Source organism: Pseudoalteromonas sp. HL-AS2 (assembly GCF_031198805.1).
In the GTDB taxonomy this organism is placed as follows: domain Bacteria; phylum Pseudomonadota; class Gammaproteobacteria; order Enterobacterales; family Alteromonadaceae; genus Pseudoalteromonas; species Pseudoalteromonas nigrifaciens.
The window spans coordinates 461,371-576,713 of the sequence record NZ_CP133572.1; the positions used below are offsets into that span (position 1 = coordinate 461,371).

Sequence of the window (115,343 nt, forward strand, 5' to 3'; positions counted from 1 at the left end):
AAGTTCCAGAATTCGGATCTTCTTGCCCGTGAATCATCAACATTGGCTCGTTAATTTTTTCGGCATGAAAAAAGGGCGACATGTTTGCGTACACATCTTGGGCTTGCCAAAAGTCGCGCTCTTCGCCTTGAAAGCCAAACGGCGTTAAGGTGCGATTATACGCGCCACTGCGGGCAATACCGGTTTTAAACAAGTCACTATGCGCTAATAAGTTAGCCACCATAAATGCACCATATGAATGCCCTGCTATGGCAATATTGTTTTTATCAGCAATTCCTTTTTTAACCAATACATCTACGGCAGCTTGTGCGCTGGCCACTAGTTGCTTTCTAAAGTTATCATTTGGTTCACTGCCCTCAATACCTACAATAGGCATTTTAGGATCGTCAAACACCGCAATACCTTTAGCTAAGTAAGGCATTGGGCCCCAGTAACCAATAGAGGTAAACTCATAAGGCGATTCACGCACTTGAGAAGCGACTGCTTTGTCTTTATATTCAAGCGGGTATGCCCACATTAATACAGGTAATGGACCTTGAGATTTATCATAACCTGGTGGTAAATAAAGTGTGCCTGAAAGCTCAACACCGTCATCTCGGGTATAACGTAATTGCTCTTTTGTTACGCCTTTAAATGCAGGGTAAGGGTGCTCAAAATTAGTAATTTGAGTTAAATTTTGTTTATTTAAATCACGAATAAAAAAGTTAGGTTGCTCTGTTTTAGACTCTCTAATAGTAATAAAACGCTTACCTTCGTCATCAAGTAACGCACGAACACGCTCATAATAAGGTGCCGCTGATTGCCACAAACGTTTGCTGCTATTAGTTTTTACATCGTATTGGTCTAAAAACGGCACATTACCTTGCTCTGATGCGCCATTACCGCGTAAAAATAGATAGCGTCCGCCAACCACTTTTATTACCTTGCTGCCTAAATCATTGCGCTCATATAGTGCTCTACCAGGGTCTTTGTAAGCATCGTTGTAACTACGCTCTGAAAATAATATGCGGTTTTTATCAGCATCACGTGGGGCAATAATATAAGTACGCACTTGGCGGTCACTAAAGCGCCAATCGCTGAGCATAGCAATATTATCGTTACCCCATTCTATACACGAATAACGACGCTCTACTTTAGCAAACAGTTTAGGCTCGCGCTTAAACGGTGCACGTAAGCTGTAAATAAAGTCGTGATATTCAACATCGGTTTTCATATCACCGCCATCTTGCGCTTCAGCCCAAATAACCTCTGCACCTTGATCGCCTCGCCACTCAAAGTCACGTCTGCCAGTACGTACACTGTCGTAGCCTTGTGGAATATTATCGGCTAATGGTTGTTTTGCCAGCTCAACTAATGAAAAACCACGCATTCCCCATATTTGCCATGTTGTAGCAAAGCGGTTGTATGGAACTTGATACGAAAATGGCTCGTTTATGCTTGCCACTAATATATTGGTTGAGTCGGGTGATACTGAAAATGACTTAAGCAACGCAGGGCGGCCAATCGGTTGCGCATGACCATCAAGCGTTATATAGGCGAGTTGCCCTTGGCCATAAAACTTAAACTGCGCCTCATCAAACGGACCGGTTAATAAGTTTTGATAAGTACGTGCAGGGGCTTTTTCGCCGCTACTTTGCTGAATAACAGGCACAGTACTTTGACTATCATTTTGTAACCTGGTTTTTCCTAAATTAACGGCTAAATTTGCAACCAAGGCACTGCTATCGGGTAGCCATTCATAGGGGGATGCAGTAAGGACAGAGTTTAGCGCAATTGAGTTTAGCTCATTAGCTTGTTTTGTTTTTACATTGTATAACCATAAACGCGCATCATTTTTTTGCTCAACCACGAAGGCTAAGTACTCACTATTTGATGACCACTTTGGCGCGCGAACAATACCTTGTGGCAAGTTATTAATATTAATAACCGTACCACTTTGTACGTGTTTAATTTGCACCGCACTGTATTTTGCACTTACGCGTGAGCGTGAAAAGTTTGCCGGGTTGAGTTTAATACCCGCCAGTTTAAGCTCCTCTTTTGCCAACTCATCTAGCGACACAACACGTTTGCGCTCAAACAATGCCAGCCATTGGCCATCGTCTGACAAACTACTGGTGGGCGATAACTTAGCATCTACTAATGCAGCAAGTTCAGCCGATGGCGTTTGATATCCTTGCTCTGCATAGCTCATTGGCAGTAATGCAATACAGCCAATAAAGGCAACTAACAGCCTAAAAGCGCTCATGTTTTGTCCTTTAGTAATTATTTAGTTTAATAAAGCTATCTAAACATGTTTTGCCGCATTCATAAAGCATTAAGGTTATACAAAATAGCGTAAATGATTTATCGCCACCCTAACTTAAGCTACACTACAGCGCTATTTATAAAGTGCTGTACACCTAAAAAACAATGCTGATGAATAAAGTAAATGCCGTCATATTTTTTAATATTACCCATTAATATAAAATGACTTTATAAGCATTGAACTTGTGTAGAACTAGTGCGCTAAATTTACTGTACTACTACCGTTATTATTGTAATAACCATCACAAAAAATAAGCTTACCTGTTTCTATATGGGTAAATTTAAACTTACTAAAAAGAGATCCTAGCCAATGAAAAAAGTGCTGGTAATTGGCTACGTATGGCCAGAGCCCAACTCATCTGCTGCAGGCACGCACATGATGTCGTTATTAAATGCCTTTAGAGCCCAAAACTGGCAAGTAGAGTTTGCAACGCCGGCACTGCGCACCGAGCACATGGTCAACCTTGACGACTTTGGTATTAGTAGCCAGAGCATTGCGCTTAACTGCGAAAGTTTTGACGATTACGTTAAAGCATATGCTCCCGATATCGTTATGTTTGACCGTTTTATGATGGAAGAACAGTTTGGTTGGCGCGTTGATAAGCATTGCCCGAATGCGCTGAAAATTTTAGATACTGAAGATCTACAATGTTTGCGTAATGCCCGCCACGAAGCCCACAAAGGCGAGCGAGAATTTACCACTAACGACTTGCATTCAGACATAGCAAAACGCGAAATTGCAGCCATCTTACGTTGCGATTTAAGCCTTATTATTTCTAGCTATGAAATGAGTTTACTTAATGATGTATTTAAAATAGAGCCTAGCTTATTACACCATTTACCTTTTATGGTCGATTTAAACACATTGCCCACCAGCACTAAAACCTTTGAGCAGCGCCAACACTTTATGACCATCGGTAACTTTAGGCACGCGCCAAACTGGGATGCAGTGCTTTATTTACAACAAATTTGGCCTCTTATTCGCAAGCAACTGCCTAAAGCTGAGCTGCATATTTATGGATCGTACCCGCCGCCAAAAGCAACTGCACTTAACAACCCTAAATCGGGGTTTTTAATTAAAGGCTGGGCCGATAATGCGTTTGAGGTAATGCAAAGCGCACGAGTATGTTTAGCACCACTGCGTTTTGGCGCAGGTATTAAAGGTAAATTACTTGAAGCCATGATTATGCAAACCCCAAGTGTTACCACTAATATTGGCAGTGAAGGTATGCATAATGAGTTACCTTGGCCTGGAAAAATAGCAAACACCGCCGAAGATTTTGCAAATGCAGCCGTTGAAATGTACAACAATCAAAGTGAATTTGAACAAGCACAACAAGATGGCAATACACTACTTAATACGCTGTATGACAAAGCCCAATTAAGCGCTGCGTTAATTCAAAAAGTCGATTCAATAAGTAGCGATTTAAACGCCCATCGCGAAAAAAACTTTACAGGCCAAATGCTCAAACATCATACAATGCGCAGCACACAATACATGTCGCAATGGATAGCTGAAAAAAATAAAAAATTAGATTAAAAATGACTAGACACACACCAATTAGTGTTTAAAATCGCGCCCATTAAACGTGGGCAAATTTTTAATACCAATCTACCTTAAACGGTACAATTCAGCGAGAATTAAAATGAGCTTAGCCAAGGCGCTTGAATGATAAAATAGTGGTTCTATTTTGAGTTCGAGGAACGCAGTATAAGCTCATTTAAAACTCGCCCAAGGGAGCTCACCAGTGACATTTCTTCTTCGTTGGCAACTTTTGAAAGGGAACCACCCTTCCTACATGTTGCCCACTTGAATCAAAAGCCACTGGATGAACTCTGAATTAGCACTTTTTATGGCAGATTAGTATTTTTTGTCTATATTTTTAGCTTAGTTATTTAACCGTTGGCTTAAAAGCATTTGAAAAACGCAACCTTTACAGAAAAACGCAAATTTATCGTTAAATTAGGTAAAATGCTGCACAAATATGGTACGCCCGCATACCGCTTAGAAGCGCATTTAATGGAAGTTGCGACCTACTTAGACCTTAAATCGTCGTTTGTTATGTCGCCTACCTCTGTTACCTTTGTTATTTGGACCGACGGCCACGAAGACGAGTATACCCATGTTGCACGGGTAGATCCTGGCGATCACGACCTAGGCTCACTTGCCGACACCGACGACTTAGTTAATCAAATGCTTGATGGCAAGTTAACCTTGCACGAAGTGGACGAACAGCTAGACATTATTTTTGTTGCTCCTAACTCTTACAATAAACTCACTACGGGCATTGCGTTTGCCACATCTGGTGGTGCGTTTGCTATGTTAATGGGCACCAGTTGGTTTGATGTAGCTTGGTCTGCGTTACTCTCATCTATTGTATACTTGTTTGTGCTGTGGTCGGGGCGCTCAAAACGTGTCGCCCACATGCTTGAGCCTTTGGTAGCAATTGTATCGTCAATCATTGCCTGTGCTATTAGTGTTTATTTTGCCCCAGAGATCAATATACGTTTAGTGGTACTGTCGTCCATCATTGTATTTATTCCAGGTTTAGCATTAGCCCTAGGATTAGCAGAACTTGCAGCAAGGCACTTAGTGTCGGGTACAGCACGGGTGATGGACTCATTCATGTTGCTGTTTAAACTCTACTTTGGTGGTTTTATTGGCATAGGTATTGGTTTTGCATTATTTGGACAGGCCGACTTTGTGCAACCTGCGCCACTGCCAGCGTGGACGCCTTGGCTGGCTATATTTTTACTGTGTAGCAGCCTAATAGTCATATTTAGAACCAAGCTTAAACATGCCGTGTGGTCTATCGCATCTGGCTTTATTGCTTATGGCACCAGTATTGGCTCGGCTATGTATCTCGATTACACCTTAGGGACCTTTGTTGGCGCATTAGCCGTTGGCATATTTAGTAACTTATTTAATCGCGTGGCCAACGCCCCCGCTTCTATTGTTGCTATGCAAGGCTTAATTGTATTAGTACCGGGTAGCAAAACCTATATTGGCTTAAATTCGCTTATTGAAGGTCAAGACTTTGTTTATGCAGAACATATAGGCCAGCAAACGTTTTTAATTTTTATGTCGCTAGTAGCTGGGTTAATTTTTGCCAACGTAGCACTGCCACCTAAAAAGAGTTTGTAACGCGCTTTTCTCACCTATCCATTAATTAAAATATACGCCAACATTTGTGATAAAAGTTGGCGTCATTACTTTTATCACCGCTTTATCTATTAACCTTTATAAACAGTGTGTTAATCGCATTTTTTAGCCTATTACATCAGCCTTGCTATACTGCCAAGTTAACGTGTATATAAAGGAAAGTTTAATGTTAAAACTTAGCTTAGTGCTTGCAATGGGATTATCTAGCTCATTGGTAAGTGCTTCAACAGTATTAACGGTTGAAGATATCCCAAAAATTCAATCAGTTATTCAAACCAGTATTAGTCCAGATGGCGATAATGTCGCTTTTACTCGTTCGGTGCCGCGTGAGCTGTACGTTGATGAAAATGGCACTAACTACCGTGAGTTGTATGTGGTTAACGACAAAGGTGTAGAGCGCCCTTTTATTACCGGTTCGGTTAGTATTAGCAGCATTCAATGGTCTAACAACAGTAAAACTATCTACTTTTTAGCAAAATTAAAAGATGACAAATTTACCGCGCTTTATCAAATTCCGGTTGATGGCGGCCAAGCACATAAAGTACTGTCATTAAAAGATACCTCTATTTCAAGCTACGCACTAAGCCCTGACAATAAACACCTCGCTATTTTGGCAATGCCAGCAGCTGATAAATCTGATAAAGAGCTTAAAAAATTAGGCTTTATGGCAGAGGTATACGAACAAGGTTTAAAAAACAAACAGCTGTTTATTGCTGATTTAAAACAAACCGATAAGCCACTTTCACCTGCCGCGCTCAATGTAGCTAACTATGTTAGTGATGTTAACTGGGCTGCCGATGGCAAAAAGCTACTGGTTAAAACTCAGCCTACTGCGTTAATTGATGATAAATACACAAAATCACAATGGCACTTGTTTGATATAGCAAGTAATCAAGTAACTATGTCGTTTGCCACAGAGGGTAAGCTTGGTACAGCAGAGCTTTCTCATGATGGTCGTTATATCGCAATTTTAGGCGCACAAGATAAACACGATCCTGCTACTGGTCGCTTATTTTTAGCCGATACAAAAAGCGGTAAAGTAGATGAGTGGTTACCCAACTTTAGCGGCCACGTAGCCGATATTGAATGGCAGAATAAACGCAATACCTTAAACTTTATTGCCAATGTAGGCACCCAAAGCTTTGTCGGCAGCATTAAAACCGGCAGCAATAAATACAAAAAAATAGTTAAAGAAGGTCAATTTATTGCCTCAAGCCTAAGTATCTCTGCTTCAGATAAAACCTTAGCGCTGCGCGCCAATACCGCAAAACATCCTAACGAAGTGTTTATTGTTCGTAGCAAAAAAGCAGAGCGTTTAACCGATTCAAACACGTGGCTAAACGACAAGCGCTTTGCCAAGCAACAAACAATTAATTTAAAAGCCCGTGACGGCGTAGAAATTGATGGTGTACTTGTGTATCCGCTTGATTATAAAAAAGGGACACGTTACCCATTAATCATGTCGGTACATGGCGGCCCTGAAAGCCATGACAAAGACGGTTGGTTAACTAACTACTCACGTCCTGGTCAAATGGGAGCAGCTCGTGGTTACGCTGTATTTTATCCAAATTATCGTGGCTCAACGGGTAAAGGGGTTGATTACTCTAAACTTGGCCAAAATGACTACGCAGGCAAAGAGTTTGATGACTTAGTAGATTTTAAAAACCACCTTGTTGATATGGGTTTAGTAGACACTAAACGTGTTGGTATTACTGGTGGCTCATACGGCGGTTATGCTTCTGCGTGGGGCGCAACAAAATTAACTGAGCACTTTGCTGCCAGCGTAATGTTTGTTGGCGTATCTAATCAACTATCTAAGTTTGGTACTACCGATATATCTAACGAAATGAACCTAGTACATGCTCGTTCATACCCTTGGGATAAATGGCAATGGTACTTAGAGCGCAGCCCTATTTATTGGGCTGGACAATCTAAAACACCGTTATTAATTATGCACGGTAAAGACGATCCTCGTGTACACCCAGCGCAATCAATGGAGCTATACCGCTACATGAAAGTGCAAGGTAAAGACGTGCGTTTAGTTTACTACCCTGGCGAAGGCCACGGTAACCGTAAAGTAGCAGCCCAGTACGACTACAGCTTACGTTTAATGCGTTGGATGGATAACTACCTGATCGATGGCAATAAAGACATGCCCGCGTTTGAAATTGACCACGCAGCTAAACTTAAAGCAATAAAAGACGCAAATAAATAGCTAGCTAAATACGGTTATGAATAAGTAAGTTATTTTATTACAGGGCTAGTAGCAATATTAGCCCTTTTTGTTGTTAGCTTTATACAGTGCATAGTAATTTTTACACACCTCTCAAATAATCTCTTTGTAATAAAAACAAAACCCCTTGTATTACAGTGTATTAAAAATGGCCTTATATTTGCTCCATATTATTTAAACAATGAGTAAAGTAGGAAATAAAATGAATATTTTTGAAGCACTACGCGCCGATCATGACATACAACGTAAGTTAGTAGATGCGCTTATTCAAACTCATGGTGATACAGATGAGCGTCAAAAGTTAATGCTTGAACTAAAAACACAGCTAAAACAACATGCAAAGTTTGAAGAGCGATATTTTTATAACCCACTGATGTTTGAAGATCTAACCCATGAAAAAGCCCGCCATAGTGTGGCAGAACATCATGATATTGATGAATTAATTGAACAACTTGAAGAAACCGATAGGAGTTCACCAGCGTGGTTGGTTGCAGCTAAAAAACTCCATCATTTAGTGCATCATCACTTAGATGAAGAAGAGCACGAAGTATTTCAACTAGCCGGCAAAGCACTAACCGAAGGGCAAAAAGAAAGCTTAGCTGAGCACTACAACGATGCAATGCACTAACTGCTGCAGTAACTACTTTATACGCTATAACTTTAACTTTGATACACTCCCTTGTGTACTATTTGGTTATAAGCCAAGCGGCTTATAACCAATTTTTTTATGTATTACTTTATAGTAAATTTTACGTCTTGGTCGCGCAGTAAATACAACGCAAAACACGCTGCCCACATTGGCCATGCAGTAAAGAATAATAAGTGATTAAAGCCATCTATGTACTGGTTGTACGATGAAAGTGTAGACAAGCCATGCATTACAAAAATGATTCCGTAAGTAAGTCGCTTTTTAATACCCGCCAAAAATGCTAATACTAAAACTAACTGCAGCGCACCTAACACATACGCCACTATATCTGTTGACCCACTAATGCCATAAAACTTTTCAAAAATACCGGCGCTATGTGCCGGGTTCACAAATTTATCCAGCGTCCACATTATCATTACAATAAAAACACCCACACGCAGAGAGAATAAAGACCACTGCAAACGGTTTTGTAAATCGGCACTGATTGGGTTTGTCATAAAACTTCCTTTAATAAAAATATTAATAAACTATTAAATTACCAAGACCGTATAACTTGGTTTTTATTTCAAAAAAGTATAATTATTTTTAATTACCCTTACCTACTTAGCTTATTAACAGTTAAGGCACGGCTTATTTTAAGTATTTAAACGCTATACATAAAAGCTAATAAATATAATAGGTTAACTGCTAGCAAGTAGACTACAATTTAAAAACATGTTTAAAAGCAATTATTTATAATCTGTGTAATATCGCCACCCTATTACTATTTTATTTACAAATGAAACAGCAATGTTTTATTGGCACGCTTTAAACGCAGCTGTTTTGTTATGTCTTAAAAAATAAAAAAGAATCGAAACTTTACTGAAAGTTATTTTTACACCTTTCGGTCTTTATCATCATCAACTATTAACAAAAAAGAGAAAGCCCTTGAAATACCAATACTTAGCCCTATCGTTAGCAAGCGTATTAAATACCCCACTGCTGGCGCAAGCTGCCCAAAGCTCAACAGTAACAACCAATAACACCATAGAGCACATTGAAGTAGCTGGCCAAGTTATTAAATCTCAAGGCCTTTCAGTTAAAGATGCCAGTATAGATGGCCCATTTGGCGACAACTTAGCACTAAAAGATATAGCACGTTCGGTAACGCCTATTTCGAGCGAGCTAATAGAGCAGCTTAACATTACCACGTTACAAGATGTGCTTGCAGTAAGCCCTAATACCTATTCAGCCAGTGGTTTTGGCGCGCCAAGTTTACCCACAATACGCGGCCAATTAGGTGAGCTTTTTCAAGATGGTACACGTCGTCAAGCGGGCAACAATGGCTTTGGTGTACCGTTATCGTTCAACGCTATAGAACAGATAGATGTAGTAAAAGGTGCGCCACCGGTATTATTTGGCTCAAGCCAACGCAATGGTGGGTTTGTAAACTTACACTCTAAAAAAGCCGCTACAGACGAAAGTAAAGGTAAAGCAAGCTTATCGGCAGGACGATGGGATCAATATCGAGTACTGGTTGACTACAGCGCCCCCATAGTAAAAGACAAAGTAGGTTTTAGAGTTAGTGCAGAGCATATTGATAACGGCAGTTATTACGACTACTCAGGCACAAAAAGCGACAGCTTATTTGCAGCCCTGCGTGTATTTCCTGATGATAAAAGCAGCTGGGATCTTAATTTTGAATTATACCAAGTTGAATTTACCGATAACGCCGGTATTAACCGCCCTACTCAGGCGTTAATAGATGATGGACTGTATATTACCGGCCAAGGTGTGCAAGCAAATGGTAGTACTGTACCTTTAGCGGGTTCGATTATTTCACCAACGGGGCAAGTTAAAATAGATCGCAGCACCGTACTGACCGACCCTGATAATCTAAACGAAGCGAGAACCTACTTGCTCCACAGTATTTATAAACGTGAGCTTTCTAGTCACGCGTCAATTAAAAACATTTCCTACTTTCAGCATTTACAACGTGATGAAATTGCACAAAACAGCTTTGTTGAAATTATAGAGGGTGCCGATACCGCGCAAAACCGTACCGAGCTTACCTACCTTTGGAATAGTAACCAGCAAACTATTTTTGCCTTTGATGTACGTTATAACCGCGTATTAGGTTACAGCCAATTTACCACCGAAGCCGACTTACCCATAGATTTAACTGGCCCACTTTCAAATAGACGCATTCCTTTAACTGATGCACAACAAGCACGCTTTGTTGAACTTCGCCCAGGTGTATTTGTATCGCCGGGTGGTCAGTACGATATTAATAACGACGGCAGTGGCGACTTTAACTTATCAGACACCACAGACTCACGCTCATGGCAAACAGGGGTGGCTATTCAGCAAGATTCAGATTGGACAGATAAGTTTCATACCAGTGTTGGCTACCGCGTTGACTTTTATGACGTAGAAGCAAACGACCCTATAGCACCTGTAGGGCAAATTGCCGCCAGCGACAGCATTAACGACACTTTGCATTCAGGGCAAGTAAGTTTTAATTACCGACTAAACGATGATTACACCACTTATGGCGCAGCAAGTTACAACGAAGCCACATCAAATAGCATGGCTGGCGGCACTACACTTGGCGGCGACAATACCATTAGTGCGCAAAATTTTGCCACCGAAAATACCCTAGTTGAATTTGGTTTAAAATATGCACCAACCAATAGCGATTGGTACGCCGATGGCGCAATATTTAGCCAACGCCGTAGTTTACGTAACCGCGATGGCAGTAATACTGGTATTCGCACCACAGGTTTTGAAAGCCAAGTATTTTACGATGCCTACCCGTACTGGTTAAGCGCAGGTTATAGCTACATTGACGCCCGCTACGATAATTCTGCAAGTAGTCAAGATTCTGCCCAAGTAGCCGATGCATTTGACAACTCACGCCCTGATATTATTGCAGGCACCAGTGTGGGCGCTCCTAGTTTTACCGCATTTGCGCCTTCAAGTAGCCAAGTTCAAGGCATTCCAGAGCAATCTTTTAGCTTTAACGGAAATTATTCAATTAATTCGAAATGGCAAACGGGTTTTTCAGGTCTATATACAAAGAGTTACCCATTAGACTTTTTGGCAACCGTACATATTCGCGATCAGTACACATTAAACGTAAATACTAGCTATGCTTTTACGCCTAGCACCAAGTTACGCTTAGATGTAAACAACGTTACCAATCAAAAAAATTGGCGCCCTGTATTTGAAGGCGGTTATTTTGGTGCAACCTTGGCTTTTCCTGAATTACCAATAAACGCCAAGCTGACGCTTACGCATAATTTTTAAAGACAAGTTTGAAAGAGAGAGAACATGATTAAAAAAATACTTTTGTTATTGATTGCAGCGGTCGCCATCGGCCTGTTCTTTCATTTTGATTTGCACCAACTACTTACGCTTGAGGGCTTAAAAGGCTCGATGGATCAGTTTAGCCAATATAAAGCGCAATCTCCGCTATTAATCATTGGCGGATTCTTTTTATTGTATGTGGTGGTTACTGCATTGTCTTTACCGGGCGCGGCTATTTTAACACTGGCAGCGGGTGCTTTATTTGGCTTAGTTGAAGGCTTATTGGTTGCATCGTTTGCATCAACCATAGGTGCTACATTGGCCTTTTTAGTATCACGTTACTTATTGCGTGACACTATTAAACAACGTTTTCCTGAGCGCTTAGCCGCAATTGATGCAGGCGTTGAAAAAGAAGGCGGCTTTTACTTATTTACGTTGCGTTTAGTGCCGGTGTTTCCGTTCTTTTTAATCAACTTGTTAATGGGCGTAACAGCCATCAAGTCATGGACTTTTTACTGGGTAAGCCAAGTGGGTATGCTAGCCGGTACATTTGTATTTGTTAATGCGGGTACGCAGCTTGCTCAAATAGAGAGTTTATCGGGCATTTTATCGTTGGACTTAATTTTATCATTCGCTTTATTGGGCGTATTCCCATTTATTGCTAAAGGGATCTTAAATGTGTTTAAAAAACGTCGTGTATACAAAAGCTATACTAAACCTAAAAGTTTCGACCGTAACATGATTGTTATTGGCGCGGGTGCTGGTGGTTTGGTAACAAGCTATATTGCCGCTGCTGTTAAAGCAAAAGTAACCCTTATTGAAGCGGGTGAAATGGGCGGCGACTGTTTAAACTACGGTTGCGTTCCAAGTAAAGCGATAATTAAAAGCGCTAAAATTGCAGAGCAAATTCGCCACGGTGAACACTACGGCCTAGAAAACATGACACCGCAGTTTTCGTTTAAAAAAGTAATGGCGCGTGTTCATAAAGTAATTGCCGATATAGCACCGCACGACAGCATAGAGCGCTACACTAATTTAGGCGTAGACGTAGTAAAAGGCTACGGCAAATTAATCGACCCGTGGACGGTAGAAATTAAACTTAACGATGGCGGCACGCAAACATTAACTGCGCGTACTATTGTTATTGCCACTGGCGCACGCCCATTTGTACCGCCACTGCCCGGTATAGAAGAAACCGGTTATGTAACAAGCGATACTTTATGGGATAAATTTGCAGCGCTAGATGAGGCACCTAAAAAGCTTGTAGTACTTGGTGGTGGCCCAATTGGTAGCGAATTAGCACAAAGCTTTGCCCGTTTAGGTTCAAGCGTTACGCAAATTGAAATGGCGGAGCGCATCATGATCAAAGAAGACGTTGAAGTGTCTACCTTTGCTCATGAAGCGTTGAGCGAAAGCGGCGTTAACATTTTAACCTCGCATCAGGCATTACGCGGTGAAGCGCGCGACGGTAAAAAGTACATTATTGTTAAACGCCTTAACGAAGGCAATAATGAAGAAATTGCTATTGAATACGACGAACTGCTATGCGCTGTTGGCCGCAGTGCCCGCCTTAAAGGTTACGGCCTTGAAGCGCTAGGCATAGAAACAAACCGTACAATAGTCACTAACGAATACCTAGAAACGCTCTACCCTAATATTTTTGCCGCAGGCGATATTGTTGGCCCTTATCAATTTACGCACGTAGCGGCTCATCAGGGTTGGTACGCAGCAGTAAACGGCTTATTTGGTAACCTTAAAAAGTTTAAAGTAGATTACCGCGTTATTCCATGGACCACCTTTATTGACCCAGAAGTGGCACGTGTGGGCTTAAACGAGCAAGATGCAATTGATAAAGGTATCGATTTTGAAATCACTCGTTTTGAGTTTGAAGAGCTAGACCGCGCAATTACCGATAGCGCCACAAAAGGCTTTATAAAAGTCATTACCCCTAAAGGCAAAGACAAAATACTCGGTGTAACTGTGGTCTCTGAACACGCGGGTGATTTAATTGCTGAATTTGTACTGGCCATGAAACACGGTTTAGGCCTTAATAAAATACTGGGTACTATACACAGCTACCCAACTTGGGCTGAAGGTAATAAATACGCAGCAGGCGAGTGGAAACGCGCGCATGCGCCTGAAAAAGTACTTAACATGCTCGAAAAATATCATACGTGGCGTCGAGGCTAATATGTTTAACACAACATTAAAGCCTTTATTATTAAGTGCGACATTACTTGCGACGGCGCTTGCAACGTCGCTTGCAAGCCAAGCGCAAAGCACGACTAATAACCTGCACGATAGCTGGAATGCCTTGCTAAATAAGCATGTTGTAGCAATTAACCATAATCACAGCACAGAGGTTGATTACGCAGCCATAAAACGTGAGCATGCACAGCTAAAAACGTATTTAGATTCGTTAAGTGCTGTAACGCAAAGCGAATTTGACGCGTGGGAACAGCCTAAGCAACTCGCTTTTTTAATCAATGCTTATAATGCGTGGACTGTTGAACTTATATTGACTAAATACCCAAACCTTAAATCAATAAAAGATTTAGGCAGCTTTTTTAGCTCACCATGGAGCAAAGCGTTTGTGCCACTACTGGGTAAAACTCGCAGCCTTGATGACATAGAGCACGGTTTAATTCGTGGCAGCGGTAAATATAACGATCCACGCATTCATTTTGCTGTAAATTGTGCAAGTATTGGTTGCCCTGCGCTGCGCGGGGAGGCATTCACAGCTACTGAACTAGAGAGCCAATTGCAACAGCAAACGGTGCGTTTTTTATCTGATACAACACGTAATTTTGCGCAGGAAAATACGCTAAATATCTCCTCTATATTTAAATGGTACGGCGATGACTTTGAAAAAGGTTTTAGAGGTGCAGACACGCTACAGCAGTTTTTTTTGCAATATAGCGATGCACTTAAACTAGTACCCGCTCAGCAAAAAGCGCTTAAAAATAATGACATGAAAGTAAAATTTTTAGACTACAGCTGGGATTTAAATGCACGCCAGTAAGTTTTGGCAAACAGCTACGCGATACAGTGTTTACTGTGTCGCGTTTTGCGTTTGCTTAATAACAAGCTTAAGTACTTTTGCTAATAACAGCGCTCATAATATGAGTAAAGAACGACTCACTCGCTGGGAAAATATTGAAACGCTTGGTAATAACCAAAGCGTGTACTTTTATGCCTGGGGCGGCGACGCGCAAATAAATGCCTATATTCAATGGGCTGCCCAGCAAGTTAAAACTAAATATAATATTAACTTAGTGCATGTAAAGCTCAGCGACACCAGCGAAGCAGTAAGCCGTGTGTTGGCCGAAAAATCAGCACATAATAATGACCAAGGCAGTGTTGATCTGGTATGGATAAACGGCGCTAACTTTGCCACCATGAGCGAGCACGCATTGTTGTTAAAACAGTGGGCAAATAAATTGCCACACTTTGCATACACAGATCCCGCTAATAACCCTGCAGTTAATTTTGACTTTGGCATACCCACAAACGGTATGGAAGCACCGTGGGGGCAAGCATCGCTCACCTTTTATTACGACAGCCTTGCAATAAATGAACAAACAAACAATAAACTCCCTACTACATTAAACGAATTATTAAACTGGAGCACACAAAACCCGGGGCGCTTTAGCTACCCAAAGCCGCCTGATTTTTTAGGGATGAGCTTTTTAAAATACGCCTTAGTAATACTGCATCAACAAAGCAGCGAAAATATTAAAGCGCAGTTAAACCAAGCGGCTACCGCTAACAACACAGCACAAGTATTAACCCCATTGTGGAACTTTTTAAATAAGCTACACCCTACGCTTTGGCGTGGTGGCACTCACTTTATGCAAAGTGGCGCGCAAATGCGCCGTTTAGTAGACGATACCGAGCTAAGTATTGCCTTTACCTTTTCAGCACCCGAAGTGCCCGCAGCCGTTAAACGCTACGATTTACCAAAAAGCATTCGCAGCTATGCAATGGCTGATGGCAGTTTAAGTAATACTCACTTTGTGGCTATTCCTTACAATGCAAGCCACCCGCAAAGTGCGCAATTAGTCGCTAACTTTTTATTAAGCCCAGCGGCGCAAGCCCAAAAGCAAAAAGCGCATATATGGGGCGATAAAAGCGTACTTATTCAATCAAGGCTAACGCCTGAGCAACAAGCCTTGTTTAAAACAGCTAAACCGCACCCAAGCGCACTGCCTTTTAACAGTATTAAGCGCACATTGAGCGAGCCACACCCAAGCTGGGTAAATGCCATAATGCAAGGCTGGCAAACTCGCTATGGGGTAAGCCAATGAGTGTTGTTAGCAATAAAGTGGCGACAAGCCATGGGCCTCACGCCCGTAAAAGCCATGATATGTTTAGTAAAATAGTAAAATTAAGCCCACGCTTTTTACTCGTTTTACTTATTTTACCCGTACTTGGCGGCTTAATTAGTGTGTTACTACCCGCCTTTGGTTATGCCCCTGCACTTGATCAAACAACATTTGGCTTGCAAGGTTTTACCATGCTTTGGCAAACACCCGGCCTAATAAATATGGCTATGCTAAGTATTGGCACAGGTTTAATAAGTACCTTACTTGCTTTTATTATTACTTTGATGATTTTAGCCGCTTTTTTTAACAGCCCTTGGCTTAACCGCATTCAGCGTTTACTGAGCCCTATTTTAGTTATACCTCACGCTGCAGCGGCTATTGCGGTAGGTTTTTTAATTGCCCCTTCAGGCATGATTTCACGAATTATATCGCCTTGGTTAAGCGGGTGGGAACTTGCACCAAACGGCCTATTTCCGCATGACTCGTTCGGCATTAGTATAATTTTAGGGTTAACGCTTAAAGAACTGCCATTTTTGTTATTAATGGCACTAGGCGTACTGGCGCAGCCTGAACTTGGCAAAAAATTACGCCAGCAACATAAAGTTGCGCTTAATTTGGGTTACTGCCCCATGACCGCCTTTTTTAAAGTAATACTCCCTAGCCTTTACCCACTGCTGCGTTTACCTATTTTAGCTGTGCTCGCTTATGCCAGCGCCAGTGTAGAAATGCCACTTATTTTAGGCCCAAATACACCGCCAACATTAGCGGTAGCTATTATGCATTGGTTTAACGATGTTGATTTAAACTTACGTATTAAAGCCTCAGCCGGTGCTTTGCTACAACTGGCACTCACGGGCGGGTTACTTGCGCTTTGGCTTAGCGGCGAAAAAGCGATAAAGGTATTATTTAGCGATTCACTCACTAACGGGGTGCGCGAATACGGCGGATTTTATTGGCAAAAGCTAACGGTAATACTCACTGCTTTAGTGATTGGTTTTATTTTACTCTCGCTAATTGCCCTTATTTTGTGGTCGGTTGCGGGCTTTTGGCGCTTTCCCGATGCACTCCCTGAGCAATTTACACTACTGCATTTTAACAGTGCATTAATGCAAATGAGCAACCCGCTTTTTAATACCCTAGCTATTGGTTTAGTAACAACGGTATTTGCCATTACGGTTACTTTATTGTGTTTAGAGTCGGAGCAGTTAAGCGACAAACCCATCTCTCGCTTTACCAGTTTAATTATTTACTTACCGCTATTAGTACCCAGTATTGCCTTTTTGTTTGGCCTAGTATGGATACAACAATGGGTAAATAACCAAGCCGCGTTTTTTAATGTGGTGTTTACCCATTTACTGTTTGTTTTGCCTTACGTATTTTTGTCACTCGCGAGCAGTTATAGGCGGTTAGACTCTCGCTTTGCGCGCGTTGCAGCAAGTTTGGGCGCAGCGCCTAGCAAAGTGTTTTTTAAGGTGAAATTACCGCAGTTATTTGCACCTATTTTAATTGCAGCCGCATTGGGGTTAGCGATCAGTTTTGGCCAATACTTACCAACTCTTTTAGCCGGTGGCGGGCGTATAGCCACCATAACAACCGAAGCCGTTACCCTGGCAAATGGCGCAAGTAGGCGCACCAGTGCCGTATACGCTATTATGCAAATGGCACTCCCGCTTATTGGATTTATACTGGCATGGGTTTTACCTAAGTACTTTTTTAAAAGTGCACGAGTGTAAAGTACCTATATTAAACAGTATTGAGTTAAAGGTTTTTTAATGCAGTCATCTTTACAGATTAAAAATTGTCAGCTTTATCGCCAAAATGAGCGACTACTTAGCTTAAACGAGCAAGTTAATGGCGGTGAAATCCTAACAATTATGGGCCCATCGGGCAGTGGTAAATCAAGCTTATTAAATTGGCTTACAGGTACTTTACCCAGTGGCTTTAAAGCCACTGGAGAGGTGTGGCTTAATGGTAAAAATATAAATGATTTACCCACGCATTTACGCCATATTGGCGTACTGTATCAAGACGCTTTATTGTTTTCGCACTTAAGTGTGGCGGGTAATATTGCTTTTGCTATGCCCAAAGGGGACAAAAAACAACGCATTGAAAAAATAGCACACGCACTTGAGCAAGTTGGTTTAAAAGGAATGGCCAATCGCCATCCCGATAGCTTGTCCGGCGGCCAACAAGCACGCGTTGCGCTATTACGACTGTTATTAAGTGAGCCAAAAGCTATTTTACTCGATGAGCCTTTTAGTAAGCTCGACACGCAACTGCGCGTTGATACACGTGAACTGGTGTTTAGCCAAATACGCCAACATAAACTGCCTGCCATTATGGTAACGCACGATCATAGCGATTACGACGCTGCAAACGGTAAACTTTTTACCTTAAATACTGTACTTTAAGCGCACAAGGCACCCTATGTTAGATAAATTTATCACCCCTGTAATAAAACCACTGTTAAAGCCTGTGGTAATGCTGATACATAAACGCGGTATAACACCCGATCAGCTAACAGTATTTGGCTTTTTAATTGGCTTGCTCGCTGTGCCATTACTTGCTTTTGAAATGTGGTACGGCGCATTAGCTGCCATTGCTTTCAATCGCATTTTAGATGGGCTTGACGGCGCACTAGCACGCCATGCTAATTTAAGCTCAAGCGCCGGCGGCTTTTTAGATATTACACTCGACTTTTTATTTTACGCGGCCATTCCGCTTGGCTTTATTTTGGCAAACCCCGAACAAAACGCCATTGCAGGCGCTATATTACTCGCTGCATTTATTGGCACGGGTTCAAGCTTTTTAGCCTTTGCCATAGCCGCTGAAAAGTTTAAACTCGAAAAACCACAATTTAAATACAAAAGCTTTTACTACTTAAATGGTTTAACCGAAGGCACAGAAACAATAGCGCTATTTATAGCCTTTTGTATTTGGCCGCAGCACTTTGCCCTCCTCGCTGGCATATTTGCTTTTGCCTGTGCCATTACCATATTTACCCGTATACATGGCGGCTACCACACACTTAAACAGCAAGAAGCCAATGAGGTTATAAATAATAATGACTAACGAAGTTTGGTGGCGACTCGGTTGCTTTTTTAGCATTTTAGTCATAATGATGCTGCTTGAATGGCGACAGCCCGCAAGGCAATCGCCCATTAAAAGCAGCACTCGCTGGTTTGCAAATTTTGGCTTAGTGTTTGCTTCATCTGTGATTGCGCGCTTAGCCGTGCCAATTGGTTTAACCGCAGTAGCACTTTATAATCAAGCGCATAGCATTGGCTTATTTAACCAACTAGCCATACCTAGCATAGTAACCATAGTGCTAAGCCTTATACTGCTCGATATACTCATTTATTGGCAGCATAGATTGTTTCATAAAGTGCCACTATTATGGCGCTTGCACCGCGTGCACCACGCCGATGCGCACGTAGATACCAGTACCGGCCTGCGCTTTCACCCCATCGAAATTGTGCTTAGCATAGTTATAAAACTCATTGCAGTTACTGCACTTGGCGTACCCGCCATTGCCGTACTTATATTTGAAATCGCGTTAAATGGACTCGCCTTGTTTAACCATGCAAACATACGCCTACCAAACGCCATTGAAAAGCCACTACGCCTTATATTAATGACGCAAATACTGCACCGCATTCACCATAGTAAAGTAGTGAGTGAAACAAACTCAAACTATGGTTTTAGTGTAATTTGGTGGGACAAACTTTTTGGTAGCTATAAAAGTGAGGCAAAAAAAGTCGACGCAGAAATAGATATAGGCTTGGTTGAATACCCAAGTGCAAAGCAAAATGCCTCGCTGTGGGGGTTACTCATCATGCCGTTTAAAAACAAGTAAAAACAACTATATTGCACTTTACACAATGCCAATCTACTTAAAAGCCTTTTGATGTAGGTTGGTATAAATAAAATACTCTATGAATACGCCAGGTGAAAACTTTAAGGGTGTCTGTTTAATTTCTAAATTTTTAAGGCAAACATTTGTAGAATGGGCAGGCTTTACTATTTGTTATTCGTTTTGGGAAAAGCTTATTATCGGCAGCAAGAAACCTAAAGAAAACCCCATAATACCATCATCAGATCATTAGCATTTAAGTGTATAAGAATACTATTTAGGTGCTGGAAAACACATACGCCCTACGATGAATCAACTTACTTAATCGCATTGAAAAGTAAGGGATCACCGCTGTTAAAATTTGCGATGGAAAGTGAGCTTTAGTGCTTGCTGTCCATCTCAGGGCGTGTTGTTATATTTTTACTTTTACTGGATTTTGAGTTCGTATTTGTTGAATTAAATCTGCCAGTTTTACATATGTATCTGGTTCCGGAGTACAGGACACTGCCATATTCTCCGCTATTTCAGGCTTAGATAAAGTATATATCGACAACCCTTGAGCCTTTAAGAATTTTACAATCTGAGCATAAAACGGCTTAGTTTTGTCGAATACATTAATAAAGCTTTGTTTGAAAATCTGAGGGTTAGCTTTTAAAAAGTTCGTTTCAAAACATGCATCAATAAAGTCACAAGACTTAAAAGACTCTTCAAAGGAACCGCCTTGTAACCCATTTGATAAAGTAACTGTCGGTGTACAAGGAACTTTGAACAAATGAACGTTACTTGGCAAAGTGTTTTTTGCTGGAACTTTAGATGGGTCGTCATCGTCAAAAGTAAAAATCATTGGGCGATCGTGGCTCAATGTTTGGTTCATTATTCTGATTACATGCTTTAAATTACCTATACCATTGTAATTAGCGATAACGACACCGTAGTCAGAAAAGTTAATCCCTAAACCTTCTTCCAACAAAATCCTAAAAGCGCCTTCTTCACTTTCTCCTTCAACAAATAAATATATGCACTGTTCCAGTGCTGACTCTCTACTTGCTGCATCCCATCGCATCTCTTCACAAAGTTGGTCTTGAATTACACCATATTGAATTCTTTCGAAATCTGACATACTTCACCTAAAAATATAACGCCTCATTCAGAGGCAATAAAATGGCTGAATTTTACTAGTCGTCCACCTCAGGGCGTGTTGTTAGTTACCACTCCAGTCCATTGATAATATAACCGAAATAACCTTGTTCACCGATGACATTTATATTTTTATTTCTAACTTTCATCAATGATGATTTATCATAGTACCATCTAACAGAGTGTTTATTATTGCTATCTAAGTCTAAAAAAGTGAGGCGAGTACACTCATATTCATAATCACTACCACAACTCTCAACCTTACTTAAATGGTACTCTTTTGACCAATATTCATTCACAGAATAATAAGCCCATAATTTGATTGGAGCACCGATAGCAGCCCAAATCCAACCATATACTAAAACAGGTAAAAAAATCATACCTAACGTTGAGCGAAATTTACCTTGGTCTTCAAATTGATGTTTCATTTGTTGTTGATAGTGACTACAGCTTTTATATTTCCTATACGAGAAGGCAAAGAATATAATACTTAATATGCCTGCCAATACTGGGATTAGCTTATATACCAAGAAGTCATATATTGAATTTGAAATAAAAGGAGGATCAACATTTTCGTCCCAAATTAAGAATATGATGGGCAAAAAGAATATTCCTAATGTGAATACAAGTGCTAAATGAGTTCGATTCATGATGGTAACTAACGCTTTGCTAAGCGGCTAAAAATGGCTGGCTATAATAGTGAGGTACGAGCACAGCCAGCTGTTTGTGTCCGTTTAAGCAACTTGTTAAACGGCTTGTGATACGACAATTAAACCAATTAGTTTAGATATAACCAAAAATAAAAAACCAAAAAACAAACTGTAATTTCTAACCCTAAATTGCCAAACGATACGAGTAGATACTATTTTAAGCCCATTGTCTGATTTGGAAACGAACTCCCTTAGTATTTTTTGTTTTTTAGCAAGCTCTTCCTTTGTCATTTCCTTGCCTGCATCTACATTCATAATTTGTCCAGAATAACTAGCAGCTGTATTTAGTGTATTCAGTACTTTTTGCGCATTCAATTGCTCAATTTTAGTTGCCTGCAAAGACAAATCATTTTCTAATCGGATCAATCCACTGGCAACAGACAAAAACAATGAAGTTAATGCTAATAATTCAAAGCTATTTTGTGATATTGAGATTGCCTCAGGCATATAATTAGCTCCCAGATAAGCAAATAAGCTAGCAGCTAAGCCAATAACAAAGTAATCATATTTTTGCTGGGCTTGTTTCCAACTTTTCCACACTTCTAAACTTTGATCAGACATAAATCCCTTGCCGTTTAACAGCTTATTGAACACCACTATGGGGGGTTATACCCCCCCAAAAAACGGCGTATATTACATAGCTTAATAGTTCCATCAAACAACTCTAATGTAAACAGGTAATTACGTGTGTTATATAATTGCCCTTGTTTAAATACCTCAGAACGACTTTTAATAATGTTATCCGACAAAGCCGCAACCACTGCCAATTTATACAGTTATTAATTATAAAATTTAGCTGGAAAATAACATGACACCCATTCTAATTATTAATCGCTTTAACTTCTACTAAGGTAAATATCGTTTGGCTTAAAGTGTCCTAAATATTGAAGATACTTCGACTTATTCAAATAACGCTGTATTTACCTACTTATTACTCATTTTTAGGCATGCGAAATACTCTGCTTTCACAGTGAGTGGAAAATAACATGACACCCATTCTAATTATTAATCGCTTTAACTTCTACTAAGGTAAATATCGTTTGGCTTAAAGTGTCCTAAATATTGAAGATACTTCGACTTATTCAAATAACGCTGTATTTACCTACTTATTACTCATTTTTAGGCATGCGAAATACTCTGCTTTCACAGTGAGGGGGAATTACGGAGAGTTTTTGAAGTAAAACTTTAAGCCAGTAGCTTTTCGCAGTTACTAACGTTTGCGCGCCGCTTTCTGTTTAGGTGTTCGCAGTATCCTTCGTGTGACGCTGGGCGACCTACTGCACCATGAAATACGCGACTAAATTGCGTGGTGAGTTTTAGCCAGTTTTCGGGGGTAATGTTTACTCTTTGTAACAGGGGTAAAGTGCTGCTTTCGATATAGCCCGCTTTACCTTCGCGTATACAACGCCCGGTTAATTCTACTAGTTCAAGGTAAGATTTAAGCTCAAACGGTAATCCTTTTGCCATTTGCTTTTTTGGTTTACCTGAAAAGCGCAGGAGTTGCTCCGGTTGCTTACCTGCAGTGGCACTTTCAATGCGTATTTTTACGCTGGTATGCTCTGATGTTTCTGGTGTTGTTGCTGCCTTTGCTCTTATTGGGTTTAAATCAACATATGCCATACAGGCGATTAATGCGGCTTCATCTAAAAGGGCTTGTGATTTAAAGCGTCCCTCCCAAAAGCGGCCGGTACAGTTATCTTCTTTATTAGCTCTGCACGCAATGTCTTCATTTAATAAGCGCATAAACCAACTGATATTAGCTAAGCGTTCTCGGTATTCACTGATTGTTTCATTTAACAGTAGCCATTCAATTTTACTTAGCTCTTCACCTTGTAGGTATTTGTTGGTGAGTACAGTGCCTTTACAAAGCCTGTGCCACCGCTGAATAATGGCTTTATCGGTTAGTCGCTTGGCTTTTTTATCATCAACATAGAGTACTAAGTGGGTGTGATTACTCATTACTGCATACGCGCACACATCGATACAAAATACGTTAGCGAGGGCAAGTAATTTGCTTTCAACCCACCCTCTGCGATGTTCATACGATTGATTAGTAAAGTGATCTACGCCGCATAAAAATGCACGGCGTACACAGCGCGAAATACAGTGGTAGTATTTTGTATCGACCAAACTTACCTGACGTTTTCTTGCGATAGCCATGTGACACCCTGCTTAATTATCGTACTACACAGAGCTTAGTTAATCATGCTGATATTGCAAATATTAGGGTGGGTGTCTGTTTAACGTTACTATTCGTTATTCATTTTGGGCTAAAGCGTATTATGAGCAACAAAAAGCCAAGGGTAAGCCGCACAACTGCATTATTAGATCACTGGCATTTAAATGGATAAGGATTGTATTTAGGTGTTGGAAAACGAATACACCCTACGATGAATCGACGTATTTAGCAGCATTAAAACGCAGAGGCTCACCACTTTTAAAATTTGCAATTAATAGCTAAATTTTACTAGTCGTCCACCTCAGGGCGTGTTGTTATATTTCTGTAATTTCCAATAAATCAAGACTACTAGGCCTAAAGTTAATAAAGACCTTATCTTTTATTTCTAAATGTGGAGCACAGTACACGTATATTTTATAACAGCTACCAAATTTATTAATAAGGTTATCAATACTCTGTTTAATTGGTCGCTTAAATCTATATGTTTCATAGTCATTTTTTTTGATGAAAATTGAAATATACACGGGAGCCGTTTTAAATTTAGCTTTGTCAATAAGATCTATTTTTATGTCGCCATTTTTTAATTTAAAAATTTTTAATATAGTGCCCCAGTAAATACTTTTATTAGTTGGAACCTCAGAGTAATCAGTAAAACTTTGAAATTTTAAGTGTTTAAATAACTCACCATAAGTTCTTAATTTTTCTTCTGATGATAGATACCTTTTGTATAAAAGACTTTCCGATTTATATGTATGGTATCGACTTATTACATGCCCTATATGATAAAAATTTGAACCTGAAAGATTAACTTCTTTTCCTATTTGATTACTATTTTTACGAGTTACAATTTCAATGCCTTCATGATTTGGTGTAGCGCGCTTTTCTACAAAATGGTTATTAGGGCGAGATATAAATAAAGTATCAGGTTCATGCTTATCTTTTTCTTGTTCGGTCGTTTCACTTTCCGAACCAAGATCAACAGAATTTTGATATTCTGTCTTATATATCTGACATTCTGAAGAGTGCTCTTCAACAGTTCTAAAATATGGATCTACTTTTCTTTGCCCTAGTGGCTTATCCATGTTCGCACAAGTAATTAATGCAGAGCATTTTTCATCAATACATATAAATTTTCGTTTATCTGAAATAGTCCTCTGTATAAATAAACGGGACGCTTCTTCGGCAGTTAACGACTCACCTGTTTCAAGACTTAAAGCTTTACTTAAAGATGACACGAATCCTCCTTGAAGAAATATAACGACCTGTTAACAGGCAATAAAATAGTTGGTTAAAATAAGCGACGCAGGAGCAAAAGCCAACTATTTTTTGTCCTTGTTTAACAGCTTGTTAGCTGTACTTTGCACGATTTACCTTGTTCCACTTTTTAGATTTTAAACCACTTTTGTATGGCCACCTAAATAGTATCGGGTGTTCATCTTCATTGATAATCAAATTCATTTCCCAAATATCGAAATATCCATCTGATTGTTCACAAACATTATGGATTTGCATTAGCTCATGATTTATAAGTGAAATCATTTGTTTTGCGGAATTTTGAGATATTTGTTTTTCAGGTATTGAAATACGACTATCTACATCTATTGCTCTTTTTTTACGAGATAAGCCAACATATGTCGCTTGCTGTTTTTGTTGTTCTAACTCTTTGCTTCTTATTTTTTCAACGAATTTAGGAGAATAATCAGTAATTTCCCTTCCAACAAAAGCAAATTGCTTCTCTGGATGAAAATATAATAACTTAAGCCAATCTTGTTCAAATTTTTCGTCAGGAAAACCATCGTTATAAATAGAAGAGGTATAGTAGTGTTCAACCCATTTAGCTTTTGCTAACTCCTCCATAGCTAAAATAGACAATTGAAACGCTGAAGGATACGAAGAGTTTTTATATAACAGAATCGAATCTTTATGAAGCCTAATTGAGTTTTTCAATGCTTCAGATGCGATTTTCTTAAATTTGTACTCACTCAGACCCTGCTTCATACTTTCCTTGTACAGCTAACAGCTTATTGAACACCACTATGGGGGTTTATAACACCCCAAAACGGCGTATATTACATTGCTCAATAATTCCATCAAACAACTCTAATGTAAACAAGTAATTACGTGTGTTATAAAATTGCCTTTGTTAAAATGCCCCAAAACGACTTTTAATAATGTTATCCGACAAAGCCGCAACTATTGCAAATTTATACAGTTATTAATTATAAAATTTAGCTTGTATGAAACACCCTTTTTTAACACGGAAAAAAGAACACATATAATGAAAAGTGTGCAAAAACACGATTGATGCTTACCTTCAATGGGTATGGGTTACAACTTTTATGTAATTTCATGGTACGCACTATCCTAGTGCTAGGAGCGATAACGCGGTTGAGTCGTTTTAAATTCATTAAACCAATGTACAAAAAAGCGCTGCAAATATGCAGCGCTTATTACTTAACGGTTGTTTATTTTAACTTTGTACTTAAAATTAAAAGAAGCCGAGCGGATCTTCGCTGTAGCTTACTAATAGGTTTTTAGTTTGTTGGTAGTGACCCAGTGCGAGTTTGTGGTTTTCGCGACCAATGCCTGATTTTTTATAGCCGCCAAACGCGGCGTGGGCCGGATACATGTGGTAGCAGTTAGTCCATACACGGCCTGCCTCAATTTTACGCCCCATACGATACGCTTGGTTCATGTTGCGGCTCCATACACCGGCGCCTAAACCAAATTCAGAGCTATTGGCAAGTGCCAACGCTTCGGCTTCGTCTTTAAAGGTCGACATTGAAATAACCGGGCCAAAAATCTCTTCTTGGAATACCCGCATGTCGTTGGTGCCTTTTAATAGCGTAGGCTGAATGTAATATCCGCCGTTAAGATCATCACTTAACTGCTCTACGTTACCACCGGTAAGTACTTCGGCGCCTTCTTTTTTACCAATTTCGATGTAGCTTAATATTTTATCAAATTGCGCTTTAGACGCCTGCGCACCTACCATGGTTTCGGTATCTAGCGGGTTACCGCGTTTAATTTGTGCTGTACGCTGTAAAATGCGTTCAATAAATTGCTCGTAAATATCTTCTTGAATAAATAGTCGCGATGGGCAAGTACATACTTCACCTTGGTTAAAGTAGGCCAGTATTGCGCCCTCTATTGCTTTAGATAAAAAAGCGTCGTCTTTGTCCATTACATCGCTAAAGAAAATATTGGGTGACTTACCACCTAGCTCTACCGTTGACGGAATAATATTTTCGGCGGCGCATTTTAAAATATGTGAACCCACTGGGGTAGACCCCGTAAAGGCGATTTTAGCAATGCGGGTGTTGGTAGCCAAAGCTTCACCTGCTTCTTTTCCAAAGCCATTAACTACGTTGAGTACGCCTGCTGGCAGTAAGTCGCCAATCACTTCCATTAACACTAAAATAGAGGCAGGGGTTTGCTCTGCCGGTTTTAGTATTACACAGTTGCCCGCAGCTAAGGCTGGGGCTAGCTTCCACGCTGCCATTAGTATTGGGAAGTTCCACGGAATTATTTGCCCGACGACGCCTAATGGTTCATTAAAATGATAGGCAACGGTAGTTTCATCAATTTCACTAATACCGCCCTCTTGTGAGCGCAGGCAACCTGCAAAATAACGAAAGTGATCGGCGGCTAGTGGAATATCGGCCGCGAGTGTTTCGCGAATTGCTTTGCCGTTGTCCCACGTTTCGGCAACTGCAAGTAACTCTAAGTTTTGTTCAATACGGTCGGCTATTTTTAGTAATACGTTACTACGATCGGTAACCGATGTAGTGCCCCACTGCGCTTTTACTGCATGGGCTTTGTCGAGCGCAAGCTCAATGTCGTCTTTGTCGGAGCGCGCTACTTTGCAAAACACTTTGCCGTTAACAGGGCTAATATTTTCAAAGTACTGGCCGTTTACTGGCTTTACCCATTCTCCACCAATGTAGTTTTCGTATTGCGCTTTAAAGGTAATTAGTGCATCTTTTTCGCCTGGATTTGCATAAATCATAGTGACACTCTCTTGTTGTTATTAGCTAAAAGTCGAGCTATTAAATAAGTCTTTTTGCTTTATATTTAATCAAGTGCTGTTTTATAATTAATCAGCATTGATTGACATTAGACTATCAAACACTTAAAAGCATGTATTGCTGTCCACAAAAGTTGTCTATGAGTCCAGATTTAAAAGGGATTAAAATGCATACTCCGCAATTAAATAAGCAACGTCAGCAATTAAAGGTGCTAATTGAAAATAAAGTGACCTTTGCTGCCGATAATAGCGAGCTAAGTATTTACGATACTTATCAAAATGCGCAAAAAGTAGCTTTGCATTCAAAAGAATTACTTTTTTGCGCCATGCTTAGTGGTAAAAAGGTAATGCATGTAGAGAGCTGCCAATATCATAAGGCATTTTTACCTCACGAATCCTTTGTGTTAGCACCAGAGCAAGGGGTGTTAATTGACTTTGAACAAGCATCTTTAAGCGCGCCTACCACCTGCCTTGCCATAGAAATAAGTACAGATAAAATAACGCAGGTGGCTAATGCACTCAATATTGAGCAACGCTTTGCCAGCGATGACTTATTTGCCTATACACCGCAGCTGGTACATAGCCAACATAATAGCCAAACCCAACAACTTTTAGCGCGTATGGTGCATTTATTTAGTGAGCCCGACGAGCAGCGAGGTTATTTAATCGACTTATCGTTAAACGAGCTTATTACCCGTTTGCTACAGCAGCAAAGTCGAGATTTATTGCTAAAACACGGCAATAATCCGCAGCTTAAAACACCGGTAAATAATGCTTTGCAATACATAGAAGAGCACTTAAATGAGGCATTGGATATAGAGAGGCTGTGTAAAATTGCCTGCATGAGTCGCAGCAAGTTTTATCAACAATTTAAGTTGGCGTTTGGTACTAGCCCAGCACTGTGGCAGCAGCAACTTAGGCTTAAAAAAGCCTATAGTAAATTGTTACAGGGGCGCACGGTTAGCCAAGCGTGTTATGAGCTGGGTTTTAATTGCCCTAGCCATTTTAGCCGATTATTTAAACAAGCCTATGGCGTACCACCAGCAAACATTGCCAAGAAAAACCATTAAGTGATGGTTTAGATTAATTTTATAGCGAGGTTAATTAACGTTTCGTAGGCACTAAATGCGCCTACGAAACTTATTTTATTGTATTTTTTATGGCGCATTAATACTGCGTATTAAAACCAAATTTCAACCTGAGCGCCTGCAACTAAGGCACTTTCGTCGCCCTCTTTGCCTGCAACACTTAACCCAGACTCTTGCCCAGCAGCCTTGTTCCAATCAAAGTTACTTAGGTAAAAGCGTAACGATGGACGCGACCAATATTCGGTAGAGTCGGCTGTTGCTTGTAATGCTAGCGCATATTTCATGAGTGTTTGCTCATCATTTTCAATGCCGTTTGTTTTAGTTTGATAAGCGTTATAACCCACTTCACCAAGCACACTCCAATGCGGCGATATTGAATAATGCGGGCGCACACCAACACTTTTTAGGGTGTGGTAATCAGATGATTTTTCGTACATTACCATGTAATCTAGTTTAAATTTTTCGGTAATATCAACTAAGCCATTATTAAAAATACGAAAGCCACTTGAGCTGCTATCTGCCGCATAATCAAAGCTTCCGCCATCAGTACCGGCAGCGCCTGGGTTTTGCGCCATGGCGCCGGTACCATATTGAATCACTGTTTTTTGATCAACATTGCCTAACTGCTTTTGCCATTGCACTGTAAACGTTCTGCCATCGGTAAGCCCTGCTTCATCAATTGCATCATTTACAAATAAGTTTTGCAGTGCAAATACCACTTTACCCGCATCGCCTACATCCATTTCATAGCGTACGTCGGCCATAAAGTTTTGATAGTTAGTATCTGCAGTGGCTTTGTTACCTGTAAGTTCGCCCTCGCCACCATAAGTGATGGCAGCAAGATGCAGCTTATCGGTTTCATTTACCGTAATGTCGGACACACCCACGCCGTTACCCGAGCTTTGCATATGTTTGTAATCTAATATATGTACGCTACCAACTGCCTTATCGTAATAATATCTGCGGCCAATCCATAGCGTACCATTATCAAGTAAGTTATCAGTTTCTACATAAAGCTGCCTTGAGCGTCTAGACCACTCCTCCGTTGCGGTTGGATCTCTTGAATCCCCGGCAAAGTCCATCATAAATACGGCTTTAAAATTAACCCCATTTAGCTGCTGTTTTTTAGTCAGCTGAAACTCGCTGTAGTCTCTGCATTCGTTACCTAAGCGATAATAAACCCCATCATTTTTAGGGTAGTTTAGTGAATAACAAGAGCCATTATTTTTACTGCCACTCCCTATAATGGTGTTTGTACCTGAGCGAAAATACCCATTAAATTCAAACCCATTATCCAATTCTTGCTTAGCTTTAGCGTCATCCTGCGCTTGCATTTCATTATTAATTAACTGTTTAACGTATGCAATATCTTCATCCGATAAACCAGCGGGGCGCTCTGCTGCGTGAACACTCATTGTAGCTGCGCATAATATTGAAAGTAGTGATAAAGAGGGTTTAATTCGTTTGTTATATTTCATGTTTACCATAGTCGTTGTGAGGTTACATTAAATGTATTTGCAGCGCTATTTAATTAAAATGCAGCCGTAATTTAGCTAAGCAGTGCTGGTTGCTAGCTACAAATACGAAATTAGTTACTTTTAAAGGTAGAGTTTTTAGTTAACTTTGTGTCAGTAAAAATTAAAGGCATATAGCTGTTAACTTTAAGCTAACTATTTTGGCGCTAATAATGATCAGCTACGATAACTTGTAGTAAATGAGCTGTGATCAGTAATAACCAATTTGAAAAGGATTTTATCCAACCACTGGGGGTTATTCAATATAGCAAACAGCGATAGTATAAGACTTTAGTATAAACACAAGCTACTTATTAACAATAAGATACAAAACAAAAACACCTAAGCAACAAACAAAACATGAGATTACACTTTAGTGTAAAAAACAATCATGATGTAATTTAACTAATGACGAGTTTTTTGATTATCTGCGCAACTGTAAAATTAATCTGGTAGCTGTAAAACGAGTGTTAGGATGAAATAAAAGAAGAGTAAACAGAGTATAAAACGCATGGTAAGCTCCCTCAAAAGCGCTGCACTTAAACGCTATTAAGGGATAACGAGGGGATTTAAATCAAGCTAAATCAAACTAAAATAACTAAAAGCACATAAACTAATACCGGCTAATAACCATACTAATCCGTAGCTTTGCCAAAGTATTGCGTTATTATAAACCTGCTGCGGGTTATTTTTGTCAACTAACAGTGTGCAGGTTTTACCTTGTTTAAAACGGGTAAACATTTTTTCACGATATTCCACTAATACACTGTGCACCTGCCCATCAAAACGAAAACTCACTAGCATAGTTGGCTGATGCAACATTTCGGGTGCTGTTATTTGATTATTTGCCACGGCAGTTATTTGTTCTACAACACAAACCCGCCAGTGGCGTTTACTTACTTTACATTTTAACCAGCGTACAAATGGCAAAGTGCCAATTATTATAAATAAAACCCCCAACCACAACAGAGCCATACACCCACCTTTGTTTTTATTTTTATAGTTTACTAAACAACATACGCAGCAATCAAACTGCCTAGCACTTAGATTAATATAGCGCATTGGCTTTATTAAATACATGCTCAGATTACAAAGTTTTACCGCAAGCAACTTGCAGTTAACCTGCCGCACAAGCACAATAGCCGCATAAAAGAGGAGATCATTATGACCACAATTGGTATTGGCACCCAAACCAAAGAACAAGCACTCGCTAGCTTAAGCAATATGACCAGCGATTTAACCCCTATTCAACCGGCAGAATATTTATCTCGTATAGCCAAAGCGCAAACGTATATGCAAAACAATGGCATTGATGCCATTTATTTAAATGCAGGTACTAACCTCGCCTATTTTACCGGTATGCGTTGGTATGCAAGTGAGCGTTTAGTTGGCGCAATTTTGCCTGCTAAAGGTGAAGTGCAATACATAGCTCCTTATTTTGAAATTGGCTCACTCAATGGTTTTAAAGTAATTGACGGGCCAATCCGTGGTTGGCAAGAGCATCAAAACCCATATCAGTTATTTGTTAATATATTAACGGAAATGGGTATTGCGGCTAATGGCACTATTGGTATTGACGAAAGCGCGCAGTTCTTTATTTTTGATGGTATTAATAAAGCGCAAACGGGCTTAAATTTAGTGAATGCTCAACCTGTTACAGCACATTGTAGAATGCACAAATCAGCCAATGAGCTGGCGTTAATGCAACGCGCTATGGATATGACCTTAGTGGTTCACCAAGCTACGGCAAGCATGCTGCACGAGGGTATTAGTACCACTGAAGTTGAAGAGTTTATAAAGCTAGCGCATCAAAAAGTAGGCGCGCCGGGTAACTACTTTTGTATCGTGTTATTTGGGCTTGCAACGTCATTTCCGCATGGGGTAAAAGATCCGCAAATCCTTAAAAAAGGCGACATGGTACTTATTGATACTGGCTGTAAAGTACATGATTACTTATCTGATATTACCCGCACTTATGTGTTTGGTGAAGCAACTGATCGCCAACGTCAATTTTGGAATAATGAAAAAGCAGCACAAATTGCAGCTTTCAATGCAGCAAAAATTGGCGTGCCATGTGAAGACGTAGATACAGCTGCGCGCAGCTACTTAGCTGAGCAAGGTTTAGGCCCTGATTATCAAACACCTGGTTGCCCGCACCGTACAGGCCACGGCATTGGTTTAGATATTCACGAATGGCCTTATTTGGTAGGCGGTAATAAAACGCCACTAGCCGCTGGCATGTGTTTTAGTAACGAGCCAATGCTGGTTATACCGGATGAATTTGGGGTGCGCTTAGAAGATCATTTTTATATGACCGACAGTGGTGCAAAATGGTTTACCGAGCCTAGCCACAGTATTGACGACCCGTTTGGTTTACAAAAGTAATATAAGCTCTAATTAACTTATATTTGTTTATTTGGCTTAAACGACTATTTACTACTGCGCAGTACACACCACGCGCAGTAGTTTATTTTGTGAGTTGACGTTTAACCAATCGCTGTTTGTTTTTTTGTACGTTAGCCAACCATACTAAGGGTAAAATAATTAACGATGCGCCAATTATTAAGCCAAGTGTAGGTACTTCGCCAAACCAAAATAAACCAACAACGACAGCCGCCACTAAGCCACTATATTCAGCGCTAGCAACTTGGCTCGATTCGATTTTGCTATAAACATACACGCAAATTCCCGCATAAATTAAAATAAACAGTGTAGAGCCAAACGCAGTAATAAGTGCAGCCCAATGCCATGGCTCGTTTTCCCACAGCGCCAAACCTAATCCCACAGGCATACCTACTAAATTGGTAAGTAACAAAGTTTGCATAATACTATGATGTTTAGGTAACTTTCGTATTAGTACATTATTTATTGCCAGTGTAATTGCGACTACAAGTGCAAATATAGCCGCCCAATTAATGTCGGTAGGCTGAATAACAATAAGTACCCCTATAAAGCCAATAACAGCCACAGCTATGCTGCTTTTTGTTAGCTGTTCACGAAATATCATTACTGCTAAAGGCAGCATTAATAAAGGCGCTGCATAAAAAATAGCGTTAGCGGTTGCAAGCGGTAAAGCTTTGAGCGCAAACACCATAAATATAATACCAAATAACCATACATGTCCGCGTACCGCATGCCATTTTAAACCGGCAAATAAATGTTTTTTATTCGCCGACAAACAAAACGGGAGCAAAATTAATACTGCGGTAAGTTGGCGCATAAATACAAACTGAAACGTGGGACTTTCTGCTGGTAAAGTTTTGATTATAGCATCAGAAAAAACCGCAATAATATTACCCACTACAAGTAATGTCATGCCTAAGCCAACCGATATTTTTTGCATTGTTACTCCGTGCCCGCAAATTAAAAACGCTAGCATAGAGCAATTCGTTTAATTATGTATAATGATTAAAATACTTTTAGTATGAGTTTAACTAATAATGAAATTACCCCCATTACGTGCTGTTCAGTGTTTTGAATCTGTAGCGCGATTAAATAGTTTTTCTAAAGCAGCAGAACATCTAAATGTGACGCAAAGTGCCGTGAGCCATCAGGTTAAATTACTAGAGCAATATTTAAACGAGCCGCTATTTAACCGCAGTGGTCGTAGCTTTTCGTTAACCGACGCGGGCAATCGTTACTATCAAGAAGTGAGTCATTCATTAACCAGTTTAGCCTCTGCCACACAAAAAATACGTTACGGCGAGCCTGGGCATATTCGTTTAGCACTTTATAGCTCATTAGCTGTAAAGTGGTTAATACCGCGATTAGAAAGCTTTAAACATGACTCGCCAGATATCGACTTAACTTTAAATATGATTGTAGATGAGGCGGATTTTAGCGACCGTGTTGCCGATTGTTTTATTACCACAACACCACCTAAAGGTGAGTTTGTCAGCTTATTTTTATTTGCAGAAAAGCTTTACCCTGCTTGTGGCAAAGGCATGTGGCAGCAATTAAAAAATCAATCGCTGCCCAATGAATTATGGAAGCACCCGCTGTTGTCGGTGCAGTATGATGAGTCAGAGCAACGTAGCACCAATGACTGGCAGCAATGGTGTAAAAGCGGCGGCTTTGAGCTACCTAAAAACGTAAGAGTTAATCACTTTAGTCACGTTATACTGGCCGCAGAAGCTGCGCGTTATAATTTAGGTATTACGCTTATTGATGCGTTTTTTATTGCCTCACAGCACGATAACCACTTAGTTAAGTTGCCACTGCATGGAGTTGAAACCGGCTGTAAATTTTATTTTGTATATAAAAAATCGCGAGCAAAACAAACCGATATTATTACCCTAAGCCGCTGGCTAAAAGCCCAGTGGGCCGAGGTTAAAAAATAAAAACACATAACTTTACTGCTATTTTATTTATACTTACCACACATTAATACTACTCTTGTAGCCACTCAATGGCTGTGGTGGCGTTTTCAAAGTAGGCTACTTTACCTGCTACAAACCAGCCCGCTACTTTGGCCAAGGTTGCTTGCCACTCTTTATTGCCGTAAATCGCGACTTTTTTAAAATTGTTACCGTGTTTTAACCCAAGCTTTAAGTCATCCCATGCGGCTCTAATTTCCCAACCTTCTAATTGTGAGCCATCTATCAGCACTTTAACTATAGGGTGATCCACTTTACTTAGGGCTGAGTCGATCATCGGTGTAATAATCTTATAATCTTTGTGAGTTAATGTACCTACCGCTTTTAGCGTTAAAAAAAACTCACTTCCTGAGCGTTCAATGCCAATAGATAAACCGTGCGTTAAACCAACCATAATAAGTACTCTTACAATAAATGTACTTTGAGTATAGGTGATAGCTTAGCGCTCATACTGATACAACTCAAAGCTCAGCTATAACGGGTATTTTGCTACTTCATTTGAAGTGGTTAATTATGCATTTTTTAATCGAGTGATTTGGTTTGCTACATCAGTTAAATAACCGGTTTTAAGCCAGACTGTTGCGCCTGTACTTCCTGCTTTAGCATTAACAGTGCTATTAATAGGCACTCTTAACCAGCTATTTTTAATAAGGGTATCTGTTTGCTCGTTAAGCAACCCCTCAAGTACTAACAGCTCAGCCCCATCCTTTGCATTTATAACCATGTCGGCGTTAGGTTTAAAGTGCAGTAAGCTTACCTCTTCAAAGTTATCTTTATATAAAGAAATTACGCTAACATTATTAAACTGGGGGTGCGTAACGCCTTGCATTTTTTTAGTGTGTAAACACACATGCTGTCTATCTTGTGGTTGAAACTGCCACAATTTTACAAATATTACGCAGCCCCCCTGAGATCCCGGTTTGTGCTTTGACTGGGGAGGATTGCGAATATAACTACCTACAGGGTAATCGCCGTGCTCATCTTGAAATACGCCATCGAGCACTAAAAACTCTTCACCACCTGTATGTATATGCGGCGAAAATTCACTGCCAGGCGCATAGCGCACTATGCTTGTAGCGCGGGCAACTTCATCGCCTACTCTGTCCAAAGGGCGTCTATGTACTCCCGCCATTGGCGAGGCTACCCACTCTAGTTTTTCACTATGTACAACAACGCGCTTACTAAAATCAGCGGCTATTTTCATTTTTTTTCCTAACTCAGTTAAAGCAATTAACAAATAATAACAGTTATATTAGGGTCTGTTGACCTTTGCGGATTAAAATTTGTTCAAACTAGGGGCGATTTAATCACGGCGCGAGGTTTGTAACCTAGTGGGCTCGATAACTGCTCCTGCGTTATTCTACTGGCTTACATCCATGTAAGAATAAGTAAAAACCGAGCAAAGCTTCCGCGTCCTGCTCACGCCCCTTACCTACATCCATGTAGGCAACAAAGAGTTAATCGCCCCTAGGCAGAACCCTTCGGGCAGCGCATGTTTGGCATTGATGCTACGTTATCGCCTATTTATGGGGAATAACCACACCACATAGGCTCTGCCTTGCCTAAATACCAAACACACTGCTGTAAATTTAACCTTGAAAGTTCAACAGACCCTAGTAGCATTAAATTAAGTAATGTTATTTAGCCGTAAGTGTGATGGAGCTTTTATTATTAGGCATAAAAAAACGAGCAGGTTTAACTGCTCGTTTTTAATTAACACTTATGATTTATAGTCATTTTTTAATTAATAACTTTTACTCTACCTTTGTGCTTAGAGTGCACTATGGCAAGTGTAATAAAGCCAATCACTGCTACCACTGCACCAATTGGTTTGCCCATATCACTTGATAAGTTAAGACCAATTGCCGCTGTCATAATGTATGAAAGCGTCACTGCTGTGGCAATTACTGCAGGAATACTGGCAATCCAATGGAATGCACCGCGGTCAAACAAGTATTTAGTTGCCAGCCATAATACGCTAGTAGAAAGCAGCATGTTTGAGAACGCAAAGTAGCGCCAAATAAGCGAGAAGTCGAGCTTAGTCATAAAGTAAGCAATTGCTAAAATTGGAATCGCTACTAATAAACGGTTACGTAAGCTTTGTGGAATATTAAACGCATCAACTACAGTTAAACGCAGTGAACGGAACGCAGTATCACCTGAAGTGATTGGGAATACAGCTACAGCAATAATAGCCATAACACCACCAAATACACCTAAGTAGCTATTAGCAATATGATTAACTACTAAACCTGGGCCACCTTGATCAAGTAATGCTTTTAAACCTGCATAACCTTCTGGGAATGCTGCAATACCAGCAAGTGCCCAAACACAACCAACAATACCTTCACACATCATGGCGCCGTAATATACTGGGCGTACATATTTTTCGTTTGTTAAACAGCGTGCAATAATAGGTGCTTGTGTTGAGTGAAAACCACTAATAGCGCCACAGGTAATTGTTATAAATAACAATGGCCATGTTGGTAATCCATCCGGGTTGGGCTCTAAAAAATCATGTGCATGATCGCCACTAAAGTAAGCTAAAAAGTCACCTGCAACTGGTAAGTGTGGTGCGTTAATTAATAACGAAACTGCAATAGCAACTGTCATTACAATCATTAAAGCGCCAAAAATTGGGTAAAACTTAGTAATAATTTTATCAATTGGTAGCAAGGTAGCTAAAAAGTAATACGCTAAAATAGCCAACACCCAAAAGGTGTTATTTGCCAGCATTGTACCTTCAAAAAAATCAAGGTTACTTAATAAGCCCGCAGGGCTCATAATAAATACTACGCCTACAAAAAATAGTAGCATGGCAGTAAATATCAGCATAAAGCCTTTAAATACAATGTTGTAGTAATGTCCGGCTATTTCTGGCAGGCTTTTCCCGTCTTCTTTTATACTCATAACACCTGAGAAGAAGTCGTGAACAGCACCACCTAACACGTTACCTAGTACAATCCAAACTAGTGCAACGGGCCCGTATAAAGCACCAAGAATAGGACCAAAAATAGGACCTACACCGGCGATGTTTAAAAATTGAATTAAAAATGCACGCACAGGATGAATAGCCACGTAATCAACACCTTCGCTAAAGCGCTGTTGTGGTGTTTCAATCGTTGAGTCTAAACCTGCTTGCTTTTCAACAAAGGGACTATAAAATTTATAACCCAGTATTAAAATTGTGATGCAGATAAAAAAGATGATCATAAAGCATGTTTCTCTTTTTGTATTTGTATTAAAGAGCGCACTGTTTGCCGCTCCGGCCTTTCATTCCGTGAATAATCGACGAACATTAACAAAGGATTAATATTCTTACTATAAGACGTTTAGCTAATACTATAGTCGAATAAAATAACTTAGACCTATTTCGTGGCCTTATTGAACGTTAACTGTGCAGAATGTAAAGATTTAGAGTAATAAAAAAGGCAGTTTTACTGAGTAAATCTGCCTTTTTTATTCTGCCCGATAAGTTATCGATAAAAATTAATAATACCTTATCACCAATTTATTTATGGGTTCATAAACTCATTTATTTGTTGATGCGTTAAAGTAGGTGTTGCTCCGGCACTTTCGGCGACCATAGCCCCAACAGCGCAAGCAAAGTCAACCGCATGTTGTGCGCAATCACTACTGCACAGCTGATAAATTAACGAGCCTAAAAACGAATCCCCTGCGCCAACTGTATCAACAACACTAATTAAATAGCCTGAGTTATAGTAGTTTTCGCCTTTAATGGTGAGTAATGCGCCATGGCTGCCTTTAGTTACACATAAATATTCGGTATTAGTTTGTGCAGCAATAAAGGCTAAGTTTTGCTCAAGCGAATGAAACTTACAACCCATAGCTTTAGCAATTTCGTATAGCTCTTCGTCGTTTAATTTGATGAAGTCGGCTTTGTTCATTAAATCTACGAGTGTTGCTAATGTGTAGTGAGGCGCACGTAGGTTTACGTCAAATACTTTAAAGTTTGCTACATCAACTAATTGATTTAATGTTGCCAAAGACGTTTCGCTTCGCCCTATTAGGCTGCCAAATACAAATACATCGCTACTTTTAACTTTACTCAGTAACTCATCTGTAAGCGCTATATTATCCCACGCTGTATCTGCCACTATTTCATAACTTGCTGAGCCACCACTATCGAGTGTTACCTCAACCGTGCTGGTTTTTTTGTCACTGTTAATAGCAATATAATCGCAGCTTACGCCTTTGCTCGCAATTTCGCCGAGCAGCTCAGCGCCTAACTCGTCGTTACCAACGGCGCTGATCATGTCGGCTTTTATGCCCAGTGAGTTAATACGCACACACATATTAAGTGGCGCGCCACCTAGGCGTTTACCAGAGTCAAAACAATCCCACAGCACTTCGCCAAAGCAGCTAACACTTACGTTTTCGCCTGATTTATGATTAATTAAAATGCTCATAATTAGTTACTCTTTTGCTCAAGTACAGCCTGCATAATGGCTTTAATTTTACTATTAGGTGCATACAACGCAGCAATCGACTTTTTATATTCAGCAGTAAACGTTTCGTTATGCTCAAGCTTACCAAACAAGCTCGTTAACTTTAAAAATGCAATCGGGCTAGTTTGAGTCTCTTGCGCGTAAGAATTAAGCTCTTTGTACATCGCATCTTGAATTTCAAGCTTCTCGCCTTTTTCACTTACACCTTTATCGCTGTATAAACACCAAGTAGCAATAACCAGTGCAGCCAACGATATATCTCGACCTTGTACTAGGTTTTCGTTAATTGTAGCAATTAAAAACTTAGGCAGTTTAGCTGAGCTTTCACTGCAAATACGCGCCAGGCTGTCTTTAATATTAGGATTAGCAAAACGCTCTATTAACGTATCTTTGTAGCTTTGAAGATCAATACCTTCAAGCGGTTCAAGGTTTGGCGTTACTTCTTTATCCATAAAAGCACGTAGGTATGTGGCAAATAATTCATCAGATACCGTTTCGTCAATTGTGCCATAACCATGAATTGAACCTAATAAACCAAGCACAGAATGCCCAGCATTAAGTAAACGTATTTTCATGGTTTCATAAGGCGTCACATCAGTTACAAACTGTGCACCAACAACATCCCAATTTGGGCGAGAGTCACTAAATGTGTCCTCTATTACCCATTGTGTAAACGACTCACAAGTAATTGGCCACTCGTCGCTAACACCATAGGCATCAACCACGTAATCAATATCACTCTTTTTAGATACCGGTGTTATGCGGTCAACCATCGCATTTGGAAACGATACGTTTTGCTCAATCCACTCACTTAGGTTTTTGTCTTGCTCTGTGGCAAAGGCTAAAAGCATTTTGCGTGTTACGTTACCGTTATGCTGAATGTTATCGCACGACTGTACTGTAAACGCGCCCAAACCTTGCTCTTTACGCAGTTTTAGCGCAGCAGTAATGTAACCAAACGCCGTAATTGGGTCGTTCGGGTTATTAATGTCGTTAATAATATCTGGATTGCTGTAATCAAACTCGCCCGTTGCCGGGTTAAAGTTATAACCGCCTTCGGTAATAGTAAGCGATACAATTTTAGTATCGCTGTGTGCGAGTTTATTAATTACCGCTTGTTTGTCCTCTGGAGCAAACAAAAAGTCGATCATTGAGCCAATTACTTTGTTATCTATTTTACCGTCTGGGTGTCTAACAGTTAGCGTGTAAAGGTAATCTTGCTGCTTTAAAATATCACGCAGACCACGGTTACCCTCTAACAGGCCAACACCACATATGCCCCACTGCTCAGAGCCTGGGGTTTTTAAAAGCTCGTTAACATATACCGCTTGGTGAGCACGATGAAAGCCGCCTACACCAATATGAACAATCCCCGCTTTAACGGCGCTACGGTCGTAACTTGGTGTGTCAACATGGCTTGGTAATTGAGCCAAGCTCTGTTGGTTTAGCCCTGTAACAAGAGCGTTTGTGTGTTGATGTTGCGTCATGGTGCGACCTTACTAAACAAAAATAAAATATAAATTACGATACTGTATTACGATAAGTAATTACGATGCTGTATTGAGTACTTTATGGCGTTTTAACGACCAGTACGCAGTAACAAAATAAATAACAGTACAAATAAAACAGGCAATTTCGAACTGCGACTTATTAGCGCTGTACATCACCATAGTTTCACTGAAAAACATCACTTGGCTGGCAAAAATAAAAATAATCACCAATGAAATAGTCGATATGCCATTAAGAACTTTGGTAAATACAGAGCTGTCAATTACTGGCTTTGGAATGTCTTTAGCCTCAGCTGCTTGATATTCTTTAATATCACGTTGCTCTTGCTCTTCTGCTGCAATCTCTTGCGTGTAATCTTCACCGGCACCGTATTTTTTAGCTAAAAGTGTGTAAATAACGATGGTGAAAATCCAGGTAGGAATAAACAAGTAATAAAACGACATTACATCAATTGCGTTTAAGCCAAAACCGAACACAAGTGCAAGTGCCCATGAGGCAATAGCAGGGATGCTGCGGGTAATATTTTTATATTTAGCCCAGTAACGTGTTAAGCCAATTTTAGGAAATAACACATGCTCGGCAAATACAATGCCGCCCACTGGCACAACTAATAAGCCTGCGTAGGTAAGTAGCGGAAGCATTTGTGAAAATACAAACGGGAAACACGCAATAATCACGGTTACCACACCTACAATAGCGGTTGTGCGTTCACGTGATTGATTAACAAATATAGATTGCGCTGCAAGGCCTGCACGGTAAAGGTTTGCGTTAGCTGTAGTCCAACCGGCAATAATTACAATAACAAATCCAGTCCAACCTAATGCATGGTATGCAACATCACCCGGATCAAGTGACGAAATGGTTGTTTTAAGTAATACCGCAACACCTGCGCCCATAATACCGGCAGAGATCCACGCTAAGTAATGACCAAAAAACATACCCACACCAGAGAACAAGCCATAGCTTTTGCGTTTAGCAAATCTAAAAATAGCCATGTCGATTAAACCAAAGTGAGTAATTGAGTTAGCAGCCCATGCAAAGCCAATCACTTCTAATAGGCCAATGCCTTTTTCACCATCGGCATTGGTGCCCGTCCAGATGGAGGAGTCGCCTATGGTCATAAAGTCGCTAAAGCTAGTTAAAGAGGTAGAACCCAATACGTGGTTTGAAAGCTCAGGGAATAACGCGAACGAGCCTGCAATAAATATAACAAATAGCCAGGGCGCACACAGTTTTGAAAAGTCAGCAACGGTTGAAAAGCCATACATAGCAACAAATACAACAATTGAGCCAACAGCTAAAACAATGGCGACAAACCAAAAGCTGTTTGGATACCAATCAAGCTGCGCGGGTATGTCGAACAAAAACCGCACGGCGGTGGAGGATACCGTGATCATGGCCGCCGATATAACACTAAAAATAACTACATTAGCCCAGTTATAGAGCTTGGTCATTGAGTTACCAGCAATTTTGTTTAAGTAGTTATATAAACTTAAGCGGGTTTGTACTGCAATGGGTGCCGTAATTAGCCACCAAGAACACATTGCTAACAGGTTACCTATTAATAACCCCAATAGAATGTCGATGGTTGATGCGCCTAATGCAACAAAGGTTGCGCCAATAACAAATTCAGTGGCAGCAACATGTTCACCAGCGTATAGCCCTGCAAAATGTTTCCAGCCGTGAAGCTTATTATTAGCAACCGGAAGTTGCTCTTCGTTTACATCTTTAAATGTGTGTGTGTGTGGACTCGTTGCCATGGTATTTCCTAGTTGTTAACAGCAAAGTACTTAATACCTAAAGACTTTGCTTCTTATAATTTAGTTTTATAAACGCGTAACCACTTGTTTTAGTTTTTATAATTAATACCAGTACTAACAACGCTTATATTTTGCCACTTATAAACCCTATAAATGTGTGTTGGTATAAGTAGCCATGTTTAAATGTTTTTACTTTTAAGTGCAGGATAAGCTGTAAAAAACTGCTGCCAATGAGTTAAGTGAGCAATATTTGGATACGCTTTATGAACATAGTTAATGGCCGTTTGCATGTGCTGCCCGCCACTGTAATGCAGTACTTGCATATTGGCATTTATGGCTGCACATACGCCAGCTTCGCTGTCCTCAATTACCAAGCAATGCTCTGGTTTTACGCCCATTTGCTTAGCTGCATGTAAAAATAAGTCGGGGGCGGGTTTACCACGCTTTACTTCACTGCTGGTAAATATCGTATTGCTAAAACAGTTACTTAAATTAACTATATCTAATGCTTTAGCTGTACGTGCTGGGCTGCTACTTGTGGCGATACATTTGGGCACAGCTAAGTTATTAAGTACTTCGTTTATGCCATCGGTTGTACTGAGCGCTGAACCAAACTCGTTTAAGAGCGCTTCTCGGTAATCATCTTCAAAGCTATTTGGCAAAGTGACATTAAAGGCGTTTTGGATTTTTTGACTTACGGTTTTAAAATTACACCCCAAAAAGTGTTGCTGTACATATCCGCGGTCAATGTTAACTGTTAAATACGCAAGCATATCAATCAACACTTGAGCGCTGAGTATTTCACTGTCGATGACTACCCCATCGCAATCAAATATTACTAAATCAATTTTAGCGTTCATTGGGTTACCTTAAACATTTACTTTTTGTGCAAAATACCAAATGAGCATAAGCCCGACTAGCGAGCATATTCCCTTTATTGTTTTTGAATGTCAACAAAAAGTGAACGAATTTACTTGTCGCTACTACAAACATAAATAAACAAAACTAAAAGCCGCTGTATTTAATCAAGTTTACAAAAAATATATAAACCTAAAATTGGATCTAAAAGTATATTTTAAGCCCCTCTTTCAATCTTATTTATGAATTATTCCAATCTATTTAATCAACTTTACCGAACAAAGGAATATTCATACACTCCTCAACAGTTAAACAGCCAGCAGCACTGCCGGCAATTTTAAATAATAAGGTCGACATGAATATTTTATTAAACGCAATAAACAAGAATACAAAACTAACATTAAGCGCGTTAACACTTGCGATGGCATTACCAGCAAGCGCGGCTACATTAACTAAAGACAACGGCGCAGCTGTTGGCGACAACCAAAATTCAATAACTGCAGGCGAGCGCGGCAGTGTGTTATTAGAAGACGTACAACTAATTCAAAAACTACAACGCTTTGCACGTGAACGTATTCCTGAGCGTGTGGTACATGCGCGTGGTACGGGTGCTCATGGTGTATTTGTGGCATCAAAAAGTTTAGATGATTTAACCATGGCAGCACCTTTTACCGAGGTCGGTAAAGAAACTGACGTTTTTGTACGTTTTTCATCGGTAATTCACTCAAAAGGTAGCCCAGAAACACTGCGCGACCCACGTGGCTTTGCGATTAAATTTTACACCGATCAAGGTAACTGGGATTTAGTGGGCCTTAACTTACCGGTGTTTTTTATTCGTGATGCAATAAAATTTCCAGATATGATCCATTCATTAAAACCATCACCTGTAGATAACATTCAAGATCCTAACCGTGTTTTTGACTTTTTCTCGCACGAACCAGGCTCTACTCACATGTTAACGTGGGTTTATAGCGACTACGGCACACCAGCAAGCTTACGTAAAATGGATGGTTGGGGTGTTCACTCTTATAAAATGATCAATAAATCGGGCGATGTTAAGTACGTTAAATTTCATTGGGTAAGTAAACAAGGCATTGAGAATTTAAATGCAAAAGAAGTCGCTGAAGTTCAAGGCCAAGACTTTCAACATTTAACACGTGATTTATACAGCGAAGTAAATAAAGGTAACTTCCCAGAATGGGATCTATACATTAAAACGCTTGATCCGTCGCAGCTTGACGACTTTGATTACAACCCATTAGATGCAACAAAAATGTGGTTAGGTGTAAAAGAAGTGAAGGCAGGTACATTAACGCTTAATCGCATGCCAACTAACTTTTTTCAGTCAACAGAACAAGTAGCAATGGCACCGTCTAATATTATTGCGGGTATTGAACCCTCAGAAGATAAGTTATTACAAGGGCGTGTATTTTCATACGCAGATACGCAAATGTATCGCCTTGGTGCTAACCATCAACAGTTACCAATTAACCGTGCAAAAGTGGAGGTAGTTAACTACAACCAAGACGGCGCAATGAACTATGGTAATACTCAAAGCAACGTAAACTATCAACCAAGCCAAGAAAACGTAGCTGAAAACCCAATTGCCCGTAGAAGTAATACAGAGCTTAAAGGTTTTGTACAACAAGCCGCCATTAAAAAGCAGCAAAACTTTGCGCAAGCAGGTGTTTTATACCGAGGTTTTAGTAAGCAAGAACGTACTAATCTGATCAATAACCTAGCGGGCGATTTAGTAAAAATAAAAGACAGTAACGTTAAGCACAAAATGCTTAGCCACTTTTACAAAGCTGATAGTGAGTACGGTACACGTTTAACTAAAGCCATTAATGGCGATATTAAAATAGTTAAGCAGCTTGCAGCTAACCTGTAATTAGCAAGTTACAAAACATTAGTCCCAACTAAACAAGCTGTTATATAAGTAACCACAACCATGAGGAAGGAGGCAACCAATCCCCTTCCTCTTTTTAAAAGGTATAAAGTAATGCGTAATTTATTGATTATAGTAGTGCTACTAATAAGCTTTACCAGTAGTGTTTACGCTAAAAATACAACGGATACACAAACACCTAGTACACAACTTGAAAACCAACACTCAGCGCAAACACAATACGAGAGTTTATTTGCTTATTACTTTGCTGCTGCACGTACCAACGATACCGCTGTAATTAAGCAATTTGTAAGTGCCGGCATTCCTATCGACAGCTATAACAATAAAGGTTACACCGCATTAATGATTGCCACTTACCATGGTAATAAAAATACGGTAAACACACTTTTACACTTAGGCGCTAATGCTTGCATGGAAGACAACCGAGGCAACACAGCGCTAATGGCCGCTATTTTTAGAGGTGAGTTTAGTATAGCCAAAACACTGGTATCACTTGATTGCGACAACGCACATCAAAACAAAGCAGGCCAAACAGCCGAACAATTTGCACACACATTTGGCCAGCAAAAAGTGCTCAATTTACTCACGCAGGTTAAAAATTCTAAATAAAGTTCAAAAGCCCTTATAAAAGAGCTTTAGGTGTAACTAAACTTTAGCGGACTGCTTATTTAAGTCGTTACTTCTACATTATATTTTTGGGGTTTATCTCGCGTTACAAAGTAGCAAATTAGCGAGCCAAGTGTTACCAGCACCACTCCTTGCCAAAACGAAGCACTTAACGTAATAGACAAATACAACGCCGAAATAATAGTAGAAAACACCGGTATAAAATACGAAAGCGTTCCAAGCAGCATTAAGTTACCGCCAATAATCGCTTGATTCCACAGTGCATAACCACTGCCAACAACTACACCCGCAAGTAACAATGTCATGCTTGAGCTGATTGAAAACGTTAATGGCGCTTCATTACTAAAACCATATTGCGCCCACAAACTCATTGCCGTAACAGTAAAAAATAACGTAATAGCATTTTTACCATTACTTATTTTTTGCGTTACTACGCAATAAATAGCCCATATAAACGCGGCAGCTAATGCCATTAAATAAGTAGCAGGATTATCAGCAAAGTTAGTTACTAACGTATCGACTGACATTTCTTGATCGCCCGTAATACACCAAGCAACCCCTAAAAAAGCAATGATCATACTTGGGTAAACCCAGTAACTTACTTTTTTACGCCCAATAATAATAGAGAGCAATATAGTCAGCGTGGGCCATAAATAATTAATTACCGCCATTTCCATAGCCTGATGGCGGCTATTTGCCATACCGATAGAAAGTGCCAAGCAAATTTCGTACGACACAAATAATAAAGTACCTACTACCAAGTAGCGTTTCGAAAAACCACTAAACTTAGGCACTCCCATAACCAAAATTAAAAATATCGCACTTACAGAGTACATAGCCGCAGCACCACCAATGGGGCTAAACAACTCAGAAATATCCCGTAGTAATGCCACTAAGCAGCTCCACAGTAGTATTGCAGCGACTCCATAAAGTGTATATTTATTTTTGCTTATAAAATCCATATTAAACCTAAAGTACTACTTAATAATCTGAAGCTAAACTAACAGTAATTTTTTGTTTTAACAATAACATGCCGTTAATCTGCAGTGCATAACTAGCATTATCAAAGCTAAATATTATCACTATAGTTATAAGCAATAAGCGTAAACAGCCATTCAGTGTTTAAATTTAGCAAAGCAGCACAAACGCTAGGTAAATTAAAGTTACTGACTCTTTTGTCTCGTATTACCACTTTTACAGTGGTGTGGTTAAATAACTCACTAAACAGAGAAAGCAAATATGAACAAGTTCACGACTCCCGATCTATACGACGAACACCGTGATAGCGTACAAGTAGCCGACTGTGGATTACAGCACTTTGGCAACAAAACCACCTTTAGTGGTCAAGTCGTTACTGTAACGTGCCCCGATGACAATTCGTTTGCCGCTGAAATACTTCATCAAAATGGCGTAGGTAAAGTGCTGGTTATTAACGGCTTTGCTAGTAAACGCTTTGCATTTATTGGCGATATTATGGCAGAGCGTGCTTTAAAAAATGGCTGGGAAGGTATAGTTATAAATGGTTGTTGCCGAGATATTGAGATTCTTGCTACCTTAAATTTACCTATTATGGCGCTTGGCTCAACACCACGCTGTACGTTAAAGCGAGGTTGTGGTGAAAATAATCAAGCTATTGCCATGTTAAGCGTCTGCATTGAGCCTAATGATTGGCTTTACGCCGATGTGAACGGACTAATTGTGAGTAAACATAAACTTAGTTAGTTGCTAAATCACAACTGAAATAGATTAGCTGCCGCTTTTTTAATAAAACCTGACACTAAAAAGCCCAGCATTGCTGGGCTTGTGTCATATTAATAGGTAACTATTTTATTAGTTAAAAGTTACCGTCACTATGTTTGAACACACGTTTTCAGTTACACACACTTGATAGTCGTACGCAGGTAGTGTTGCACCACGTACATAATCACGATAACGACCGTTATCTGAGGTTGTGCCTACTAACTCGCCATTACGATATACATTTAATGACTGAGCACCCACTTGCTGCCAACTTAGCTCTACACGCATTGTGCCTAAGCGTGATTTATTAGCGCGCTTAAGGCTTAGCTCAATCTCTACATCACTCACTACTACAGTTTGAGTTGATGCGTTGGTATTGCCTTCGCTGTCGGTAACAGTTAATTCAACTTCATAGCTACCCGCCACTGCATAAGCATGCACAGGGCTTGCATCGGTTGATGTAGCACCATCACCAAAGCTCCACTGCCACTGTGTAATATCGTTATTAGCATCTGTGCTACTATCGGTAAACGAAGCCGTTAAGCCTTGTGTTTCAACGCTAAAACTAGCACGTGGTGGTTGCGGGCTTACCTCTCCAATTGCACTTAACGTAAGTGACCAGCCATTTATATTACCTGTATCAGCACCGGCGGTGTCTTGTACATGTAATGCCCAATCGCCAGTGGCTACTTCGCCATTAAATGCATCCGAAGTGAAGCTTTTAATAATATCGTCTGAGCTACCGCCCTCTTTATTTTGTAACGTTATTGTAGTGCCTTGCGCTGAGATAAGCTTTACAATTAAATCACCAGACCAAGTATGACTAATGTTAACATCGGCAACTGTATTAAAAACGGTTAACTCATCTGCAATCGTAATTACAGAGCTTACACCTTCTGGCGCATTATCAGGAATAGCAATATTTTCATCACTGCTGTAAGTAAAATCATTCAACCCCATAGGTTTAACCATTAATTTTACAGTGCTTTCCTTAACTCTATCATCCGACGTTGCTGTAACGGTAAACTCATATTCACCCCACTGCGTCTCTTCAGTGGTAGGTACTACTAACTGTACTTCTTCACCTGGGCGAGCAGTGTTTTGTGAAAGTGACGCTGAATCTAAATTACCTGTCAATGCAAACGCAACATCACCATCCCAATTAGCAATTGAGCCTACACTAAACGTATAACTTGCTGACTCACCCGCAGTGATCTCCTGCGACAAAGGGCTAACACTGAGTTTAAAGCCTGGGGTTGGATCTGCGTCAATTAGCGCTTGGTTTACATTTAATCGTGTACCAGCAACCGTTTTACCCTGTAGTGCTGCGTTGGCATCGCCGCTACTCATTAATAACTCTTTTAATTCTAACGCTGTTAGATCTGGGTTAACTGATAAAGCAAGTGCTGCAGCACCAGCAACATGAGGCGTTGCCATAGAGGTGCCTGAGTAACTACTATAAGCGTTTCCTGGCACAGTAGATAAAATGGCAGTACCTGGGGCACCTAAATCAACACTTGTTAAGCCCCATTGTGAAAAGCTCGACATAGTATCATTACGATCTGTACTTGCTACAGATAAAATACTATCGTGCTCATAGCTTGATGGATAATGAGGGTTAAGATCATTGTCTAATGCATCGTTACCTGCCGCAGCTACAAAAAGTATATCTGCCGCTTCGCTTGCATCAATCGCTTCAGCAAGTGCTTGGCTAAACCCGCCGCCGCCCCAGCTATTGTTTAGCACACGAAGGTTAACACCTGAATTTTTAAGGCTAATCATATAATCAATACATTTAATTGCCCCAGAAGTACTCCCCGTGCCATCAGCAGCTAAAAATTTACAGCCAACAATAGACACTTCATGGTTTACCCCTACAACACCGATCGCATCATTGCCACTTGCACCAATAGTCCCTGACACATGAGTACCATGCCCTTGGTCGTCCATTGGATCGCCACTATCAGTAATTGCATTGATACCATAAATGTCATCTATGTAACCATTCCCGTCATTATCTATACCATCTCCTGCAATTTCAGCGGTATTTACCCACATATTACTTGCAAGGTCATTATGGCTATAATCAACACCGGTATCGATTACACCTACCACTACATCTCGGCTACCAATAGAAATAGTCCATGCTTCTGGAGCATCAATATCTGCATCAACGGTACCACCTGACTGGCCTACATTATGTAAGCCCCAAAGTTCATCAAAACGGGGATCATTGGGTACATTCGCAATACTAACTTTATAATCAGGTTCTACATATTCAATGGCTTGGTGCGACTTTAAGCGCTCAATCGCTTCTTTGGTGCTCATGCCCGCTACTTTAAACTTAGCAAGGCGACCTGAAAGTAATGAGGTATAGCTGTCATCTATTTCATCATTATTTAAATCTGAAATTTTAGCTCTAACTAAAGATCTTGCATGCTTTCGCATTGCTGGGGTGGCATTTTTTTTATATTTAACAATTAAAGAATCACTAGTCGCTGCATCTTGTTGTTGAATCACACCAACATCGGGCACTTTAGCGGCGGCTAAGCAAGGTAGGAGTGCAAGTGTAATAATAGATAATTTTGTTTTCATTGTTCTATCCATAGTTTGGGTTAACTTAGTAACACTAAGTAATTTTATTTACTACTTCAGTACAAGGGATCACATGGCAAGCTATTAGAAAACAGCTAAAGATAAAATTACACAAGCAAGAAAAGCAAAAACCAATCATTTTGACTAGATTTTCATCGGAAAAACATAAAATACAGCCATTGTTATGAACTTGTTAAATAAGTTAAAAGTGTAGACCTCCTTCTTTTTTACTGCTTTTTGTATAAAACCATAATAAAAACAAAAAACAACCATAAGTACATGAAATATAAGTACTTTAAAATTGGTAAAAAATGATGATTTAACAAATTAAAATTAACTAATACAGTTAACACCATGATTATTGTTTCACTGTGAGCAGCTTGTACTTTATCTAAGATGCAAATAAGCAGTGAGCGCTGGTCATACTTAACACTTTACATACTTAAAAGTAATCAAGTGGATCACAACACATTATATCAGCACGGCATGCTGAAACAGAAAATACCTAATTAAAACAGATAATATCTAGGTATTTTATTTTTACTATTCAAGGAGAATAAATAATGAAATTAACTAAATCAATTTTAAGCTGCGCAGTTGCAGTTGCAATGGGTGCAAGCTTCGCTTCTTATGCAAATACAGATACTAAATCAGCCTCAAATTCAGAAATAGGTACGGCCATTTCTGTAATGAGCGCATCAAATAACATGACTTTGATACAAAACAACAACAATAACGATGCATTATTAGTACAAGTAGGTGATAACAACACCATGCTCGCTACCATTGATGGTAATGAAAATTACACAGAAATTACGCAAAACCAAACTGGTAATTACGCAGGCGTTGCTACTGTGGGCAATAGTAATACAGAAGAGTATTCTCAAGATGGTGTTGCTAACGGTTTAATCTCGCAAGTAACCGGTGATTACAACTCTTTAGTTGTTGCCCAAGAGGGTGTTGGCTTTTTAGTAAATAACGAAGCTATAAACATTATCACGGGTGACGATAATACGATTGATGTAGCTCAGGGTGCTGGTGGCCATTGGTTTTATAACCTTGATATGCAAGGTAATGCCAACGAAATCAGTGCAGTACAAACTGGTGAATGGCACGAAGCTGAAATAACGTCATTAACCGGTGATCAAAATACTATTGATATTGAGCAATCAGGGGTTTATTGGAACGCATTTACGATCAATTCTTTACAAGGTAATGATAATGACCTTGATATTGAACAAGATGGCTCGCGCAACATAGCAACCTTTAGCGATGTATCGGGTGATGCTAATGAGCTAAAAGTTGAGCAAGATGGTGAATCTAATGCAGTTAACTTTGCTGCTATTGTTGGTAGTGATAACGAAATAGACCTTGATCAAGAAGGTACTAGCAATACAGCAGATTCGGCTCTATTTTTAGGCAATAATAATGAAATTACTATTACTCAGTTAGATACTCTCAACTCAGCTACAGCTGAATTAATTGGTGATAATAACGAATTAACTGCAACTCAAAATGGCTTTGGGAACGAAGCATACATGGGTGTTATTGGTTCAGATAATGAGTTTTTAATTAACCAAGTTGGTGATTTAAATGCCGCACATCTGGTTAACTTTAATGGTACTGGTAACGATGTAGATGTATTTCAAAATGGTGACGAAAATACAACAGTTGTAGAGTCTTCTTACCCTAATACGGCACTAACTTCTAATGATAACAATATTGATATCATGCAAAGTGGTGTAGCAAATGAAACCATGGTTACTCTTGCTGGTATATTAGATAGTAATACAAACCGAATTGATATATCGCAAACCGGTGAAATCAACTTAGTTGACATTATGGTTGAAGGTAGCGGCCATAGCATTGATATTTCACAAGAAGGTGAAGGAAACTGGGTTACAGGTATGGATCAGTCAGCCTTTTTAATTGCTGGAGAGGATGTTTCATTTACTGTTAATCAAATTGGTAACGATAACCTTGTTCAAGGCGGCATAATCGGCTCGAATAACATGGTATCTGTTACGCAAATTGGTGACGGAAATACAGCTACAGTTACGCAAATGTAATTGCTAAGGTGGGGGGGAGGTATACTTCCCCCCTTTCATAATATGAAAAATAATAAAAGCATATATATTAGCTACTTACTATCAGTTTTACTGTGCTTCTCACCTGCAGCATTTGCAAATGATGAACTAGAAATAGATGGCTTATTACTCGATAGAAGTATTAGCCGTTTTGGCCATCAGTTTTATTACAAGTTTTCAAACTACTGGAGAGACTTACCTTCAACTGCGGGGTTTAATATTGAAATAAAAGAAACCGTGCTACCTAAGGCTGGCACCAGGCTTTCTTTAATAATGAATAACCAACTTATTTATGCAACTTATTTAGGTCGTAGGTTAGAGCCTCTTGACGAACGCGTTGAACAAGCAGTTTATATTGTAATAGATGCAATGGCTCGCTCAAACATGGCTGTATCGTCTCCCGATATGGCTGTAAACGGATGGTAAAATGAATAAAATACTACTTATAATAATAACTCTAAGCTTTTCAGCTAGTGCAACTGAATTAATTTACACCCCAATTAACCCAAGTTTTGGCGGCAACCCACTCAATGCAAATATGTTGTTGAGTAAAGCTCAAGCGCAAAACAAACACAAAGCACCTGTCATCGAAAGAGATTATGCAGAACAATTTCAAGACTCTTTACAGCGTACTTACCTAAATAGAATGGTCAGAGAAATTACCAATATGGCATTTGGTGAAGACTCTGAAGACAGCATATTTAATCAAGACTCTATATTTATGAGTGGTGACTACCAAATTGAAGTGATCACCAGTACCACAGATACTATTACTGTAAAAATAACAAATATGCTAGATGGCACTATTGTGATCATCGAAGTACCGAGGTTTGGATAATGTATAAACTGCTAATAACAATAATATTACTTACTTTAACGGGCTGTACAACGATAGGAAATTTAATTCCGCCATCGCAACAAAAAGCCATAAGTTTAGAGCCTACTGAGATTTTTGCTGATTTAAAAAACTTACCCAAGCCAATGGGCAGCATTCCCGTCTCTGTTTATTCATTTAGAGATCAAACGGGTCAATACAAACCGCAAACGAATGTTAGCTCTTTTTCAACCGCAGTTACTCAAGGGGCTAATTCCATATTAATTCAGGCATTGCATGAATCAGATTGGTTTACACCGGTTGAGCGCGAAGGGTTACAAAACATTCTAACTGAGCGGAAAATCATTCGTGCTGCCCAGTCAGAAAACCCAAATCAAGCCGATTTACCGCCATTAACAACAGCTAAAATTATTTTAGAAGGCGGTATTATTAGTTATGACACCAATGTAAAAACCGGTGGCCTAGGAATGGAGTACTTTGGTATAGGTGCATCTGAATTATATAGAGAAGATGCTATATCTATTTATTTACGTGCCGTAGACGTACGTACAGGGCAAGTATTACTCTCGGTAGCAACCAGTAAAAAAGTATTGAGCCAAGAGATGCGTGCAGGCTTTTTTAGGTATGTAAGTTATAAGCGCCTTGCCGAGGCAGAAGCAGGTTATAGTGATAACGAGCCAATGAGTATTTGTGTTACTCAAGCAATTGAAAAAGCACTCACTGATCTTATAACTAAAGGTATTGATAAAGGCTTGTGGGCTAAAAAAGCAAGTTAAGTAACAAATAAAAATGGCTACTTATTAAAGTAGCCATTTTTAATGTATGTAATTATTGTTTACTCATTGGTAATAAAACCGATATGTAACGCTGCGCCCAGTTGGCCAGCTCAACCCTATTACGAGAACTTGTTTTTTTAAATGCACTGTATAAATGAGTTTTGACTGTATGATCGCTAATATTTAATTTATCTGCGATAACACTATTACTCGCCCCCTGCGCGATAAGATGAATAACTGAACGCTCTCGTTTAGTTAAATGTTGATAATCGTCCTGCTTTAATTCTATGCCTTCGTGTAAACTACTAAACGAAGAGGTCGCAACTAAAATGTCGCTAAATGCTTGGGAGAGTATCATTCTAGTAAACCATAATTCGCCTGCATTTATTTTAACTAAACCTTTAAAAACTTCCTCACTTGGCGTCGATTTATAAAACACACCATTAACATGATTAAGTAGCAAGTTTTTCTCACATATAGCTTTACGCTCAACATTAAATATCACCACATTATACTGCCTCGCTAAAGCGATTAAATCTGCAGGTACAAGGTTGTGCCAATTATGCGTGGCGCCATCAATTAAATACAAAGTATATTGTGGACGTTGCTCAACGTTTGGCAGTGCATCATCCATATTTATAGTGTTGAACAAAGCCTGGAGGGTTCTTAAAATATCTTGATAATTATACGAGCAAGCCGATGATTTTAAATTTGTTTTTATAAAAGCTGATTGCTGTAACATAAAACTCTTCCTTAGAATTCTTATGTAACACTACCTAATTTTTGAACAACTTACAATACGGTTTTTACATTTGTTCACAGTTGTTAATCACCTATTTTTCAGCTAACTATCAGTGTACTTTGCAGCCTTAAGTATCTATTAATTTAACCCAGAACAACCATTAGTTATTGTCTAAAACACTATAATTAACGAAACAAAAATTCATATTAGTAGAGGCTAGGGCTAGCTAGCACAAGTAAATTAAAACTTAGAGTAAAGCTATAAAAAAAGAGCAATCAATAAATTTAGTTTATAGTCTCTTTTAACTTATTTAACGCATCAACTGAAAAGCCTCTATCGTAAAAATAAAGTATTTTACCGCTGTTATTTATAAGGACTACACGGGTATTGTTAGGATTTTGATTACCAGTAAATTTTTGTACTTTTTCGCCGTCTTTATAAATAGTGATTACCCCAGCCCAAAGCTCTTTTGGAATCCCTTTACGCATACCACTGTCTATAAATGCACTAAACATGCGAGGTGCCATACCAGCAATAGTGGGTAGTTCGTAGGTAGGAATAACTACACCACTCATATCTAAGCCAATTAACCAGCGATCAATGTCAAACTGACTATCTTGCTTATAACCTATAAGCAAAAGTGTTTTATCAGCAGTAAGACTGCTTGGAATAATCACTTTATTTTGCGTTAAACTTTCACCATTAATCGTTGGAAATTGTTTACCAATTACTTGCTGATTTGGGTACTGAGTAGAACATGCCGCTAAAAATATAAATAAAAAAGCAGTGAGTATTGATTTAGCCATAGTAAATCCTAATTATAATTTTTAAAGTAACACCTGTGCTTTTATATACGCTAAGCATTACTTTATCGATCTAGCTATATACTCTTTAAATTCTAAAATAGGCATAGGCCGGCCATACTTCCAGCCTTGCCCGTAATGTACCCCTGCTTCTTTTAAAATGACTTCTTGCTCTGTTGTTTCTATGCCCTCTGCCACACAGGTATAACCAAATTTGTGTACCAACTCCATAATATTAGGGATCATAGAGGCTTTTAAGCCTTCCGTAGCTATGTCTTGTACAAATGAACGGTCTATTTTAAGCTGATGGAAACTCAAATTATGTAAGTTTTTTAGGTTTGAATACCCAGTGCCAAAATCATCAAGCGACAAGCGAAAACCCGACTCGATTAATGTTTTAAAATAGCCATGAGCAATAGTTGAATCTAAATACTCGTCTTCGGTTATTTCTAAACAAATTACAAATTTAGATTGCATTAATCCGGTTATTTTCGGTAATGACAACACATTCCCTTGCTCTACATCACAAGGAAAAATATTTAATGACACCTTAAATCCACTTGGTAACTGCTCTGCACTTTCTAACTCATTAAGTACAGTGTTAATCATTATTTTGGTAAAAGACCAAGTTAAATTAATTTGTCTAAGTATAGGAATAAATTGATCCGGTGTAAGCACCCCGTAATCATCTTTAAAGCGCGCAAGTACCTCGCAACCAATTATTTTTCCGCTTTGTAAATTAACTATTGGCTGATAAACCCAATAAAAATTACCGCTCTTTAATCCCCTACGTATCCTGCTTACAATTGAGCGGCGCGTAGTTAGGTGCTCATCAACTAATAAGCCACACGAAATACTCACCAAGCAAATTAAAATAAACGAAATAATAAATAGTTGACGATTATCGGCAAAAAATACATCCCATGGCAAATACAAAGCAACACAATAATTTCTATTATTATTACTGCACGTTATATTCGTTTCGTAATGTAAATAGTCATTACTTTTTATATTATTATGAATCCCTGTTTGCCCAGCTAAATGAAATAAGTTTTCAGATTCTTTATAAAAAACCTGCCAATTAGGCGTTACAATAATTTTAGGATCGAATACTTCTGATTTTAGTATGAGGTTATAATTGCCTTGGCGAATAATTAGTACTTTTAGTGGGCGCTTAGTAAAAAGTAATAAGTAAAGATCAGACTCAAAGCGTATGCCTATTTGTGAAGGTTTATTTTTATTTACAATATAATCTGGTTGGTTATCTGGTAAAGGATTTTCAAGCATACCAGCACCTGTAGTACAGATTAATGTATTATTTTTAAAGTAGCCTATATCAATAGCAAACTTGGCATCAAATAGCATCCGCCGCATAGCAAGTAAATTCGCTTCGTTACAAGTAGTAAAATTTAGGTTATTTAATTTAGTTAAAACACGAACGCTTTCCTCTACACCATCGTCTACTTGGGAGAGTAAATATTGTGAGTCTGAATGTGTTTGCGCTACTAATTTTTGACCCGCAAAGTACAATAAAATAAAGCAACCTAATGCAAATATAAATCCACCTGATAGCAGTACTACTATTATTTTTTTAGGATGCTGTTTCATTGTAAATTGAGGTATCCCCATTTATGCAAAGTCCTTTAATAATTACATAAGTAACTGAAAATTCAAGTTTCTGATAATATATTTACAATAAATATTTAAAAATTAAAACTCACGAATAATCGTCTCTAATGCATCACTAATTTTTTGATGCTGTTTTTCGTCTAAATGCACACCATCCTCATTTGAAACACTCACAATCCTTGCCAAATCATAAAATGAGCATTGTTTTATGCTAGCAACATTTGCAAATGCTGCTGCTAATTGCACTACTTTTTGCTCTGCCCCTTTGTATACGCCTGCGTAACTTCCTACTTCTCGTACATGAGCGGGACTAAGTATTAAAATTTTTGGAGAGCCTGGCGCATTGCTTTGCTCATAAAAATTCAATATTGAATCTATTAATGCTGTTAACCCAGCGGCAATATCGTGCACATTTAAACTAAACCGATTTTTCAGATCGTTAGTACCTAAATCTATAATAATTAAATCTATTTCAAGTTCATTTAAGTAAGACTGTAAATAAGTTACGCCCGATAACTCACCTGCAAACGGTGGGTTGTTTACTAAAGCACGGTTAGGCTGCCCAGCTTCTATTATTGTAAAATTAGCCCTTAACTTTACAGCAAGCTTCGCTGGCCAGCGCACTGTAGCACTAAATCGTTTTCCTGTTTGCGGATTTAAACCCCAAGTATTGGAATCCCCAAAGCATAATATGTTTTTTATCATTAAAAAGGGTTTAGCGTATAGCCCTGCTGTTGTAACTGCGCATGTGCTGTCATTGCCGATAACGACATTTTTACGCCTTTTATTAACTGCTCAGGAGCTACTTTATAGTGCGTGGCCGACTGCCCACATACATAAACCACCGTATTATTAGCAAGTAATTGCTCAATTAAGCTTTGATTTTTGTTATCGACTTCAAAGCGGTTTTTATATGTATTATTATCAAGCACATCTACGCTTGCACTGCCATGTATTACGAGTGCCAGCTCTATATTTTCTGGTTTAATACCATGTGCTATATGCATATTAATAAACCGCGCTAAAGAATTCATACCATTATTTTGCTCACCTTTTTGCGCGCCTTTACCAACATCAAAGGCAATTTTAAAATGTGTGTTTTGCGTTATAGGTGCATGTGAGGGTACATTATAAAAAAAGCCAAAGTCTTTTATTGCGGGCTCTAAGTCATTCGCAAATACTGGCAGGCTTACAAACATTAGGCCAAGACCTAAAATAAAAGATTTCATTAATATTATTCCTTTTTATTTTTAATATTTTAATTAATAGTCATTTTTTGAACTACTTTAAGCTATCTACGAGTAATGTTTTACCCTAGTTGCCAATAATAGTAGCCGCCAAATAACGCACTGCAGTTAATAATTATGGTGAGCCAAAGTACGGCTATAAAAATACGCTTTTGTGATTTATGCCTAAACCATTGCTGAGCGATTAACGCCCCCGGCCAGCCACATAATAATGCTAAGAGGTGTAAAGTTCGCTCTGGCACTCTCACCACTGGCTGCTTTTTACTCATGGCCAAACGTTTGTCCCATTTATAAACTAAAATGGTAATTGTACTCATAAGTACGTACACACTTGCGGCAATTGTAGGCCAATAGCTAAACAGCCCTCCTACGGTTAATACACACAAAAAACCAATCGAAAAAAGTAATAATGCTTTTTTAATCAAGTAACTCTCACCTATACTGTATCTAGGCCATACCCAGATTCACTTATACTAGGCAGTAATTATGTCATATTTAAAAACACTGATACTAACCTTTTGCATTGTATTTACAACCATTGTAAATGCACAGCCAGCTGATTTAGCTAAAGAGCTCAGCGCATTTAAGCCATATTTAGGCACATGGCAGGCTAATTTTACAGTCCCTGAAGGCGCAAAGCCAAAGCAAGACATTAGTAAATGGCAGCGGGCTTTAAACGGTAAAGCTATTCGTACTATACATTCAATCAATGAAGGAGAGTATGGCGGCGAGTCGATGATATTTTACGATAGTAAAAAAGACTCATTAGTATTTTATTATTTCACTACGGCGGGGTTTTACACTAAAGGCACAATGAAGATACTTAGCCCTACTCAGTTTGTAGCCTATGAAGAAGTAACGGGAAATAAAGAAGGCATAACTAAAGTTAAGTCTACCAGCGAAATTAAAGGTGATGAATTTATTGTATCAACCTCGTACTTAAAAAAAGGCGAGTGGACTAAACCTGCAACCCGAACCTATACACGCAGTAACCAGCAGGTTAAGTTTCAATAAAGCGTTTATAACAACATTTAATTGAAAAAGGCAGCCAAGGCTGCCTTTTTCATAACTACTTAGAATTTATAAACTACTTTATGAATTTTTTAAATGGTTCATCAACTGGCGTATCTGCAAGGTGGTTAGTGTAGTTACTCATTACTTTTTGCGATAAGCCTACAATAATTTCAAGCAGTTGTTGCTTGCCATAACCCGCTGCAAAAAACTTTTCAATCTGCTCATCACTTATCACACCGCGGTCACGTGCCATTGCAAGTGTGGTTTCACGAAGTGCTTCAAGCTTAGGATCAGCAAGTGGTGTTTTATTTACTAGCGAATCAACAATACCTTGATCAACTTTCATTGACGCTGCAATTGCACTGTGGGCTGGCACACAATAATGACAGTTATGTTCAACGTTAATTGATTGCCATACAACCGTTAATTCTTCAGCATTAAATGACGTGTTTTGAAACAGCTCATGCAGTACTTGATAACCTTTAAGTAAAGTAGGTGCTTCTGCCATTACTGCATGTAGGTTCGGTACCATACCAAACGCAGCTACTGAATCGGCCATAAGAGATTTTGATTCTTCAGGTGCATTTTCTGCTGTATATAAAGTAAATTCTGTCATGTTTAGCTCCAATAAATAATTAGTTAGTTAACTTCGAGACACATACTATTTGATTTTGAGCGGTTGTTCAAGTTAAAATTGAGCATGTGTTCAAATAATTGAGAAATGAGATGGCGAATAAGATTAAGTTTGAGCGTGAGACAGTCGTCCGCCTTGCAAGTCAGCTATTTTGGGAAAAGGGTTTTCATGCAACATCGACGCGTGATTTACAAGAAGCTATTAATATGCGACCTGGCAGTATCTACTCTGCTTTTGGCTCTAAGGAAGGGCTTTATATTGAATCTTTACGAGACTACACAGTACAAATGGAGAGCCAGATTAAAGAATGCCTATCCACATCAGATACTATTTTGGGTGGGCTGCGCGCTTTTGTTGAAAATGTAATAACAAAAAAAGAAAGTGCGCCTAGTGCTATTTGTATGCTGGTAAAGGCCAACTGTGAATTTGCAGATAAAGACAGCAATTTATATCAACTAAGCTTAGATTTAATTGATAAATTTGAAAACTACCTTTCGGTTCTTTTTGAACAAGCAATAGCAAAAAATGAGTTAAGTAATAATATATCTGCGCAAGAGTATGCACGCTTTTTTGAAGTGCAGTTTACTGGTTTACGTGGTTATTTTAATCGCCCGGGTGTTGAGTCACTGGCTCAGCCAATGATAGATCAAATGTTTAAGATCATAAAAAGCTTATAAACGTCTCATTTTAGTTATTTGAACAAAAACGGCAGTAATTTAAATTACTGCCGTTTTTATTTTGTCTCAGTGCTAAATAACTATTACGTTTTTAACTTATTAAGTTCTGAGTCTTGTTGCGCAACTAATTTATTAAGTACTTCACTGCTGTCACCTGCTTGTGAAGATAAATCAGATAGCTGCGAAGCCGCGTCTGATATCAGCGTTAAATTACGGTTTATTTCTTCGCTCACTAAGCTTTGCTCTTCAGCTGCGGTAGCAATATGCGTAATTTGATTGGTAATTTCGTCCACTTTAATTACCACGCTGTGCAGTGCATCAAACGCTACTGAAGTTTCATCAACTGCACTTTGTGCCCGTACTACGCCTTTTTCGATAACCGTTGAGGCATTACCTACTTCAAGCAACAAGCTATCAATTAATCGACTAATATCATCGGTTGATGAGCGCGTTTTTGACGCCAGTGCACGCACTTCGTCTGCAACAACCGCAAAGCCTCGACCATGATCACCCGCTCGTGCAGCTTCAATTGCAGCATTTAGCGCAAGTAAGTTAGTTTGCTCTGAAATAGTACGAATAACATCTAAAATTTGCGTTATGTCGTTACTGCGCGATGCCACTTTTTGCACCGCTTGGTTAGCTTCTTTAATTTCCTCAGACATGGTTTTAACTTGGCTCATGGCTGATGACAAACTCGTTTCACTGCTTACCACTAAGCTATTAATTTCACCCGCTTGTTGCGCCGATTGTTCTGATGCGCGAGCAACTTCAAGTGCAGTTGCGCTCATTTCATTCATTGCAGTAACTACGCTTTCAATTTCGTGAAACTGCGCTTGTACATTATGTTTAGTGTCAATAGCAATATGCTGGGCAATTTCACCTTGCTGCTTAGTTTGATCAGACACATCTTTTAGCTGTGCAATTAACACTCTAAGCTTAGTTAAAAATCGATTAAAGCCATCGGCTAATGCAATTAGCTCTGCATGCGACTCTACATGCAGCGTATGGGTTAAGTCGCCCTCCGAGCTAGCAAGGTTATCAACGCGTTGCTGAATTTGCTGCAGTGGAGCAACAATACTGCCAATAACTAGCTTCATAATAATAAAAGCAACAACTGCAATTGCTAAACCGGTTATTAAAATAATAACCCCTAGTGACTGCGCAGTTTGCTGCATGTTTTGCGAAAGAGCTTGCGGCCCAGCCAGTGCAAGCTCTGCTGGCACTTCTATAATTAATGACCACTGCCTATTAGCAAGCTTAATATTAATTGGGTAATTAACTAAATACTGATCGTTAGCTTTAAAAATACCACTGTGATCTTTTAGCTTTTCTAAATTATTAATCGTTACTGCGTTAACAGCTTCTTTAAAAGGACGCCCTAATTTAGATTTATAATGGCTGCTACCAACCACTAACCCCAAATCACTCAGCAAGGTTACTTTTGCTTTGCCATTATAAAGTTGCTTAGAAAGCTGCTCTGTCATGGTTTGAAATGTAGGTAGTGTTAAGTCAGCGCCAGTAATACCAATAAACTGCCCTGATTTTAAAATAGGCACTGTTAAAGACGTTAGCATAACCGAATCGCCAGAGGGAATTTCGTATAGGTAGGGTTCCATAATACACGGCTTAAGTGTGTCTTTAGCACATAAATACCAATGTGCCTCTCGAATACCAAACTCGTTAAGTGTTGTAATGTATTTATCTGCGGCGTTAGCTACTTTTTGCTGTTCAATAACACCGTTTTCGTCGCGGGTAATATATACTTCAAGTGTGCCAGCACCATCAACAGAATGTTTATAACCTTGCTGAAAGTAGGCGTCTTGGCCGTCAAAAGCGTTGGCTTCAAACTGTGAGTAAACCGATGATAAAAGAGTGTTTTTTTCAATAATAGCGTGGTTAATACTTACCACTGTATCTCGGTTTAAGCTATTTTGCTGTGCTGCGTCGCCAAGTAATGCTGCCAATGTATAGGGAATTCGGTAGGCTTCGTTAATAAATCCAGCTATTCTTTCACCGTAAACAGCCGCGTTTGCATTAAGTTTTTCTTCTACTTCAGCAACTATATATTCTTCAGACTTGGCCGCTAAATCTTTATTACTTAATGACAACTGCCACCATAAAATACTAGACAGTACTAATACAGTTATAAATATACTGCCCACTGAGAGCCACAATAACTTTTTTGCTAACGCTATTTCCCGCATTCATCACACCCTTTAATTAATTAACGTATATAGTTTAGTTGATCTATAAAATGAAGCTATTAATTTAGTGCTAAAACAGTAATCTCATACAAAAGTTTAGCTTTAACGTTTAGCCAAAAAAGCGGTGGCTATTGCAGCCATAATGAGTAAAAAAACACTAACCCATAAACACGCCACTAACCCATAAAGCTGAAATACCCAACCAGAAAGCACAGTACCCAGTAAGCGCCCCATGGCATTGGCCATGTAATAAAAGCCTACATCGAGCGACACACCATCACTGCTGGCAAAGCTCACTATTAAATAACTATGTAGCGATGAATTAACAGCAAACACCCCACCAAAAATAAATAAGCCCACTATAAGCGTATAATTTACCGCACTATTAAATTGCATTAGCAGCGCTAAAACGCCAGTTACAACGCACAATAGCGTAACCCATTTATATGCTTTATTAACTGTATTAAAACCAGAGGTAATAACTTGCCCAGTAATTCGCGGTGCTTGCGATTGCACTAACCCATACGCTATTACCCACAGTGCCATAAAGCCACTCACCCAAGTATGGTTCCAGTTAAATTGCGTGGCTAAATACACAGGCAGAGCCACTACAAACCACACGTCTCGCGAGGCAAATAAACACAATCGTGCGGTGCTAAGTAAATTAATAGCGCGAGATTTAGAGAATAACGTTTTAAATTTAGGTTTGTTTTTGGCCTTACCTATATCGCCTTTTAAAAAGACTAAACTTATAACCCAGGCAACACTCAATAAAACGATTAAAGTAAACAACGCACCAACAAAACCAAATAAAGTAAGCAGTACCCCACCTAAAAAGAAGCCCACTCCTTTTAATGCATTTTTAGAGCCTGTAAGTATGGCAACCCATTTATATAATTGACTTTGCCCACTGCTGTTTTGCGGCACCAAATATTTAATAGCACTTTTGGCGCTCATTTTATTTAGATCTTTGGCAATCCCACTTAACGCTTGTGCTGCCATTACATAAGCAACCGTTAACCAATCTGTTGGCACGCAAAGCATAGCAAGCGCAAGTATTTGCAGCCCTAAGCCTATATTCATGGTTTTATTTAAGCCAAGTTGCGCTCCTAACCATCCCCCCACTAAGTTAGTGATCACGCCAAATATTTCGTAAAACAAAAACAACATAGCAATCGCTAATGCGCCATAACCTAACTGGTGAAAATACAGCACCACTAACATTCGCAGTGCGCCATCGGTTAAAGTAAAAGCCCAATAATTGCCGGTAATGATAAAATACTGTTTTAGTGAGCTTGGTAAGTTAGCTAGTTGCGCAAACATTAAATTAGCCTATTAACTTGATTGATCACTTAAACCAACTTTTAGCATTAGCTCTGCAGTACGATTTGCATAGCCCCACTCGTTATCGTACCAAGCGTATAATTTAAGCTGAGTGTTGTTAATTACCATAGTTGAAAGCGCATCTATTATGCTGCTGCGCGGATCGGTTGCGTAATCAATCGATACCAGTGGTTTTTCCTCGTAGCCTAAAATACCTTTAAGCTCGTTATTAGCCGCACTTTTAAACCAGCCATTTACTTCATCTTCACTAACGCTGCGCTGCAGTTCAAACACACAATCGGTAATTGAGGCATTAGTAAGTGGTACACGTACAGCATGGCCGTTTAATTTACCTTTAAGCTCAGGAAAAATATGCGTAATGGCTGTTGCGCTGCCTGTTGTTGTTGGTATTAAACTTGTGCCACAAGAACGTGCTCGGCGTAGGTCTTTATGTGGTGCGTCAATAATGGTTTGCGTGTTGGTAATACTATGAATAGTGGTTATGGAGCCGTGTTTAATTCCCACTTCTTGTTGCAATACCTTCACAATAGGCGCTAAGCAGTTGGTGGTACAGGAGGCCGCAGTAACTATTTTGTGCTCACTTGGCTTATAAAGATGATCGTTCACCCCTACTACTATATTTAAAATGCCCTCTTCTTTTACCGGTGCGGTCACCACCACGCGTTTAACACCTTGGGCTAAATACGCATTTAGTAACTGGGTCGTTTTCATTTTACCGCTGGCTTCTATTACTACATCGCAACCAGACCAATCGTTGTCGTTAATGGTTTTATGGTTGCTTACAGTTATATTGTGTTTGCCAACCTCAATAATATTATTAGTAGCAGTAACAGGGTGATGTAGACGCCCATGCACTGAGTCAAACTCCAATAAATGGGCATGGGTTTTAGCATCGCCCGCTATATCATTTACTTTTATAAACTCTATATTTGGCCAGTCAACCGCTGCGCGCAGCGTTAAACGCCCCATACGGCCAAAACCGTTAATGCCTACTTTAATGGTCATAATAAAATACCTTTTGTTATATTAATTACTTAATCTGAACTCTGGTTAAGAGATTTACTAACGTATTGAGTCATAGTTATATTTAATTTTATTTTCTCTAGCCAGAGGTTTTCAGTAAAAATAGCTGCTTGAGATAAGTTTATTACCCGGAGATCAGGTTACTTAGCAACAGCGCTCAGGGCGATTACCCATAGCATTTAAGCGTTCTAAATCACTTTTATAAAATGATGCTGTTGCAACACGTGTTTGCGTAATTACTATTTGTGCCCAATCTGGTAGCGCCTTATTAATACTGTAGTACACCCATTGGTTTTGTTTTCGATCTGTGAGCAATCCGCATTGGCGAAGCTGTGCTAAATGACGTGACACTTTAGGTTGGCTTAAATTAAGTGCCGCAACTAATTCGCAAACACATAACTCTTGCTGATCAGCAATAAGCAGTATGGCCTTTAAACGTGTATCGTCCGCTAGGCATTTATAAAATTGCAGGGGGTTGAATTGTTCCATAGCGTCCTCGTATCGTTAATATGTACACAATAAAACAAAAACTGAATATATGAAATATTGAATATACGATTTTTCGTATATTTATTTTTATGACCTCAAAAACAAAAAAGCACACAAGGTTATTGTGTGCTTTTTAAATATTAGCGAGTTTTGTTATTAAATAACCGACAGCTCAACTTCAATATTACCGCGTGTTGCGTTTGAATATGGGCATACTAAGTGCGCTTTATCTACAAGCTCCTGTGCTTGCGCTTTATCCATATCACCCAGCGACACTGCTAGCTTAACTGCAATACCAAAACCACCGTCAATAGCGCCAATCGACACTTCTGAATTAATGTGCGTGTCACTTGGCAGAGTAATTTTCTCGCTGCCTGCTACAAATTTAAGCGCGCCAATAAAGCATGCCGCGTAACCTGCTGCAAATAATTGTTCAGGGTTAGTCCCTTTACCATCATCGCCGCCTAAGCCTTTAGGAGTTGATAAATCTACATTTAAACGACCATCATCAGATTTAGCTGTGCCTTCACGGCCACCGGTTGCAGTTGCTTTTGCTGTATAGGCAACGTTTTGTAATACATTCATAATGAACTCCACAATTTAAAAAGTTAATTTATTTAGTTTGTGTGCAAAATAATAGAACAACTAAATATAGATTGCAAATACTTTGCATGCAAATTAAAATACACTTTATTCAGCAAAGAGGTTAAAGCATGTCGTTTGAGCAGTTAAAATTAAAAAATCAGTTATGTCATCGTTTATATATGGCATCTAATAGTATTGCTCGCGCTTATAGGGAGCCTTTAGCTGAACTTAATTTAACTTATCCGCAGTATGTAGTAATGATGGCATTGTGGGAGCAAGACCAAATAACCATTGCCGAGCTTATAAATAACACCGCGATTGATGGCGGTGCAATGACCCAAATACTAAAAAAAATGACCGACAAGTCATTACTTGCCGTAGTAAAAGACGAGCACGACAAGCGCAAGCGTTTAGTGCAACTCACTCAACAGGGGCAATCACTAAAGCTAAAAGCGGCTGATATACCTAGCAAAGTGCTGTGTAAATTTAATAACGTAAATACAGAGCAAGCAAAACAACTAATGCAGTTACTCGACTTAGTCGTTAACGATTTATCTAATTAATTACATAAACCGTTTAAAATAGCGCGTGTATCAAATAAGTGCATACAGCCCAAAAAACCCACCATATAAGTGCAAAAAGCTAGCAACTTTTTTATATAAAAACACTAATTCATTGATTCGTATTCATAAAATATTCAATTAAACGTTGGCATACTTCTTCCTATCACTTTATGTGTTTAAAAAACTTCAAAGGAAAAGCTATGTTTAATTTATATCACACACTTTATTCACTATGGCGTTTAGATGTTAGTTTTTGGCAAGTAAACGAGCCAAATAATCCGCGTACTACCGCTGATAAAGAGCGTATTCTCAGCCGTTAAGCTTTTCTTGTTGGTGTCGCTTTGCAAGTAAACCCAATGCATTGTATTGTTAGTTCTATTAAACAATTTATTTGGAATGTGTATGCCTGCCTTAGAAGTTAATTTTGATGGTTTAGTTGGCCCTACCCACAATTATGCGGGGTTATCGTATGGTAACGTTGCTTCGTTAAATAACGCCGCTAGCTTTTCAAATCCCCAAGAGGCGGTGCTTCAAGGCCTTGAAAAAATGAAAGCCATGCACGACAAAGGCTTAACTCAAGGTGTATTTGCCCCCCATGCACGTCCCGACTTAAATATACTGCGCCGCCTGGGATTTAGCGGTAACGACGCGCAAGTTATTAATAAAGCTTTTAACGCCGATCCTATTTTATTACGCGCATGTTATTCAGCCTCAGCAATGTGGACAGCAAACGCCGCAACTGTGTCGCCATCGCCCGATACAACCGATGGCAAAGTGCACTTTACCGCTGCAAATTTAAATAATAAGTTTCATCGCTCGTTAGAGCCTGCCACCACAACGCGGTTGTTAAAAGCAATGTTTAATAACCAAAACCACTTTGCGCATCATACCCATTTACCCGATCAAGGCTTTTTTGGTGATGAAGGTGCAGCAAACCACACCCGTTTTTGCGACAGCCATGGCGAGCAAGGCCTAGAAATGTTTGTATTTGGGGCCAGTGCATTTAACAGCCATTTACCAAAACCGGTTAAGTTTCCTGCAAGGCAAACACTCGAAGCCTCTGAAGCAATTTGCCGCTTGCACAACTTAAAAGATACCAGCCAAATTTTACTGCAGCAAAACCCTGATGTGATTGACCAAGGGGTTTTTCATAACGACGTTATCGCAGTAGGTAATGCCAACGTACTGCTGTGCCATCAGCAAGCATTTTTAAATCAGCAGCAAGCATTGCAAGATATTCGCGAAGCCTATGTTGGTAATAAACAATTTTATATTATTGAAGTACCTACAAGTAAAGTAACTATTCAAGATGCTGTTAGTAGCTATTTATTTAATAGCCAACTAGTAAGCCTAAGTGATGGCTCTATGTTATTAGTAGCGCCAAAAGAGTGCCAACGTAATAGCGCGGTTAACGACTACATTGAAGAAATGATCATGGCCGATAATCCTATAAACCAAGTACGCTTTTTTGATTTACGCCAAAGTATGCAAAATGGCGGCGGCCCAGCTTGCTTGCGTTTACGGGTTGCTTTGAACGAGCAAGAACTCGCTGCAGTAAACCCAGACGTTATTTTAACCGACACTAAATACACGCAATTGTGTAACTGGGCACAACGTAACTACCGCGACCAATTAGGTGCTAAAGACTTTGCCGACCCAGCACTGCTGAGCGAAAGTTACCAAGCACTTGATGAGCTAACCCAACTACTTAATTTAGGCTCAGTGTACGACTTTCAATTAGAAGGTTAATTACTTACTTAAGCTAAATAACCTGAGCTCCGGATAATAAACTTATCTCAAGCAGCTATTTTCAGCACTAACTGCGTTGAATTTACTTGCAATAGGCCAGCTATTGACGCGTAAATTCGCCTTGTTTTCACTGAAAACCTCTGGCTAGAGAAAATAAAATTAAATATAAATACGATTCAATACGTTAGTAAATCTCTTAACCAGAGTTCAGGTTAAATAATTACAAACGATACAACAAAAAAATAGCGAGCCTTAGCTCGCTATTTTTATGTGTGCTGATACTGCTAATATTAATCTACTTTTGCAGTGTCTTTATTAATTGTAACGCTTGTTGCTAGCGACTCAGGTAAGTGCAAAGTGCGCTGCGGGAATGGAATTGTTAGCCCTGCTTGCTCAATAGACTCTTTAACGCGCTTATTAAGATCCCACACTGTTTGCCAGTAATCACCATTTACAGTCCATGCGCGTAATTGTAGGTTTACCGAACTTTCGGCTATAGATACCACCATTACTTTTGGCGCTGGCTCTGCTAGTAAACGCCCTTCTGAGCTGGCTATTTGTTTAAGTACATTTAAGCCATCGTCTATTGAATCGGCATACGAAATACCCACTACAATATCCATGCGTCTTTTGCCGTTACGGGTAAAGTTTTTAATATTACCACCCCACACTTTGCCGTTAGGAGAGGCTATATAAAGGCCGTCGGTGGTTTTAAAAATAGTAGTGAATAAGTTAATTTCGCTCACCGTACCCGATGTACCACTGGCATCAATAAAGTCACCTACTTTAAAAGGTCTCAGTATTAATAACATAATACCTGCAGCTATATTACTTAACGTACTTTTTAACGCCAAACCAATTGCTAAACCTGCAGCGGCCATTAGTGCCACTAAACTGGCGGTATTGACCCCAAAAATATCTAAAATAAATAACGAGCCAATTATATAAACCAAGTAACTCGAAAGGCGAGAGATAATAGGCAGCAAAGTTTTATCTAATTTATTAAGCGGCGATTTAGAGCCATTAACTGCTCTTTTAACAGCGCGGGCAATTACGCCACTGGCAATTAAAATCACCAAAGCTAAAATCACTTTGTATCCTAAAGTGATGATTGTTTCTGAATGGCTTTGCCAAAATGCTAAAAGTTTATCTTTCATGTTTGTTCCGATAAATGTGGCTGAAACTCAGCAAAATTATGGTTAAATTTAATAAAAACGACTTCAAAAGAAGTGGCGCGAGTATATAGTAAAAAACAATTAAATCGATAAAATTAAAAACCATTTAAAACAGCATGTTAAAAGTTCTAACTCTTCATATTTTTAATTCAATTTAGGTTAAGGGTTAAATACATACACTTAACAAATCAAATAAAAGGAAACATGCATGAACTTTAAATCAACAATATTAAGTAGCGCTATTATTTTTGCCTTAGCAGGCTGTGGCTCATCAAATGACGAGGCTGAAACAACCCCACCGCAAGCAAGTGATAAAACCACTTTTAGCTTAGGCATTTCCGACGCACCAGTCACTGGTTTAAAACAAGTTAACGTGGTGTTTGATTCAATAACAATTAAAGCCCAAGCAGGTGAAGAAGTTAGCTTTGCAACTCGCTCTAAAAACGATTCCACCTTAGCGCAAATGGTCAATTTACTAGACTATACGGGCGACGATATTTTTCAATTACTTGACGATCAAGAAGTCCCCGCTGGGGATTATTCGTGGATCCGCGCACAAGTGATAAACGGCGACACGAACAACCTTAGCTTAACATCTCACGTAGTTTATGAAGACGGCAGCATTGCACCGCTTATCGTAAAAAGAAAAGGTAATGATGGCGTGGGTGAAATTCAGCTAGATGGCTTTACACTCAATCAAACCGACAACGAGTTTGTATTAGAGTTTGACTTAAAAAAATCGTTAGTTGATCCACAAAATAATAACGAAGTCTTTTTAAAACCTCGCGGCGTGCGTTTACAAAACCTTTCTGAATCACAAGATATTGAAGGCACTGTAAGCCAAACACTTATAAACAATTGCGAGACTGATAACATTGCTCTTGCCGCTGATGATTCATCATTTGGCCATGCTGTTTACCTTTACTCTGCGCAGGCACAAACCCCTACAGATATGCATGAAATAGATGACCAAACGCCTGATAACGCTCCGCTGGCGACTGCCAATGTTGTATTTGATGCGGACGATAATGAATACGAATTTGAACTCGCATTCGTAACACCAGGCGACTACCAACTTGGTTATACGTGTAGCGCACACATAGACGATGCAGAGCAAGTAGATGCTGACTTTAATGTTTATCAACTGAAACAAATTAGTCTAACGCAAACTGAAGATTTATCAGTCAGTTTTGACATAGCACAATAACTGCATGGCGCACATTGAGCTGCGCCTTTATTCATTTGTTAACAAGGAAAAAACCATGGCAAAAGAGAAAATAGTACTCATAACCGGCGCTTCTAGTGGCATTGGTGAAGCAACGGCAAAAACCTTAGTAAACAACGGTCATAAAGTTATATTAACCGCCCGTAGAGAAGAGCAACTTAACCAACTTGTTGCCGAGCTAGGATCAGATAACGCACTGGCTGTAGCCGCAGATGCAACCGACTTTACCGCGCTTGAAAATGTGGTAACAAAAGGCATTGAAAAGTTTGGCCGATTAGATGTAGCCTTTGCTAACGCAGGTATGGGCGTTTCAACTGCTGGCACTGAAAAAGGCGACCCGGATGAGTGGTCAACCATGATCGATATAAACATTAAAGCCCTATTGTGGAGCGCAAAATTAACACTGCCATATTTACGCAAAACTACCGGACACTTTATATTAACCAGCTCTGCCGCTGGCCGTAAGCCAATTGGCGGCTCTATTTATGGTGCAACTAAATGGTTTGCTTATGGCTTTGGACAAAACTTAGCACAAGAAATGAGCGAGTGGAATGGCCGCTGTACAACCATAGCACCAGGTATGGTAAATACCCCGTTTTTTGATGAAGCAAAACCCGACAAACTCGACCCACAAGATGTCGCTGACGCAGTACTTTTTGCTATTGAAGCAAACCAGCGCAACAGCGTACGCGAGATTTATTTAATGCCGACTAATTAAATGTAGCTTGGTCGATTTTAGCTATCAGGTTTAATGCTAATGGTGTTAAACCTGATGGTTGCTTGTCCTAAATATGGGCTGAGAGCTGTTTAAGAGAAAAATTTTGGTCGTTTAAAAACCCTGTTATATTTTTTAAACTGCACTTGTCGCTCTATTTTAATTTGCGATTTTCTTAGTAATCAAGATGGATTCAGCCAAATTTTCATACTAGTGGATTTACTTGTTAACCGTATTTAATTCTGTAAAAGAAACCTGCGTAAATCTCGCTCTTGTCGCATTACATGTAAAATATAAACCTTATCATTTTCAATTTTATAGAAAATACGACACGGATTAACAATAACTTCTCGGTAGTTTAAGTTATTTAGCTCAGCAGGCCTTTTACCTGATTCTGGATGATTTTCTAACCTTGATACTTTCTCAAATACTTTTTGAACCAATTTTTTAGCCACAATCAGATTACTTAAAGCAATATATTCAGCAACATAATTTAAATCATCGAGAGCTGGAGATGTCCATATTATTTCAGCCATTTACTCATTTTCTCTTTTGCTTCTTGATTAGAGAATAAATGGCCATTTTTAATAGCTTGTTCACCGCGCGCTACACCTTCAAGGATTGCTATTCGTTGTTGCATGAATTCATAATCATCAACATCAACTAGATAAGCAGATGGTTTACCATGTTCTGTAATTAACACAGGCTCTTTTGAAGTATGAAGATCAGCTAATATTTTAGTAGCTTGGCGTTTAAGAGTCGTAACTAGCTCAACTTTCATAAAAAATCCTATCTAGAACTTAAGTAATGTATCACTATAGTATCACAGCAGCCGGAGGTTACAACGACACGACTAAAAATTAGCCTACGATATTTGTCATTTCACAAATCGAAATATTCCTATATTACAACAACTTAACCAAGCTATAAAATAAACAACTGTAAACAGTTAGTTAGCTTCGCCTTACCTTTTCTAAATGTAGCAAAACCCCAAAATGGTGGAGTTTAGTAATATCAGACGTATAGCTGATTAGTTATACCCGTTGATTATTAATTAAGTGGTTATATTTAAATACCTGTGTTTAAACCAATAACGCGTTCACCCTATAACTCTTAAACTTGTAACTCGTTATTGCTTATAAAATTAGTTAAAAATCACAATCTACTCCTATTGAATCCTAATTAATTTTACTTCATATTAAATACTCTTATTTCTCACTTATTATGCTGTTATGTCATTTTTAAAATTTAGCCATGCACTAATACTCACACTTGCTAGTACCTTACCGCTTATAAGTCATGCTGCGCTTGATAAAAACGAGCGTGAAATAGTAAAACAGGTCGATAAAAATATTCCTCAAGCACTGCAAGAAATAGAGCAAGCTGTAAATATTAATAGCGGTTCGCTTAATATTGCAGGTGTAAAAAAAGTAGGCGCGCTGACAAGCGAGCAGCTTAAAGCTATTGGTTTTAAAGTAGAATGGCTGGATGGCAGTGCGTTTAACCGCGCAGGGCATGTATTAGCTACCTTTGAGAGTAAAAACCCCGATGCAATAAAAATACTGATGATCGGCCATCTAGATACAGTCTTTGCCAAACACGATGATTTTACAACCTACAAACAGCTTGATGCCGATACAGCCAGTGGCCCAGGCGTTGCCGATATGAAAGGCGGTAACACGATAATAATTACCGCACTTAAAAGCTTGCAAGCGCTTAACTTACTTGAAAATGTAAGCATAAAAGTAATACTCACTGGCGATGAAGAAAGCAGCGGTCGTCCGCTTAGCTTATCTAAACAAGCCATTGTTGATGCGGCAATGTGGGCAGACGTTGCTTTAGGCTTTGAAAATGGCGATAACAATATTAAAACCGCCATGGCGGCGCGCCGTGGTTATACCGGCTGGACGCTAAACGTAAGTGCTGCAGCGGCGCATTCGTCGCAAATATTTAGTGATAATGTAGGCTATGGCGCTATTTACGAAGCATCGCGTATTTTAAATAGCTTTAGAGAACAACTTGCCACACAACCTAATTTAACTTTTAACCCAGGGCTTATTGTGGGTGGCACAAATGCCGACTACGACAGCGCTAATTCGTCAGCAACTGCGTTTGGTAAAAGTAATGTAATAGCACAAACCGTACATATAGCAGGCGATTTACGCGCACTTTCACCAAAACAATTAGAAAACGCAAAAAGGTCAATGCAACTCATAGCTAGTAATAGTTTAAATGGCAGTAAAGCAGAGCTTATTTTTGAAGACGGCTACCCGCCAATGGCATTAACCGATGGCAATAAAAAGCTATTAGCATTATACAGCGATGCGAGCCACGATTTAGGTTACAACAAAGTAGTGGCAGCCAATCCACGCAATGCAGGCGCTGCGGATATTTCGTTTGCCGCAAGCCATGTTAATATGGCACTTGATGGCTTGGGCTTAATGGGCAGTGGCGCGCACACTAAAAACGAAACTGCCGATTTAACTAGCCTTGATAAAAACATAAAAAAAACCGCATTGCTTATTTACAGGTTAGGACAGCTGTAAGATTATTATTTAATGTTTTCTACCAGTGAGCCAACTAATTATGTTTAATGCCATTAACCCAAGAGCAGGTTAACCCTACTCTTTAGCCTAGCTTTAATTCTGGTAATAAGTATGCAAAAGGCCAATAAAATTGGCCTTTTGCATAAGTAATGTTGCATGTATAAGGTGATCTGGGTAGTTAACTCACCATTGAACCATTACAATCACCAACGCTGGTACTATTAATTTTATGTTTCACGGTGCTTTTTCTCATGGCTATCGTAATCAGCATCGCGTACTCTTCTATCACTGTCTCTTTTGCCTTTTTTGCGTTTTCTTTTAACTGCTTCGGCCATATCATTAACTTTAAGCCCTTCTTCAGGGTTGTCCGACTCACAGAGTATTTCATCTATAGCTAAGTCCATTTCAGCTCTGATCTCTGCAATTGCAATTCTTTTTTCTTTGAGAATTTCATCTATAGCCATTTTTTTTGCTGCAACAATTGCCTCTATTTGCTTACCAGCAGCGTCTTTACTATTGAGATTATTGATATCGGGATCAGACATAATGTGTCCTTAGCTAAAGTAGTCAGGAGTTACTAACCTTTATACTTTAGTATATAAATAGCAAAAATAAAATTGTCTCTTTATTGCTTTATACCCTAAATATTAGGGGTAAAGTAATAAACCTGAGCTCCGGATAATAACTTAAAATACTGCTATTTCTTCGAGTACTTGCTTAAACTTGTTAAAACATTATTTTAAATAGTAAATCTCTCACTGTTGCTGGTTCAAACGGTTTGTCGCATATGGCATCCACTCCGGCTTGAGAGATGTTTGCTAGGTGGGTTTCATTGGCTTCTGAGCTCACCATTAAAATAGGAATATGCGAATAGCTATTTGAGCCTCTAACCGCTGCTGTTAACTCTCGGCCATCCATTTCCGGCATATTATAATCGGTTACTATTAAGTCAAACGCTTGCTCGTTTAGCTGCTCAATTGCTTGTTTGCCATTCTCAGCCTCTACCGGCGCAGGTATTCCCATACCAGCAAGCACCCGAATAATATGTTTACGAGCAAAGCGACTATCGTCAACCACTAATACGCGCAGCAAAGTAACATCAAAGTGTTCAAGCTCTACTTCTTGTTCGCTAATTATATCTAAGGTAGCTTTAAGCGCTCGGGTAATGGCTTCGCTGGTAAAGGGTTTAGGTAAAATAGCTAACACGCCCGATTGTCTTAATTGCTCAAGATACTTTTTATTACGCTCGCTCGATACCAACATAAATGCTTGGTGCTCTGTGCGCGGGTTCGATCTAATGTTTTGTAGCAGTGAATCGGCGGTGCCGTCAGCTAAGTACATACTGCTAATAACTAAATCTGGTTGGTAATTTGCAAGCAGGGTTAAAGCTTGGGTTTGTGTAGTGGCGGTTTCTATTTGTTTTACACCACTTTGTATTAATGATTTTATGATCAGTTTTTGCTGCACTTCTGAAGGCTCGACCAATAATATTGATAGATTAGCTATTTCAGTTAAGTCACTCATTTATATCTCTTTATTATTATAATCTTGCTGTTTTTATAAGGAGCTAACACTCGGTTTAAAACTTTAATTACTCTGAATATATTCAAGCGCGGTCATTTTTTTATAACTTACATTTGGATGTAAAATATGTGCTGGGTGTGGATCTACAACTTCTAACGCAATATTGTATTCGCGGGCTATTTCCAGCGCCATTTGGGTAATGTTAACGCTAAACGATGTACCCATAAATACAATTTTATCGGCATTGACCATGCGTTGTTGTGCTTCGCTAATTTTATATAACTCGGTGTAGTATTCATCAAATAATAATACAAACGGTTTAAAAGAGTGATTAAGCACTGGCGCTTGGTTTTGAATATTAAACACCTCAAATAATGAGTTGTGTAAATGAGCCTCATCTACCTCATCCCAAGGGGTAATCACCGTTTCTACGTTTTCGCCTTGCTGATGAAACAGGGTCATTTGATCTAACCTGCCATGAACTGCAATATAGTTTTTATTTCCTGCTTTACCATCAAGCCCATCTATATTTTGAGTTATTAGGTTTTTATCTTTTAGCCAATAATGTACGTCGTTAGGGCCGTGGTTTCTATACGTTGCAAACCTGTGGTAATACCAAGCTAAAAACTCTTTAGGGGCGTTTTGATACATAGCGCGTGTGGCCATTTGCATTGGTGTATAATTTTTACTACCAATAGTCCAGTAACCATCTTCACCTCTAAAGGTAGGAATACCGCTGGCTGCGCTAACGCCCGCGCCTGTAATATATAACGTATTAATTGCTAACCTCTGCACTTACTATTTGAATCCAAGTTATGTAACATAAAATACTTAACTTACCTAACTGGCCTGCTTTTTTATTATTTGAGCGTTTAATTTTAAGTTGGGTAATCTATGCTATTGGCACTCATTCTTTTGATTTTATACATGGCTTGATCTGCGTGTTTTATTAATTGATGGTCTGTTTCTCCATGGGTGGGGTAATTTGCAATTCCAATACTCGGAGATACATTTAATGATAGCTCATCTAGTTCAAATGGCTGTTGGAACTGCCCAATTATTTTTCTTTTAATGGCCGTGGTATCGCCAGCGCTACTTAAGCCCTCTAGCACGATCAAAAACTCATCTCCGCCTAAGCGCCCTACTGTATCGTATTCTCTTACTACGCTTAAAAGCCGCTGTGCTATGTGTTGCAGTAACTTATCACCCATAAGGTGGCCATACGTATCATTAATAGCTTTAAAGCCATTAATATCAATAAATAATATCGAAAATAGTGTATTTTCTCTTTCTGCTTTTACTATTGCAGCCTGTAACCTGTCCATTAGTAATGAGCGATTTGGTAAACCTGTAAGCCCATCGTGGCCAGCCATATAATAAAGCTGCTCTTCCATTTTTTTTCGCTCAGTAATATCGTGAGCAACTGCAATTCTTACTTGGTGATCTGATGACCAGCACACTGACCACAAAATATGTATTATTTGACCGTCTTTACGAACCCAGCGGTTTTCGAACCGTGAATGAGTTGTTTCGCCCGACAAAAGTGAAGCAACGGCATTATAAGTTTTATTATGATCGCCTTTATAAACGTAATCAATCATAGGCTTGCCTACTACTTCGGCAGCTTTATAACCAAATATTTGTTCAAACGCGGCACTTACAAATACAAACTTACCTACTTTATTTACCACGCACACAGCATCAAGCATTAAATCAAGCACATCTTCTAGTTCTATTAACTCATTTTTTGTCATACTTTTTTTGCCTCTAAAGCAAGGTGAAGCTAGTTAAGTATTCAATATATTAACGTTAAAATATACTTGTAAAAATAGCAATAAATTGCTTTTGTAATCATGATTTTTTGTAGCGAAAGTAAAGTATTACTCATTGGTAGTTAAACTAAAACCCTCATTGCTGCAAAATAACGGAGTAATTATTATAACCAACGTGGTACTAATTCTTTATATTTTTTATATTGGGTGTTAAATATGCTCACTAAATGCTGCTCTTCAATCAACACCTGACGATATAACGCAGTAAGCCCAACCAGTAAACACACTAAGCTAAACACACTCGGCAATGCTAAAAAAAAGCCTAACTGCGCCGCAGCAACGCCTAAATACATAGGATTACGAGAATACGCATAAAAGCCGTTTACTTTTAGCTCATCGGGCCCTTGTGGGTCTATTCCTGAACGCCAAAGTGATGCCATATTAAAATGCACCACCATAGTTAATATAAAACCAACAGTTAATAAAGCATTACCTAGCATTACGCCTGGCCATGTATTTAACGGCACAAAAATTCCGAGGTAGTTATCGGTTGCAGGTATAAATACTCTTACAACACACACCAACCAAATAGCAGCTCTAAAAAAACGAAAAACGAAGTGATTCCACCAATTAGCGCAATATTTTTTCCCTGTAAAAATTACTCCCGATGGTGTATTGCTGTTTTTATAGAGTATTCTAACGGTGTAGAACCCCGCTACAAAGGTATAAAAAACGGCTAAATAAATGCGGGTAAATTCGATTAAGGACGCAGAGTCATTAATTAAAGGCTGATAGGTTATCAATATTAGTTACTCGCGGTGATTACTCAATTTTAATTATAAATTCATCATAGTATTCATACCGTTAAGAAACAAGGTAAACACAAATAATAAGCCAACTTTATGTTTAAGCCGGCTTATTAAAAGTTGCTTTAGGGAGCAGTTTAAAAGCTGTAGTTAAACCCAGCGTAATAACGCCTGCCCGAGTAGCTTGAGTTTAGTAACCGTGCGTCACTATCGTTACCTAAACGGGTAACCGACTCTGACTTGGTTAAGTTTATAATTGCTGCGGTAAAACTAAGGCCTTCGTATAAGTTAATTGAGGCATTAACATCAACTTGATCGTATGGGTCTTGGTACACGTTTAAGCCACTATTTAAGCCCAGTACCGTTTCGCCGCGCTTATTGTATGAGGCACGTATGTTAAAATCATCACCCTCAAAATAAACCGAAGTATTATATTGATACTTAGCACTGCCGATCAGTGGCGATTGCCCAAATGCTTCGCCATCTACGGTTACTTCTGCTTTATTGGTTTTGTTATAGGTGTAGTTAGCGTAAAAACCAAAGCCGCTATCAAAGGCATGTTGCAAAAACACCTCGGCTCCTTTAGATACCGCGTTAGTGCCATTACCTACTGTGCTGTAAGGAGTAATATTTATATTACCCGCCTCTACAATACCGTCTTTACCAGCAAAATTTTGTTGGGCGTTAATTACCACTGGCACTACAAAGTTATCAACTTTTTTATGAAATAGCGCTAAGCCAATTGCTGAGCCTTCAGCGTAATAATATTCGATAGATAAATCGGCTTGTACCGATATAAACGATTTTAAGTTTTTATTACCGCCACTGCCACTAAAGCCAGGTTGCTCGTTAAAATCGGCTCTGTCGGCTGCCCACTCGTCTGAAATATAACTAATGCGTTGCTGCGCGCCTAAATCAGCATAATCGGGGCGCGACATTACTTTAGCAACCGCGCCACGAATAACTAAGTCATCTGTGGCATCCCAGGCAATGTTAAAGCTAGGCAGTACTTGGGTGTCGGTGTTTTGTTGCACTACAAGTTGGTAATCCTCGACTGAGCGATCATCACCGGTAACAGGCTCCCCTGTTTCATCATTGGTATGATCTAAAAAGTAGGTATATAAATCGGTAGAAGCACTCATGGTTTTGCTGCGTACAACCCGTACCCCTAAATTACCTCTAACTTGATTAAATTCAAAGTCACCTTGCAGATAAAAAGCCGCTATTTTTTCTTCTATATCGTATACAAAGTTGTCTTCCATACGGGTGTAAGGCACGTAGTTACTGGTAATCATATCGCGGTATTTATCCCAATCAATACTGGGCATTTGGTTTATATTAAAGCCCCCTGCAATATTGCCTTGGTTAATAAAAACATCTTGCGCTGCCGGCATACCGTTATTCCACTGGTAACTATCAAAGCGGGTTATGCCGCCCTCTTTGGCTTCCCCGGCGGCAATATCAAAACGAGGATCTAAAAAGAAGGTATTACCGGTTTCGCGGTGCAATGTGGCTTCACGGTATTTTACGCCGGTTTTAATGGCTGTTAAAAAACCCCAATCGGTGTAAAAATCTAGATCGCCTTGGTAGTAACTTTCTTCAAGCTCGCTGCGTACAAAGCTTGAGTTTGATGAACCCGGATCGCGCCCACCGCCTACGCCACTGAGTAAATTAGCCAGTGTATTTGGGTCTATATTGAGGGTTACATCGTTTTTACCAAGTTGCCAACCAGCATTTTGCGCTGCATTTTCAATGGTTGTTGGGGTTTCGCTGGCATTTGAGCTTTTATAGGCGGCCTCCCAACTTTCTTCTGGGCCGCCTTTTGAGCGAGTATTGCCCGCAACAAAGCGCGCTTTAAAATCATCACCTTCGTAAGTTAAATTAAAATCGAAGGTATCTGAACTCGACTCCTCACGAACATAACTGCCACGCATCCACGGAAACTGCATGTCACCTTGTGCGCCACTCGCTGTAGCATCAAACTGCATACCATTAACAATCGTGCCCGATTCATCCAAGTTCACATCGGTTAGGTAATCGGGATTTAACGACCACTCTGGCATATCAATAACCGACTCAGTTCTGTTTTGCCCCAGCGTAAAGCCAAAATAGTTTAATCCTATTTCTACACGATTGGTTGGACGCCACTGCGTACTAAACTGTATGCCTTCACGTTCACGTTTTTCATTAAGTACCGAGCCGCGCACGACTTGTGGAAACCACACGCCATCATAATTATTACCATTGGTATCGGTAATTGTATCCCAGCTATTATTGTTATTTACCGCATTACCATTTACATCTACCGGTTGGCCATCACCTGTGTAGCGCCACACATTGGCATCGGTGCCACCAGAGAGGGTACGGTTGGTGCGCTCTTGGCGAGTATACCCTACTAAAAAACCAAACGTTTCTGCATCGTTTTTCCAAGAATATAAACCGGTTAGTTGTGGCTCACTGTTTTGCGTTACATCACTGTAAGTACCTTCAACATTGAGTACTCCAGAGTTTGCCTCCATGCTAAGCGGCTTACGGCTATGCATTAATACTGTGCCGCCTACACCACCTTCATCTAAACGCGCTTCGGGCGATTTATATACCTCAACACTGGCTATCATGGCTGAAGGAAGTAGCGTGTAATCAAACGAACGCGAAGGCTCGCCTGGTGACGAGGCAATAAAATTACCGTTAAGCTGAGTAAAAGTAAGCTCAGACGACAAACCACGAATACTTACCGATGCGCCTTCGCCGCCATCACGCTCAATCATTACCCCTGGTATACGTTGCAATGAGTCGGCTACGTTTTTATCTGGAAACTTACCAATATCTTCTGCGGTTATAGCATCAACAACTGAGCTAGACATGCGTTTAATGTCGAGGTTTTCGGCCATACTGGAGCGAATCCCTCGTACTTCTATTACTTCTATATCGGCATTATTTTTAGCGGTGAGGGCTGGTTGCGCCGCATACGCGCTACCTATGGCAGATAAAACAGATAAACACAGCGCTGATTTTATAAATGTTAATGCTGGTAGTGAAAAGGGGCGATTATTGCAAGTACTCATGACAGTGTGCTGTTCCGTTTTATGCGCTTTTGATACTTAGCGGCAGCGCTATCAATAAAGGTCAATAGCGGGTCAAAAATTGCTGCTAAGTCTACAGCGCCAAACTTAATGGCCGATTAATAAAGTCAATAACTTACTGAATAGCTTATGTAAATAACAAAGTGTAACAATGTTTAACGTTATTTATAAAAAAGCCGGTAAAACTTTTACCGGCTTGACGTTGCACACTATGTACTTGGTTGGTTGTTTACTTGGTTGGCTTACTTGGCAGTGGGCCGAGGATCTCAGTCATTAATGGCGCAGGCGGTAAACCCATTTGCATTTTTACCGCACCATTAGCATCGTGATAAAAAGTAGCGGGGGTGGCTCTGGCACCAACCCCCATCATTATTTGATGGTTTTTCATTAATTGCGCATTTATGTGCTCAGGTGGATTTTTTAGCGGCTGTAATGTACGCGCTAAATTATCGTTTTCAAACTTTTTTAACACTTCTTCAGGGTTACTGGCACTCATAATAGCCGCCGCTTTGCCTAAGCTGTCGGCTTTTAAAATACCCACTAAAATATGGCGTATTTGTACCTCACCCGCATCCACCCAAGGACGCGCATTTTGCCAAAACTGTCTGCAGTAAGGGCAGTTTGGATCAGTGAAGGTATAAACTACTCGCTTTGCTGAGGCTGAACCATCAACTATCCAATGGCTACTCTCTAATGTTTGCCAGTCTTTTTGCGCTTTAGGGCCTGTAGCGTAGTCATTTGCCGCTTGCTCTCCTACATTATTACCATTGGCGTCAAGCATAGGGCCGGTAAATAAATATTGCTCGTCGGCGGTGATATATAAAGTAATAACTTGGCCTTTAAAGTCGGCAACATAGCCTTTCATGTTGGCAGGCGCTGCAAACTCGCTGACTATTTCGCCGCCTTGCTCAGTAACTAACTTAAGGGGTGCTGGCAGTGCTTTTTGTTGAGCCAATATGGGCGAGGTAAACGCAAGTAATGGCAATAAATAAATTAACTTCATGAGGCATCCTTATTGTGCAGACTGTTGATTTATAGCTTGCATGTAATAACGCAAACTCGCGTGTGAGAGCTCTCCCATGTGACTGGTTACTAATTTGCCATCACTGCTATAAAAAAGCGTGGTTGGTAACCCAGCAGCTCCTGATTCACGACTTACATTACTGTTTTGATCAAAAAACACATTGCGTAAGTCGAGCTGCTCAGCATTAATAAATTTTTGTACCGTAAATAAATCCTCTCCTTGGTTAACAAAAACAAAAGCTATATTAGGATTGTTTTTTTGCGCAGCCTGTAATACCGGCATTTCTTTACGACACGGTGGGCACCACGACGCCCAAAAGTTAATAACGACAGGTTTGCCTTTAAATGACTGTAAATCAACCTCTTTACCACGCAGGTTATATACCGCAGATTGTGGCAGCTCAACCCCAGCTTTATAAATAGAGGCAGCAAAGGTAGGCACCATAATAGTAAACAACGCGACAATAGCCGCTATGAAATAGGTTTTCAGCACTGCTTTTTTGCCTCGCGCATACAGCGCCAACACAAGCGCACCCGCCACCCAGCCATAAGAAGGCATAAAGCCGCCATCACTTATATTAATAAGTTGCCACCAGTTTTCTTGATACGCATCCCACATAATCAAAACAAACATTAATCGCGCAACAATAAAGCCCACTACAAACGCTTTAAATACCGTGTCTAAAATTGCTTTTTGCTGTGGTTGCTTACGGGTTTGTAAATAGGTAAGCAACCAAAATACGCCTAAGCCTAATAAAATAATAAGCTGCGAAATGGCAATAACAAACGGCCCGAGTGAAATACTTAACATAGCTATAAATCTTCTTTAAATACGGTTAGCCGCTATAGTATACAAAGCGTTAATTAAGCCAATATTAAGAGCAAAAATTAATAGTAAATAAGCACATAGCAGTTACTTCACCAATGGAAACAGGTATTCTAGCTAGGGTGTTTTAAACAGGGTAGCGAGTATGTTTGTATTGTTAGTGGAAGATGACGACGTAATAGCCGACGCTATTTGTACTTACTTAACCCACCAAGGGCTAGCCGTTGAGCACGTTAGTACACTAAGCGCAGCCACTACTTATATGCAATCGAGCAATTTTGATTTATGCATTCTTGATTTAAACCTACCCGATGGTAATGGCATTAACTGGTTAAGCTGGCTGCGTGACAATCGTTTTTCGCTACCCGTGCTTATTCTTACCGCCAGCAATACCATAGATGACAAAGTTATTGGATTAAAAAAAGGCGCCGACGACTACCTGGTAAAACCTTTTGATTTAAGAGAGTTATTAGCGCGGCTATTAAGCTTAAAGCGCCGCGCAAGCGATAGGCTCAGCAATACAATTACTCACGGCGCACTGCAATACGATTTAGAGCAACATAAAGCATTACTCAATGGCACGCTTGTTTGCTTGTCACGTAACGAGGACTTATTACTGCAAACCTTTTTAAATAGTCCGCAACAAATTTTAACCCAAAGCCAGTTAAAAAATGTACTTTATGGCGTGTGCGATGATGTAGCGAGTAACGCACTTAACGTACATATTTTTAATTTACGTAAAAAACTAGGCGCACCGGCAATAGAAACCATACGTGGCCTAGGCTTTAGATTAGGCACAATAGAGGTGAGCCACTAATGAGCTTGCGTTTGCGGTTAACGGTATTGGTTGCAGCGGTATTTTTAGGCTTTTGGCTTATCGCCAGTGTGTGGATGATATCGGGGTTAAACAATAAGTTAGAGGTTAACTTTGATCAGCGCCTGCGCTCAACCGCTTTTATGTTAGGTAACATTTTAGCCCACGTACCCAAAGGTGCGCTCAGTAAAAGCCTCCCCGATATTATAAATGCCAGTGGGGTAAACACTGAAAAAGGCCTAACCTGTCAAATTAGCTCCCTGCAAGGCAGTATAATTGCCAGCAGTAACAGCCTATCGTTTCCCAATCAGCCTAGCTTAAACCAAGGTTTTAGTTATTTAAGCTCTGGGCAAGCGCAGTGGCGTACATTCACCTTAATTACTGCGCAATATAAAATTACCATTGCCGATAAAGTGGCCGAGCGCGATGTGCTCTATCACGACTTGCTCATTAGCATACTCATTCCACCGGCGTTAGCTATTTTTGTTGCCCTAATATTACTTTGGTTTGCAATTGGCACAGGAATACGGCCAATAAAGTTATTAATACACGCGCTTGAAAAACGCGGCAGTCACGACTTAGAACCGATACAGTTAAACCAGCCTTTAAAAGAACTGCAACCGCTTATAACTAGCCAAAATGCCTTAATGGCCCGCTTAGCAAAAGGGATCAGCCGCGAAAAACACTTTACCAGTAATGCCGCGCATGAGCTAAGAACCCCACTAGCCGGCATTTTAGCGCAAATACAATTAGCTGAGCTTACGCAAGATGCCACCCAGCAAAAAGCACTAGGGCAAGCTAAAAAAAGTGCGCATAGATTAAATACTATTTTAGACAATCTACTGGTGTTAGCCCATGTAGATGCCGACACGCCGCTAAACATTACAGAGCCTTGGGAGCTTGATTCGTTAATTACTACTGTGGTAACAGAATCAAACAACAATAACGCCCGCTTAACCTATAATATAACAGCAAGCCAGCCAGTGTACTGTATTCCCAGTGCCATGCTCACTATAGTGTGTCGTAATTTACTTGATAACGCATTTAAGTACAGCAAAGCGAATACACCAGTCATTTTAGCCGCTAATTTAACAGCCACAGCACTAAAAATAACCATTAGTAACCACGCCTATATTAACCAAGCTGACTTAGCTAATATGGCAACTCGTTTTTGGCGTAAAGGCGCAGCAAACGGCGCTGGGCTTGGCCTATCAATTGTGGCCAGCATCGCCGAAAAGTACCAAGGTTCGCTCACTCTTAAAAATAATAATGCGTTATTTATTGCCGAATTTACCGTGCCCGTTAAGGTAAATAACTAAGTTACGAAGTAACCTGATGTAACAACCTTCCTTTTACTGCATGTTTTTTTAAGCTAATAGCTGTTTTATTAAAATATGCTGAGCACTTGCTAATACATGCTCAGCAACCCGCACACTATCTCGCGCTAAGTACTAGCTGCGGCCAATATTATTAATAAATCAGCGTTGCCCTGCACAACATTTATTTACCTACCGACTACAACACCAACAATTAATTCACCCCATTTACCTTGTATTGCTAGATTTAGAAAATAACAACTGGTATAACAGGTATACATCCAAAACAGTGTTATCCATCTTTGTGTATTAAACTCTGCTAAAAATAATAGGAATACCCGCTATGCGCTTACGCACTCATTCATTGCGAGCTTTACATGTTATTTTTTGCCTCTTGGCAATCTTGCTTGGCTTAACTTCTCATGCATATGCTGGCGAGCGCGTTGCACTACACTGGAGTAAGCAAGCCGCGCCAGTAGAAGCCGTTTCTCGCTATGCTCCTTTAGTTGGGGTACATAATGAATTACTGATAATTGCTGGCGGAATAAGTACTAACAACTCCCGAAATAGCACACCCAAATACCTCAGTTCAATATGGCTTGGGGAGCAAAACCCTAATCAGCCACGTGCTTTAAATTGGAAAAAAGCTGCCATAAAGCTGCCTTCACCACGTGCATATGGAGCCTCTGCCTCTTTTGAAAATGGCATAGTACTGCTTGGTGGCAGTGATGAAACTCATACCTTTAACGACACTTTGCTAGTGCGTCGTAACCAGGCATCTGACATAGAAATGCATACACTGCCTGCGCTGCCTATTCCTATGCGTGAAGGTTCTGCTGCCTTTGTTGGTAGTACCTTATATGTACTGATAACGGCAACTGACACAGGTAAAACCACTGCACTTTATGCGCTTGATTTATCCACAACAGCGCTAGCTGCTTTCACCCAAGGTAGTGAGCCAAAGCACTATACTGCAGCGGCAAACTGGCATAAATTAACGCCTCGCCCGCAATCAATTACATTAGTTAGCCAAAATGACGGCCGTGGAGATGTATTATTTGCTTTAGAAATGCCAAATTCCGACAGCCAAAGTTCACTATGGAAATATAAGGCAGACGATTCACAACCACATTGGACGCCACAAAGCGGGTTTAACAGTGAGTTACCTAATTTACAGTTGAGTTCTGGTAATGCACTGGCAATTGGCCAGTCTCATTTTTTACTTTTTGCCAGTAGCGCCAACCAAACACAGGTGCTGAGCTATAACGCCATCACTAATGTGTGGGCAAAATATGACAGCATTGATCCACAGCTTTTGGCTATGCCTGTTCAGCAAACTACAACCTCAATGGCAGTATTACCTTGGGATGGAAAAATACTCGTTCATCAAGCCAATAAATTTAATAGTAGTCTACAAGTAGCAGCAATTGCCGAAGCGAGTGACGCCTTTGGCTGGCAAAATATGACGGTATTGGTTGTGTACTTGTTTGCTATGGTGCTAATTGGCGTGTACTTCGTGTTTAAAAACAAAAACGTGAACGACTACTTTCGCGGTGGCCAAAATATTCCTTGGTGGGCTAATGCCTGCTCAATGTACGCAACTATGCTCAGCTCGCTGACCTTTGTGGGTATTCCTGCCATTGTTTACAGAACCGACTGGTTATATTGGGGCGGTATTTGGATGATTTTAGCGGTAACGCCTATTGCAGCTTATGTTGCTATGCCGTTCTTTCGTAAAATAGATGCCACCAGTGCTTATGAGTTTTTATCACTGCGCTTTAATATGCCGGTGCGCCTGTTTGCCAGTGGCTTATTTACCCTGTTTCATATTAGTCGCATGGGTATTGTTATGGCGTTAACTGCCCTTGCGCTTGCAGCTGTAACTCCTTTTGATGCTTGGCAGTGCGTGCTGATCATTGGAGTACTGAGCTTAATATATTGCACACTCGGTGGTATTGAAGCTGTTATTTGGACCGACACCATACAAACCGTGGTTCTGCTTTTAGGTGCGCTATTATGCTTTGCTTATATTGTCAGCGGTGTTGATGGTGGCATAGCGGAAATATTTCGCAGTGGTATCGCCAATGACAAGTTTAAAACCCTAGATATAGACTTCAGTATGGATAGTTTCACTAAGCTCTCTATCTGGGTAATTGTGCTGGGCGGTATAGGGCAAAATCTATCAACTTATACAGCCGATCAATCTATTGTACAACGCTACATGACCACTAAAGATGTGGCCTCTGCCCGCAAATCAATTTGGACTAACGGTATTATGGCACCGGTAGCATCTGTATTGTTTTTTATTATTGGTACTGGTTTATATGTTTTTTACCAGTCGAATCCCGAAAAGCTCGATCCAACTAAGCAAATTGACCAAATATTTCCTGCTTTTATTTCCAGTGAGCTACCTATTGGCATTGCAGGGCTTATTATTGCTGGCATTTTTGCTGCTGCACAATCTACCGTATCAACCAGTATGAACTCAATGTCGACCACATTAGTAACCGATTTTATGCGCCCTTTTAACCTTTGCCGCAGTGAAAAAGGCTACCTAAATGCAGCGCGACTGTTAACTCTATTGGTCGGCATTTTTGGTACTTTAGTTGGCTTATTATTTATTAGCCCCGAAATCCGCTCGTTAATGGAGGAGTACTTTAAAGTGGTAGGTATGTTTATGGGTGCACTCGGTGGGCTATTTATTTTGGGTATAATTAGTACCCGAGCCAATGCCTCTGGTGCCATGGTTGGGTTATTTTTTGGCGTAATTACTATGATGTTTGCATGGATATTTGAGCTAGTAGAAGGCTATTTATTTGGCACCATTGGCATAGTTAGCTGTATTTTTGTTGGCTATGTTGCCAGCGCCTTATTTAGCAAACAACCGGCTAATAACCTTAGCGGCTTAACTATTCATACTATGAAGTGATCGGCTAGCTGCAGCCGTTTAAACCACTATTATGCCACCCTTGCAGCCGAGGAGTTTTAAATGAGTACTGTGCAACCTTCACTGACAAATACCACAGTGATCAGCAATATTTTTGAGGCCGAAACAGATGGTTTTGGTAGTTATCGTATTCCGGCATTATTGCCTATGCCAGATGGAAAACTACTCGCATTTTGCGAAGCACGTGCGATATTATCAGACCATGCTCACAATAAAATTGTACTAAAAACCAGCCAAGATAACGGCACAAGCTGGAGCGAGCAAATTCTGGTAGCCGATGCTGGCGATAATGCCTTAAATAATCCTTTGGTTGTAATTGATGCTGGCTCAGGCGATATAGTATTAATGTACCAAGAGTACCCATACACCACACCCGAACAAGTTGAAAACCCCGCTGCGTGGGTATCTCATGCAGGACAAAACTTTCCATCTAATGTTCACGAAGGCGCGGTAGAGTCAGGCTACCAAGGGCGAATTTGCCGCACCTTTGTACAACGCAGCAGCGATGGCGGACTCAATTGGTCTGCACGGGTAGATGTTACCCGCCAAGTTAAACGCCCAACCGAGGTTACCTGCTACGCTGGTGGCCCAGGCATAGGTATTCAACTGCGCATCGGGAGCTATAAAAACCGTATTGTAATGCCATTTACCCAAGGCCCTTGGGATAATATGAAAGTATATGCTGTGTATAGTGACGATGGTGGCCATCAATGGCAATACGGTGAGGTTGCCCCTGCTGCAATAGCTGAGCACGCTAATGAAACACAAATGGCCGAGCTTGCTGATGGTCGGGTACTACTTAATGCTCGCAGTTACCATGGTAATCACCTGCGTAAAACTGCCTTTAGTGAAGATGGCGGTATTAGTTGGACACCACTGCAAGACACTCCCGATTTAACCGAGCCTGAATGTCAGGGCAGTATTATTAGCTTACAACACGACGCTAAGCACAGCGGACTTTTATATTGCGGCCCAGAAAACCAGTCACAACGCATTCAAGGCACTCTAAAAATAAGCCTAGATGACGCTACAAGCTGGCAACACATAGCATGTGTTTATAAAGGCTCATTTGGCTACTCTTCTATTTGCCAGTTAAGCAATAACGAGATAGGCGTGATGTTTGAACGCGATAACTATAGTGCTATTTCATTTACGCGCATTAGTTTACAAAATAACGACGCATAAAGCGCAAATAGCCCCTTATAACTCTCTTCATTATTACCTCATAACGCCTTCGGCTAGCTCATTGCTAGCCACATTTACAGTGTTAATAGCCGCATATAAAATTTTATATGAATAACCTAAATAAAATTAACAATATAGCGCCAAAAATGTAAACAACCAGTTAAAAAACAGATTTTAACTTTGACATTTAAAACACTCCAGTGGTACGCTGGTATAACAGGTTAATGGCGTACTTGTAACTTCAGTGCTTTGTTGTGTTATTTTGCTGTTATCGAGCAAAGCGAGTTATGAATAAACATTTAAAAAATAATTATAAATTTTTGGGGATACCATGTTGAAATCAAAAACACTTGTTAAATCACTACTGGCGATCAGTATTGCTTCGGTAACAACTTATTCATTAGCTGCAGATGCAGACAATGTAAAAGCAGAAGCAAAAGTAGAAAAAATAATTGTAACTGGTTCATATATTAGTAAAGGCGACTTCGAATCTGCTTCACCAGTAAAAATATTAGACGCTGATGATATTGAAGGTGTTGGCGCAGTAAACGTGGGTGACCTACTAGCTAGAATGCCCTCAGTAGTGGGTGATACAACCTCGGCAAGCTCAAATATCAGTGAGCAAGATTCAGGCTTAAATACCGTTGCTTTACGTAACTTAGGATCTTCGCGTACCTTAGTACTAGTTGATGGTAAGCGTTACGTTTCTGGCATGTCTGTTGGCTCTGGCTACGGTGTTGATTTAAACACAATTCCTACCACTATGATCCAAAGTATTGAAGTACTTACCGGCGGTCAATCTGCTGCTTATGGCTCTGATGCAGTTGCAGGTGTGGTTAACATTATCCTTAAGAAAAACTTTGACGGTGTCGCGTTTAAAGCACAAGCCGGACGCAGTGGCGAAGGTGATAAAGACACAAGAGATATCGAATTTTCAATTGGTAAAAACTTTGATGACGGTAATGCTTGGTTATCCGTTGGTTACTCTGAAGATGATGGCTTAATGGCTGGCGATCGTGACTATTCACGCGTGCACAAAGATGCTGTTGATACCAATGGCGATGGCATACTAGATACGTCTCAGTTTGTGGGTTCTTCGCATGTTTTTGGTGGCCGTATTGATAAATACAATGGTGACGGTAGCTTATTTACCCGTACCGATGATCCCGCAACATCTGATGCGTTTAACTTTCACGATTATCGCTCTATGGTAGCGCCACTAACACGCCACTTTGTTGCAACTGGTTTATCACTGGATTTAAACGAAAAATCGCGGATGAACTTTACTGCTAACTACGCGCGTGTAGATTCACGAGCTCGTTATGAGCCTATTCCACTTGATACCCGCAACGACATTTTTAAGTTATCTAAAGGTGGTACTACAGGTATTGATATTGCAACGCACCCTTGGTTTGCAGGTACTGCACTTGGCAATAACTTACTTGCCGACGGCATTAATAGTCTTGATGATGCAAGCTTAACATTTAGACGCCTATATGAATTTGGTGACCGTGGCGCGGAGAACACCCGTAGCACATTTAGAGTTGCTGGCGAATATGAATATGATATTTCAAATGATATTTACTTAAAAGTAAGCGGCACTTATGGCGTTACAGACCAAAAGCAAACTAACCATGGCGATATTAACCTTGACCGTGCTCGCTTTGCTTTAAATGTTGAAGATAATGGCGCTGGCGGATTCCAATGTGCTGATGATATTGCTCGCATTAACGGCTGTGTTGTATTTAACCCGTTCTCGCTTAATGGCATTTCGCCTGAAGCAGTAGATTACTTATCAGCTGATACCAACCTAGAAGGTAGTATTGAGCAAGTGGTAGTAACCGCCGTTGTTGCTGGTCGATTAGATTATGCCGTTAGTAACGACGTAGACACTATCGGTTTTGCTGGTGGTGTAGAATACCGTGAAGAAAAAGGCCATGAAACACCAGATCCACTACGCCAAGCGGGTATTGTACGCGGTGCAGCAATTGCAAAAACCAAAGGCTCATTTGATGTTGTTGACGTATTTGGTGAGTTACATATTCCACTGCATGAAAAGTTAAGCTTATCTGCTGCAGTACGTTTTGGCGATTACTCGTCTGTAGGTAGCACTACTAACTGGACTATTGGCTTAGATGCACCAATAACCGATAGTATTCGCCTACGTGGTGCTATGGCAACTGCAGTACGTGCTCCTAACGTAAGCGACTTGTTTGCTGGTGGTACTGCAACTGCAGCACTAATAACCGACCCTTGTAACGGAGTAACTAATGCCGATAGCGGTAATATCGCCGTTAACTGTCGTTCAATTGATGCGATTTCAGATCGTATTGATAACGATGGCGCGTTTAACTTAACGCAAGTAGAGCGCCAAAATACCGCAGGTTTATTAAGCGGCTCTACCGATGTTAAAGAAGAAAAAGCTGATACCTTCACTGCGGGTATTGTTTTTACTCCAGAGTCGATTTCTGGCTTACAAATGTCACTTGATTATTACGACATTAAGATTGATGATGCCATCGCTAAAACTGACCGTACCGTTATCTTAAATCGTTGTTACTCTGCAGACCCTAGCAATTTTGATGCACAATGTGGCGGCTTAGTACGCCGTGATGGACGTTCAGGTGCAGCACTTGAAGTAAATGCAGCATCTGGTAACGAAAACCTCATTGAAACAAGAGGCCTTGATATTGATGTGTCATACATGACCGACTTAGGTGATGGCGATTTGTATGTAGGCTTTGCAGCAAACATCTTAGACACTTATAGCATTACAGGACTCGAAACGGGTGACAAACAAGAGCTAGCTGGCGAAGTAATGTTTCCAGAGCTGCGTTTTAACGTTAATGCATCGTACACAATTAATGAGTTCAATGTGTATTGGCAAGTACGTTACTGGGATGAAACCAAAGACCGTAACGATAATACCGTATTAACAGAAGAGCTTAACTCTATCGACTCACGTCTTTATAACGATGTGCGTTTTAGCTATAACTTTACTAACCAAATCAATGCTTACTTTGGTATCACTAACTTATTTGACGAGCAGCCACCACACCTAACGGCTGGTCATAAGTATCAGCAACAAGGTACTTTAACAAATGGTAGTGCGTATGATTTAACAGGCCGCTCGTATTACGCCGGTGTTAAATTAAACTTCTAATCTAAGTAAGCTTGGGTTAACCGTTTAATACTTAAAATATTAAACGCAATGGTGGACTAACCATAAAAAATTAGTCCACCGCTTTAAATGTCAGTACTAACTTAGAAGACTTGTCATGATCACCACTTTAATAGCCGATCATCTATTTGATGGCAAAACACTACACTCTAACCACCCTATTAGTATTAAAGATGGCAAAATTATTGCTTTTGATACTGTAAAAGGCGCCATTGAAACTAAAGTTAGTGGCTTATTAACTGCTGGATTTATTGATACGCAAGTTAATGGTGGCGGAGGTTGTTTACTCAATCAAAATACCAATTTACAAACCCTAACAGCAATGAGCACAGCACATGCTAAGTATGGTACTAGCAGCTTACTGCCTACGCTAATCACCAGCAATTTAAATAAAATAGAACAAACTGCCAACCTAATAAGTACCGCTATAGCACAGCACACCCCTGGTATTTTAGGAGTACATTTTGAAGGCCCACATATTAGCGAGCCTAAAAAAGGCATTCACAGTAGCCAACAAATTCGCGGTTTAAGCCAGCAAGAATTAGATATTTATTGTCGTGACGATTTAGGCATAAAAATAGTCACATTAGCCCCTGAGAATGTCAGCTGCGAAACAATTAAAATATTAGTAGATCACGGTGTACATGTTTGTTTAGGTCACTCAAACGCAAGTTTTGAGCAAGCACAAGCCGCACTAGCTGCTGGCGCAACGGGTTTTACCCATTTATTTAATGCTATGTCAGCACTTGAGTCGCGCGCGCCAAATATGGTGGGAGCTGCATTACTTGATGAGCAAAGCTGGTGTGGCATTATTTTAGATGGCCACCACGTACACCCAAGTACTGCCAAACTAGCTTATAGAGCAAAAGCCGCTCGTAAAATGATGCTAGTTACCGACTCAATGTCGACTATAGGTAGCGAGCAAACACAACTGCATTTTGACGGCCATGACATTAACTTAGTTGGCGACAAATTAACCAGCAATAGCGGCCAATTAGCGGGCTCAGCACTAAATATGATCACCGCAGTGAATAACGCAACACACATGTTAGACATTTCCTTAACCGACGCCCTCAATATGGCTAGTTTATACCCAGCTGAGTTTTTAGGAATAGAGGGCTCTCGTGGGCAGTTAAGCATTGGCGCCAATGCCGACTTAACTTTACTTTCAACAACAAATTCGTCGCCTCGTGTGTTAAACACATGGATTGGCGGCAAAGCAATATTTTAAAATTACAGAGGCTAAAAATGAATAAACTTACTGGACTGATCGCAGCCCCTCATACTCCGTTTGATAAAAATGGTGATGTTAACTTACCAGTTATTGACCAACTTGCTGAGCTACTAATTAAGCAAGGCGTTAAAGGCGTTTATATTTGTGGTACTACAGGCGAGGGCCTTAACTGCTCGGTTGCTGAGCGCAAAGCTATTGCTGAGCGTTGGGTTACAGCAGCTCAAGGTAAACTAAGTATTACTGTGCATACCGGCGCATTATCAATAGCCGACAGCCTTGAATTAACCAAGCACGCAGAAACGCTTGATATTTTTGCTACCTCTATTATCGCACCGTGTTTCTTTAAACCCGGCTCAGTTGACGATTTAGTGCATTACTGTGCAACGGTTGCCGCTGCCGCACCATCAAAAGCATTTTACTACTACCACTCAGGTATGTCGGGTGTGATGTTTGATATGGAGCAGTTTTTAATTAAAGCAGACAAGGTTATTCCTAACCTTGCAGGTATTAAGTTTAACCATGGTGATCTTTACGAATTCCAACGTTGTAAGCGTGCTTGTGGCGGCAAATTCGATATTCCATTTGGTGTTGACGAGTTTCTTCCAGGTGGCCTAGCAGTAGGTGCTATTGGCGCAGTAGGCAGTACGTATAACTACGCAGCTCCGCTTTATTTAGAAATTATCGAAGCGTTCAACAAAGGTGACCAAGAAACCGTAACTGCGTTGATGGATAAAGTTATCGCATTAATTCGTACTCTGGTTCAATATGGCGGCGTAGCAGCGGGTAAAGCAGCAATGCAACTACATGGTATTGATGTAGGTAACCCACGCTTACCAATTCGTGCGCTTAACGACGATGAGAAAAAAGACGTGGTTGCTAAAATGCAAGCCGCAGGTTTTATGGATCACCAACCAGCGTAGTAACAGTTGGGTAGCGCGTTACTTTTTAGCGCTACCTAAGATTAATATTTTGTTATCCCCTTATTAGCCGCATTTATGCGGCTTTTTTATTGTTAAAGATTACAGTGCAGCTAAGCAACACAACATGATTAAAAGTTAAGAAATTTAACGCTCACTGTAGAAAGAAGTAAAATTAGTGCACCACACGCTGTTGCTTTATCGTTAAAGTAGAAAATAAATTAAAGCCCAGGGTTAGCCTAACGCTGTACTTTTGCTTGATAAATATAGGGACTACGTTGCACTGCTTTGACCTCGCCAGAAATCCAATAAATCATCTTATTATATTGCGCAGTTTGTAACGGTCCAGCGCCACCGGCAAAAGGTACATCTTGCTGCAATGCAGACCAGTTCATGGTGTGTGTATCAAATACAACCTGCTTTCGGCTAAAGTTAAATGCGCTAATCGGCATTGAGAAATACTCTAGTTTAAATTGCTCAAGCTTACTGCCTTGTAAGGTATTGAGCTTTAATACCGCATTGTTAAATACGCTTTTATTAATTCCTCCTAATACTAATATTTTTTTATTTGTTAAGCGCAAGGCACTCCCACCCGCTAAGGTAAAGTCTTCATTATTAAGTTTAGTCTTGGGTAACACACGCCACTTAGCGGTTTTGTAATCAAACGAATAAGCATCTGTGAGTGCAAAGTTATTGCTTTTAGACTGGCTATTAATCCCGCCAAACAACATAAACTGACCATTAATAGCAATTGCTGGAAATTGCGTGCGTGGACTTGCTGGTAGTGCAGGAATTTTGCCACTAACATCGCACTGACCGCTGGCAAACGAAAATTTACATACTTGATTCGATATTTTTTCATCCACCATACCTGCAAATAAATATAAAGAATCAGCGTGTAAATCAGCTGCGCCATCAGACCAAGTAAATGGCAGCGTAGCCACTAATTGGCTTTGCGGCATATGATTTTCATCTAACGTGAGCGCTATCACCGTATTATATGTTTGCTGATTGTCTTTGCCGCCAACTAACAATAAACTATTGTTTTTACTTACAGTTGCGCCATAACCCATTGGCATTGGTAGCTTACCGGTAGCAACTAATTTAAATTGCTCATTACTGAGGTCATATACATAAATATTGTCATGATAATGCTTACTTGCACCATCAAAGTAAGGGTGACCATTAGGAAAGTTAGCCCCTCCCGCTATCACTAAGTATGAGCCAATCATCCCTGTATAGGCAGCTGATATTCCTGTTGGTTGCCCTTTATGAGTATAAAGCGGCAACTTTGCAACCTCTGTCCAATTAGAAATTATGCTGTCGGTTTTTGCCTCAAGCGGCGCTACAAAAAAAATACTAAGCACTAAATAGCTGCACAACATTAACGATCGCAACATATTAACCTCGCAATTTTAATCTAAAAAATAAAAAACCTAATCTTTACGATTAGGTTTTTAACTGTGTTAATAACTTAACGAAACAAATTAAAACTTATATTTAAGACCAACAAAATACTGACGGCCAATAATATCATAAGCTCTTGGCTCAGTATTTGTGCCTGCTGCTGATGAAGTTACCGTGCCACGCGGTATAATGTCTGGCTGTTCATTAAATAAGTTGTTAGAACCGGCATATAAATTGAGTGATTCATTAACGTTATATGAAGCTCTTAAATCTACATAATATACAGAATCTAATGTGTTAATATCGTTAGATAGTGTTTGATTCACATCATTATTTACATCATTTTGAGTTTCATCTCTGTAAGTTACTTGAGTAAATAAGCTAAAGTCGTCGGTAAAATTATAAGTACCGTGCATGGTATATCTAAACTTAGGGTAAAGTACTTCACCTTTATAGTCGCGCTCTACGCCCGCCTTACTTGTGGTTACATACTCATCTAAATATGATGCAGATAGGCTTAGGTCTAATTTATCCATGGTATAGAATACTTCTAAATCAACACCGCTGGTTTTTACTTCGCTTTCGTTAATTGCTTTTGAAGTAATATTTAAAATAGGGCCATTTACTGCACGTACTACACTACCACCACAAGTTGCATCAAATTCACTTGGATCTACATTGTAACAACGATTAATAATGTCACCGGCTCCCACATTTAAAATCGCATCTTCAATCTCAATTGAATAATAATCTACTGAAACAGAAAGCGACTCCATTGGCGTAAATACAGCACCTATAGTGTAAGTATCTGCTTTTTCCTCTTTTAAGCTTTCAGAACCCGTTGTTAATAAACGTTCATTTTGACTTTCAGAACCCACTAAAGTGAACGAGCCATCTGCCGCAATACGATCTGCAATCGCATCGATTGAACGACAGTTCGCTGCAACATTACCAGCTGTACTAGCATCTACACCATCACAAACATCATGTCCACCGGTGGCACTGGCAGATCCAGCAGCAAATAAGTCGTTAACATTTGGTGCTCTAACCGCACTCGACACACTGGCACGAAAACGTACATAATCGTTTATTGGCGAATCAATACCTAGTCTATATGTTGAAGTATTACCAATAGAAGAGTAGTCACCAACGCGCAGCGCTAAGCTCACATTCAACCAATCATACACAGGTAAAAACATTTCCCCGAAGGCTTCATAAGAATAAAAACTACCTTCGGTTGCAAATACTTGTAAACGACGGCTAATACCCGCTTGACGAAATGCATCAGGGGTTTCAGCACCTTCTTCTCTACGATACTCAACACCTGTAGCAAAGCTAATATATTCATCATTAAGCGTAAATGGTAACTCACCTGATAAAACACTATTTACTACATATTGTTTTATCACGCCGCTTTGACCAGTAGGAATACCGATATAGTCGACTGCCTCAGGAGAAAAACCCGTTATTCCTGCTTGGCCCAATTCGCTGTCTGTTGTACCAAATGGATTTATTGGTACACATCCTTGCCATCTATCAGTGGCGTTTGCACATTGATAGCCACCATTGCCATCTTCTTCAATATTCAGTGCAGCACGAAGTGCAACAAGGTTTACATCGCCACTATTTTTTTGTACTTGGTTAGTCGTACCATAAACCGCTGACGTGCTTAAGAGTAAATTGTTATCAAACTCATAATCTAAGTTACCCGCGATACGAAAAGTGCTTCGGCGGTTTTCTACCCCTAAATTATCAAATTCGGCTAATCGTCTAAAGGTATTTACACGGTCAAGTGAGGTACTGCCATTTCCAGAATTTTGCAATGCCGGTAACAATTGGTTTTGTGCACTACTGCCATTAAAAAATGGGCTGTTAGCAATATCAATACCCGTTGTCCCACCACGATTCACTACAAATACATCGTTAACTATACTTAAAGGGGCTGTTTCTATGTTAGTTGACGAATTAACCTCAGAGTAGTTAATCTCTAATTCAGCATGTGCTTTACTTGAAATATCAAACGTCATACCAGCAGCAGCAAACTGTCTCTTATAAGGTGCAATTGCTTTGCGATAAAATGTTTGATTATAAAAATCACTGTTGCCATCTAACTGACCATCGGAAGTTATTTTTGGTGCAAATTGACTAAACGGATCACCATTACCAAAAATACTTACATCTGCAAACTGAAAAGCGCCGCCATCAACGTGCATTGGTCCATTTCGTACCCGCAATGTTTCACGAAGGCCGTCACCATCTTCATCATGCACATTTATACTATTTCTCGAAAAATCTCTATCTCTGGCCATTAGATCATCTTGATTGGCAAGCCCGAGTGACAACCATGCGTTACCTCCATCAAAGTTTTTACCATAAGTAAAATCAATATTTTGGCGTGCAGCGCCACCTTCATCTGAATCAGCACCAAACATGTTAACTTCGAGGCCTTCAAAGTTCTTTTTAGTGATTATATTTATTACACCCGCAATTGCATCTGAACCATAAATTGCAGATTGACCACCGGTTAATACATCAACACGCTCAATAATTGAGGTAGGTATAGAATTTAAATCAACACCATAGCCGTCACCCGCAGAAGTGCCCGACACATAGCGCCTGCCATTAACTAATACTAGTGTTCTTGCTGTTCCTAGATTTCGAAGTGAAGTGGTACTAATACCTGCACTTCCGCCGCCATCGCCATTATTTGAGGCATCATTTGTGCCAGCCGTTACTGAAGGTAGTCGGCTCAAAGTATTCGCAATTGAAATAGCTGCTACTCCTTCAATCGCTTCTTTACCTAACTCTACAACGGGTGAAGATGAGCTAAAATTAGCGCTGCCCTTAAATATATTTGAACCTGTAACGTTAATGCGTTCAATATCTTTTGTTGCCGCATCTTGGGCAATTGCATGTGGGCTTACAATCGCTGCAATACAAACAGATAAAGCAGATAAGTGATGTTGTATTTTATTTTTTTTCATAACTATTCTCTCAGAGTAAAAATATTAACGTGGCTTTGTGTAAATATCATACAAGCAACCTATCATACCAGTACACCTTCAGCAACGCCTTAATTAACATTTTAGATACTAAATTTAACAACATTGCTTACAAACGTGAATGTGTTAGTAACTAATTACACTAAAGACATTTAACTACTTGAGGTTGATTTTTGAGCGAGCTGTTTATTTACTATTTAAATAATGGAGGATTTTAATTGAATATTTTTCATACTGTGAAAGTTTGCGACTTTTTAGCGGACTAGCCGCTTTGAGCTAATTAACTTTGCGACTATTGAATGCAACGTATAGTTTATTAAAAATAATAACTTAAGGTTAAAAATAAAGAAATGTATATAGCTAAGCTGTAAATTAACCTAGATACGCTTTGGTGGTGTGAAGTATTACAAACACGATAAATAATTAAGAAAATAAAACACTGCGGCGGCTTATAACCCGTTTAAACTAAATTTTCACTAATAATATGCTGTAGTAATTGCCAGCTGTGCAGGTTTTTATTAAAACTAGGAAACATTGTAAAATGATCAACACCCGCTAAAACATGGAAAACAACATTAGCTTTGTTACTGCTTCTTACAAAGCTAATAGCCTGTTTTATATTAACTTCTTTGTCTTTATCGCCATGCATAATGATATATTTTACGCTATTGTCGATTAACTGTGCAGGGTTACAATTTTTTATACGACTATATCCATCAGCCAATTCACCCCCTAATAATTTTACTACTTGTTGTGGTTGCCCTAAATCACTGCGACGCCTTAAATCAACCACCCCCGCAATAGCAATAACCGTTTTTATAGCTAAGTACTCGGCTTTATACAACGCTGAATTTTTATCTATCATACCGCGTGAGGCTGCCCATGTTGCTAAGTGTCCGCCTGCTGAATGACCAATAATAAGCACATTGCTTAAATCTAATTTATGCTCTGTTGCCAAAGTGGTTAAAAAGTCGATGCCTTGTGCAACATCACTAAAAATAGTTGGCCAGGGCGCGGTAATATTAGGTCCCATGCTATTCATTCTGCGATATTCTAAGTTCCATACTGCAACACTTTTATCCGCTAAATACTCAACAATTTGCTTAGTTGGGTATGTATCTAAGCTATGGTTATCCTTCCAGTAACCCCCATGAATCACAATAACAACGGGCAAATACGCATCATTTTGTGGACGAATTAACTGACCATATTGCTGAGAGTCTACACCGTACTTATAGATGTTCATGTTTAAACCTAAATAGTTAATTTTAAAAATCAGCAGTTGTGTTAGAAATGCACTACTGGTATAACAGCTTCACCAAGATACATCAAAACCTTAGCGCTATGGAATAGACGTTAGGCTAATTTTAATAATTATGGTGTATTACTTACACTAAATTACAGCTTCAAAGGAATAACATGAAAGTACTTGTAGGGGCTTACGCTTCAGTGCCATCAGATTCTAGTTGGGATCAACAGGCAGAGCATTTATTTTACCAACAACTAAAAAAGAATAAACGCATCGACGGCTTAGAAATCCCATTTACTGGTAAACTTCATAGGTTTGATAATGAATGGTTTTATGCTCAGCTAGATGACAGTTGGTGTTATGTCGTTACCTGTATTCCTGGCACCATGGGAGAGCTTAGCAAAGATCCGCACTTTGGTATTGCATCTGACAATGAAGCAGGTCGCCTTAAAGCTATTAACTTTTATAAACAAGCTAATCAGCAAATAAAACAACTTAATAACCACTTTAAAAAGCCTGTGGTTACACATATTCAAATCCATAGTGCGCCTGCATTAAATGCACCGGCTACCTCATCAATAACGGCATTAGTTAAATCGCTCCAAGAGCTACAAAGTTGGGACTGGCACGGTGCTAAGCTGGTACTTGAGCATTGTGATGCACAGCTTGAAAACCAGCCTAGTGAAAAAGGTTTTATGCGTTTAGAAGACGAAATAAGCGCTATAACAACGGCCAACCTACACACTAGGCATAAACTAGGTATTTCAATAAATTGGGGACGCTCAGCAATTGAAGCAAGAAGTGCAAACGGCGCAATAAAGCATATGGAACTTTGCATAAAAGCAGGCTTATTTACAGGCCTCATATTTTCTGGCGCCAGCAGTCACTCTGCACTTTACGGCAGCTGGAAAGATAGCCATATGCCACCGCAAATAAATAATTTTGATCAGCAAACAAACAAAGAGTCGGCAATGAATGAGCATGAAATAAACCGTTGTATGCAGTTACAACAATTGGCTAATTTAGACTTTGTTGGCTGCAAAATTTCAATTTTGCCACAACAACAATCTTTGGCGAATAGAGTGCGCTACATCGACGAAACATTGGCGATGATAAACAACGCACGTTTGTATATTGCTACCAAATAAGGATATTTTTCAGCTAACATTAGCGAACTCTTTATTTTATGGTACGATAGGGTAATAGCTAAACAATTGATAGGTTTTTAAATGACATTGAAAGTTACGCGCCCAGTAGAACGAAAAAAATTATCCGAAACGGTTGAAGAAGAGCTCGAACGCATGATCCGCCAAGGTGAGATTTCTGAAGGTGATGCACTGCCTTCTGAGCGAGATCTTATGGCTGCATTTGGCGTCGGTAGGCCTTCGATCAGGGATGCTTTAGCTGCGCTTGCGCGTAAAGGCCTGGTAAAAATAAGTAGCGGTGAAAGAACCCGGGTTACTCGCCCCTCAGCCGACACTATTATCGCTGAGTTATCAGGGATGTCAAAAGACTTTCTTGCACAGCCAAATGGTTTAAAATATTTTGACCAGTTAAGACGATTTTTTGAATCTAGCTTAGTTAGACATGCAGCGGCCTCGGCAACACCAAGCCAAATTAAAGAACTAGGTGAAGCGCTTGAGTTAAATGGTAAATCTATTGAAAATGACAGTCAATTTAGACGTACTGATATTTACTTCCACCGGGTGATTGCTTCTATCCCAGGGAATCCAATATTTTTAGCTGTACACCAAGCGTTAATGGACTGGTTAATTGATGCTCGCCCCGAGCACGTTAATACGGTGGAATTAAATAAGCAAAGTTATAACGACCATGTTGCTATTTTTGAGTGTATAAAAAATGGTGATGTAGAGGGAGCTGACGCAAAACTCTCAGCCCATATTGATTATGTATTTGATAATTATTACGGTTAAAACTTTAAGTATAATTAATTAAACTATAGATATTATAAAAAGGCTAAATTTAGCCTTTTTTTGTGTCGCAAATGTTAAAAAACTATAGATTTCACTCACCCTAGGTGGTATAACAGGTATACACCACAAACAGGTATACAGTTGCACTATGAGAATAATTATAATTTTTTTATTACTTTTAACATCATGCAATGCATTTGCTAAAACACAGCTTGATTGGCATGTTATTAAAAGTAACGCTAATCACCTGCCTATAAATAAAGATTCTTTATATTTTTTAACGAATGACGCTTTGTTTATTTCAAGTACCGACTTTGCCAAATTAAATAAGCTAGACCTAGCAACAAATGAAATAAGTACTGTATTAAACTTCAAACCTATTGATGGTAATAGAGCGCAAGCAATTACAGTGCAGCACAATAACAAAACAGTTGTGTTGGGCGGTTTAGTTAATGGGGTAAAATCTACACGTGTTAATGTTTTAGAATGGCATGATGAATCTCAAAGTATTGTTTCAAAACAGTTAGCTAACTTACCTCGTTCATTTAGTAAAATAAGTGCGCAAGTATTTGGGCAAAACGTGTACATTACCGGTTTTGATAAGCAGTGGTACTTTTTTAAAATAGCCCTAAATAATGACCAGCAACAGTGGACACCACTTAATGCAGCATTATTTACAGATCTAAATATTATTAACAGTGAACTTGTGGTGCAAAATGATGGCAACGAAAACCGCATTTACGCCGTTTCACAACAAAGCGCAGAGCAAAGTAGCAACTCTAATTCTAAACTTTTATTACACGAGTTTGATGAAGCTGCAAATTCATGGTTAACCGTAACAAGTAATAACCCCACTGAACTGGTAGATATTGATAAGCTCGTATTTGCCTCTCCTCTGGGTCAATCTCATATTATGGTAGTGACTCAAGGTGGCAAAACCTTGTCATACAATACCATCACTAAAGCATGGTCTAATTACAATAAGTCAGACTATCGTTTTCATAAAATAACTCAGGTTCAGCAACACTCTTATGCAGTAGTAACAGAGTTAAATACTAACAATACCGTTTTAATTAAAGGTGAAATCAGTAATACAGCCCGCGATTTTGGCTGGCAAAACATGCTGGTTTTAGTGATTTACTTACTTTCTGTGGTCATGGTTGGTTTGTATTTTATGTTTAAAAATAAAAACACCAACGATTACTTTAGAGGCGGACAGTCAATACCTTGGTGGGCTGCAGCCTGCTCTATTTATGCCACTATGTTAAGCTCGTTAACTTACATCGCCCTTCCGGCCATTGTTTATCAAACTAACTGGGTACTACTTATTGGTATTTGGATGATAATTGCAGTAGCCCCTATTGCTGTATATGTAGCAATTCCCTTTTTTAGACAGCTAGATGCAACCAGTGCATATGAGTTTTTATCTAAAAGATTTAATATGCCGGTACGACTTTTTGCCAGTGGCTTATTCACCTTATTTCATATTGGCCGTATGGGTATTGTTATGGCATTAACCGCGTTGGCTTTGTCGGCAGTAACCCCTCTTAGTGCCTCTGATAGCGTGCTTATTATGGGAGTGCTTTGTTTATTGTATTGCACACTGGGTGGTGTTGAGGCCGTTATTTGGACTGATACTATTCAAACCGTGGTATTACTTATTGGCGCTGTTGTGTGTTTTGCTGTAATTATTGCAGGCCTCGATGATGGCTTTAATAGCTTTATACAAATTGGTTTTGCTGACGATAAATTTACCATAGTTAATAACGACTTTAGCCTTGAGAGTATTACTAGCTTATCTATTTGGGTTATTGTGCTGGGCGGTATTGGCCAAAATTTATCGAGCTACACTGCAGATCAAGCCGTTGTGCAAAGATATATGGTAACCAAAGATCCTGCCTCAGCGGTTAAATCTATTTGGGCCAATGCCATATTAGCGGCGCCGGGCGCGTTATTGTTTTTCTGTATTGGTACAGGCTTATATGCTTTTTACCAACTTAACCCTGAAAAACTTGACCCAACCATTCAAATTGATCAAATTTTCCCTACGTTTATATCAAATGAACTACCAATGGGTTTAGCCGGACTCATTATTGCGGGTATTTTTGCAGCAGCGCAGTCAACGGTTTCAACCAGCATGAACTCTATTGCCACTACGGTATTAACCGACTTTGTACGACCTTTTAATTTAGCCAAATCTGAGAAGTCTTATATGAGTTTAGCGCGCATCCTTACTTTTATTTCTGGCGTATTAGGCACCTTGGTTGGATTAATATTTATCGACCCTGAAATACGCTCACTAATGGAAGCTTATTTTAAAGTAATTGGTATGTTTATGGGTGCATTAGGTGGCATATTTATACTTGGCGCATTAACCAAACGTGCTAACTCTGTAGGCGCTATAGTAGGTATTATCTCAGGGGTGAGCTTAATGATTTCAGCATGGAAATATGGCTGGGCTAATGGCTATCTTTACGGAACAATAGGTATTTTAACCTGCTTAATTGTTGGCTACTTAGTTAGTTTATTATTCCCTGCACACAATAAAGATCTTTCAAAATTAACCTTATATACAATGAACCAATAACCAAATTTAAGAGCAAAATATGTCAAATAAAAATATAGAGTTAGAGAGCTTTTTAGTAAACCATTTGCAAAGTAGTTTAATTGCATCATGCCAGCCTCTTGACGATGGCCCTATGGACAAAGTTGAGCATATTGTTGCTATGGCATTAGCAACCGTAGCTGGGGGTGCAAAAGCACTACGAATTGAAGGCATTGAAAATGTACGTGCGGTCGCAAAAGTAAGTAATATTCCTATTGTAGGAATTGTTAAACGCGACCTTACTGATACCGAGGTGCGCATAACCCCCTTTATTGAAGACGTTATTGGCCTGGCCGAAGCCGGCGCAACTATTATCGCGTTTGATGGCACAGATAGACCTCGCCCAGTAGATAGGCTAACTCTGTTAAACACCATCCACGAACACGGTTGTATTGCTATGGCCGACTGTGCTGACCTTGCTGGCGGCAAGTTTTTACACGACGCTGGCTGTACCTTTATTGGCAGCACGCTATCTGGTTATTTAGATTTAAGTACAACCCCTAACGAACCCGACTATCAATTAGTAAGTGACTTAGTCAGTGCTGGTATAAAAGTGATTGCCGAAGGGCGCTACAACTCGCCTGAACGCGCTGCAAAAGCAATCGAACTCGGTGCATTGTGCGTCACTGTTGGCTCGGCAATTACCCGCCTTGAGCATATAACTGGGTGGTTTGTGCAAAGTATTAACAATGCAAAGAGTGATATTTAATGATGAATATTGCCATTGATATTGGCGGCACCAAAATAGCGTGCGCACTTATTGATAATGACCAAATCGTTAATTCAATAAAAGTTGACTCTATTATACATACTAATATTGATGACTTAGCGGCATACGTTTATACCGTAATTGAAAAGTGGGTACCTCAAGCCAGCTCAATTAATATTGCTTGCACAGGCCAAGTTAGCGCAGAATTTGTGAATTTTTTATCTGTGCGTCGTAAATTACCATTAAAAGCACAGTTAGAAAGCCTAACTAACCTACCCGTTACTATAATTAACGATGCCTCTGCAGCCGCTTGGGCTGAATACACGGTAAATGAGCAGGTAAAAAATAAAAACTTTATTTACATTACCGTATCAACAGGAGTGGGGGCAGGCATTGTATTTAACGACCAAATAATCACCTGCGCCGATGGGTTTTGTGCCCACCTAGGCCACACCACAGTACATATTCAATCAAACCATAACTACAGCTGCCACTGCGGCAGAACAAACTGTGTTGAGTCAATTGCCTCAGGCACTGCTATTGCTAAACACGCCAGCAAAGCACTGGGTAAAACACTCAATGCAAAAGACGTATTTACAAACTACGCTGAGCATCCTGAAGTAGCCGAAATTATTGATAATGCCGCATCGGCCGTGGCCGAGCTGATATTTAATATGAAAGCCACATTTGGCAACGAAACAGTTGTTATTGGAGGCAGTGTGGGTTTGTCAGCATTATTTTTTAATAAAGTAGCTGAAAAAATTCAACAAGCACCGGCAATTTATCAAGTAACCTTGTTACAGCCGGTATCGGGTGCAGATGCCGATTTAATCGGTGTGCATCACTACGCTAAAAGTCAATTAATAGAGAAGTAAAATGCAAGTACTTATATTTGATGATAAAAAAGCTGTTGCTGAAAATGCAGCAACGTTGCTACAAAAGTTAATTTTAGCAAAAAACAATGCAAATATAGGCCTAGCTACAGGTAGCACGCCTATTGATTTATATAAGCAGCTAGTATCGATGTATAAAAATAAGCATATTAGTTTTGCTCAGGTAAATACGTTTAATTTAGATGAGTATTACGACATCGATGAAAATAATAGTAATAGCTACCGTTACTTTATGAACAGCCAACTGTTCGATCACATAGATATAGATAAAAACAACACCCATTTACCAACTTGTAACGCCAAACAAGATCCTAGAAAACAAGGTGAACATTTTGAGCAGCAAATAGCGGCACTCGGAGGCTTAGATCTGCAACTTTTAGGCATTGGCGGCAATGGCCATATTGGCTTTAATGAACCCTCATCAAGCTTTGCATCTCGCACCCGGATCAAATCGCTAACTGAGCAAACCGTATCAGACAACAGCAGAATGTTTTCAGACGATGAGCAACAACCAAAAATGGCGATGACCATGGGTATTGCTACCATAATGGACGCTAAGTATGTGTTATTAATTGCCACGGGTAAAAATAAAGCACAAGCGGTAAATGACATGGTAAACGGCCCACTTTCGGCAAGTTGCCCGGCGTCAATTTTACAAATGCATAAAAACGCGATAGTGATAATCGACAACGATGCCGCCAGTTTATTAGCTAATAAAGATTACTTTACTTGGGTCAGTCAGCAAAACCATGAAATAAATCAAGCTTTTGGCCACTTCCCTGACTTATAAAAACGAATATTACTAAGCGTACTGTTAATCAGCTTTAAAACAGTACGCTTAGCAGTTAGCCACAACTACTAGTTAACCTTACGTACTTATCGGCAAGCTCATCAATAGTTTCACTATGGGTTGGGTCTGGCTTAATACAATCAATTGGGCAGACACTTACGCAAGTAGGTTTATCATAATGACCTACGCATTCAGTGCATTTACTGGGATCTATTTGATATATTTTAGCCCCCATATAAATAGCCTCATTTGGGCACTCTGGATCGCACATATCGCAGTTAATGCATTTGTTATTTATGAGTAGAGCCATTTTTTAGCCTTTTCAATTAATATCATTATAAAACAAAAAGATAAGTAAAAACAAAGGTGTGTAAAGGCTAACTTTTGTGCAGTTCTAGTTTAATAAAAAACCGCTATTTTTCATTAAATCGTAACACAAATTAGTAACACAAATTTTTATTTTTGGGTGTAAATTACAGCCGCGAATTATGCCTATCTTTCTCTGTTGCTTTGTTGATCTTAATCAATAAAAATCGCCGCAAGGCCTTTATTTATATAGGTTTAATCAAAGTGAAAAAATCACTATCAACGCTTACCAAAGCTCAATACACGAAAGCGAAACTAGAATGGAAGCAACTTAAATCGCCATTTTCTATGCAGCACATAAATCGCTGTGTTATTTTGGCCTCTCAAATCATCTTTTTTGAGGAAAAAGAAAAATCAAAACAAGAGGTTAAGAAGCAAGATACGAAGCGATTATCGAAATATGAGGCACAACACAATCTTCGTCTTATATTTACCCTATCTGGAACAGTATCTTTTTACTCAGCTTTCCCTAAATCATCTGGCATAGCTAATACCAAGTTAGGTGAAGCACCTGAATTAACAATAGCAAAAGCGCGTAAGCTCACTGAACAAATGAAATATGGCGTTTTAAATAATCATAATATTAAAACTGTGTTTGATGCATATGAACAAAGCTTAAGAGAGCGTTCCAGTCTCTTACAGCTGGAGAGTTAGAAAAGATTGTAGATATAATTATAAAAACAGAATCTAACAACCAAGCAATTGAGCTTTTTGCACAAATTAGAAGAGTATGGCGATTTGCCAGAAACAAATTTAACTCAGGTAAAAACCCAGCTGCTGATATCGATGACTTTTACGTATCTGACCGTGTAGAAAGCCCTCGTCCTTGCCAAGTTTATACAGACTTAGATTCGATAGCTGAATTATGGATAAATCTAGCATCGGCCCCAAATGTACATCAAAAAAATGCTGCGCGATTTATGATTTTGACAGGCATTCGCCCTATTAATATTCCACAAATGAAGTGGGAGTGGCTCAATAGTATCGACTTTCCAACCATAATTACCTTTCCGGCATCTGTTGTTGGGGTTCGTGGAGAAATGAAAAACCAAAAAGAATATAAGCTGCCATTAACCAAAGCCATGCGCGCCATTATTTTAGAACAAAGAGCCTGGATGGAAAATGCATTACCCAACTGTAACCCTGACCATATATTTCTTCAGCCTCGCGATCTTAACAAACCATTTGCTAAAAGGTCGCTAGACAAAATCATTAAAGATTACTCACCTGTTGATGCAGTAAAAGGAGATAAAAGAAATATTGTAATGAAAGGATCTGCAGGTGCATTTTGCACGATGTGCCGAAGCTTTTTTAAATCCAACGCAAAAGCGATTATGGTTGCCAACGGCTATCATTTTAAGCATGCAGAAGAACTCACAAGACTCGCACTTCATCACCTTAGAAAAGAAGACGATCCAAACGGCTTAAATTATGATAAATCTGAAGAGCTATTTGGAACCTCTACAAAATTAAAATTTAATGTTTTTAAAATTCATGAAGCCAGTATTTTAAAAAGAGCCAAAGAACTCGAAAGCCAACAACTCAGACTCACAGGTATGCAAAGTAAACAAGCTAAAAACCTAAAAGAAAATAACGAAAAAAAAGCACTGAGAGATAGAGTTAAAGCTCATTTGGTTCATAAAGGCAGTTATGTAAACTTCATTAACCAGCCATTAGGAGATACGGGCAGAGTAGCAAAAGATTTGATCTTAACCGAAGAAGGAAGAGCTGTCGTTGAGAGGTATTTAAGTGACCAAGAAGCTAAAGCAAAAAATAATTAAAAAAAGTTTAATTTCGACTTACCAAAGTTTTTGTAAAAAAAATTAATTTCATATCATTGCCTTATTGGAGCGATACCTCATCAGTTATTTGATGATTTTAACTTTTTTAAGGCTTATATATTAATGGCAACATCAGTATTAAATTCAATAAAACCATGTGAGGTCACGATTAAAAGTCGCGATCTTTGCATGGCTGAATTTAATGCGAATAAGCCTCCATACAATGACGAGTCAATGGAAGAGCTAGCCAGTCTTGCCACTATTATATTGGCGCAAGAAAAAGGAAAAAGGCTTTCAAAGTATCAGCTTAAAGATCAAATAAGAATTGTATTCCAGCATGATGGCATCATTAAATTTTTTACTCATTTTAAAAAAGAACATGGCATAAAAAATATCAAGCTTGGTGATTCTAATGATATGAGTTTTTCAGCAGCGAAATTAAAAGCGGCAGAAATATACAAAAAGAACACCTCTAATTACACATTCGAATTTGTAGTGAGTAAACAAATAGAAAACTTACAGGCAATTAATAAACATAGCCCTAGCAAGTTAGCTGAAACCACAGTAAACACATATACCTCTTACCTTAATGCAATTCAAAATGCATTTGGTAAAAATACGTTATTTCAGACTATTACGCCTGAGATAATAGAAGCAACACTTGACCAACTACTAACAGAGAAAAGTGGTCCGCATGTGGCTAAGCTATTCGAGCAGATGAAAAAACTGTGGGTGTTCGCAAAAAATAAATATAATAACGGCACTAATCCATTCCTAGAGGTAGACAATAATTATATATCTTCTCGAACGGCGAAGCCTATTCCTTGTAAGGCATATACTGAAATATCTCTAATTTCTCAGCTATACATAAACCTAAAAATAGCTAAAAATAATACATTAATAAATGCTGTTCTGTTGATGATGTTTACAGGGCTAAGACCCATAAATATTTGCAACTTGCGCCTGTCGTATATAGATGATTTAAATAATCCTAAATTTTTAACGTTTCCTGAAACAACCCATACCACTCGCGGTGCTATGAAAAACCAAAAAGAGTTTAAAATACAACTCACACCCGAGATGAAAAAAGCAATACAGCAAGAGTTAAAATTAAACCCAGACATAAACCGCACCTACTTATTTTGCAAGGTTAAAGACAACTCAAAACCCATTAGTAAAGAGAGTTTAAACCGAACTCTTAAATATCATGCGCCAAAAGACATGGTAGCGGCCCCGCGAGATAACATAAATATAAAAGGCTCAGCCGGAGCATTTCCAACTTTACTTCGCAGCTTCTTAAAGTCACATATGAAAGAAGTGCTAACTAAAAAAATTGGGTCATCAACAATTGCTGAAATTGAGTCTAAAAAAATGCTTCATCACTCTGTTTCTGATCACGATCCGATGAGTAAACATTATGACCACTCGAATAAAATATATAGCACTGATATTAAAGCACTTTATAAAAACTTTTCACTATTTGAGAAGGAAATACTTAAAGAAGTAAAAATACAGGCTAAGTTAAAAATCAAAACGACTAAAAAATCATTTTTAAAATTAGATAATTCAAATAAATTCATCGCCAAAGTCAAAAGCACAGTAAGTGCTTATTCAACTATCTTGGGTAATATAGTTCAGCAAACCCAAAAGCTTAAAAAGCGCCGTCCTTTGCAAATATTAGAGTAGCGCTTACATATTGCTATACAGCGTTGTCGTTATTTACAAACCTATAAAGAGCTTTTACTAGGTGGTGCAGATTGATTTCTTATAAAAGCAGGGATGTCAAAAATATCAGATGGCTTTGGCCTAGGCTTGTTAGCTTTTTCCTCAGGCTTTTTGTCTTTACTAAGGTCATCAGTAACCATTTTAGTACTGGCTCCCGTAGCAATTACCAGTAACTCATAGTTAGTCGCTAGGCTTTCTATTCTTGAAACACCACAAATAACTAACGCGTTTGGGCTTACCTGCTGACGTACTGTATCGGTAATGAGGTTATAACTACCGAGTGAAATTTCATCTTTGCAATTTACTTGTATTATTACACCCGTACTTGATGACATATCAACTTGATTAACCAGTGGGTTATTGAGTGCACTATCAAGTGCAGTAGTAAGCTCGCTTTCTTCATCGCATTTACCAACACCTAGGACTGCATCACCCTGGCAATCCATAATTTTCGCAAAATCGTTTAAATCAACGTTTATTAGGCCTTGAAAGCACAGCATATCGATTAATGATTTTATCAGTGAGTGGAGTATTTGGTTTGAGTGTTTAAACGCATCAAATAACCCTATATCGTTGCCTAGCACTTCAATAAGTTGATCGTTAGGGAGCGTAATAACTGCATTAGCATGCTCTTTAAGCTCATTTAAACCTGCTTGCGCTATATTGCTTCTAAACTGCCCTTCACTACTAAATGGCAATGTAGCAACAAATATAATGGGCTTACCTTGCTCACTAGCAAGTTGTGCAATATACGGGCTAGCACCAGTCCCTGTACCGCCACCCAACCCTGTTGCACACAGAATTATATCGCAGCCATTAATAAGCGTTAAAAGCTGATCTTTACTTTCTTCCGCCGCTTGCAGTCCAACTTTGGGATCGGCCCCTGCACCATACCCATGAGTGAGATCTGCACCTATCAGTACTGCTTCATCACTCTGTGTATGTTCAAGTACCACTTTGTCGGTATTAACACTGTACAAGAATGCCTGCTCAGACTCGCGTTGTTCAAAAATACTGTTAAGCGTATTACAGCCACACCCGCCAATGCCAAATACACCGATTGATAAACCATCATTTTGCTGAATTAATTGAAACATAACTACTCCTTAACTTTTAAAGGAGCATAGCAAACAGGTACGTCAATTTTTGACGCACCCAAACTAGTAGGAGTTATTTATAAATGTTAGCGGCCGCTTGAAGCTTGCTAACAATTCTTTGTCGCAGCTTTTCGGGTTTGATCACCTCTAGCCAATGGGCACATTTAAATAGCTCATCGGTCAACTGCTCGGTATCAGTAGTTTGGTAGGTAAATAATACGTTTTTATCGTCAATCTGTTGCTTGTCAATCAGCTCGCCAAGCTCAATAAAGCCTTGATTAACTGCAGAGTGGTTAGGCACTTTTACAATTAACTCGATCGTTTCTTGCTTCATGCCTTTATTAATCGCACTGCGCAGCGACTTTAACTGCTCATTGTTTGGCTCACGTCGTGTTTTTTGCAAAATGTGTACATTACGAATGCGGTAAACCGGCATCTGGTAACATTTATCGTGAAGCGACCCCACCATAAACTGCGCCATTAAAACGCCGCCTTGCTCGACTAAGTTATAAAAGCTCAATTCAGCAAATTTTAGCCAATGTGCCTCATCATAAAGCACCCTATAAAGCTCAGCGCTCACCGCACGCTTATGCTTAATCGCATGCTCAATTTGCGTCACTAACTGAGTATCAACATTCACTTTTAACGACGGTTTAGGCAGGGTTGCAAGCCAGTCAGGCACATGACCATTAAAACGTTTAAGAGCCTGCTCTGCTTTAATATGCACTGACTGCTTAACGTCACTCGGGACTGATTGCGGTAATAACTGCTCCAACAGCAAATAGTGTTCAGCCATTTCACTGCTCATTACTTTTGTATTACCACCTCGCCACTGCGCATTGATAGACCAGCCATAGGGCTTACTGCGGGCATCTTTTTCAAGCCCAAAGCAACCTTGCTCATAAAGTGATTGTAGGTCTCGCTGCAGCATCCGAGTTGATAAAACAATACCTCGTTCAATTAATTGCTGTTGTAATTGTTGTGTCGAGATAGAGCTTGGCCCCATTGGCACAAGCTCGAGAATAAATAAATGACGATTTGAATTCATTAATGACTTAATCAAGTTTAAGGTTAAAATCTTCCTACTTTAATAAAGCAAAACTAAACATGAAATTTTGCCAATAAATTGAGTTATGATGGCGAGAAATTTAAATTTATCAGGTAGTGTTTAGAAATCTGTGTCATTTCAGTATTATTAAGAAAACAGGAGTGACACATGACTCAATCTTTCGACTTCAACAAAGCATTAGCTGAACTTCAAGCTGGTAAAGGCCTTACTGGCGAAGACGGTGTTCTAACACCATTAATTAAACAACTCACCGAAGCGGCTCTTAAAGCTGAATTAGAGCAGCATTTAGAATCTGAGACCCAAGTTAACCGTAAAAATGGTTCAACCAAAAAAACAGTTAAGTCATCCATAGGTCAATTCGAACTTGAAACGCCCAGAGATCGTTCAGGTTCGTTTGAACCTCAGCTTGTTAAAAAGAACCAAACCAAGTTAACGCCTGAAATTGATGAGAAAATCCTATCTATGTTTGCTTTAGGTATGAGCTACCGAGATATTCGAGGCCACATACAGGATATGTATGGCGTTGAGGTATCAGAGGCCACCATCACTGCCGTAACAGACCAACTGATACCAGAGCTTAAAGCATGGCAAGCGCGCAGCTTAGACACGCTTTACCCGTTTATCTGGCTTGATGCTATTCATTATAAGATTAAAGAAAATGGGCGCTACGTGAGTAAGGCTATTTATACCGTACTAGGTGTCAATATCGAGGGCCGCAAAGAGTTACTTGGTTTATATATCTCTGAAAGTGAAGGGGCTAACTATTGGCTATCAGTATTAACAGATTTACATAATCGTGGTGTATCCGATATTTTAATTGCCTGTGTTGATGGACTAAAAGGCTTCCCTGAAGCAATAGCAACAATCTATCCTGACGCCGAAGTGCAGGAGTGCGTTATTCATCAAATTCGTAATTCGATGAAGTATGTTGCTTCAAAGCACCAAAAAGAGTTTATGGCTGACTTGAAACCCGTTTATAAGGCAGCCACTAAAGATGCAGCAGAAGCCGCTCTCGCCGAATTAGATGCCAAATGGGGCAAGTTATACCCTATCGTTATCGAGTCTTGGCGTCGAAAGTGGGGCAATCTGTCGGTTTACTTCAAGTATCCAGATTACGTGCGAAAAGCTATTTATACCACAAATGCAATTGAAGCTGTACATCGTCAGTTTAGACGACTCACCAAGACTAAGGGAGCATTCCCTAATGAAAACAGCTTGATGAAATTATTGTATGCAGGCATATTGAATGCCTCGAAGAAATGGACAATGCCAATCCATAATTGGAATCTGACATTGTCGCAATTGGCCATCCACTTCGAAGGTAGGTTAGATGGTGTGCTAGATATTTAGCAACTTAGGCTGACACAGAATTCTGAACGCCCTCATTTATCACCATCATAAGCGCTATGCGCTAAAAAAAGTATAACTTAAAGGGATTGAAATATTTTCTACTACAAATTTATAATATGATTCTGCAGAATCATCGATTGTATTAGGTCCAACTACAACATATTCAATAGTCTTATTTGTAGTCTTTGAAAGCTCACTACCATATTGCAAAATTTGGCCTAGAGCTTCTCTTATACATCGTTCCGCTGAAAGTGAAGATTTAACTTCAAAAATAATATATTTATCTTCGAGCTCTACAAGAATATCTATGTAATTAACCTCGGGCTTAACCGCACTGATACCATATTTATTTCTTAATTCATG

At 39.6% G+C, this 115,343-nt stretch carries 97 protein-coding genes and 2 pseudogenes (2 of these 99 only partly in view); 48 read left to right on the top strand and 51 right to left on the bottom strand.

Going from position 1 to position 115,343, the window contains the following annotated elements; genetic code table 11:
* Positions 1–2,245: the 5' portion of a prolyl oligopeptidase family serine peptidase gene (locus RB215_RS16935; RefSeq protein ID WP_309217223.1), read on the bottom strand. The gene continues 227 nt to the left of window position 1, outside the view; the window shows 2,245 of its 2,472 coding nt (coding positions 1–2,245); its start codon is at positions 2,243–2,245; the stop codon falls past the left edge of the window.
* A 369-nt stretch (positions 2,246–2,614) separates the two neighbouring features.
* Here RB215_RS16935 and RB215_RS16940 point away from each other — a divergent pair, with 369 nt between their 5' ends.
* The 4 genes from RB215_RS16940 to RB215_RS16955 all read left to right on the top strand — a co-directional run bounded on the left by RB215_RS16940 (position 2,615) and on the right by RB215_RS16955 (position 8,328).
* Positions 2,615–3,844, top strand: a complete 1,230-nt coding sequence (locus tag RB215_RS16940; protein WP_086994632.1) for a glycosyltransferase — start codon at positions 2,615–2,617, stop codon at positions 3,842–3,844.
* 378 nt (positions 3,845–4,222) lie between these two features.
* Positions 4,223–5,449: a threonine/serine exporter family protein gene (locus RB215_RS16945; protein WP_309217224.1), complete on the top strand. Its 1,227-nt coding sequence runs from the start codon at positions 4,223–4,225 to the stop codon at positions 5,447–5,449.
* A gap of 184 nt (positions 5,450–5,633) precedes the next feature.
* A complete protein-coding gene (locus tag RB215_RS16950) occupies positions 5,634–7,682 on the top strand; it encodes a S9 family peptidase (protein ID WP_089369160.1) in 2,049 nt (682 codons plus the stop codon).
* Between the two features lie 220 nt (positions 7,683–7,902).
* Positions 7,903–8,328 (top strand): hemerythrin domain-containing protein, encoded by a 426-nt coding sequence (locus RB215_RS16955; RefSeq protein WP_011329866.1) that lies wholly within the window; start codon positions 7,903–7,905, stop codon positions 8,326–8,328.
* Between the two features lie 104 nt (positions 8,329–8,432).
* On the opposite strand, the gene RB215_RS16960 is transcribed toward RB215_RS16955, so the two are convergent.
* The gene (locus RB215_RS16960) at positions 8,433–8,846 is read right to left on the bottom strand and encodes a hypothetical protein (protein ID WP_197107853.1); all 414 of its coding nucleotides are present in this window, start codon (positions 8,844–8,846) and stop codon (positions 8,433–8,435) included.
* 430 nt (positions 8,847–9,276) lie between these two features.
* Here RB215_RS16960 and RB215_RS16965 point away from each other — a divergent pair, with 430 nt between their 5' ends.
* From RB215_RS16965 to RB215_RS17875, 9 genes and pseudogenes are all read left to right on the top strand, one after another.
* A complete protein-coding gene (locus RB215_RS16965; protein WP_309217226.1) occupies positions 9,277–11,637 on the top strand; it encodes a TonB-dependent receptor domain-containing protein in 2,361 nt (786 codons plus the stop codon).
* Between the two features lie 24 nt (positions 11,638–11,661).
* Complete coding sequence (locus RB215_RS16970; protein ID WP_309217227.1) at positions 11,662–13,827, top strand: FAD-dependent oxidoreductase; 2,166 nt, start codon at positions 11,662–11,664, stop codon at positions 13,825–13,827.
* A 1-nt stretch (position 13,828) separates the two neighbouring features.
* On the top strand, positions 13,829–14,659 hold the full coding sequence (locus tag RB215_RS16975; protein ID WP_309217228.1) for a DUF547 domain-containing protein: 831 nt from the start codon (positions 13,829–13,831) through the stop codon (positions 14,657–14,659).
* A complete protein-coding gene (locus tag RB215_RS16980) occupies positions 14,646–15,944 on the top strand; it encodes an ABC transporter substrate-binding protein (RefSeq protein ID WP_309217229.1) in 1,299 nt (432 codons plus the stop codon). The genes RB215_RS16975 and RB215_RS16980 overlap by 14 nt, the downstream gene beginning before the upstream one ends.
* The gene (locus tag RB215_RS16985) at positions 15,941–17,695 is read left to right on the top strand and encodes an ABC transporter permease subunit (RefSeq protein ID WP_309217230.1); all 1,755 of its coding nucleotides are present in this window, start codon (positions 15,941–15,943) and stop codon (positions 17,693–17,695) included. Before RB215_RS16980 ends, RB215_RS16985 begins: the two co-directional genes overlap by 4 nt.
* A 39-nt stretch (positions 17,696–17,734) precedes the next feature.
* Positions 17,735–18,373 (top strand): ATP-binding cassette domain-containing protein, encoded by a 639-nt coding sequence (locus RB215_RS16990; protein WP_208835075.1) that lies wholly within the window; start codon positions 17,735–17,737, stop codon positions 18,371–18,373.
* 16 nt (positions 18,374–18,389) lie between these two features.
* The gene (locus tag RB215_RS16995) at positions 18,390–19,034 is read left to right on the top strand and encodes a CDP-alcohol phosphatidyltransferase family protein (RefSeq protein ID WP_309217231.1); all 645 of its coding nucleotides are present in this window, start codon (positions 18,390–18,392) and stop codon (positions 19,032–19,034) included.
* On the top strand, positions 19,027–19,818 hold the full coding sequence (locus tag RB215_RS17000; protein WP_309217232.1) for a sterol desaturase family protein: 792 nt from the start codon (positions 19,027–19,029) through the stop codon (positions 19,816–19,818). Before RB215_RS16995 ends, RB215_RS17000 begins: the two co-directional genes overlap by 8 nt.
* A 234-nt stretch (positions 19,819–20,052) precedes the next feature.
* A pseudogene (locus RB215_RS17875) lies at positions 20,053–20,199 on the top strand (IS110 family transposase); the annotation flags it as partial.
* A gap of 28 nt (positions 20,200–20,227) precedes the next feature.
* Here RB215_RS17875 and RB215_RS17005 read toward each other — a convergent pair.
* The 4 genes from RB215_RS17005 to RB215_RS17020 form a co-directional block, all read right to left on the bottom strand.
* Entirely contained in the window at positions 20,228–20,935 is a 708-nt protein-coding gene (locus tag RB215_RS17005; RefSeq protein WP_011329855.1) for a TOPRIM nucleotidyl transferase/hydrolase domain-containing protein, read from the bottom strand.
* An 85-nt stretch (positions 20,936–21,020) separates the two neighbouring features.
* Entirely contained in the window at positions 21,021–21,602 is a 582-nt protein-coding gene (locus RB215_RS17010) for a hypothetical protein (RefSeq protein WP_011329854.1), read from the bottom strand.
* A gap of 96 nt (positions 21,603–21,698) precedes the next feature.
* Complete coding sequence (locus tag RB215_RS17015) at positions 21,699–22,223, bottom strand: hypothetical protein (protein WP_309217234.1); 525 nt, start codon at positions 22,221–22,223, stop codon at positions 21,699–21,701.
* A gap of 624 nt (positions 22,224–22,847) precedes the next feature.
* Positions 22,848–23,822 carry a transposase gene (locus tag RB215_RS17020; protein ID WP_309217235.1) on the bottom strand — a complete coding sequence of 325 codons (975 nt, stop codon included), beginning with the start codon at positions 23,820–23,822 and terminating at the stop codon, positions 22,848–22,850.
* Between the two features lie 100 nt (positions 23,823–23,922).
* Here RB215_RS17020 and RB215_RS17025 point away from each other — a divergent pair.
* Positions 23,923–24,123 (top strand): annotated as a pseudogene (locus tag RB215_RS17025) (IS110 family transposase); the annotation flags it as partial.
* A 32-nt stretch (positions 24,124–24,155) separates the two neighbouring features.
* On the opposite strand, the gene RB215_RS17030 reads toward RB215_RS17025, so the two are convergent.
* From RB215_RS17030 to RB215_RS17040, 3 genes are all read right to left on the bottom strand, one after another.
* Positions 24,156–25,076, bottom strand: coding sequence for a hypothetical protein (locus RB215_RS17030; RefSeq protein ID WP_309217236.1), 921 nt, complete (start codon positions 25,074–25,076; stop codon positions 24,156–24,158).
* Positions 25,077–25,188: 112 nt separating this feature from the next.
* Positions 25,189–25,839 carry an AbiV family abortive infection protein gene (locus RB215_RS17035; RefSeq protein ID WP_309217238.1) on the bottom strand — a complete coding sequence of 217 codons (651 nt, stop codon included), beginning with the start codon at positions 25,837–25,839 and terminating at the stop codon, positions 25,189–25,191.
* Between the two features lie 490 nt (positions 25,840–26,329).
* A complete protein-coding gene (locus tag RB215_RS17040; RefSeq protein ID WP_011329851.1) occupies positions 26,330–27,850 on the bottom strand; it encodes an aldehyde dehydrogenase family protein in 1,521 nt (506 codons plus the stop codon).
* 185 nt (positions 27,851–28,035) lie between these two features.
* On the opposite strand from RB215_RS17040, the gene RB215_RS17045 reads away from it, so the two are divergent.
* On the top strand, positions 28,036–28,938 hold the full coding sequence (locus tag RB215_RS17045) for an AraC family transcriptional regulator (protein WP_309217470.1): 903 nt from the start codon (positions 28,036–28,038) through the stop codon (positions 28,936–28,938).
* Positions 28,939–29,048: 110 nt separating this feature from the next.
* Here the strand turns inward: RB215_RS17045 and RB215_RS17050 are convergent, their stop codons facing one another.
* Both RB215_RS17050 and RB215_RS17055 read right to left on the bottom strand, forming a co-directional pair.
* Positions 29,049–30,371, bottom strand: coding sequence for a carbohydrate porin (locus RB215_RS17050; protein WP_041454899.1), 1,323 nt, complete (start codon positions 30,369–30,371; stop codon positions 29,049–29,051).
* Between the two features lie 678 nt (positions 30,372–31,049).
* Positions 31,050–31,445: a hypothetical protein gene (locus RB215_RS17055; protein ID WP_033012968.1), complete on the bottom strand. Its 396-nt coding sequence runs from the start codon at positions 31,443–31,445 to the stop codon at positions 31,050–31,052.
* A gap of 189 nt (positions 31,446–31,634) precedes the next feature.
* On the opposite strand from RB215_RS17055, the gene RB215_RS17060 reads away from it, so the two are divergent.
* Positions 31,635–32,855, top strand: coding sequence for a Xaa-Pro peptidase family protein (locus RB215_RS17060; RefSeq protein ID WP_011329847.1), 1,221 nt, complete (start codon positions 31,635–31,637; stop codon positions 32,853–32,855).
* An 82-nt stretch (positions 32,856–32,937) separates the two neighbouring features.
* On the opposite strand, the gene RB215_RS17065 is transcribed toward RB215_RS17060, so the two are convergent.
* Positions 32,938–33,813, bottom strand: a complete 876-nt coding sequence (locus tag RB215_RS17065) for a DMT family transporter (protein ID WP_010553617.1) — start codon at positions 33,811–33,813, stop codon at positions 32,938–32,940.
* Positions 33,814–33,910: 97 nt separating this feature from the next.
* Here RB215_RS17065 and RB215_RS17070 point away from each other — a divergent pair, with 97 nt between their 5' ends.
* Complete coding sequence (locus RB215_RS17070) at positions 33,911–34,810, top strand: LysR family transcriptional regulator (protein WP_010553616.1); 900 nt, start codon at positions 33,911–33,913, stop codon at positions 34,808–34,810.
* 49 nt (positions 34,811–34,859) lie between these two features.
* Here RB215_RS17070 and RB215_RS17075 read toward each other — a convergent pair whose 3' ends face one another.
* From RB215_RS17075 to RB215_RS17105, 7 genes are all read right to left on the bottom strand, one after another.
* Positions 34,860–35,240, bottom strand: coding sequence for an STAS/SEC14 domain-containing protein (locus RB215_RS17075; protein WP_309217239.1), 381 nt, complete (start codon positions 35,238–35,240; stop codon positions 34,860–34,862).
* 117 nt (positions 35,241–35,357) lie between these two features.
* On the bottom strand, positions 35,358–36,050 hold the full coding sequence (locus tag RB215_RS17080) for a cupin domain-containing protein (RefSeq protein WP_011329844.1): 693 nt from the start codon (positions 36,048–36,050) through the stop codon (positions 35,358–35,360).
* Between the two features lie 536 nt (positions 36,051–36,586).
* On the bottom strand, positions 36,587–38,059 hold the full coding sequence (locus RB215_RS17085) for a carbon starvation protein A (RefSeq protein ID WP_011329843.1): 1,473 nt from the start codon (positions 38,057–38,059) through the stop codon (positions 36,587–36,589).
* 302 nt (positions 38,060–38,361) lie between these two features.
* The gene (locus tag RB215_RS17090; RefSeq protein ID WP_011329842.1) at positions 38,362–39,276 is read right to left on the bottom strand and encodes a carbohydrate kinase; all 915 of its coding nucleotides are present in this window, start codon (positions 39,274–39,276) and stop codon (positions 38,362–38,364) included.
* A gap of 2 nt (positions 39,277–39,278) precedes the next feature.
* Positions 39,279–40,802, bottom strand: coding sequence for a mannitol dehydrogenase family protein (locus tag RB215_RS17095; protein WP_309217241.1), 1,524 nt, complete (start codon positions 40,800–40,802; stop codon positions 39,279–39,281).
* 60 nt (positions 40,803–40,862) lie between these two features.
* Complete coding sequence (locus RB215_RS17100) at positions 40,863–42,584, bottom strand: hypothetical protein (RefSeq protein WP_309217242.1); 1,722 nt, start codon at positions 42,582–42,584, stop codon at positions 40,863–40,865.
* Positions 42,585–42,763: 179 nt separating this feature from the next.
* On the bottom strand, positions 42,764–43,444 hold the full coding sequence (locus RB215_RS17105) for an HAD family phosphatase (RefSeq protein ID WP_089369143.1): 681 nt from the start codon (positions 43,442–43,444) through the stop codon (positions 42,764–42,766).
* 353 nt (positions 43,445–43,797) lie between these two features.
* Here RB215_RS17105 and RB215_RS17110 point away from each other — a divergent pair, with 353 nt between their 5' ends.
* Together RB215_RS17110 and RB215_RS17115 are read left to right on the top strand one after the other, a co-directional pair.
* Positions 43,798–45,333, top strand: coding sequence for a catalase (locus tag RB215_RS17110; protein WP_309217243.1), 1,536 nt, complete (start codon positions 43,798–43,800; stop codon positions 45,331–45,333).
* Between the two features lie 111 nt (positions 45,334–45,444).
* Entirely contained in the window at positions 45,445–45,960 is a 516-nt protein-coding gene (locus RB215_RS17115; protein ID WP_197183000.1) for an ankyrin repeat domain-containing protein, read from the top strand.
* A 59-nt stretch (positions 45,961–46,019) separates the two neighbouring features.
* Here RB215_RS17115 and yddG read toward each other — a convergent pair whose 3' ends face one another.
* Entirely contained in the window at positions 46,020–46,940 is a 921-nt protein-coding gene (gene yddG / locus RB215_RS17120) for an aromatic amino acid DMT transporter YddG (RefSeq protein ID WP_309217245.1), read from the bottom strand.
* 277 nt (positions 46,941–47,217) lie between these two features.
* On the opposite strand from yddG, the gene RB215_RS17125 reads away from it, so the two are divergent.
* Positions 47,218–47,700 carry a putative 4-hydroxy-4-methyl-2-oxoglutarate aldolase gene (locus RB215_RS17125; protein ID WP_182679128.1) on the top strand — a complete coding sequence of 161 codons (483 nt, stop codon included), beginning with the start codon at positions 47,218–47,220 and terminating at the stop codon, positions 47,698–47,700.
* A gap of 108 nt (positions 47,701–47,808) precedes the next feature.
* Here RB215_RS17125 and RB215_RS17130 read toward each other — a convergent pair whose 3' ends face one another.
* A complete protein-coding gene (locus RB215_RS17130; protein ID WP_309217247.1) occupies positions 47,809–50,313 on the bottom strand; it encodes a S8 family serine peptidase in 2,505 nt (834 codons plus the stop codon).
* A gap of 563 nt (positions 50,314–50,876) precedes the next feature.
* Between RB215_RS17130 and RB215_RS17135 the strand changes: the two genes are divergently transcribed.
* From RB215_RS17135 to RB215_RS17150, 4 genes are read left to right on the top strand one after another with little or no spacing between them, the layout of a single operon-like run.
* Positions 50,877–52,382, top strand: coding sequence for a curlin (locus tag RB215_RS17135; RefSeq protein ID WP_011329833.1), 1,506 nt, complete (start codon positions 50,877–50,879; stop codon positions 52,380–52,382).
* A 42-nt stretch (positions 52,383–52,424) separates the two neighbouring features.
* Positions 52,425–52,826 (top strand): curli production assembly/transport protein CsgE, encoded by a 402-nt coding sequence (locus tag RB215_RS17140; protein WP_011329832.1) that lies wholly within the window; start codon positions 52,425–52,427, stop codon positions 52,824–52,826.
* Position 52,827: 1 nt separating this feature from the next.
* Positions 52,828–53,238 carry a curli assembly protein CsgF gene (locus RB215_RS17145; protein ID WP_011329831.1) on the top strand — a complete coding sequence of 137 codons (411 nt, stop codon included), beginning with the start codon at positions 52,828–52,830 and terminating at the stop codon, positions 53,236–53,238.
* Positions 53,238–54,011 carry a CsgG/HfaB family protein gene (locus RB215_RS17150; RefSeq protein WP_011329830.1) on the top strand — a complete coding sequence of 258 codons (774 nt, stop codon included), beginning with the start codon at positions 53,238–53,240 and terminating at the stop codon, positions 54,009–54,011. Before RB215_RS17145 ends, RB215_RS17150 begins: the two co-directional genes overlap by 1 nt.
* A 52-nt stretch (positions 54,012–54,063) precedes the next feature.
* Here the strand turns inward: RB215_RS17150 and RB215_RS17155 are convergent, their stop codons facing one another.
* The 6 genes from RB215_RS17155 to RB215_RS17180 form a co-directional block, all read right to left on the bottom strand.
* A complete protein-coding gene (locus tag RB215_RS17155; protein ID WP_309217251.1) occupies positions 54,064–54,753 on the bottom strand; it encodes a LuxR C-terminal-related transcriptional regulator in 690 nt (229 codons plus the stop codon).
* Positions 54,754–55,037: 284 nt separating this feature from the next.
* On the bottom strand, positions 55,038–55,559 hold the full coding sequence (locus RB215_RS17160; protein ID WP_309217253.1) for a hypothetical protein: 522 nt from the start codon (positions 55,557–55,559) through the stop codon (positions 55,038–55,040).
* Positions 55,560–55,616: 57 nt separating this feature from the next.
* The gene (locus tag RB215_RS17165) at positions 55,617–57,185 is read right to left on the bottom strand and encodes an EAL domain-containing protein (protein WP_226898040.1); all 1,569 of its coding nucleotides are present in this window, start codon (positions 57,183–57,185) and stop codon (positions 55,617–55,619) included.
* Positions 57,186–57,266: 81 nt separating this feature from the next.
* Entirely contained in the window at positions 57,267–57,890 is a 624-nt protein-coding gene (locus tag RB215_RS17170; protein ID WP_309217255.1) for an SGNH/GDSL hydrolase family protein, read from the bottom strand.
* Positions 57,890–58,384 carry a DsrE family protein gene (locus RB215_RS17175; RefSeq protein ID WP_372811411.1) on the bottom strand — a complete coding sequence of 165 codons (495 nt, stop codon included), beginning with the start codon at positions 58,382–58,384 and terminating at the stop codon, positions 57,890–57,892. Before RB215_RS17175 ends, RB215_RS17170 begins: the two co-directional genes overlap by 1 nt.
* A 110-nt stretch (positions 58,385–58,494) precedes the next feature.
* On the bottom strand, positions 58,495–58,857 hold the full coding sequence (locus tag RB215_RS17180) for a DUF1294 domain-containing protein (RefSeq protein ID WP_011329824.1): 363 nt from the start codon (positions 58,855–58,857) through the stop codon (positions 58,495–58,497).
* A 61-nt stretch (positions 58,858–58,918) separates the two neighbouring features.
* Between RB215_RS17180 and RB215_RS17185 the strand changes: the two genes are divergently transcribed.
* Positions 58,919–59,446 carry a hypothetical protein gene (locus RB215_RS17185; RefSeq protein WP_011329823.1) on the top strand — a complete coding sequence of 176 codons (528 nt, stop codon included), beginning with the start codon at positions 58,919–58,921 and terminating at the stop codon, positions 59,444–59,446.
* Between the two features lie 73 nt (positions 59,447–59,519).
* Here RB215_RS17185 and RB215_RS17190 read toward each other — a convergent pair whose 3' ends face one another.
* A complete protein-coding gene (locus RB215_RS17190; protein WP_011329822.1) occupies positions 59,520–60,062 on the bottom strand; it encodes a carboxymuconolactone decarboxylase family protein in 543 nt (180 codons plus the stop codon).
* Between the two features lie 110 nt (positions 60,063–60,172).
* Between RB215_RS17190 and RB215_RS17195 the strand changes: the two genes are divergently transcribed.
* A complete protein-coding gene (locus tag RB215_RS17195; RefSeq protein ID WP_011329821.1) occupies positions 60,173–60,757 on the top strand; it encodes a TetR/AcrR family transcriptional regulator in 585 nt (194 codons plus the stop codon).
* An 83-nt stretch (positions 60,758–60,840) separates the two neighbouring features.
* Here RB215_RS17195 and RB215_RS17200 read toward each other — a convergent pair whose 3' ends face one another.
* The 5 genes from RB215_RS17200 to RB215_RS17220 all read right to left on the bottom strand — a co-directional run bounded on the left by RB215_RS17200 (position 60,841) and on the right by RB215_RS17220 (position 66,402).
* Positions 60,841–62,961, bottom strand: a complete 2,121-nt coding sequence (locus RB215_RS17200) for a methyl-accepting chemotaxis protein (RefSeq protein ID WP_011329820.1) — start codon at positions 62,959–62,961, stop codon at positions 60,841–60,843.
* A 102-nt stretch (positions 62,962–63,063) separates the two neighbouring features.
* On the bottom strand, positions 63,064–64,284 hold the full coding sequence (arsJ, locus tag RB215_RS17205; protein WP_309217257.1) for an organoarsenical effux MFS transporter ArsJ: 1,221 nt from the start codon (positions 64,282–64,284) through the stop codon (positions 63,064–63,066).
* Positions 64,285–64,296: 12 nt separating this feature from the next.
* On the bottom strand, positions 64,297–65,310 hold the full coding sequence (locus RB215_RS17210; RefSeq protein WP_182683734.1) for an ArsJ-associated glyceraldehyde-3-phosphate dehydrogenase: 1,014 nt from the start codon (positions 65,308–65,310) through the stop codon (positions 64,297–64,299).
* A 162-nt stretch (positions 65,311–65,472) separates the two neighbouring features.
* A complete protein-coding gene (locus RB215_RS17215; protein ID WP_179807735.1) occupies positions 65,473–65,817 on the bottom strand; it encodes a metalloregulator ArsR/SmtB family transcription factor in 345 nt (114 codons plus the stop codon).
* Between the two features lie 156 nt (positions 65,818–65,973).
* Positions 65,974–66,402, bottom strand: a complete 429-nt coding sequence (locus tag RB215_RS17220) for an organic hydroperoxide resistance protein (protein WP_011329816.1) — start codon at positions 66,400–66,402, stop codon at positions 65,974–65,976.
* Between the two features lie 128 nt (positions 66,403–66,530).
* Here RB215_RS17220 and RB215_RS17225 point away from each other — a divergent pair, with 128 nt between their 5' ends.
* Together RB215_RS17225 and astB are read left to right on the top strand one after the other, a co-directional pair.
* Positions 66,531–66,965 carry a MarR family winged helix-turn-helix transcriptional regulator gene (locus RB215_RS17225; protein ID WP_011329815.1) on the top strand — a complete coding sequence of 145 codons (435 nt, stop codon included), beginning with the start codon at positions 66,531–66,533 and terminating at the stop codon, positions 66,963–66,965.
* 402 nt (positions 66,966–67,367) lie between these two features.
* On the top strand, positions 67,368–68,714 hold the full coding sequence (astB, locus tag RB215_RS17230; RefSeq protein ID WP_309217258.1) for an N-succinylarginine dihydrolase: 1,347 nt from the start codon (positions 67,368–67,370) through the stop codon (positions 68,712–68,714).
* A gap of 290 nt (positions 68,715–69,004) precedes the next feature.
* Here astB and RB215_RS17235 read toward each other — a convergent pair whose 3' ends face one another.
* A complete protein-coding gene (locus tag RB215_RS17235) occupies positions 69,005–69,871 on the bottom strand; it encodes a mechanosensitive ion channel family protein (RefSeq protein WP_011329813.1) in 867 nt (288 codons plus the stop codon).
* A 226-nt stretch (positions 69,872–70,097) separates the two neighbouring features.
* On the opposite strand from RB215_RS17235, the gene RB215_RS17240 reads away from it, so the two are divergent.
* Together RB215_RS17240 and RB215_RS17245 are read left to right on the top strand one after the other, a co-directional pair.
* A complete protein-coding gene (locus RB215_RS17240) occupies positions 70,098–71,096 on the top strand; it encodes a DUF4382 domain-containing protein (RefSeq protein WP_309217259.1) in 999 nt (332 codons plus the stop codon).
* Between the two features lie 55 nt (positions 71,097–71,151).
* Positions 71,152–71,832, top strand: a complete 681-nt coding sequence (locus RB215_RS17245; RefSeq protein ID WP_309217260.1) for an SDR family oxidoreductase — start codon at positions 71,152–71,154, stop codon at positions 71,830–71,832.
* A gap of 233 nt (positions 71,833–72,065) precedes the next feature.
* Here the strand turns inward: RB215_RS17245 and RB215_RS17250 are convergent, their stop codons facing one another.
* A complete protein-coding gene (locus RB215_RS17250) occupies positions 72,066–72,365 on the bottom strand; it encodes a type II toxin-antitoxin system RelE/ParE family toxin (RefSeq protein ID WP_011329810.1) in 300 nt (99 codons plus the stop codon).
* On the bottom strand, positions 72,353–72,610 hold the full coding sequence (locus RB215_RS17255; RefSeq protein WP_011329809.1) for a type II toxin-antitoxin system Phd/YefM family antitoxin: 258 nt from the start codon (positions 72,608–72,610) through the stop codon (positions 72,353–72,355). Before RB215_RS17255 ends, RB215_RS17250 begins: the two co-directional genes overlap by 13 nt.
* A gap of 451 nt (positions 72,611–73,061) precedes the next feature.
* Here RB215_RS17255 and RB215_RS17260 point away from each other — a divergent pair, with 451 nt between their 5' ends.
* Positions 73,062–74,375 (top strand): M20/M25/M40 family metallo-hydrolase, encoded by a 1,314-nt coding sequence (locus tag RB215_RS17260; RefSeq protein WP_208835250.1) that lies wholly within the window; start codon positions 73,062–73,064, stop codon positions 74,373–74,375.
* 227 nt (positions 74,376–74,602) lie between these two features.
* Here RB215_RS17260 and RB215_RS17265 read toward each other — a convergent pair whose 3' ends face one another.
* From RB215_RS17265 to RB215_RS17300, 8 genes are all read right to left on the bottom strand, one after another.
* Positions 74,603–74,920 carry a hypothetical protein gene (locus RB215_RS17265; protein WP_011329807.1) on the bottom strand — a complete coding sequence of 106 codons (318 nt, stop codon included), beginning with the start codon at positions 74,918–74,920 and terminating at the stop codon, positions 74,603–74,605.
* 181 nt (positions 74,921–75,101) lie between these two features.
* On the bottom strand, positions 75,102–75,899 hold the full coding sequence (locus RB215_RS17270) for a response regulator (protein WP_309217261.1): 798 nt from the start codon (positions 75,897–75,899) through the stop codon (positions 75,102–75,104).
* 63 nt (positions 75,900–75,962) lie between these two features.
* A complete protein-coding gene (locus RB215_RS17275) occupies positions 75,963–76,679 on the bottom strand; it encodes a Sir2 family NAD-dependent protein deacetylase (RefSeq protein ID WP_041454972.1) in 717 nt (238 codons plus the stop codon).
* Between the two features lie 98 nt (positions 76,680–76,777).
* Positions 76,778–77,653, bottom strand: coding sequence for a sensor domain-containing diguanylate cyclase (locus RB215_RS17280; protein WP_309217262.1), 876 nt, complete (start codon positions 77,651–77,653; stop codon positions 76,778–76,780).
* Positions 77,654–77,835: 182 nt separating this feature from the next.
* A complete protein-coding gene (locus tag RB215_RS17285) occupies positions 77,836–78,471 on the bottom strand; it encodes an isoprenylcysteine carboxylmethyltransferase family protein (RefSeq protein ID WP_208835142.1) in 636 nt (211 codons plus the stop codon).
* A gap of 143 nt (positions 78,472–78,614) precedes the next feature.
* Complete coding sequence (locus RB215_RS17290) at positions 78,615–81,542, bottom strand: TonB-dependent receptor (protein ID WP_309217263.1); 2,928 nt, start codon at positions 81,540–81,542, stop codon at positions 78,615–78,617.
* A 247-nt stretch (positions 81,543–81,789) separates the two neighbouring features.
* Positions 81,790–82,563 carry a thiol:disulfide interchange protein DsbG gene (dsbG, locus tag RB215_RS17295; RefSeq protein WP_309217264.1) on the bottom strand — a complete coding sequence of 258 codons (774 nt, stop codon included), beginning with the start codon at positions 82,561–82,563 and terminating at the stop codon, positions 81,790–81,792.
* Between the two features lie 9 nt (positions 82,564–82,572).
* On the bottom strand, positions 82,573–83,394 hold the full coding sequence (locus tag RB215_RS17300; RefSeq protein ID WP_089369116.1) for a TlpA disulfide reductase family protein: 822 nt from the start codon (positions 83,392–83,394) through the stop codon (positions 82,573–82,575).
* Between the two features lie 160 nt (positions 83,395–83,554).
* Between RB215_RS17300 and RB215_RS17305 the strand changes: the two genes are divergently transcribed.
* The 7 genes from RB215_RS17305 to RB215_RS17335 all read left to right on the top strand — a co-directional run bounded on the left by RB215_RS17305 (position 83,555) and on the right by RB215_RS17335 (position 95,006).
* A complete protein-coding gene (locus RB215_RS17305) occupies positions 83,555–84,226 on the top strand; it encodes a response regulator transcription factor (protein ID WP_089369115.1) in 672 nt (223 codons plus the stop codon).
* Entirely contained in the window at positions 84,226–85,542 is a 1,317-nt protein-coding gene (locus RB215_RS17310) for a histidine kinase dimerization/phospho-acceptor domain-containing protein (RefSeq protein WP_309217266.1), read from the top strand. The genes RB215_RS17305 and RB215_RS17310 overlap by 1 nt, the downstream gene beginning before the upstream one ends.
* 340 nt (positions 85,543–85,882) lie before the next feature.
* The gene (locus RB215_RS17315) at positions 85,883–88,468 is read left to right on the top strand and encodes a sodium/solute symporter (RefSeq protein ID WP_309217267.1); all 2,586 of its coding nucleotides are present in this window, start codon (positions 85,883–85,885) and stop codon (positions 88,466–88,468) included.
* Positions 88,469–88,528: 60 nt separating this feature from the next.
* Positions 88,529–89,671, top strand: a complete 1,143-nt coding sequence (locus tag RB215_RS17320) for a sialidase family protein (RefSeq protein ID WP_309217268.1) — start codon at positions 88,529–88,531, stop codon at positions 89,669–89,671.
* Between the two features lie 331 nt (positions 89,672–90,002).
* Positions 90,003–92,834, top strand: a complete 2,832-nt coding sequence (locus RB215_RS17325; protein WP_208835134.1) for a TonB-dependent siderophore receptor — start codon at positions 90,003–90,005, stop codon at positions 92,832–92,834.
* 115 nt (positions 92,835–92,949) lie between these two features.
* On the top strand, positions 92,950–94,083 hold the full coding sequence (gene nagA, locus RB215_RS17330; protein ID WP_058374773.1) for an N-acetylglucosamine-6-phosphate deacetylase: 1,134 nt from the start codon (positions 92,950–92,952) through the stop codon (positions 94,081–94,083).
* Between the two features lie 17 nt (positions 94,084–94,100).
* On the top strand, positions 94,101–95,006 hold the full coding sequence (locus tag RB215_RS17335; RefSeq protein WP_011329793.1) for a dihydrodipicolinate synthase family protein: 906 nt from the start codon (positions 94,101–94,103) through the stop codon (positions 95,004–95,006).
* 236 nt (positions 95,007–95,242) lie between these two features.
* Here the strand turns inward: RB215_RS17335 and RB215_RS17340 are convergent, their stop codons facing one another.
* The 3 genes from RB215_RS17340 to RB215_RS17350 all read right to left on the bottom strand — a co-directional run bounded on the left by RB215_RS17340 (position 95,243) and on the right by RB215_RS17350 (position 100,658).
* Positions 95,243–96,403: a kelch repeat-containing protein gene (locus tag RB215_RS17340; protein ID WP_309217269.1), complete on the bottom strand. Its 1,161-nt coding sequence runs from the start codon at positions 96,401–96,403 to the stop codon at positions 95,243–95,245.
* A gap of 87 nt (positions 96,404–96,490) precedes the next feature.
* Positions 96,491–99,394 (bottom strand): TonB-dependent receptor domain-containing protein, encoded by a 2,904-nt coding sequence (locus tag RB215_RS17345; protein ID WP_309217270.1) that lies wholly within the window; start codon positions 99,392–99,394, stop codon positions 96,491–96,493.
* Positions 99,395–99,872: 478 nt separating this feature from the next.
* Positions 99,873–100,658 (bottom strand): alpha/beta hydrolase, encoded by a 786-nt coding sequence (locus tag RB215_RS17350; protein ID WP_309217271.1) that lies wholly within the window; start codon positions 100,656–100,658, stop codon positions 99,873–99,875.
* Between the two features lie 173 nt (positions 100,659–100,831).
* Here RB215_RS17350 and RB215_RS17355 point away from each other — a divergent pair, with 173 nt between their 5' ends.
* From RB215_RS17355 to nagB, 6 genes are all read left to right on the top strand, one after another.
* Positions 100,832–101,809, top strand: coding sequence for a DUF4862 family protein (locus RB215_RS17355; RefSeq protein WP_197107794.1), 978 nt, complete (start codon positions 100,832–100,834; stop codon positions 101,807–101,809).
* An 81-nt stretch (positions 101,810–101,890) separates the two neighbouring features.
* Entirely contained in the window at positions 101,891–102,595 is a 705-nt protein-coding gene (locus tag RB215_RS17360; RefSeq protein WP_197107792.1) for a transcriptional regulator NanR, read from the top strand.
* Between the two features lie 148 nt (positions 102,596–102,743).
* Positions 102,744–105,182: a sodium:solute symporter gene (locus RB215_RS17365; RefSeq protein ID WP_309217273.1), complete on the top strand. Its 2,439-nt coding sequence runs from the start codon at positions 102,744–102,746 to the stop codon at positions 105,180–105,182.
* Between the two features lie 19 nt (positions 105,183–105,201).
* Positions 105,202–105,909: an N-acetylmannosamine-6-phosphate 2-epimerase gene (locus RB215_RS17370; protein ID WP_011329788.1), complete on the top strand. Its 708-nt coding sequence runs from the start codon at positions 105,202–105,204 to the stop codon at positions 105,907–105,909.
* Positions 105,909–106,784, top strand: coding sequence for an ROK family protein (locus RB215_RS17375; protein WP_309217274.1), 876 nt, complete (start codon positions 105,909–105,911; stop codon positions 106,782–106,784). Before RB215_RS17370 ends, RB215_RS17375 begins: the two co-directional genes overlap by 1 nt.
* A gap of 1 nt (position 106,785) precedes the next feature.
* Positions 106,786–107,592 (top strand): glucosamine-6-phosphate deaminase, encoded by an 807-nt coding sequence (nagB, locus tag RB215_RS17380; protein ID WP_011329786.1) that lies wholly within the window; start codon positions 106,786–106,788, stop codon positions 107,590–107,592.
* 55 nt (positions 107,593–107,647) lie between these two features.
* Here the strand turns inward: nagB and RB215_RS17385 are convergent, their stop codons facing one another.
* A complete protein-coding gene (locus tag RB215_RS17385; RefSeq protein WP_011329785.1) occupies positions 107,648–107,902 on the bottom strand; it encodes a YfhL family 4Fe-4S dicluster ferredoxin in 255 nt (84 codons plus the stop codon).
* 260 nt (positions 107,903–108,162) lie between these two features.
* Between RB215_RS17385 and RB215_RS17390 the strand changes: the two genes are divergently transcribed.
* From RB215_RS17390 to RB215_RS17400, 3 genes are all read left to right on the top strand, one after another.
* Positions 108,163–108,612: a hypothetical protein gene (locus tag RB215_RS17390; protein ID WP_309217275.1), complete on the top strand. Its 450-nt coding sequence runs from the start codon at positions 108,163–108,165 to the stop codon at positions 108,610–108,612.
* Between the two features lie 266 nt (positions 108,613–108,878).
* Positions 108,879–109,739: a hypothetical protein gene (locus RB215_RS17395; protein ID WP_309217277.1), complete on the top strand. Its 861-nt coding sequence runs from the start codon at positions 108,879–108,881 to the stop codon at positions 109,737–109,739.
* Positions 109,740–109,862: 123 nt separating this feature from the next.
* Positions 109,863–111,425: a tyrosine-type recombinase/integrase gene (locus tag RB215_RS17400; RefSeq protein ID WP_309217278.1), complete on the top strand. Its 1,563-nt coding sequence runs from the start codon at positions 109,863–109,865 to the stop codon at positions 111,423–111,425.
* Positions 111,426–111,466: 41 nt separating this feature from the next.
* Here RB215_RS17400 and RB215_RS17405 read toward each other — a convergent pair whose 3' ends face one another.
* Together RB215_RS17405 and RB215_RS17410 are read right to left on the bottom strand one after the other, a co-directional pair.
* Entirely contained in the window at positions 111,467–112,561 is a 1,095-nt protein-coding gene (locus RB215_RS17405; protein WP_309217280.1) for a cell division protein FtsZ, read from the bottom strand.
* A 73-nt stretch (positions 112,562–112,634) separates the two neighbouring features.
* A complete protein-coding gene (locus RB215_RS17410) occupies positions 112,635–113,609 on the bottom strand; it encodes a WYL domain-containing protein (RefSeq protein ID WP_309217281.1) in 975 nt (324 codons plus the stop codon).
* Between the two features lie 168 nt (positions 113,610–113,777).
* Here RB215_RS17410 and RB215_RS17415 point away from each other — a divergent pair, with 168 nt between their 5' ends.
* Positions 113,778–114,980: an IS256 family transposase gene (locus tag RB215_RS17415; RefSeq protein WP_008465246.1), complete on the top strand. Its 1,203-nt coding sequence runs from the start codon at positions 113,778–113,780 to the stop codon at positions 114,978–114,980.
* 54 nt (positions 114,981–115,034) lie between these two features.
* Here RB215_RS17415 and RB215_RS17420 read toward each other — a convergent pair whose 3' ends face one another.
* On the bottom strand, positions 115,035–115,343 hold the end of the coding sequence (locus RB215_RS17420) for a hypothetical protein (protein WP_309217282.1). Its footprint extends 924 nt past the window's final position; the window shows 309 of its 1,233 coding nt (coding positions 925–1,233); its start codon lies off the right edge, out of view; its stop codon occupies positions 115,035–115,037.

Excerpts from the sequence above, each read along its gene's own strand:
- RB215_RS16940 (WP_086994632.1), top strand. The coding sequence starts at position 2,615 with ATGAAAAAAGTGCTGGTAATTGGCTACGTATGGCCAGAGCCCAACTCA.
- RB215_RS16950 (WP_089369160.1), top strand. The coding sequence starts at position 5,634 with ATGTTAAAACTTAGCTTAGTGCTTGCAATGGGATTATCTAGCTCATTG.
- RB215_RS16955 (WP_011329866.1), top strand. The coding sequence starts at position 7,903 with ATGAATATTTTTGAAGCACTACGCGCCGATCATGACATACAACGTAAG.
- RB215_RS16960 (WP_197107853.1), bottom strand. The coding sequence starts at position 8,846 with ATGACAAACCCAATCAGTGCCGATTTACAAAACCGTTTGCAGTGGTCT.
- RB215_RS16970 (WP_309217227.1), top strand. The coding sequence starts at position 11,662 with ATGATTAAAAAAATACTTTTGTTATTGATTGCAGCGGTCGCCATCGGC.
- RB215_RS16975 (WP_309217228.1), top strand. The coding sequence starts at position 13,829 with ATGTTTAACACAACATTAAAGCCTTTATTATTAAGTGCGACATTACTT.
- RB215_RS16980 (WP_309217229.1), top strand. The coding sequence starts at position 14,646 with ATGCACGCCAGTAAGTTTTGGCAAACAGCTACGCGATACAGTGTTTAC.
- RB215_RS16985 (WP_309217230.1), top strand. The coding sequence starts at position 15,941 with ATGAGTGTTGTTAGCAATAAAGTGGCGACAAGCCATGGGCCTCACGCC.
- RB215_RS16990 (WP_208835075.1), top strand. The coding sequence starts at position 17,735 with ATGCAGTCATCTTTACAGATTAAAAATTGTCAGCTTTATCGCCAAAAT.
- RB215_RS16995 (WP_309217231.1), top strand. The coding sequence starts at position 18,390 with ATGTTAGATAAATTTATCACCCCTGTAATAAAACCACTGTTAAAGCCT.
- RB215_RS17000 (WP_309217232.1), top strand. The coding sequence starts at position 19,027 with ATGACTAACGAAGTTTGGTGGCGACTCGGTTGCTTTTTTAGCATTTTA.
- RB215_RS17005 (WP_011329855.1), bottom strand. The coding sequence starts at position 20,935 with ATGTCAGATTTCGAAAGAATTCAATATGGTGTAATTCAAGACCAACTT.
- RB215_RS17010 (WP_011329854.1), bottom strand. The coding sequence starts at position 21,602 with ATGAATCGAACTCATTTAGCACTTGTATTCACATTAGGAATATTCTTT.
- RB215_RS17015 (WP_309217234.1), bottom strand. The coding sequence starts at position 22,223 with ATGTCTGATCAAAGTTTAGAAGTGTGGAAAAGTTGGAAACAAGCCCAG.
- RB215_RS17020 (WP_309217235.1), bottom strand. The coding sequence starts at position 23,822 with ATGGCTATCGCAAGAAAACGTCAGGTAAGTTTGGTCGATACAAAATAC.
- RB215_RS17035 (WP_309217238.1), bottom strand. The coding sequence starts at position 25,839 with ATGAAGCAGGGTCTGAGTGAGTACAAATTTAAGAAAATCGCATCTGAA.
- RB215_RS17040 (WP_011329851.1), bottom strand. The coding sequence starts at position 27,850 with ATGATTTATGCAAATCCAGGCGAAAAAGATGCACTAATTACCTTTAAA.
- RB215_RS17045 (WP_309217470.1), top strand. The coding sequence starts at position 28,036 with ATGCATACTCCGCAATTAAATAAGCAACGTCAGCAATTAAAGGTGCTA.
- RB215_RS17050 (WP_041454899.1), bottom strand. The coding sequence starts at position 30,371 with ATGAGTGTTCACGCAGCAGAGCGCCCCGCTGGTTTATCGGATGAAGAT.
- RB215_RS17055 (WP_033012968.1), bottom strand. The coding sequence starts at position 31,445 with ATGGCTCTGTTGTGGTTGGGGGTTTTATTTATAATAATTGGCACTTTG.
- RB215_RS17060 (WP_011329847.1), top strand. The coding sequence starts at position 31,635 with ATGACCACAATTGGTATTGGCACCCAAACCAAAGAACAAGCACTCGCT.
- RB215_RS17065 (WP_010553617.1), bottom strand. The coding sequence starts at position 33,813 with ATGCAAAAAATATCGGTTGGCTTAGGCATGACATTACTTGTAGTGGGT.
- RB215_RS17070 (WP_010553616.1), top strand. The coding sequence starts at position 33,911 with ATGAAATTACCCCCATTACGTGCTGTTCAGTGTTTTGAATCTGTAGCG.
- RB215_RS17075 (WP_309217239.1), bottom strand. The coding sequence starts at position 35,240 with ATGGTTGGTTTAACGCACGGTTTATCTATTGGCATTGAACGCTCAGGA.
- RB215_RS17080 (WP_011329844.1), bottom strand. The coding sequence starts at position 36,050 with ATGAAAATAGCCGCTGATTTTAGTAAGCGCGTTGTTGTACATAGTGAA.
- RB215_RS17085 (WP_011329843.1), bottom strand. The coding sequence starts at position 38,059 with ATGATCATCTTTTTTATCTGCATCACAATTTTAATACTGGGTTATAAA.
- RB215_RS17090 (WP_011329842.1), bottom strand. The coding sequence starts at position 39,276 with ATGAGCATTTTAATTAATCATAAATCAGGCGAAAACGTAAGTGTTAGC.
- RB215_RS17095 (WP_309217241.1), bottom strand. The coding sequence starts at position 40,802 with ATGACGCAACATCAACACACAAACGCTCTTGTTACAGGGCTAAACCAA.
- RB215_RS17100 (WP_309217242.1), bottom strand. The coding sequence starts at position 42,584 with ATGGCAACGAGTCCACACACACACACATTTAAAGATGTAAACGAAGAG.
- RB215_RS17105 (WP_089369143.1), bottom strand. The coding sequence starts at position 43,444 with ATGAACGCTAAAATTGATTTAGTAATATTTGATTGCGATGGGGTAGTC.
- RB215_RS17110 (WP_309217243.1), top strand. The coding sequence starts at position 43,798 with ATGAATATTTTATTAAACGCAATAAACAAGAATACAAAACTAACATTA.
- RB215_RS17115 (WP_197183000.1), top strand. The coding sequence starts at position 45,445 with ATGCGTAATTTATTGATTATAGTAGTGCTACTAATAAGCTTTACCAGT.
- yddG (WP_309217245.1), bottom strand. The coding sequence starts at position 46,940 with ATGGATTTTATAAGCAAAAATAAATATACACTTTATGGAGTCGCTGCA.
- RB215_RS17125 (WP_182679128.1), top strand. The coding sequence starts at position 47,218 with ATGAACAAGTTCACGACTCCCGATCTATACGACGAACACCGTGATAGC.
- RB215_RS17130 (WP_309217247.1), bottom strand. The coding sequence starts at position 50,313 with ATGAAAACAAAATTATCTATTATTACACTTGCACTCCTACCTTGCTTA.
- RB215_RS17135 (WP_011329833.1), top strand. The coding sequence starts at position 50,877 with ATGAAATTAACTAAATCAATTTTAAGCTGCGCAGTTGCAGTTGCAATG.
- RB215_RS17140 (WP_011329832.1), top strand. The coding sequence starts at position 52,425 with ATGAAAAATAATAAAAGCATATATATTAGCTACTTACTATCAGTTTTA.
- RB215_RS17145 (WP_011329831.1), top strand. The coding sequence starts at position 52,828 with ATGAATAAAATACTACTTATAATAATAACTCTAAGCTTTTCAGCTAGT.
- RB215_RS17150 (WP_011329830.1), top strand. The coding sequence starts at position 53,238 with ATGTATAAACTGCTAATAACAATAATATTACTTACTTTAACGGGCTGT.
- RB215_RS17155 (WP_309217251.1), bottom strand. The coding sequence starts at position 54,753 with ATGTTACAGCAATCAGCTTTTATAAAAACAAATTTAAAATCATCGGCT.
- RB215_RS17160 (WP_309217253.1), bottom strand. The coding sequence starts at position 55,559 with ATGGCTAAATCAATACTCACTGCTTTTTTATTTATATTTTTAGCGGCA.
- RB215_RS17165 (WP_226898040.1), bottom strand. The coding sequence starts at position 57,185 with ATGGGGATACCTCAATTTACAATGAAACAGCATCCTAAAAAAATAATA.
- RB215_RS17170 (WP_309217255.1), bottom strand. The coding sequence starts at position 57,890 with ATGATAAAAAACATATTATGCTTTGGGGATTCCAATACTTGGGGTTTA.
- RB215_RS17175 (WP_372811411.1), bottom strand. The coding sequence starts at position 58,384 with ATGTTTGTAAGCCTGCCAGTATTTGCGAATGACTTAGAGCCCGCAATA.
- RB215_RS17185 (WP_011329823.1), top strand. The coding sequence starts at position 58,919 with ATGTCATATTTAAAAACACTGATACTAACCTTTTGCATTGTATTTACA.
- RB215_RS17190 (WP_011329822.1), bottom strand. The coding sequence starts at position 60,062 with ATGACAGAATTTACTTTATATACAGCAGAAAATGCACCTGAAGAATCA.
- RB215_RS17195 (WP_011329821.1), top strand. The coding sequence starts at position 60,173 with ATGGCGAATAAGATTAAGTTTGAGCGTGAGACAGTCGTCCGCCTTGCA.
- RB215_RS17200 (WP_011329820.1), bottom strand. The coding sequence starts at position 62,961 with ATGCGGGAAATAGCGTTAGCAAAAAAGTTATTGTGGCTCTCAGTGGGC.
- arsJ (WP_309217257.1), bottom strand. The coding sequence starts at position 64,284 with ATGTTTGCGCAACTAGCTAACTTACCAAGCTCACTAAAACAGTATTTT.
- RB215_RS17210 (WP_182683734.1), bottom strand. The coding sequence starts at position 65,310 with ATGACCATTAAAGTAGGCATTAACGGTTTTGGCCGTATGGGGCGTTTA.
- RB215_RS17215 (WP_179807735.1), bottom strand. The coding sequence starts at position 65,817 with ATGGAACAATTCAACCCCCTGCAATTTTATAAATGCCTAGCGGACGAT.
- RB215_RS17220 (WP_011329816.1), bottom strand. The coding sequence starts at position 66,402 with ATGAATGTATTACAAAACGTTGCCTATACAGCAAAAGCAACTGCAACC.
- RB215_RS17225 (WP_011329815.1), top strand. The coding sequence starts at position 66,531 with ATGTCGTTTGAGCAGTTAAAATTAAAAAATCAGTTATGTCATCGTTTA.
- astB (WP_309217258.1), top strand. The coding sequence starts at position 67,368 with ATGCCTGCCTTAGAAGTTAATTTTGATGGTTTAGTTGGCCCTACCCAC.
- RB215_RS17235 (WP_011329813.1), bottom strand. The coding sequence starts at position 69,871 with ATGAAAGATAAACTTTTAGCATTTTGGCAAAGCCATTCAGAAACAATC.
- RB215_RS17240 (WP_309217259.1), top strand. The coding sequence starts at position 70,098 with ATGAACTTTAAATCAACAATATTAAGTAGCGCTATTATTTTTGCCTTA.
- RB215_RS17245 (WP_309217260.1), top strand. The coding sequence starts at position 71,152 with ATGGCAAAAGAGAAAATAGTACTCATAACCGGCGCTTCTAGTGGCATT.
- RB215_RS17250 (WP_011329810.1), bottom strand. The coding sequence starts at position 72,365 with ATGGCTGAAATAATATGGACATCTCCAGCTCTCGATGATTTAAATTAT.
- RB215_RS17255 (WP_011329809.1), bottom strand. The coding sequence starts at position 72,610 with ATGAAAGTTGAGCTAGTTACGACTCTTAAACGCCAAGCTACTAAAATA.
- RB215_RS17260 (WP_208835250.1), top strand. The coding sequence starts at position 73,062 with ATGTCATTTTTAAAATTTAGCCATGCACTAATACTCACACTTGCTAGT.
- RB215_RS17265 (WP_011329807.1), bottom strand. The coding sequence starts at position 74,920 with ATGTCTGATCCCGATATCAATAATCTCAATAGTAAAGACGCTGCTGGT.
- RB215_RS17270 (WP_309217261.1), bottom strand. The coding sequence starts at position 75,899 with ATGAGTGACTTAACTGAAATAGCTAATCTATCAATATTATTGGTCGAG.
- RB215_RS17280 (WP_309217262.1), bottom strand. The coding sequence starts at position 77,653 with ATGACAAAAAATGAGTTAATAGAACTAGAAGATGTGCTTGATTTAATG.
- RB215_RS17290 (WP_309217263.1), bottom strand. The coding sequence starts at position 81,542 with ATGAGTACTTGCAATAATCGCCCCTTTTCACTACCAGCATTAACATTT.
- dsbG (WP_309217264.1), bottom strand. The coding sequence starts at position 82,563 with ATGAAGTTAATTTATTTATTGCCATTACTTGCGTTTACCTCGCCCATA.
- RB215_RS17300 (WP_089369116.1), bottom strand. The coding sequence starts at position 83,394 with ATGTTAAGTATTTCACTCGGGCCGTTTGTTATTGCCATTTCGCAGCTT.
- RB215_RS17305 (WP_089369115.1), top strand. The coding sequence starts at position 83,555 with ATGTTTGTATTGTTAGTGGAAGATGACGACGTAATAGCCGACGCTATT.
- RB215_RS17310 (WP_309217266.1), top strand. The coding sequence starts at position 84,226 with ATGAGCTTGCGTTTGCGGTTAACGGTATTGGTTGCAGCGGTATTTTTA.
- RB215_RS17315 (WP_309217267.1), top strand. The coding sequence starts at position 85,883 with ATGCGCTTACGCACTCATTCATTGCGAGCTTTACATGTTATTTTTTGC.
- RB215_RS17320 (WP_309217268.1), top strand. The coding sequence starts at position 88,529 with ATGAGTACTGTGCAACCTTCACTGACAAATACCACAGTGATCAGCAAT.
- RB215_RS17325 (WP_208835134.1), top strand. The coding sequence starts at position 90,003 with ATGTTGAAATCAAAAACACTTGTTAAATCACTACTGGCGATCAGTATT.
- nagA (WP_058374773.1), top strand. The coding sequence starts at position 92,950 with ATGATCACCACTTTAATAGCCGATCATCTATTTGATGGCAAAACACTA.
- RB215_RS17335 (WP_011329793.1), top strand. The coding sequence starts at position 94,101 with ATGAATAAACTTACTGGACTGATCGCAGCCCCTCATACTCCGTTTGAT.
- RB215_RS17340 (WP_309217269.1), bottom strand. The coding sequence starts at position 96,403 with ATGTTGCGATCGTTAATGTTGTGCAGCTATTTAGTGCTTAGTATTTTT.
- RB215_RS17345 (WP_309217270.1), bottom strand. The coding sequence starts at position 99,394 with ATGAAAAAAAATAAAATACAACATCACTTATCTGCTTTATCTGTTTGT.
- RB215_RS17350 (WP_309217271.1), bottom strand. The coding sequence starts at position 100,658 with ATGAACATCTATAAGTACGGTGTAGACTCTCAGCAATATGGTCAGTTA.
- RB215_RS17355 (WP_197107794.1), top strand. The coding sequence starts at position 100,832 with ATGAAAGTACTTGTAGGGGCTTACGCTTCAGTGCCATCAGATTCTAGT.
- RB215_RS17360 (WP_197107792.1), top strand. The coding sequence starts at position 101,891 with ATGACATTGAAAGTTACGCGCCCAGTAGAACGAAAAAAATTATCCGAA.
- RB215_RS17365 (WP_309217273.1), top strand. The coding sequence starts at position 102,744 with ATGAGAATAATTATAATTTTTTTATTACTTTTAACATCATGCAATGCA.
- RB215_RS17370 (WP_011329788.1), top strand. The coding sequence starts at position 105,202 with ATGTCAAATAAAAATATAGAGTTAGAGAGCTTTTTAGTAAACCATTTG.
- RB215_RS17375 (WP_309217274.1), top strand. The coding sequence starts at position 105,909 with ATGATGAATATTGCCATTGATATTGGCGGCACCAAAATAGCGTGCGCA.
- nagB (WP_011329786.1), top strand. The coding sequence starts at position 106,786 with ATGCAAGTACTTATATTTGATGATAAAAAAGCTGTTGCTGAAAATGCA.
- RB215_RS17385 (WP_011329785.1), bottom strand. The coding sequence starts at position 107,902 with ATGGCTCTACTCATAAATAACAAATGCATTAACTGCGATATGTGCGAT.
- RB215_RS17395 (WP_309217277.1), top strand. The coding sequence starts at position 108,879 with ATGATTTTGACAGGCATTCGCCCTATTAATATTCCACAAATGAAGTGG.
- RB215_RS17400 (WP_309217278.1), top strand. The coding sequence starts at position 109,863 with ATGGCAACATCAGTATTAAATTCAATAAAACCATGTGAGGTCACGATT.
- RB215_RS17405 (WP_309217280.1), bottom strand. The coding sequence starts at position 112,561 with ATGTTTCAATTAATTCAGCAAAATGATGGTTTATCAATCGGTGTATTT.
- RB215_RS17410 (WP_309217281.1), bottom strand. The coding sequence starts at position 113,609 with ATGAATTCAAATCGTCATTTATTTATTCTCGAGCTTGTGCCAATGGGG.
- RB215_RS17415 (WP_008465246.1), top strand. The coding sequence starts at position 113,778 with ATGACTCAATCTTTCGACTTCAACAAAGCATTAGCTGAACTTCAAGCT.